This is a genomic window from Sphingobacterium thalpophilum (genome assembly GCF_038396785.1).
In the GTDB taxonomy this organism is placed as follows: Bacteria; Bacteroidota; Bacteroidia; order Sphingobacteriales; family Sphingobacteriaceae; genus Sphingobacterium; species Sphingobacterium thalpophilum_A.
In genome coordinates, this window is record NZ_CP151087.1 from 5,536,460 (window position 1) to 5,651,802 (window position 115,343).

A 115,343-nucleotide genomic window follows, 5' to 3' on the forward strand; every position below is an offset into this window, starting at 1 on the left:
CCGGTGCTGGCATTGGGAGCTCAACGATATGCAGTGGCTCTCCATTTAAGAGCCTAAATGAACGAAGTGTTGCTAGATTTTCTTGAAGTATCTCGTAGTTTTCATCCCTTGGATCTTCCTCGACAACTGTTAAAACGGTGTTTTCGTTGACGAAACGTGTAATATCGTCAATGTGTCCATCTGTATCGTCTCCAACGATACCGTCTCCAAGCCATAAAACCTGTTCCTGACCGTAAAATTCTTTTAAATAAGTTTCTATCTGCTCTTTTGTCAGGTGTGGATTTCGGTTTTTATTCAATAGACAAGCCGTTGTTGTCATGATTGTTCCTGCGCCATTAAACTCAACTGAACCGCCTTCCATGACGATATCAGGGACAAATAGAGGAAGGTTGAATGTTGTGGCAATACGTGTCGGAACAATATCGTCCAGGTCGAAAGGAGGGTATTTTCCACCCCAGGCATTATAGCCCCAGTCGACTACTGCTTTTTGATTTGTTGCTTGGTTAATAATAAAAGCGGGACCGTGGTCTCTACACCAAGCATCGTTAGTCGGATTAAAGTAGAATTCGATATTGCTAAAATCTGTTGTCACTTCTTTGAGTGCGGTAATAGCAAAATTTTGCATTTCCTCATTAGCGACGTTAATCCTTACTTTTTGCCCTGCTGCTACGGCTTTAATAAATTCGCAATAAGGTTTGTATATTGTTTCGATCTTCCCGGGCCAAGATTCCTCTTTATGTGGCCAGCTCAACCATAAGGCTTCTTGCTTTGCCCATTCTGCAGGAAAAGAGAAGCCCTGTTGTTTTGGGGAATTGTCAAAATAGTCCAGGGTGAATGTTTTTTTTTGTTCCATACTTATTTTAGCGGGATTAAAAAAGCCATTTCAGTTTGTTTCAGCACAGTGGTATGCCTTCGAAACTGAAATGGCTAGCATATCCAATATTAGTCTTCGTCAATAAAACGTTTGGTGATCGGCGCGTATGTTTCGATTCTTCGGTCTCTCAAAAATGGCCAATGTTTTCTGAAATAGTCCGATTCATTTAAATCTAGTTCGACGACCTCAATTTCTTCTTTGTCATGTGAAGCAAGGTAGAGTAATTTACCTTGTCCATTCGTCACGAAGCTTCCACCCCAGAATTTCATTGCACCATTTTGTTCAAATCCCACACGGTTAACGGATACAACAGGAACGCCGTTTGCAACGGCATGGGAGCGTTGTATTGTTTGCCATGCATTATATTGATCTTTGTTGGTTTCTTCATCTTGGTCTGTTGCCCATCCGATAGCAGTAGGATAGAATAAAATTTCGGCACCCATCAATGCGGTAATTCGAGATGCTTCCGGATACCATTGATCCCAGCAAATTAAGATGCCTATTTTTCCAAATTTTGTTTTGAATACTTTGTAGCCTAAATCGCCTGGTGTAAAATAGAATTTTTCGTAAAACGCAGGGTCATCTGGAATATGCATTTTGCGATATTTTCCTAAATAGGAACCGTCTGCATCCAATACAGCGGTTGTATTATGGTACAGTCCTTCTGCTCTTTTTTCAAATAATGAAGCGATAATGACGACACCTGCTTCTTTAGCAACAGCCGATAGGGCGTCCGTTGATGGACCCGGAATAGCTTCAGCCAGTGCGAAATTGTCATAATCTTCCACATCGCAGAAATATAAAGAGGTAAATAGTTCTTGCAGACACACAATTTGCGCACCTTTTGCAGCGGCTTCTTTTACTTTAGCGATAGCTTTTTCGAGATTCTCTTGTTTGCTTGCGGTACAGCTCATCTGTACAACTCCAACTTTTACTTTGCTCATTCTTTAATGCTTATTTTAATACAGCACAAAGATACTATTCTTAATTTGGATTTGGTCGGTAGGAAAAACAAAAAGAGCTCTTAGAGCTCTTTTCGTAATCTTGCTACCGGAATGTTCAATGCTTCCCGATATTTTGCAACCGTTCGCCGCGCAATATTGTAGCCTTTTTCTTTGAGAATCTCAGTGAGTTTCTCGTCAGCCAAGGGTTTCCGTTTATTTTCTTTTGCGATGCACTCCTCCAATATTTTCTTAACCTCTTTATTGGATACTTCTTCACCAGAATCCGTTTGAATAGCTTCAGAGAAAAACGATTTTAAGAGAAATGTTCCAAATTCTGTTTGTACGTATTTTGAATTTGCTACCCGCGACACAGTTGATATATCCATATCGATTTTGTCGGCGATGTCTTTTAATATCATTGGTTTTAGCTTACGATCATCACCTGTGAGGAAATAATCATATTGGTATTCCATGATTGCATTCATTGTTTTTAGTAGGGTTTGTTGACGCTGTTTTATTGCATCAATAAACCATTTGGCTGAGTCAAGTTTTTGTTTGACAAATTGCACAGCCTCTTTCATTTTTTTATCCTTTTGATCCGATTTCTCGTAATGTTCAAACATGTGTTGATAATCACGACTTATGCGGAGCTCAGGTGCATTTCGGCCATTTAAAGTCAAATGCAGTGTTCCATCATTATTGCTGATATGGAAATCCGGGATAATATGTAGTTGCTTGCCTGCTACTGCGCCAGAATCTCCTGGTTTTGGATTAAGTTTTAGAATTTCGTTGACTACGTTTTTTAAATCTTCTGATGAAACGCCTAAAGATTTTTCTAATTTATCATAATGCTTTTTAGTGAATTCTTCCAGGTAATTCGCTACGACTTTAATAGCGAGTTTGATTGTGGGATTTTGTGTGTCCTTTTTTTGTAATTGGATCAATAGGCACTCTTGCAGATCTCGTGCTCCAATTCCTGCAGGCTCAAAATCTTGAATTACCTTTAGCATATCCAATACTTCCTGTTCATCGGTCATTACATTTTGGCCAAAAGCGAGGTCGTCGACAAGATTGATGATGGGCCGGCGTAAATAGCCGTCATCGTCCAGACTGCCAATAATTTGCTGGCCAATTAAAAAGTGCTTGTCATCTAAAGCTAAAAGGTCTAATTGTTGTTGTAACTGCTCATAAAAGGATTGCTGAATTGCAACAGGCATTTCTTTTCGGTCGTCATCGTCATCTCCGTAGTCATAGCCATTGCCATAATCTTTGAAATCATCTTCCTGGATATAGTCTTCTAAACTAAAGTCTTCTGAGTCGAATCCGTCTTCATTGTCAAAGTTGTCATCTGGATCTTTATCGGGGTATTCTTCTATAGGATCGGTCATATTAGTCAAGCTACCATCTTCTAACGCAGGGTTTTCTTCTAATTCTTCCTTGATTCTCGCATCTAATGAAACAGTCGGAACCTGCAACAATTTTATAAATTGTATTTGCTGCGGGGACAATTTCTGTAATAGCTTTTGTTGTAATGTTTGTTTTAACATGCTAATAGTTGACTTTTTTACATCTAAATTTAAACAAATATCATTATTATTTTAAAATAAAATCGATAATAAATAAAAAATGGGTATAATATTTGTGGAACGCGGGAAAAAGTTGCAAAGAAATTTGAGACTAGGCCTTTTTCTACCTATAGGTCTTTTGTTGTTTAATCGTGGCTGTAATTTCCAAAATCCACCCTTTCGAATTATGTCGTATTTTACAGTTGTTTGGCAGGTGTTTTTTATTGTTAAAAAATGTAAATAGTTGATTACAGCGATTTATTTAGTTGTATATTTAGCCCCTGAAAATAGATAAAAAGGCATATTGGACAGGTGTAAAACCTTTTGCTGGTCGGATGTGTTGAATATAAGATAAATTTCCATTTATGTTTAAACGTATTAAGAATAGGATTCTTCGTTATCTTGTTATAGCAGTATATTTTATCATTATATTGGTGTGTGCTATACAATTGAATTTTTTGTGGCTCTTTGGTTATTCTCCAACAAAAAAGGATATCGTTATGCCTAGTGTTAATATTTCTACGGAATTATACACGGCAGATAGTGTTTTAATTGGACGGTATTTCGACGAGGACAGAAATCCAATTCCATTTGATAGTATTCCGAAGTCTGTTACTAATGCGTTGATTGCAACTGAGGATGTTCGTTTTTATAGCCATAATGGTGTTGATTTTTTTGGTCTAGGATCAGGTATTATCTCTACATTAAAAGGGGATAAACGAGGCGCGAGTACAATTACGCAACAGTTAGCTAAAAATCTTTATCGTACTCGTTATAATAAGGCCGGTGGATTGTTGACGCGTCTTCCCGTGGCGGGTCTAGTGATCACGAAGTTTAAGGAGTGGATGACGGCTTATAAATTGGAGCAACGTTATTCCAAAAATCAGATATTGGAGATGTATTTAAATACAGTATCCTTCAGTAATAATGCCTATGGGATTGAGACTGCTGCAAAGCGCTATTTTTCGAAAGGAGCGAATCAATTGAATCAGACCGAAGCTGCTGTTTTGATTGGCATGTTAAAAGGTACGACTTTATATAATCCTATTCGTAATCCCGAAAATGCTTTTGTGCGAAAAAACACCGTTTTAAGTCAAATGTATAAAGGTGGTTTTCTGAAAAAAGAAGAGTATGATAAACTGGTTAAGGAGAAGATTGTTTTGAATACAAATAGTCAAGATCTTAATGCGGGTGGAGATTCTTACTTACGTGCTGCAGTAGCTAAATGGTTGGAAAAATGGTCTGAGGATAACAATTATGATATCTATACAGACGGTTTGAAAATTTACACGACGATAAATTCTAAACTTCAAAAGCATGCTGAAGAGGCTGTGGCGAAACAAATGATTGAATTACAGCAACGTCTAAATAACACCTGGGAGGGCCAGGAGCCTTGGCGTGATTTATCAGGTAAGGTTATACCCAACTTCTTGGATAATTTGGCAAAGAAAACTCCTTATTATGCTTTTTTGAGTAAAAAATATGCAAATACCCCTGATAGCATCAATTACTTCCTAAATAAAAAGAAGAAGATCGAAGTTTATAATTGGAAGGATGGTGGTAAGATCCAAAAGGATATGTCTACAATGGATTCTTTGAAATATTATGCCATGATGTTAAATGCAGGCATGATGTCTATGGATCCGTACTCGGGTGAAATTAAAGCATGGGTGGGTGGGATCAACCACCAATATTTTAAGTATGATCACGTGATGCAGGCGAAGCGACAAGCGGGGTCTACATTTAAACCTTTTGTATACTTGGCTGCTTTGGAGTCAGGGATGTCTCCGTGTGATAAGATTACGGATAAACCTGTTACGATCAAGATTGATAAAGGAGATTCTGTTGAGGTTTGGGAGCCTAAAAATGCAGATTGGAATTTTTCCTATCGTGAAATGTCGTTGCGTCATGCGATGGCGCGTTCCATTAATTCGGTTACGGTTCAGTTAACTGATATGGTTACGCCCGCGAAAGTTGTTGATGCGGCACATCGTTGTGGTATTACAAGTAAATTAAATCCTGTTGCCTCTGTGGGGTTAGGACCTAATGATGTTTCTGTTTTTGAAATGGTGAATGGGTACTCGACGATGATGAATCACGGTGAGCGTGTCTCACCTTTATTGGTGTCTAAGATCGAGGATCATGATGGTAATGTTATTGCCACTTTTCAGGCGGAGCGTAAACAAGTGGTGGATAAACAAGATGCCTGGTTGATGACGTATATGCTGCGGGGTGGTATGGAAGAACCTGGAGGTACATCTCAGGGATTGTGGGAATGGGATTTATTTGATAAGGAAAATGAAATCGGAGGAAAGACAGGTACTTCTTCCGAATATGTAGATGGTTGGTATATGGGAGTGACTAAAGATTTGGTGACAGGTGTTTGGGTTGGCTGTGACGAACGGAGTATTCACTTTAAAAATTCTCATTCGGGAGAAGGTTCTCGTACAGCATTACCAATATTTGGGGTGTATATGGAGTCTGTTTATAAAGACAAACAATTGGGATATACGCAAGGTAAGTTTCCTAGTCCTACTGTTGAAATTACGAAATCTTACAAATGCGAAACTCCGCGTTATAGTGATCCGGAACCAGAGCAAAGTGATTCGACACAAGTAGAAGAGCCCGCTGATGAAGGATTTATCGGGCCTGAGGAAGAGGGAACGGAGCATCCTGTTGAGCGTAATCATACTGAAGGTGCTGATAGCGGAACGAGTAGCGTGGGGTCATCCTCGTTGGAGGAGCTTGGTAGTCAAAACTGATAATAGTTAAAGATATATCTAAAAAATAAAGATGGCCGCCTAGTTTAACTAAGGTGGCTTTTTTTATGCTAGGCTGCGTGGTTGGAATCTCTCTTGGTGAACGTTTGGTGTTGCTGAGGGAAAAGATTATTCCAATTAGGATTATATTTACGGATGAGCCTTTCGACTTGCATGGTTGTAAAATGTTGCAGTTCACTTATTCTCTTATTGGCGGTCTCCGAATTTGTGAAAGATTCTGTGTAGATTATTCGATTTAAGCTAGGGCCCTGGTTGAAAATAAAATTATTGGACTGCTGTAGTTCCATTACTGTACTAAAGATGTTGGAACTGAGACCGATTTTAAAGTGTTTCCGATTGTTGTCAGTTGATATATATACAATAAAATTGTTCATAATGCTAAATTATTTGGACGTTTAAAATATATTTACTAATTTTATTGGCACAATATTACTAATAAAATTAGTTTTTGCAAAATATTTTTTTGAAAAAATAATATGTCAAATATTTCGTCCAATCTGAAATTCCTTCGAAAAGGAAAAAAAATCACCCAGCAACAATTTGCTGATCTTATGGAAATTAAGCGTGCGTCTGTCGGTGCATACGAGGAAGATCGAGCAGAGCCTAAATATGAGTTATTAAAGAAGATTGCCGAATTCTATGGTTTGACTATGGATGAGTTGGCAAACGATGTTATTGATGACAAATGGAAGCCGGTTCCTAAAAGCAATGCCTCAAATTTAAGGGTGCTTAGTGTGACTGTGGATGCAGATGATCGTGAAAATATCGAACTTGTTCCGGTTAAGGCTAGTGCGGGGTATTTAAATGGATATGGTGATCCAGAATATGTTGCTGAGTTGCCAAAGTTTTCGCTACCTATGTTTGGTCAGGGGACATTTCGTGCTTTTGAAATAAAAGGGGATTCGATGTTGCCTTTACCTTCTGGTTCTATTATTGTGGCCGAATACGTAGAAAATTGGCATGATATTAAACCAGGAAGTACCTATATTGTCGTGTCGAAAGAAGATGGTGTGGTGTATAAACGCGTTGCTTTTAAATTTAAAGAGGATAAAGGTTTGAAGCTTGTTTCTGATAATAAGACCTATGAGCCCTATTGGGTAGAGACTGCTGATATTCTTGAAGTGTGGAAGGCTAAGGCTTTTATTAGTACACAGCTGCCCGAACCTACTCCGGAGCCAACCATGGAAACCCTGACCAGCATGATGGCGCAGATGCAGAAGACGATTAATGCAGTGGTAGATGGTTCTAAATAGTGGAGAATTATCTACGTATTTTTATTATTTAGTCACGCTGTGAAGATGATTACAAGGACTGAGGAGCGATCGATAGCTTGTTTTTATAGGGACTGTAGGTATATTGAATATAAAAACAATCTATCTAAGTTTGTTTTTTATTTTATAAAATGCTATATTTGCATATCTGAAAGGAAGGGGGCTCGTATTGCCCCCTTTTTTTAATTCAATTAATTTAGCATTTCTAGAAACAGAACAATGCAGCATATAGAAAAGAGAGTTATTGAACTCATCGCGGAAAAAATTGCAGATCGCGAGGATTTGTTTATCGTCAGTGTGAAGATGCGCCCAAATAAAATTCTCGAGATTCTTTTGGACGGAGATAATGGGGTGAATATTGATGATTGCGCACAGGTGAGCCGTCATGTTGGTTTCCACTTGGAGGAGGAAAATGTAATTGATGATGCTTACCGTTTAGAGGTTTCATCTCCAGGTATTGATGCTAATTTTGTTAATATCCGACAGTATCAAAAGAATATAGGTCGTACAGTTCAGGTAAAGTTGAACGATAATACAAAAGTTGAAGGTACATTATTGACCGTAGACGAGATGAAGATCAATGTTCTTCAAAAGATAAAAGAAAAAGGTAAAAAAGCACAAGAGGTAGAAAAAGAACTTCCTTTTGATCAAATAAAAGCAACAAAAGTGGTAATTTCATTTTAATAATAATGAGTAACAGCAACATCAATCTGATAGACTCTTTTCAAGAGTTTAAGGAGTTTAAGAATATCGATAGACCTACTGTTATTACAGTATTGGAAGAGGTTTTTCGTAGTATGATCCGTCGTCGTTTTGGTACGGATGAAAATGTGGATGTTATCGTGAATCCAGATAACGGAGATTTGGAGATTTGGAGGACGCGTGTCGTTGTTGAAGATGAGTTTTCAGAAGATGATGACCTTGAAATCGAATTAGCGGAAGCTAGAAAGCATGATGAAGATTTGGAAGTAGGTGATGATTTTATTGAACAGATCACATTGGAAAGCTTTGGTCGTCGTGCAATTTTAGCGGCACGTCAGACGCTTGTATCTAAGGTTTTGGAATTGGAAAAAGACGAGGTCTTTAAGAAATATAAAGATAGAGAAGGAGAGTTGGTCATTGGTGAGGTCTATCAGATTTGGAAAAAGGAGATCTTGGTATTGGATGAGGACGGGAATGAATTAATTCTTCCTAAATCAGAGCAAATCCCAGCTGACTATTTCAAAAAGGGAGATGGCATTCGCGCAGTTGTGCATAAAGTAGATATGATGAATAATAATCCGAAGATTATTATTTCACGTACTGCACCTGCGTTCTTACAACGTTTATTTGAACTTGAGGTTCCTGAGATTTTCGATGGTTTGATTACGATCAAGAAAATCGTTCGTGAGCCAGGGGAAAGAGCAAAGGTTGCTGTTGAGTCTTATGACGATCGTATTGATCCTGTAGGAGCTTGTGTTGGTATGAAGGGGTCTCGTATTCATGGTATCGTTCGTGAGCTGCGTAATGAGAATATTGATGTAATTAATTTTACAACAAATCATTCGTTGTACATCGCTCGTGCTTTGAGCCCTGCAAGAATTAGCTCAATCAAAATCGATGAAGAAAATAAGACTGCGGCTGTATATTTAAAATCGGATCAAGTTTCTTTAGCCATTGGACGTGGGGGACATAATATTAAATTGGCTGGTAAATTGACTGGTTATGAAATAGATGTTTATCGCGAAAATGACGAGTTTGATGAAGATGTCGATATCGAAGAATTCAGCGATGAGATTGAAAGCTGGGTTATTGATGAATTGAAGCGTGTCGGCTTGGATTCAGCTAAGTCGGTGTTGTCTCTTAGCGAGGAAGAGCTGGTTAGACGTACCGATTTGGAAGAGGATACTGTTCGTGAGATTGTACGTATTTTACAAGCTGAATTTGAATAAAATTCAGCTCGTTAATTTTTTTCTATCTAACATTCGGAATAAATTGTTTATGGATGGAAAAAAACATATTTTTGTAATTATATTAAAATAGTTTATATTATAGATGACTGAAGGAAAAGGAACAAACTTGCTTAAAGCAGCAAAGGAACTCAACATCGGGATACATACCGCCGTGGAATGTTTAGTGAAAAAAGGATATGATGTAGAAGCAAAGCCTAACACTAAATTGAGCGGAGAGATGTATGGTGTGCTGTTAAAAGAGTTTCAGGGAGACAAATCACTGAAAGATGAAGCTAAACAAATTGTGATTGGCAAAATTCGTCGTGAGGAGTCGCCGTCCTCTTCTCCTAAGGAATCATCTAAGAATGAGGATTTCGAAGATCATGATGAATCCAAGGAAATCTTGGTCAAGAATACAGTAGAAATCCCTTCTGTTAAGGAAACTACTCCTGCAAAAGTGGAGGAGCCCGTTCATCAAGGTGGTATGAAGGTGGTTGGTAAGATTGATCTTGACGCATTGAATAGAGGCGGAAGTAAGGTCAAGAAGGAAGAACCTGTTAAGGAGGAACCAAAAACCATTAAAGAAACGCCTGTAGAGGCTAAAGCTGAAGCTAAGGTGGAAGAAAAGAAGGAAGCCGAAGTCAAAGCGCCTATTGTTGAAGCGAAAAAAGAAGAACCAAAGGTTATTGAAAAGAAGCCGGAAGTTGTTGTACCAAAAGCTGAAATAGAAAAACCCGAAGTAAATAAAACTGAAGTAAAAGCAACTCCGGTTGTAGAGACAAAAACTGAACCTGTGAAGGTAGAAGACAAGAAAAAAGAAGAAACAGCGCCGAAAGCTGTGCCAGTAACTCCAATAGTGGAGCCTGCGAAAAAACAAGGAGATGAAATTATTTCTGCTCGTGCGGAAAGATTGACAGGTCCTAAAGTCATTGGTAAAATTGAATTACCATCTGCTAGACCTTCCCACAAACCAGTGGCTTCATCTTCAAATGCTGGAAATAATAATGAGAAACGTAAGCGTAAGCGTACGAATCCAAATGGTCCAGTAAACCCAAATGCGGGGCAAGGTCAAGGTCATAATAATCAAAACCGTGGACCGCGCGATGGTAACAATCCCAACAACCGGGACCAACAAGGAGGTAACCGAGGTGGGAATCATGGTCCTAACAACAACCCGAACAATCGTCAAGGGCAAAACAACAACCAACACCCAGGTAGACCGGGACAAGGAGGTAACAACCAACACTCAGGTAGACCAGGACAAGGTACGAGACCGCAACACGGTAATCGTTTTGACAATAGAGGTAAGGGAAGACCTGTTGAGAATAAGGAAGAACCTACTGAAAAGGAAATCCAAGATCAAATCAAAGCAACACTTGCTCGTTTGAGTGGCGCAGGTAAATCTGGTAAATTTGCGCAACGTGCCAAATTGAGACGTCAGAAACGTGATGATGTTGCTCAACATGCGGAAGAAGCTGCAATGGAGCAAGAAATGATGGCAAAAGTATTGCGTGTTACAGAGTTCGTAACTGCAAACGAATTAGCTAATTTGATGGACGTTCAGGTAACCCAAATTATTGCAACTTGTATGAGTTTGGGTATGTTCGTGTCAATTAATCAGCGTTTAGATGCGGAAACTTTAACCATTGTAGCGGATGAATTTGGTTATCAGGTAGAGTTTATCAAACCTGAGGATGAGGAGACTGCTGAATTGGAGGAACCGGATACAGAAGAGAACTTGATTTCAAGAGCGCCTATTGTAACGGTCATGGGACACGTCGACCATGGTAAGACCTCTTTATTGGATTATATCCGTAAGGCGAACGTTACTTCTGGTGAGGCGGGTGGTATCACCCAACATATCGGTGCATACGCGGTGAAATTGGAGGATGGTCGGAAGATCACTTTCTTGGATACCCCTGGTCACGAGGCTTTTACAGCGATGCGTGCCCGTGGTGCCAAAGTAACAGATATTGTTATTATTGTTATCGCAGCTGACGACGCCGTCATGCCGCAAACAAAAGAAGCGATCAACCACGCGCAGGCAGCAGGAGTTCCAATCGTATTTGCATTTACTAAAGTAGATAAACCGGGAGCAAATCCTGATAGAATCCGTGAGCAGCTTTCTGCGATGAATATCTTAGTTGAAGACTGGGGCGGTAAGTTCCAAGCGCAAGAGATTTCAGCAAAAACGGGGGAAAATGTTGACCTATTATTAGAGAAAGTTCTATTGGAAGCTGAGATGTTAGATCTAAAAGCTGATCCGAAAAAACGTGCTGTTGGTTCAGTAATTGAAGCAGCTTTGGATAAAGGTCGTGGTATCGTGACAACGGTGTTGATACAAAGTGGTACATTACGTGTTGGAGACCCTATTTTAGCGGGATCACATTCAGGTAAGGTGAAGGCTTTGACTAATGAAAGAGGTGAACGTGTTAAAGAGGCGGGACCTTCTGTTCCAGTGCAAATCTTGGGTATGGCCGGCGCACCAACAGCAGGGGATAAGCTTTATGTTCTTGAAAGCGAGTCTGAAGCTAGAACTGTAGCTAACAAACGTCTTCAGTTACAACGCGAGCAAGGCATGCGTGCAACTAAACATATTACCTTGGATGAAATCGGTCGTCGTTTGGCTATCGGTAACTTTAAAGAACTTAATATTATCGTTAAAGGTGATGTGGACGGTTCTATTGAAGCATTATCAGATTCATTATTGAAATTGTCTACTGACGAAATTCAGGTTAATATCATTCACAAATCAGTGGGTGCAATCTCTGAATCAGATGTATTGTTAGCTTCTGCTTCCGATGCGATTATCATAGGTTTCCAAGTACGTCCAACACAAAACGCACGTAAGTTGGCAGAGAACGAGCAAATTGATGTACGTTTATATTCGATCATCTATGATGCGATTGATGAAATCAAATCTGCGATGGAGGGTATGTTGGCGCCGAAATTTGAAGAGAAAATCGTTGCTGAGGTTGAAATCAGAGAAACCTTCAAAATTTCTAAAGTGGGTACGATTGCCGGATGTATGGTTAAAGAAGGTAAGATCAATAGAAATAATGATATCCGCATAATCAGAGATGGTGTTGTAATTCATACTGGTAAACTGGCATCGTTGAAACGTTTTAAAGACGATGTGAAAGAAGTTTCAATGGGTTATGAATGTGGTTTGAATATTGACCGTTTCAACGATATTCAAGTAGGAGATATTGTTGAAGCTTACGAACAAGTTGAAGTGAAACGTAAATTGTAATCACTTAGTGATACACTAATAAAACAGAAAGCGGCATTGATTTTAATCAATGCCGCTTTCTGTTTTAACGTTCGTATAGTTCTATTGGAACCTGATCAGGATCAAAGAAGAATGTAAAGCGTTTATTTGTTAACTCGTCTATTCTGATCCCTTCATGTGATACACCTGCTTTTTCGAGCTTATTTAATTCGATGTCGAGATTATCGACTTCGAATGCAAGATGTCTTAAACCGGCAGCTTCTGGAAAGCTGAGCCGATTAGGCGGTGATGGGAACGAAAAAAGTTCTATAATGTAATGATCGTTGAGTTTGAGGTCCAGTTTGTAAGAATCACGTTCCACACGATAGTATTCTCTAGCAATCTCTAGGCCCAGTATGCCCGTGTAGAATTTCTTTGAACGTTCATAATTGCTACAGATAATGGCAATATGATGTATCTTGTTGAGGTTTAATTTCATCTTTAAATACTTATCTCATGGCATTTGTTATATCTTTTGTTCGTTTAGGATATGGAGCATATACAGACTATTTTACCATGTCTCTCCTATTATTTTGCTCTTTCATATTGTTTAGGCCAAGGAACTTCAGCGTCTAATTCTTTGGCAAAATGTAATGGAAGGTGTGGATCATCAAGAAATCCCCGTGCGATTAAGATTAAATCTGCTTGCTTTCGCGTAATGATCTCGGATGCTTCAATAGCAGTTTTAATTAAACCTACAGTGGCAACGTTATTCTTGGTATTCTCCTTAATAGCGGTGGCGAAAGGGAGCTGATATGCTGGTCCTACATCTATTTTTTGATAGGAGACCAATCCTCCACTTGAAACATCAATCAGGTCTACCCCCAATGCATATAGCTGTTGTGATAAGGCTATGGATTGCTTTAAGTCCCAGCCGGCTTCGGCCCAGTCAGTTGCTGAAATACGTACCCATAAACTTTGGCTTGTTATTTCTTGTTTTACTCTTTTCACAATTTCAATAAGAAAGCGTATTCTATTTTCAAAGATCCCGCCGAAAGTGTCTTTTCGTAAGTTGCTCAGTGGTGAAAGAAATTGATGGATCAGATATCCATGTGCTGCATGGAGTTCAATAATTTCATAGCCGGCTTGGATTGCTCTTTTCGTCGCTGTTCCAAATTGTTCAATCAGATTTTCAATGGCGGAAACATCAAGTTCCTGTGGTTCATAATCTCCTGCATGGAAAGCTATTGCAGATGGAGCAACTGTTTGCCAGCCCTGAGGGTCCGTTGGTGAAAATTGATTCCTGCCAAGCCAAGGTTTATTGCTGCTTGCTTTGCGGCCTGCATGGGCAAGTTGTATGCCGGGTATGGAATTATTTGCTTTAATGAACTCGGTTATTTCTTTTAATTTTTCGATATGCTGGTCGTCCCATAAACCAAGGTCTCCATCACTGATTCGACCGTCAGGGCTAACTGCTGTTGCTTCTTGTATTACTGCTGCAGCTCCGCCGATTGCAAATTGGCCCAAATGAACCAAATGCCAGTTATTTGCAAAACCATCTTTTGCCGAGTATTGACACATTGGGGATACAACCAAACGATTTTTCAATTGTAAATTTCCGATGTTTACTGATGAAAATAATTGACTCATAATTGCTTGTTTATAGAAGATAGGAGCAATGAAAGCTCCTATCTTGATCAATTTCTTTGTATCATAAAAAAAAGCCATTAAAAGGGCTGTATTTGACCCTGATGAATAGCTATTCGATTATTAGGGATTTGTAGACCATAAAGAAGCTGATTTTAACATTGCTCTTCTTGGTAGTTTTAAATTAGCAATGATCAGCTCCGCGAAATCTTCAGGCTGAAGAACTTTTTCTGGATCACCATCGGTAAGTCCAAGATCTTTGGACATATCCGAGGCAATCGTACTAGGCATAAGTGTACATACCCGAATATTGTTTTTCCGTACTTCCCGCATTAAAGAATCGGCGAAGCCGATGACGCCAAACTTTGATGCACTATAAGCGGAAGTGGTGGCTGCGCCATTTAATCCGGCAGTCGAAGATACCATAATGATATCGCCTTGATTTTTTTCAATCAGTTGCGGAAGAATAGTTTTTGTAACAAAATATGTACCCAGGAGATTCGTTTGAATGATCGATGTCCAATCGGCAACATCCATGTCGAGCACAGTGGAAAACGATGCTACTCCCGCATTGTTAACTAATATGTCAAAGCTACCGAAGGTATTTTTCAATCGCTCGATCTCCTCCTGTACTGCACTATAATTTGATACGTCAAAGACGGTATAAGTGACCTCAGTGCCCAGCTCGGCAAGTTCCGTGGCCGTATCCTTTAAAGCAGCTTCATTTCTACCGGTAATCGCGATATGAACACCTTCTTTCGCTAATGCATAGGCAATCGCTTTTCCCAATCCTCGCGCACCACCCGTAATTAAGGCTCTTTTTCCTGTTATATTTTCCATAATATAAAAATAGGCATGATCTTTTTTATTCCTGTCAGATGATCCTAAGAAAGGCAATTTATTTTGCCTTTTTTAGGATATTTTCGATAATGGGGTAAGTATTGTTGCGTATGTCTTCAAATTGGTCCACATGACGCCATTCTGCTTTTGTGATATCTTCTGCAGTTTGCGGAATCAATTTAGGGACTTTGTTGACTCCCATTTCATACCAGTTCGTTGCTTTTAAGACGAATTCTCCATTTCGCAAAAAATAGGTATGGTATGATGTGGTGATTTTTTTTCCTAAGTAGTTGATTTTGATGCCACATTCCTCTTCAACTTCGCGTACAGCTGCTTCCCACATTTTTTCATTTTCTTCCACTTTACCTTTCGGAAGATCCCATTTTCCTAATCGGTAGATAAAAAGATAGTCTCCATCACCATTTTTCACCAGCCCACCTGCAGCTTTAATGAGCTTAATTTTATTTTTTAAGTTTTGAAATACGGTTTCAAAATCCTTGTTGATGTAGAGATATGTTTTTGGAACTTTATCAATTTCAGATTGTTTGAAAAGTTTTTGGAGGTCAATCTCTTGAAAACTAATTGTTTGTGGGTTTTTGATTTTCGATGGAACAAAATCTGCTAAAATTAGCACGGTTTCGTTCATATAAATTTTATAAATTTGCGCCATGAATAATTTAAATGAGGTTGAACAAAAAGTTGCTGAATCCTTATTGCAAATTAAAGCAATAAAATTGCAACCTAAAAGTCCTTTTACATGGGCGTCGGGTTGGAAGTCTCCAATTTACTGTGATAACCGTATCACTTTATCTCATCCTGCGATTCGTACATACATTCGTCAAAAGCTTTCTAAGCTTATTCAAGAAGAGTTTGGATCAGTGGATATGATTTCTGGAGTTGCTACGGCAGGTATTCCACAAGGCGTTTTGGTAGCACAGGATTTGGGACTACCATTTTCTTATGTCAGAAGCTCAGCTAAGGATCATGGTCGTCAGAATTTAGTTGAAGGTGAAGTAGTTAGCGGTCAACGCGTAGTTGTAATTGAAGATCTAATTTCGACAGGTAAGAGTAGTTTAGTGGCTGTAAAGGCGTTACGTGAGGCTGGCTGCAATGTTGTTGGCTTGGTGTCTATTTTTACTTATGGATTGCAACAAGCTACTGATAATTTTGCTGATGCAAAATGTCCTTATTTCAGTCTATGTAATTATGATGCTTTGATTCAGGTCGCTGCTGAAAATAGTTATGTATTGGAAGAGGATATTGAGATCTTGAAAAAGTGGCGATTGAACCCGGCTACTTGGGGCGACAATTTTCAATAAAGAGGATTAATTTATCGTTATGACTACTATTCAGAATACAACAGAAATCAACAAAAATGTCGGCGAGGTGTATGCGTTTTTGGCGGATCTCAACAATCATGAGCAGTTGATGCCTGAAAATATCTACAATTGGTCTTCGACTACGGACGAGGCGCGATTTACAATACAGAATATGGCAAAATTGGCTCTTCGCGTAGAAGAGCGTGTTGAGAATCATCTTATTAAGTTGACTCCTTTAGAGAAGGCACCTTTTGACGTAACTCTTCGTTGGGAATTGCAAGTTATTGCTGATACAGTGACAAAGGCAACCTTTATCATAGATGCTGATCTCAACATGATGATGAAAATGATCGCTTCTGGGCCGCTTCAAAAATTGGTTGACTTTCAGGTCAACAAATTAAAAGAAAAGCTAGGGTAGGTTGGTTCATAGCGAATATAAAAAAAGCTCGATTAGTAATAATCGAGCTTTTTTTATGCTAGTCTTTCATTGACTTTTTTCCAATTCACAATATTCCACCAATTTTTAATATAATCAGCTCTTTTGTTTTGATAGTGCAGGTAATAAGCATGCTCCCATACATCAAGACCTAAAATGGGAATACCTTTTACCTCTGCAACATCCATTAAAGGATTGTCTTGGTTTGGAGTAGAGCTAATTTTTAAGTTACCTGAGTCATCCAAAAGCAACCAGGCCCATCCCGAACCGAATCGTGAGGTTGCTGCAGCGGCAAACTGTTCTTTGAATTTGTCTAGAGAACCAAATGTCTTATTGATCATAGTCAATAATTTTTCGGATGGCTGGCTCGGCTTATCGGACAGACTTTCCCAAAAAAAGTTATGGTTCCAGGCTCCTCCAGCATTATTCCTTGCTTTTGGAGAGTACTTAGATATGTTTGCTAGAAGTTGCTCCTCTGAGGCTTCCTTGATGTTTTCAGCAAGAATGGCTTCGTTAACGGCATTAATATAGGCCATATGGTGCTTTGTATAATGGATTTCCATCGTCAACGCGTCAATATTAGGCTCCAAAGCGGCATAACTGAATGGTAATTTTACTTGGGAAAACTTTAAGGTAGCGGCATGTAATTCAGTAGCTTTCGCGGAAGCAATATCTTGTAATATTGATCCAGATACAGCGATGCCTAGCGTAGCTTTTGCTGCATTTTGAAGGAAGTTTCTGCGTGTTTGCATATAATCTTATTGTGATTAGTTTTGATATAAATATAACGTGAAATTTTGCAAATATTGTCCAAGAATTGTCTGTTAATTGTAATACAACAAAATTGTTATAAATTCATCTGTAGAGCAGCATGCTTTGTTTCGAATTTTGATGTACGGTAATTTCGCTACCCCTAATTTCTATTGTTTTAAAGGCATTTCATGGCAGTTATAGGACAGGTTGGCTAAAGAATTATAATTGTTTATAAAATCAAATTTAGCTAAGTTTGATCTATGTATACATTAAGGATTTCAAAAATCATCCCCCAACCTAATAATAACCTTACTTTTCAGCTTGAGTCTATAGCAGGAGACTATCCTTCCTATAAAGCTGGGCAGTTTATTACGCTTTCTTTTGTGTTTGGTGACCGTGAGGTACGTCGTTCTTATTCTTTTAATAGTTCGCCGGATAATAATGAGCCCTTAAGCATCACTGTTAAGCGTGTCGAAAATGGGGAAATATCTCGACTGCTCCACCATACTATTGTGGAGGGGGATATCGTCAACGCGATGGAACCTCAGGGTTTGTTTGTATATGAACCTGAACCGGAAAAGATTCGGACCTTATTTTTGTTTGCTGCTGGAATTGGCATCACACCCTTGTACGCTACTCTCAAAACAGCGCTTCTTGCGGAAAGTAAGTCTAAAATAGTGTTAATTTACAGTAATAGTACGCTGGAATTAACACCGTTTCGATCCGAATTGGAGGGTTGGGCAGACCGATTTCCTGATCGTTTAACAATTGTGTGGATTTACTCCAATAGTAAAAACTTGATGAAGGCCAGGTTGAATAGAGATTATATACATGCTATTGTTAACGATCATTTGTTTGGAAATAAGGAAGATGCCTTGTTTTATACCTGCGGTCCTGTGATTTATATGGATCTATGTCGTTTTACCCTTTTGGGGATGGGATTTGATTCCAATCAGATAAAACGAGAGACATTTCTATTGCCCGAAAATGAAGAGGATGATGATGACGAGACCGAAAAGGAAGTTGATACAACGACCTATGCTATCGAATTATATTTTCAAGGCAAAACCTATAATCTTGAAGTGCCATATAACAAATCTATTTTGGACATCGGGCTGGAACATAAAATTAAGTTGCCGTATTCTTGTAAATCCGGTATGTGTAGTACCTGTATTTCACAGTGTACAAGAGGTAAAGTAAGAATGGATTATAATGAGGTTTTAACAGATCGCGAAGTTGAACAAGGAAGGATACTTTTGTGCACGGGGCATCCGGTAGAAATGAATACGGCTATTGAAGTATTATAATTTAACATCTGTATTTAATCTGAAAATACAGTGTGTTGTTATAGGGCGTTATAGCTATTTAAAATTGCATATACACGTAAATTTACCTAAGTTTGAATATAACCGTTTTATAGCTAACTATTATGGGAAAATTACTCTGGAGCCCAACAGAAGAGCAAAAATCTCTAGCTGAGATCAATAAGTTTAAACAATATGTGGAGAATGAGCATGGCTTATTCTTTCCATCCTATCAGGACCTTTGGGCATGGTCAACGACGGAACTGGCTAATTTTTGGAAGAGTATAGCCGCCTATTTTAATTTAAAATTTCATTCAGCTCCTACAAACATTGTCGAGTTACCGGCAGATTCCACAAGCTTTATTGGGACAAAGTGGTTTAGTGGGGCTACTTTGAATTATGCTGAACACGTATTTCGGAACACAACGGAAAAGCGTCCTGCATTAATCTTTCAATCTGAACAGCATGCTAAAAGAGAGGTGTCATGGACTGAGTTGGAATCCATGGTTCTCAAACTCCAAGTCTATTTGAAAGAATTAGGTGTACAAAGTGGAGATCGTGTAGCTGGTGTATTGATTAATGGCATCGAAGCAGTTGCGTTATTTTTGGCTGCTAATTCCATCGGTGCGGTTTGGTCCTGTTGTTCGCCCGACTTTGGGGAGGCAAGTATTCAGGAACGTTTTGAGCAGATTGAATCCAAAGTACTCTTCGCAAATTCCAGTTATTACTATAATGGACGTCTTTTTGAAAAGGCGGAAAGTATTCAGCAACTTTCGCAGCGGCTACCATCATTAGTGGCTTGTGTTTTGATTGATGATCCTATTTGGGAAGAGATTCTGAAAAAGGATCTTACACAAGTTAAGCTCCAATTTACGGCAATGCCTTTTGATGCTCCAATATGGATTTTGTATTCTTCGGGAACTACCGGGAAGCCCAAAGCCATTACACATGGAGTTGGTGGTATGCTATTAGAACATATGAAAGCACTTGGACTGCATCAAAATGTGCAAGACGGGGATCGATTCATGTGGTATTCCACTACTGGATGGATGATGTGGAATTACGCGCTTTCGGCCCTTTTAATGGGAAATACATTGTGTATATATGATGGGGCTACGAATTATCCCGATAAATTAAGTTTATGGAAGTTTGCACAAGAAAGCAAGGTGGACCATTTTGGCGTTGGTGCTGCTTATCTCATCTCCTGTCAGGATCAAGATTTAAAATCCTTGGCTTATCAGCCAAAAACAATAGGGTCGACAGGTTCACCACTTCCACCAGATGTATTTGAATGGCTAAATGTACAGTTTCCAGAGAGTCAAATTGTCTCGCTAAGTGGTGGTACAGACGTTTGCAGTGCCTTTCTTTCGGGGTGTACATTGCTTGATGTTTATGCAGGGGAGATCCAATGTCGCACCTTAGGAGCTAAGATAGAAGCATTTGATGAGAATGGCCATCATCTTTATGGAGAGGTGGGAGAACTTGTTATTTTAGCTCCCATGCCCTGTATGCCCATCTATTTTTGGAATGATTTGGCGAATAAAAAATACTTTGATAGTTATTTTGATAAATATAGCGGTGTTTGGAGCCATGGTGATTGGATTAAGATCACTGTACATGATGGAATAATTATGTACGGTCGTTCAGATGCAACGCTGAACCGCGGTGGCGTACGTATCGGTACTGCAGAGATCTATAATGTTTTAAATAGAACCAAAGGGGTCTTGGATAGTTTGGTTATCTGTGTAGATCATGAAAATGGATCATCTGATATGTTGCTTTTTGTTCAATTGGACAATGGTTTATTGAATGATGCGTTAAAAGGGGAGATTAAACGGGAGCTTCGGCAACAATATAGTCCGCGACATGTGCCTGACGATATTTTTCAGGTATCGGCTATTCCTTACACGTTAAGCGGTAAAAAACTGGAGCTGCCTATTAAGAAGATTTTTTCGGGAATGACTGTAGAAAAAGCGGTGTCAGTAGATATTATGCGGAACAGAGAATCTTTGTTAGACTTTGAAGCGATCAGTAAAATCTGGAGAAGATCTTAAGTATAGTATGATATAAAAATACCTAATTAGAAAACCCCTCTGATGATGAAGTTTGTCGTTTGAGGGGTTTTCTAATTTAATTTTACTCCACTCAGACCTGTATAACACCGACATTATACCGTTCTAGAATAGGTTTTTCGTTGGCAGCTTCAATTCCCATGCTGATGACTTTTCGTGTTTCTTCAGGCGCTATAATTCCATCAACCCATAATCTTGCAGCAGCGTAATACGGACTCAGTTGCTCGTTGTACCGATCTTCTATTGATTTAAGGAGACTGTTGTTTTCTTCTTCATTAATTTCTTGACCCTTGGCTTTTAAAGCTGATTCTTGGATTTGAAACAGTGTCTTGCCTGCAGCGGCACCGCTCATGACAGCCATTTGGGCAGTAGGCCAAGCGTAGATTAGTCGTGGGTCATACGCTTTTCCACACATCGCATAGTTTCCTGCGCCATAACTATTTCCAACAATAAAAGTGAATTTTGGAACTACGGAATTGGCCATTGCATTTACCATTTTTGCTCCGTCTTTGATAATCCCCCCTTGCTCTGATCGGCTTCCTACCATAAATCCAGTGACGTCCTGGAAAAACACAAGCGGAATGTTCTGCTGGTTGCAATTCATGATGAAGCGCGCTGCCTTATCTGCTGAATCATTATAGATAACCCCGCCCATCTGCATTTCCATTGCGTTACCGGGTTTCTTGGCTTTGATAATTTCACGTTGATTGGCAACAATCCCGACAGCCCAACCGTCTACACGTGCGAGGGCGCAGACAATGGTTTTTCCATAATCGGGTTTGTATTCCTCTAAAGTATCTGCGTCTACAATTGCATTCAAGATATCCTGCATGCGATAAGGTTTTGTTCTGTCTTCGGGAAGAATCTCTACTATTTTACTCGGATCTGTTTTTGGAGGAAGGCTTTGCTTTCTGTTGAAATTAGCTTTTGGATTTCCACCGATTTTATCGATAACATTTTTTATGGCCTCTAAACAACTTTGGTCGTCGGGAAATTTATTGTCTGTCACGCCGGATATCTCCGAATGGGTAGAAGCTCCGCCGAGTGTTTCAGCGTCTACGGTTTCACCTATCGCAGATTTGACCAGGTATGGGCCTGCTAAAAATACAGAGCCTGTTCCTTCGACGATAAAGGCGTAGTCGGACATGATAGGGAGATAAGCGCCACCTGCCACGCAACTTCCCATGATTGCTGCAATTTGAGGTATTCCCATGGAAGACATTCGGGCATTGTTGCGGAATATGCGGCCAAAGTGTTCTTTATCGGGAAATATTTCATCCTGCATCGGTAAAAATACGCCTGCAGAATCTACCAAATAAATGATTGGAAGATTGTTTTCCATGGCAATTTCCTGTGCGCGTAGATTTTTCTTGGCAGAAATAGGAAACCAGGCTCCTGCTTTTACGGTTGCATCGTTAGAGACGATGACACATAGTTTGGATTTTACATAGCCCAGTACCGCTGCACAGCCCGCATTTATGCATCCACCATGTTCTTTATACATTCCTTCGCCGGCAAACATGCCTATTTCCAGATATTCTCGGTCTGGGTCCAGTAGATATTCTATTCGTTCCCAGGCTGACATTTTACCCTTTTCTTTCAGTTTTTTTATTTTATCGATGCCACCACCTAGTTTTAAATTTTCTCTTTTTTGGCGAAGTAATGCGAGTAGCTCCTTCATAATTTATAATCTTGGTTTTAAAAAGCTGTTGAATTAAGAATTTCTTATTTTTAGATAAATTTAAAATAAAATTTTAAAATATTTGCAATTTTATTCCTAAATATTTTGATATATTTGAATTGAATTGCCGATTGTAAATTTAATATTCATGCTTATGTTTATTGAAAATAAACAACAAATGGATATGATCAGACAAAGTGCACGAGATTTTGCACAGTATCATATCAAACCTTATGTGATGGAATGGGACGAAGCCCAAATATTTCCAATAGAAGTTTTTAAAAAGTTAGGCGAACACGGTTTCATGGGTGTGATCGTTCCTGAAGAATATGGTGGATCGGGACTCGGATACCAGGAGTATATTACCGTTTTGGATGAGATTTCCAAGGTGTGTGGCTCAATTGGACTTTCCGTAGCGGCGCATAATTCGTTATGTACAAATCATATATTAAGCTTTGCCAGTGAAGAACAGAAGAAACGTTATCTTCCAAAGTTGGCGACAGCTGAATGGATCGGTGCCTGGGGACTTACAGAGACCGGTTCTGGTTCGGACGCTGGTGGAATGACGACATTTGCTGAGCGAGATGGTGATCACTACGTGTTAAATGGTTCTAAGAATTTTATTACGCATGCCATCAGTTCTAGTGTTGCTGTCGTTATTGCGCGGACGGGGGCTAAGGGAGATAAAAAAGGGATGTCTGCTTTTATTGTTGAGAAAGGTACACCTGGATTTACCGCAGGAAAGAAAGAAAATAAATTGGGGATGCGTGCCTCAGAAACTGCCTGTCTGTTTTTTGATAATTGTCGGATTCATCGGGATCAACTCATTGGTGAAGAAGGGCAGGGCTTTGTGCAGGCCTTAAAATTATTGGATGGCGGACGTATTTCTATTGCGGCACTTTCTTTGGGTATTGCACGCGGAGCTTACGAGTGCGCGTTGAAATATGCGCACGAGCGTGAGCAGTTTGGGAAAAAGATTTACGAATTTCAGGCGGTTTCTTTTGCGCTAGCAGATATGGCTACACAGGTGGAAGCCAGTGAACTGTTGACGAGGCAGGCGGGTTATTTAAAGGATCATGGAGATCGTGTTTCTAAAATTGGTGCGATGGCTAAACTTTATGCGTCAGAGGCTGCCGTTAGTGTCTCGAATGAATCTGTACAAATCTTTGGCGGTTATGGATTTACAAAGGACTATCCCGCCGAGAAGTTTTTTAGAGATGCCAAGTTATGTACAATAGGTGAAGGGACTTCAAGCATTCAGAAAATGGTGATTGCTAGAGAGATTGAGAAAGATATTTTATAGCATATTATGAGGGATCAAGTTGTATTGGTTGATTGCCCAAGAGACGCTGTTCAAGGGCTTCATAACTTTATTGAGACGGATAAGAAAATTAAACATATCAATACGTTAATCGAAAGTGGGCTGTTTGATGTTATTGATTTTGGATCTTTCGTTTCGCCGAAAGCAGTTCCGCAGTTGGCGGATACAAAAGCAGTACTGGAAGGAATCAGAACGAATGAAAAAGTGAAGTTATTGGCGATTGTCGCCAATCTTCGGGGCGCGCAGGAGGCAGCTCTAGAGGAAAAAATCCACTTTTTAGGGTATCCATTTTCAATATCGGAAACATTTCAACTTCGAAATACCAATATGGGCTTGGCGGCTTCTTATCAGCAGGTAAAAGAAATGAAAGCTTTGGCCGACTCGCAGCATAAATCTCTGGTTGTTTATATTAGCATGGCTTTTGGAAACCCATACAGTGACCCTTGGTCCCCGCTTTTGGTAGAAGAGTGGATTGGAAAATTATGCGATCTTGGCATTCGGGAATTTTCTTTGGCAGACACAACTTCAGAAGCCGATGCAAATCAGATCTCAGAATTATTTAGTTTTGTTAAAACTCGTTTTCCAACACTGGAAGTAGGCGCACATTTTCATGCAAGGCGAGAGGAGAGTCTTGCAAAGATTGAAGCAGCTTATCTGGCGGGTTGCCGTAAATTTGAAGGCGCATTGCTCGGTTATGGCGGTTGTCCATTTGCAAAAGATGATTTGGTCGGTAATATACCTTCAGAGCTGTTGTTGCATTATTTTGGACGAGGAACTGATGCTGAAATAATCGGATTGGAGCATAGCTTCAGACAAATGATTTTGTAGATGGAAAAACTGAATTTTATTAAAGTGCACGTTGAGGGGCATGTGTTCAACTTGACCTTAGCCCGTTCGGATAAAAGAAATGCTTTTAGTCCGACAATGGTGAGCGAAATAGCCTATGCATTGAATCTGGCGAATAGCAATCCTGATGTTCGTTTAGTACAAATAGAGGCTGAAGGTCCGGTGTTCTGTGCTGGTATGGATCTTAAAGCTTTTGAGGACCCTACATTAGATATTGGAAATTCGGCAATTCCCAAGGTTGAAAAGTCACTGGCAGAAATATTTGCCTGTTTAGATAAGCCTTCAATCTGTGTTGTTAGGGGAGATGTTATTGCAGGTGGTTTTTTGATTGCATTATCCTGTACGTATTTATTTGCTCTCCCACATGTACGTTTTTCTTTGCCTGAAGTGAAAATTGGGCTCTTTCCATTTCAGGTGTTGGCGTTGCTTACAGAATATATGCCTGAAAGAAAAGCCATGGATCTCTGTATCAGTGGTCGGTCTTTTTCTGCGGAGGAGGCTTTGAAAAGGGAAATCGTTTATGGCATCCTGGATGCTGAAGAAACAGTATTGATTGAATTGAAAAGGACGATCCTGGAAAATGCTCCCTTGGCCATATCACGGGGTTTTGTAGCACTGCGAAAATTAAAAGAGCAAGATTATGATGATAAGTATAACTTTCTATTGGAGAGCTTGGCGGATTTGCGTAAAACCAATGATTTCAAAGAAGGAATGGATGCAATGCGAAATAAGAGAAAAGCCAACTGGCAAGATAGCTAATTAAAATGATCGAAAACTAGGTCTGCTTGTCAGCGGCGAGAATTCCCAGGGAATGGAGCTAAGGACGATCAGGAGAGCTAGTCCAAACCAGATTAATAATATTTTAAAACGTCGATCGTTTGTATCGGCGTTTTTGCTTTTAAGGGCACCTATTGTTAAGCAGATTGCGGCAATAATCATCATGCTACTGTGCTCCATGCCAAAGAAGCGAATTTGCCTGAGGTGAACTGCTTCGTTAAAATGTTGCAGAAAGTACTGTGTGATGGGACTCAGTACATAGAGGCTAAAACCCAAAAATAGCTGAATATAAAAAGAAATAACCGTAATTTTTACAAGAAATTGATCGGTAGGGGAGAATGGAAGTTCCTTTTTTCTTTTGTAAAAAAAGTTCACGAGACTAATCGTTAGCACAATCAATACCTCCCATCTCCATAAAGAATGCATCGCTAGAATGAAAGGATAAATGTAATTCATCATACAGACAAAGATGATAATAAAATAGATTTAAAGCTATTTTAAGCAATATCATCACATAAAATAAACGACGGTTTTTCATCAGTTGACTAATCTGTTGTTCAAGGTATGTCATATTTATGTGTATTTCTTGTTTATATAAGTTTTTTATTGTTTTGATTATTAGTTTGTTTTGTGTTTTGTTTAACTCTTGGTTAATACTGCTATTGCGTGTAATTTGGTATTCATCGGTCAGGTGGAGAATAACGATTAACTAGTCCAAACACACAGTTCAAATGATTGCAAGAACAAAGGTATTTCCTATTGAGTAATCAATACTACTCTTGTATGTTTTGGTTTTGGCTGTTTTTCGCCTCTCTGAGGTGCTGTTTGTTTTTCTCAAGGGGTTTGTGTGGTTTTAATTTATTTAGGCTTAGAATGGGGTTATTTTAGTTTTGGCGGATAGTTGTAATTTGTTCAGTTTTTTAACACGGATAACGCATCTCGTTAAAGTTGCCTTTTGTTTATTATGAATTTCATAATGTATTTAAATAACTATTTGTTTGTCATTGCATTATGTTTATTACATAAATTGAGTGTTTATGTTGTCCTATGCCCGATTGGCGCTATTAAAATAAAGTAATGCCTGAGCGTAAGCAAAGCCCTGCCTGTATTTTTTTTTAAAATATTTTTGGAATTATATAAAATTCGTTTCTATATTAGTGTATTAATTAAATAATACAGTAGTATGGTTACTATCCAAAATCTAAATTTCAGCTATAGTAAATCAAGGCCACTCTTTCTTCATATGGATCTTGAATTGAAGCAGGGGCATATCTATGGCTTGTTGGGGAAGAATGGTGCTGGTAAATCAACTTTGCTTAAGAATATTGCCGGTTTGGTATATCCTGTTTCGGGGCGAGTTGATGTGCTGGGGGATAACCCTAATCGAAGGGAACCTTCCTTGTTAAGAGAGATTAGTTTTATTCCGGAAGAGTTTTATCTCCCTGCCGTAAAATCGGAACAGTTTCTGAAGGCTAATGCAGGGTTCTACCCCAACTTCGATCAGGTATATTTCGATCAGCTTATTCGTGAGTTCGATATTCCTATTGAGCAAAAATTAGCAAACATGAGTTATGGACAGAAAAAGAAATATATTATTTCTTTCGGTTTAGCGTCTAACACGAAAGTGATCATCATGGATGAGCCAACGAATGGTTTGGATATTCCTTCTAAGGTTCAGTTTCGAAAGATCATGGCTTCTGCCATTACTGACGATCGATGTGTGATTATCTCCACACATCAGGTGCGTGATCTGGATAATCTTATTGATGCTGTTATTTTGCTTGATGATCATAAGGTTGCACTCAATGCTCCGATGCATGTGATTACTGATCGTTTATGCTTTAAAAAAGTAAGAGAATTGCCTTTGGATACACTCTATTCCGAAGAAGGGGTAGGCGGTTTTAATGTTATTCTCCCAAACTCGGCGGTAGAAGATTCGAAACTGGATTTGGAGTTGTTATTTAATGCTGTGTTACAGTGCAAGGAAAAAATTACGGACCTTATTAAACTTGATGAATATGTCAAATCTATTTAATGCTACGCGTTTTTTTGGACTGATTCGAAGACAATGGATTGGTTTTGGGCGAATTTATCTGATGTCAATAGGGATTATTGCCGGGGTAATTTTTGGTTTTTATGCGGTTAATTTGGGGTCAAATTATGATGACATCAAAAAGAATACTGTTTATTCGTTGCTAAATTTCAGAGCACCGTTGTTTTGTATCTTGGGACTCTTTTTTGTAACGGTTATCTCAAGTAGTTATTTTGCCGATTTAGGGAAGAAGACCCGGGCGATTTTTGAGCTGATGATTCCGGCGTCACAATTGGAAAAGTTTCTGGTCAGCTTATTCTATACGGTTGTCGTGAGTATTGGTTCATACTTATTGGTCTTTTATTTGATCGATCTGGCATTTGTTTCTTATTTGAGGAGCGTTGGTTCTGTGGTTGTAAATGAAGTGCAGCCATCAGGGGGGACGGTCAGTGTGGATCTATGGCAGTACTTTTTCAAGATTCAATACCCTGAACCGGCTTATTATTTTTGTTTTGTACCAATTCTTCTAAATGCAATTTTTTTACTTGGTGGGATCGTCTACCAAAACTATCAATATGTAAAGACGGCTATTTTTCTTGTGCTTTACTGTGTTGTTTGGATGTGTCTTTTTGTTTACTTAATGAAGACTCAGACCCAGGATACCGTAGGTACAATGGATAATAACTATTGGTCTGATTCAAATCATATTTTTGCATTGATCGGCGCTGTAGGAGTGTTGCTTACCATAATGATTTGGGCGGTTGCTTTTTTAAGGTTAAAAGAAAAGGAGATTTAGTATGGAGTTCAATGCAAATAAAGCCATTTACCTTCAGATTGCTGAGTATGTATGTGATCATATTTTGCTAGCGACCTGGAAAGTGGATGAAAAACTCCCCTCAGTAAGGGAATTGGCAGTTCAGATGGAGGTTAACCCCAATACTGTTATGCGGACCTACGATATGTTGCAGCAGAAAGAAATTATAGCCAATAAGCGCGGGATCGGTTTTTTTCTGACACAAGAATCGGTGAAGAATGTGAAGTTATATAGAAAGGCAATTTTTCTAGAAGAAGATCTTCCCTTGTTTTTTCGTAATATTTATTTATTGGAAATCGGTCTGGATGAGTTAGAGCAACGTTATAGACGGTTTGTAAGTCAGAATTTTAATCAAAATGAGTCATGAAATTAAGTACAAAAATAATAATGGGATTAGCAATAGGCTTATTCGCGGTTCCGATGCTTGTCGCGTCCTACCTTGTTCGTATAAATCGAGTGGATGCGAAAAAATATAATGCTGATGTTGAGCAGGAGGTATCTAAGCCAGGTGCAAAGGATGTTTATTACCGGTCGTTTCCCTTGGCAGCTTTCGATAAGCTTTATATTGTAGGTACCAATGCAAGCGGTGTAGGGTTGTATTGGGTGAAAAGCGATAAGTTTATGGTTAAAGTTAATAAAAGTCAAGCCGACTTTGTGAAAGCGAATGTTGATCAATCTGGCAATCTTACCTTAGATCTTTTATCAGGAGGAGAGGGGTTTTATAAGTCAATCTATATTTTTTCACCTGATCTTAAGGTTTTAAAATTAAAAAATGCGGGTATTAACGAGTTGTCCGCTAAGTTGAACGAGTTGACTGTTGTAGGTGATAGCGTTGAGGTATTTTCCCTTGCAGAAAAATCCGTTATAAATACGTTGAACCTGAACCTGACAAATTCCACTATTGATGATCTTGGCGGGACGGACAGTAAGGGGAATTCTCTTGTTGGTCGTTTATTTGTTAACACGACGAATAGTGTTTTGGGACTTCCGCGTACGAATTATCAAAGTGCAGATATTGTGGCAAACAATTCAGAAGTTTATTTCAATAGGAAAGGACCTGAAGCCAAAGTTGGTCTTCTGAATATCAAAACTGAAGGAAAATCATCTGTCCGTTTAGATAGTTTGCAATGGGGAACATTGAACGGGAATCTATCCAATGATACTAAAATAGATTTGCCTGTCCATGCATTGCGATCATTGCTTAAGTAAGGTTTAATTGGTGGATGTTGCGGTCGATCGTTAATAGTGGAGATCGATATTTTCTGAAAAGGTCAAAATTCCATAGTGGGATTTTGACCTTTTCTTTAAAGGGATGATGTAGATTTTCGGTGTTCGATACTGCAGTCCAAAAAAAACGTCTCGAATTCGAAATAATTCTTTTTGTTTTTTTTCTTTAACATCTGCAAGAGGAGTTCTACCGATTTTTCTGCCATCAGCTGTGTTGGTTGGGTAATTGTTGTTAGAGATGGATTGAGACTGTTGGCAAAAGGGGTGTTGCTAAAGCCAATTAAGTTCATGTCATCAGGAATTTTCACCTTCAATTTATTTAATATGTGCAAAACTTTTAACGACAAGGTGTCTGTCGTTGAGAGGAGTGCATTTGGAGCGGAGGGCTTATTTAATAACGTGTTTATTTTGCTTTCCAGTTCGTCATCGATATTGTCCTTGGGGCTGGAATAGGATATTTCTATAATATTTTCTTCTTTGAAGGGTACGCCGGCGTTGAAGAGTGCATCTTTATATCCTTTTATGCGGCTTACATTTCCGCCAATATCTTTACATAGTAAAAGAATGATATTTTCTCTTCTGTTTTTGATCATTTCTTCTGTTGCCTGGTAGATGACCTTGTTGTTTTGGATTCCGATTTTGAATGTATCGAGCTGATGGTTTATTCGGTCGAAAATAATGACGGGACAAACCTGCTCCATCATATAAAACAAAAGCGATAAGCTTGAATCATTTTTCACAGGGGAAATGATCACTCCTTCGATATTGCTTTGTATGCAAAGTTCCAGCGCTTCTTTTTCTTTTTTCTCGTCGTTAAAAGTCTGCAATAGGATCAGTTTATAATTCGTCTGCGATAGAATGTGCGAGATCTCTTCGTAGAAATCAAAGAAAAAAGAGCTTGAGATAAATGGAACAATGATTGCTAAGGTGTTTGAGCGCCCTGTTTTTAAGCTTTTTGCGGAGAAATTTGGTATATAATTGATTTTCTGCGTAAAATCTAAGATTAGCTTTTTTGTTTCTGCACTTATTTCATGGCTATCGTTTAGTGCTTTGGAAATGGTTCCTGGAGATAGGTTTAACTGTTGGCCAATCTCTTTTAACGTAAATCTCTTCATGTGCTCGATCCTCTTTCATTGATTACAAATGTTCTAGCGTCAATACGATGGTAAGATAGCGCTAGAATTATTCTTGAATTATCGGTTACTATTTTTAATGTATTGAGCCCGTAAATTCTTGAAATTATAAAGATAAGATAAAAAACATGTTTTCAAATGGAGATCAAGAAAAGCGTTGTTAATGAGAATTGATGAGATGTTGTTGGTATTCGGGCGAAAGGTGTCGAAAAGTTTGTTAAAAGAGGAGGCTGTTATTTGGTGCCACCGAAAAGTTTACTGATGATCCAAAGGACAAGGGCGACTATAACAACTACGATGAGGATGCCTGTCCAAACACCAGCCTTAAATATCCCTTCTATTACGGAGCAGCTTGTAATAAGGAAAAAAGAGGATGACATTATTATCTATGTTAATTGCCTTTTCATCATTAAAATTTTTGTCTGTATAAATAGAGACAACTGATAATGAAAATAGTTTTGTGAGAACAGTCCAATATTAGATTATCGGTAAACTATAGGCTGAATGGGGTTGCGCATTGGTTTTGTGGATCATACCGAAAGTTTGGGGGGTAATCATTTTTAAGCATACAATTTCATCACTCTGTACAGGAAGAATGTTGTATCCCTTACTCCACGGAAGACGCTCCTGAAAGCTTTGAGTTTTGCATTGAAGGACTCTGCGGATGCATTGGTGCTTCTATTGTCGAAGTAGTGGAGAATGTATTGATGATGTGCTGCAATGGATCTTGCGACACTCTCGAATGAAGCAATACCCGCGTTCTCAACCTGGTTGTGCCACAGTCCTAACTTTGTGAAAGCAACTTTTTTATCCCTGCATTTATTGAAGATGTCACCTAAGGCAACTCCAAGATCATAAGCCTGTTTTAGCTTGGGAAACCTGATGAACAGCAGTTCTGCACGGCGTTTTTGGCTTTCCGACCATCGACTTGGATGCTTGAACAGGAGGTGTCTCGACCTAGCTAATAGCTGTTTGAGCGTATCACCATTAGGCAACAACTCGGGGTCATATGGGATACCCTGTTTTCGCGATTCCATTATTTTTTTGCTTTCTGCATCTAAGACTTCCCATCGGTATTTGATACGGAGTTCCTGAACAGCATCATAAGCAAGTTTTTGTACATGAAACCGATCGATAACCCTTCTGGCATTTCTGAAACACCTACGGATAGCCTTTGCCATATTGGGGGCCATATCCATCGTTACTTCCCTAACTTTGTTCCTTAGTTTAAGTGGAATGCGCTCTAATACAGCAATAATATCTTCCGCCTTTGTCCCTCTTATGGTAGCCAATATGGTTCCCTTCCTGCCCTTTGCTGATTTACTGCTTACGATCGTGTAAAGTTCACCGTTGCTAAAGCTGGTCTCATCGATGCTCAGGTGTTCCGATATGTTATCAGGAAAAAGGGTCCATTGCTCTGCGTGTGGCTTTTGGTCCCAGTCCTGGAAGTCACTGAGATGGTTCTTGTATTGATCCTGTAGTTGCTTACCGTCCATTTGGAAGAACAGACCTACCAATTGGGCGCTTACAGGATGATTATCCAAATATCTTCTTTAAAAAAAGCCCGAATTCCGTAGTCATTCGAGCACCCTCACGCACCAGATTCCAATCTCTTGTGATGATCTCTCCGGTATCCAGGACCGTCCAGCGACGACGGCGGATATGTAGCGTAACTTTCTGGCCTCGAATGGGAAAGTCTGAAATCTCAGTGGAAGGCATGAAGCCCTTTGACTCCAACTTGCTGTTCTGATAGCCTGTCGGAGCAATATTAAGCTCATCTAAATAAATGTGGAGCTGATTGTCAACCTGATCGACTTCTAAAATCTGAAAGTATTCCAATAGCCCTTCGGGCATCAATAGGGACAGTAATTTACGTTCGGCTTCTTGCAAGGGATATCTGTATTAAGGATGCTAAACTAAGAAATTTTTGACATTCCCCCCAAGAATTCAGCTTGATCCGGTTTTGTTGTAGCTTTTCGGTTTTACCGGTAATTTTTGCGGGACAAAAAGAAGTTCCCGTGAGTGTTAAATAAGAAAAGCTAATCTTGCGATTAGCTTTTCTTTAGTGATCCCGCTGGGATTCGAACCCAGGACCCATACATTAAAAGTGTATTGCTCTACCAGCTGAGCTACGGAATCCTTTCTGTTTTTGAAAGTGATGCAAAGGTAGAATTTCTTTTGATATATGCCAAATTATTGCGTGCAAATTTTGATAAAAAGGCCTTAACTGCTTAATAAATAAACGGATTATTTTTTATCGCGCTTTTTTTGCATGGATTATTCGGTCTGCTCCATTGATATCTTTTATGAGTCTGACCTGTTCAAATCCTTTTTTGACCATAAGTTCTTTCATTTCTGCACCGAGATATTGATTGATTTCAAAATATAGATCTCCATTTGGGGCTAAATGTTTCAGTGCAAAGGATGAAATAACATCATAAAAAATCAACGGAGCGCTTTCTTCAATGAATAATGCGAGCTCAGGTTCGTAAGCCAATACGTTTTGATTCATATGCTGCTTTTCTCCCGGGGTTATATAGGGCGGATTGGATACAATGATATTGTATTGTTGGTCGGAGAAAATGTATTCCCATTCAAATATATCCGCATTGATAAATTGAACCTGAGTTTTTAAATTATTAGCATTTTCCTGTGCTGTTTTTATCGCCTCTTTTGAGATGTCTATCGTGGTTACCAGGGCATTATTGAGATGCTTTGATAAGGTGATAGGGATGCAGCCAGAGCCAGTTCCGATATCTATAATTTTTAGGTTTTGAGAAGATTTATGGTTTTTGATGATCAGATCGACAAGTTCTTCAGTTTCCTGGCGTGGAATGAGGACCGATTCATTGACCTGGAAAACTTCACCATAAAAATCTGCCCTATTGAGTATGTACTGTATAGGTCTGTGCTTTTCTAGATCCTGAAGGATGCTAAGTACTTCAGCCTTATTCGCCTCGTTGACAATATCTGTTTTTCTCAAATGATAATTGGTTCTATTTAACCCAAACTTTTCGGCAACAACCATTAAGAATATTGCTTTTATTTCATCCTCATCATATAACTCCTGAAGCTCGTGTTGAAATAATAATTCGAAATCTTGAAGTATTTTCATGTGTCAAAGGTACGATTTTCATAGATTTGTATCTATGGATATGCACAGGCAATATATGCATCGTTGTTTGGAACTGGCCCAAATGGGTGCGGGTTCAGTGAGTCCCAATCCAATGGTTGGGGCTGTCATTGTTTTGGACGGTAAAATTATCGGTGAAGGGTATACTTCTCCGTATGGTGGACCACATGCTGAGGTCAATGCTGTACAACAGGTTATGCAAAAGTATGGGGAAAAGGCAAAGCGGCTTATCGCAGAAAGTACTTTTTATGTCAGCCTTGAACCTTGCGCGCATTATGGAAAGACACCCCCCTGTGCAAATATGATTGCGGAGCTTAAACCGTTGAAAGTTTTTATAGCCTGTTTGGATCCTTCCGCAAAGGTCAATGGCAAAGGAGTAGAAATACTACGGGAAGCAGGTATTGAGGTCGAAATTGGTTTACTGGAAAAAGAGGCCATATGGCTCAACCGTCGGTTTTTTACACGTATCGGTCAATTTCGTCCCTATGTTATTTTAAAATGGGCACAAACCAAGGATGGTTTTATAGGACAAGAGAGTAAGCAGGTTTGGATAAGTAATGCCGCAAGCCAACAGTTGGTTCACCGTTGGAGAGCGGAGGAAGATGCTATTTTGGTTGGTACAAATACTGCAGTCGTAGATAATCCCAGTCTGACCGTAAGAGAATGGCAGGGTAAAAACCCATTGCGTATTCTTTTAGATAGAGATCTTGCTATCCCGCTAGATGCTAATATTCTCAATGATCAAGCTGATACAATTGTGTTCAATGCTAAAAAGACAGAATGGACAGCAAATGTGAAGTATATTGAGCTCGAAAATTATGGGTTGTATTTACCGCAGAATATTCTTTATCAACTTTATTTAATGGATGTTCAGTCAATAATCATAGAAGGAGGGCGTGCTACTCTGCAAATGTTTATAGATGCGGATCTCTGGGATGAGGCAAGGGTATTTGAGTCTGAAACAAGATTATTGAATGGGATTGAGGCTCCTCAATTTAAAGGACAATTGCTAGAAAGCAAATTGGTTTCCAATGATCTTTTAAAGATCTATAAGAAACAGTAATTATTAAATTGTATATTTAAGGAATTATAAGCCATAGCCGGTTGATTTAATTCTAAAATTTACAATTATGTTAGTTACAGAAAACTTAATGCAGTTTATCTGGAAACTTCGGCTATTCCGTGCAAATGGGTTGAATTCTACTGATGGAGAACCCTTGGTCGTTGTTCATGTGGGGCAATATAATACAGATTCCGGCCCCGATTTTCTCATGTCACATATTAGGTGTAAAGATAATGATTGGTTTGGTCATGTCGAGATGCATATCCAATCTTCGGATTGGGATCGACATTGTCATCAAGAAGATGTCGTTTATAATAACGTTATCTTACATGTGGTGTGGAAAAATGATAAAGTTATCTACCGAAATGATGGGACATCTATACCGACATTGGTGCTTTCGGAATATGTGGAACAGCATCTCTTGGAGCGGTATTCAGTGATGATGAATACTAAAAGTTCGATACCTTGTGAATTTCAGCTTAGTTCTGTCGATCTTTTTAAAAAATCCATATGGCTGAGTAGTTTAGCTATTGAACGCCTAGAAATGAAGTTTCAACAAATGTCGGTGATCTTAAAACAATGTAATACGGATTGGGAAAAAACTTTATGGGTATGGATCTGCAGATGTATGGGATTAAAAGTTAATGCAGATACATTTCAGGAGCTTGGGGAAAAATTACCTTGGAACATTTTACAAAAATATCGTTCCAACCTATTTAAAATAGAGGCTCTTTTCTTTGGGATCAGCAGGCTGTTTATTCAAGGACAAGAAAGCGAGTATATGAAGCGGCTAGCTGGTGAATTTGAGTATCAAAAACGTATTCATGGTATAGAGGCTATTTATGGGGTTTGGAAAAGGATGAGAATGAGACCTTATAATTTTCCTGAACGGCGAATCACGCAATTAGCTCTTTTGTTTAGTAAGAACGAGTTGGGCGTTGCTAAGATTTTGGCTGTGGATGATTTGGAGGCTGCTCGAAAATTATTTAAGATAGAGTCGCCGGGTGATTATTTTGGGGGATATTTTTCTTTCGGTACAAAAACGAAGGTAAAAACATCGGTTCGGCTGGGTAAAGAAACTATTAACACGCTTGTTATTAACGTGATTATCGTATTTCTTTTTTCATACGGTAAATATTTTAGTATTCAGTCATATATTGATAAAGCGCTAGATCTTTTGGAGCAGCTTCCTGCAGAAAAAAATGTTGTTGTGAGACAATTTACTCAATATGATTGGCCTGTTCAAAGCGCATTGCAAAGTCAAGGGATTTTGCAATTAAAGAGATTTTACTGTGATAGGAAGCGCTGCCTTCATTGCAGTATAGGATCAGAAATTTTAAAAAGAAATTAATTCTTTAAAATCTCTGCAATCTCCTTATGGCCTTTTTCATATGCCATATCCATTGGAGCTAATCCTGAAATATTGATGACTCTGGTGTCGGCTCCATTTTCGAGTAAGGCAACAATAAAGTCGATATTACCAAATTGAGCCGCGAAATGAAGTGGAGTTTCACCAGTAGCTTGAATGGCATTGACATTTGCATTAGCATCGATAAGCAACTTGCCGATCTCTTCATTGTTGTTTGCCGCAGCAATATGTAGCGCAGTGGTGAGTTGTTCATTTTTGGTTACGACATTGGGATTGACTTTTTTGGATAGCAAAAGACGGACAATGTCTGCTTTGTTGAAATATGTTGCTAAGGTCAATGGCGTAAAACCCTGTGATGACCATTCGTTGACAACAGATGGAGCTTGCAAAATAATAGCCTCCAGGTATGAGGTTAACCCGGCCGCACAGGCCTCATGGATAGTCATGGATTTGGTGTGTTGTAAAAGTGTCCGAATGATCTGGGGTTTGTTGTAATAGCAAGCCAATAGGAGGGGAGAAATTCCATGACTCGTTGTTTCTTGTAAAAGTTCGGGATTTCCAATCAATAATAAGTCGATATCATGGCTTCTGCCTTCTTCAATATATTGTTCTAAAACGGAAAGGTTCATGTCTTAACAAATTGTCTAACGTTGTCACTAAAATAGACTTTATTGATGAGAATAAATGTTTGATTTGCGAAAATATTTGTATTTAATTTTGCTTGGGATTGAACTGAAATTTAGAAGAAGGGTGTTTTTACGGGGTGAATTGGATCTTAAAATCCGGGAAAAAGTTATTTTTGGGGTATTTTATATACACAAATGTGTAGTAATGCGCATAATGTTTTTGTAAATTAAAAAGTAGATGTACTTTTGTTAAGCCCCTCCCAAGGGCATGTTTTTCATAGGTAGATGTAGGGTCGGGTGTTTCTCACTACGACCCTTTTTTTATAGCTTTGTTTTTATTATTTTAAAAGAGATGTCTAAGAGAAAAATTGTTGTTGCCATTACTGGAGCTAGCGGCTCAATCTATGCTAAAGTTTTACTTAAAAAACTATTGGTATTAAAAACACAGATCGCAGAGGTTGGGATTGTGATGTCGAATAATGCGAAGGATGTATGGCGTGCGGAGTTGGGCGATGAGAGTTATCAGGATGTGCCGTTCAAGTTTTATGACAAGGGTGATTTCTTTGCTCCTTTTGCATCAGGATCGGCTCGCTATGATACGATGATTGTCTGTCCGTGTTCAATGGGGACATTATCAAGGATAGCCCACGGTGTGTCTTCTGATTTGACAACCCGAGCGGCCGATGTCGTGCTAAAAGAGCGACGAAGATTGATTTTGGTTACCCGTGAGACACCACTAAGTATTATACATATCCAGAACATGAAATTGGTAACAGAGGCCGGAGGTATCATTTGTCCGGCATCACCTTCATTCTATAGCTTACCAAAGACTTTGGACGAAGTCGCGGAAACCGTGGTTGATCGGATTTTGAGTCTTGCTGGGTTTGAATTTAAACATTATCAGTGGGGAGAAAATGCCTAGTTATTCCTCGTTGAAATCTATTTTTAATGTTCTATAATAAATTTGTATTTTGTAACTTTGTTTCTCGAAATGAAGCAATCACGAGCATCACGCGAAAAAGTTATTTATAGCTATATGATTTATAGTGATAAAGCCACTGTCTGTCCATTCTTACTGCGCACGCTACCCGCTTCGATAAACAAGTTGTATCCTTTTAATTTCAATCACATTCATATATGAAAAGCTTATTGATTACTTCTGTTAAAGTAATTTTACCTGGTAACGAATTTCATCAGCAGCAAGTTGATGTATTTATCGAAAAGGGAAAGATTGCACAGATTGGAAAATCTGTCAAAGTAGCTGATAAAAATATAGAAACCTTAGATGGTGCCGGAAAAGTTTTAGCGCCAGGTTTTTTTGACCTACATGCCAATTTTGGAGAACCTGGATTAGAAACCAAAGAAGACATCGTTAGTGGAAGCGCAGCAGCTGCTGCTGGAGGATTTACTGGAGTAGCCGTAATGCCTAATACCGAACCGGCGATTCAAAGCCGTTCCGAGGTTGCACTTATTGTCAATACAGCGAAAGGAAATATTGTTGATGTACATCCAATTGGAGCGATCAGTAAAAAGAGAGAAGGGAAAGAACTGGCCGAGCTATTTGATATGAAGCAAACGGGTGCTGTCGCTTTTAGTGATGGAAACAGGAGTGTACAGCAGGCGGGATTAATGAGCAGAGCGTTGTTATACGCTAAGGGATTCGATGGATTGATTTTTTCACATGCTGAAGATGAGTCTATGGCAGGTGGAAACAAAATGAATGAAGGTGCGATGAGTACTTATTTGGGAATGAAAGGTATTCCTAACCTGGCCGAATCGTTAATGGTTTCTCGTGATCTGTATTTAGCGGAATATACTGGAGCTCCAATTCATTTTGCATCCATCAGCACTCCAGAAGCTGTCGATCTGATAAAAAAAGCGAAAGCAAAAGGTCTTCCAGTAACATGTGATGTTGCTGCACATCAATTGGTGTTTACTGATGATGATATTGTCGGTTTTGATAGTAATTATAAGGTAAGCCCCCCATTACGCACAAAGGCCGATCTGAAGGTATTACTTAAAGGCGTTAAGGACGGTACTATCGATGCTGTTGTTTCGCAACACACACCGCATGAAATAGAATTTAAGAATGTTGAATTCCATATTGCAAAAAATGGAATTATTGGACTGCAGACCGTATTACCACTCTTGGTTCGTGCTGGATTAAATGAAGAACAAATTGTCAATAGTCTTTCAGTTAGACCCCGGCAGATTCTAGGACTTGAAGTTCCTCTTATTGAGGAGGGAGCAATAGCCAATCTTGTCGTATTTGACCCTGTGAAGACTTGGAACTTCGATGAAACAACAAATAGATCTAAATCTAAAAATTCTCCATTATTTGGACAGACTTTAAAAGGTGCTGTCGAATTGATCATCAATAATAATCAAATCATAAAAAACGATTAAAACCATGGAAGCAAATATTAAAGCAGCCGTTGAGGCAGGTATATTAAATTATGGCAAGGTTGATGGGATCTCGACTGCCCCGGAATTTCTTGAAAAGATTATTGCCGTATTCAATACGGAAGCAAATTATTTAGAGAAATTAGAACTGTTGGATCAATCTTTTGATGATTATCCACTTTTTGATGAGTTGCGTGAGGTTTATGTAGACCTTTTACTCATGAACTTTTTCTCCAATGATGTTTTAAAGCTTGAAGATGACTATTTGGATTCCGAGGAATGGGAGGCTATAGAAGATGAAACTATAGATAGGGGAACAGAATTGTTGAATATTTTTCTTTATTTAGGGGAATGCAAGGACGATGAGATTGAACCTGAATTGGATGATTTCTTAAAGGAATTTTTATTAGTTGATGAAGATGAATTTCAGGATGAGCATGAAATTTATGAAGATATCATTGCCAATCAAATTGTAGTAGATAGCCCGTATGCTGAAATTGCAAAAGTAGGAAAAGGATTAAATCCGAGAAGTGAAGTCTACGAACTTTTTTATCCTATCATGAGCTTCTTTAGTGAGTTGAAACCATCTGAAAAACAATTTGAAGAGTATGCAGAAGCGTCTTCCAATAAGGCATTTGATATTGCACTTTACCAAATAATTAGTAATTACTATAACAAATAATTTTTATGGCAGATTCAATCAACCAAAGTAATGTAGGATTTGATGCGGTAATTGACAAAAAGAAAAGTATTATTTACGGTGTTATCCTGGGAATAATTTCTTTCATTCTCGGATTAGTCGTCTTGTTTGTTGTCAAAGACTTAAATTCCTTTTGGGGGGTAATGTCGATGTCATTTATTGTTAATACTGGTCTTTTTGTTATTATTTCTGCGCTTTTCGCTTTCTCTCTTAGGAAAGCAAATGGCGGATACTGGAATTTTTCTATAGCATTAAAATCCATATTTATGATGCTTGCTATTTCTACTATTATTTCAACAATTGGGACACAGGCGTATGTTAATTTCATTAATCCAACTTTACAAGAAAAGGTGGTGACACATACAATTAATGTTACAATTGAGTATATGGAAAAGAACAATGTGCCGGATGAGGTTATCGATTCAAAAATCGCGGAACTTGAAAAGCAAGTTGATGCTATTGGAAAGATAACGCTAGGGCAGGTGCTCAAAGGGTTGGCTATCACGCTGATGTTTCAATTTGTTTTTGCATTACTATTATCAGCCTTGACAAAACGAGAAAAATTGGTGATCAAACAAGAGACCAATTAGTGTTTAATAAAATAAAATTGACCCTATAAGGTATTACTGAAAAAGTAATACCTTTGTTGGTATTATAATACTACATTTTTAGCATGATTAACATTCACATGGATATTTCTGTTGTTGTTCCTTTATTTAATGAAGAAGAATCCTTACCCGAATTGACAGCTTGGATCGACCGCGTTATGGCGGCCAATCATTTTTCCTATGAAATTATTTTAGTTGATGATGGGAGTAAAGATAATTCTTGGAAAGTTATCGAAGAGTTGAAGTTAAAGAACACGAATATTTCTGCGATAAAGTTCCGACGCAATTACGGAAAATCTGCGGCTTTAAATGTAGGCTTTGCTGCTGCACAGGGCGATGTGGTTATTACAATGGATGCAGATCTACAGGATAGTCCAGATGAGATTCCTGAACTGTATGATCGGATCGTGAATAAGGGAGCGGATTTAGTATCGGGTTGGAAGCAAAAACGCTATGACCCATTGACCAAAACAATCCCAACCAAATTATTCAATGGGGTGACAAGATCGATGTCTGGAATTTATAACCTGCATGATTTTAATTGTGGTCTTAAAGCTTATAAGAAAGATGTTGTCAAAAACATCGAAGTTTATGGCGAGATGCATCGTTACATCCCTGTTATTGCAAAATGGGCAGGATTTACCAATATACAGGAACAGGTAGTACAGCATTACCCACGTAAATATGGTACCACCAAATTTGGCCCGGGTCGTTTTGTGAAAGGTTTCTTAGATTTATTATCCATATTTTTTGTCGGGAAATTTTCGAAAAGACCGATGCACTTTTTTGGTGTTATGGGCGTGATTAGTTTTCTTGCAGGTTTATTTATCTCCATTTATTTAATTTGCCACAAATTGATGAGTATCGCCAGCGGCACACCATTTAGAGATATAACAGATCAACCTTTATTTTTCTTTGCGCTGACAGCGATTATTTTGGGAACACAATTATTTCTGACTGGTTTTTTGGCTGAGTTAGTGTCTAGAAGCAGCTCCGATCGGAATGATTATCAAATTGAGAAAGTCATTTAATTAATTATGCGAATTGTGATTTTAGGGTCCGCTTATCCGTTAAGGGGCGGTGGGATAGCATCTTTTAATGAACGATTGGCATTTCACTTTCAGGAAGCAGGGCATGAAGTGGACATCTATTCTTTCAGCTTACAGTATCCTAATTTCCTTTTTCCCGGAAAGTCTCAATATTCGGATGAGCCAGCACCAACTGGCCTTCATATTAAGACCACGGTCAATTCCATTAATCCATTTAATTGGATTAAGGTAGGTAAAGAACTAAAAAAGGCAAATTATGATTTGCTTATTGTACGATTTTGGATGCCGTTTTTTGGACCTTGTTTGGGAACAATTCAACGACAAGTTCGAAAAAATAAACATACTAAGATTGTATGCATCGCTGATAATATCATTCCTCATGAACAACGGATAGGGGATAGCTTATTGATTCGTTATTTTTTAAAGTCTGTTGATGCTTGTCTCACCATGAGTAAAAGTGTGCTGGCAGATCTGAAAATGTTAAGCCCGAAAATGCCAGCGGTATATACGCCGCATCCACTCTATGATAACTATGGTGTACATCAGAGTAAAAAGGAAGCACGTCGATTACTTAAGATTGCCGAGGGGGATAAAGTCGTATTGTTTTTTGGTTTTATTCGTCAATACAAGGGTTTGGATATCCTCCTGGAGGCATTGGCTGATCCCAGAATACGTACCCTTGGGGTGAAATTGCTGCTCGCAGGCGAATTTTATGGTGACCCTGCTCCTTATTTGAACCTTATAAAAAAGTATAAACTGGAAGAGTTTATTTTTATGCATACTGATTTTATTCCTAATCAGGAGGTCGGAAGGTATTTTTCAGCGGCAGATTGTGTGGTCTTGCCCTATCGGAGTGCTACACAGAGTGGAATTACGCAGGTTGCTTATCATTTTGATTTACCGATGATTGTCAGTAACGTTGGGGGATTGCCTGAATTAGTTCAGCATGAGTATGTTGGTTATGTCGTGGAACCTGATGCCCGTCAAATGGCCGACGGTATTTTTTCATTTTACCACTACAATAAAGAAGAGCAATTTAGAACAAATATTATTGACGAGAAAAAGAAATATAGCTGGGATACTTTTGGCAATGAACTCCTTAAGTTGGTCGATTGATTGACATTCGTGATTTTATTTGTATATAAAATCAAATTTATCTAAGTTTGGGAGACTGAGGTAGAAATTTAAAAGGAGGAGAGATTTTGTTACCGTTTACACAAAGCAGTTTAACGAAAATAGAGGAGTTTTTCAAAGAGCAGGGGTATAAAGTGAGGTACGAGAAAGGTTCCTTTCGTACCGGTGCCTGTATGTTGCAGACGACAAAAGTGGTCGTAGTCAATAAGTTTTCGAATCTTGAAATAAAAATCCAGTCACTGTGGAATATATTACTGGATATTGATATTGATTCGGAGGTTATTTCTGAAAAATTTCTTCCACTATATGAAGATGTGTTGAAATCAAAAATTGTAGCTTGAGAATAACATTTTTAGGAACCGGAACATCACAAGGGGTGCCAGTAATAGCATGCCAATGTCAGGTCTGTCAATCTGAAGACAAACGTGATAAGAGATTACGTTCTTCTATTCTTATTGAATACAATCAGCATACATTGGTTGTCGATACCGGTCCTGATTTTAGATACCAGATGCTGCGCGAGAAAGTTATGCATTTGGACGCCGTATTAATGACGCACTCACATAAAGATCATATTGCGGGACTGGACGATGTTAGAGCGTTTAATTATCAGCAGCATAGTTCTATTTCAATTTATGGCACCGAAGCACTTCATGAAGCACTAAAGCGTGAATTTTATTATGCATTTACGGAAATTAAATACCCAGGAGCGCCTAGACTGGATTTGGAAGAGATAAAGGCTGGTGTGCCATTGTCTTTATTCGGAAAGGAAATTATGCCTATCGAGGTCCTGCATTATAAAATGCCTGTGTTGGGCTTTAGAATTGGAGATTTCGCCTATATTACTGATGCGAAGTTCATTTCTGACGAATCAAGAAAATTATTGGAAGGAGTAAAGATTCTTGTCGTAAATGCTTTACAGAAGGAATCTCATATTTCACATTTAACGTTGGAAGAGGCGATTGAATTTGCCGATGATATTCATGCCGACAAAACCTATTTTACACATATTGGGCATCGAATGGGATTGCATGAAGTTGTTTCAGGAGAATTGCCCGAAAATATGTTTCTAGCCTATGACAGATTACAGTTGGATATAACCTAATCTATTTAATATAAAACTATAGTCCTTTTTTCGTTGTTATACCTATAAAAAATAAATTAGGTATTAAATTATAAGGAAATGGGAAATTTACTGTACATCATCGCCGTTATTTTAGTTATCATTTGGACGATAAGCTTTTTTGGAGGTTATGCGGCTGGAAATAATATCATCCACATTCTTTTGGTGATTGCAATTATCGTTGTATTACTACGTGTTATTCGTGGCAATGCTTAACCATTTAAATTAGTTTTAAATAAAGTTGGGCAATTTGTAAGTCTTGGGGATAGGTGATTTTTATATTCTTAGAATCACCTTCAACAATATAAATACTTTTGCCCGTTTTTTCGACCACTGAAGCATCATCTGTAAAAAGTGGATCTTCATCTTGTTGGTAGGATTTTAACAACAATGCTCCGAGGAAGACTTGTGGAGTTTGTATCAGCCAAATCTGATTTCTATCTGTGGCGGTATTTGTGGATATATTTCCTAAACGCACCGATTCAACACTCTTTTGTGCCAATACAATTGCTTGGTGTTCGTAAGCTCCCTGAAAAGCCTTTCTAATTAAATCGTCCGAAATAATCGGACGAGCTCCATCGTGTACGGCGATGTAATCTTTAGGACCAATGTCGAAGTTTTGTTTAATGTAGTCTATACCGTTCTTTACGCTTTCGAAACGAGTTTTTCCGCCAAATGCAATATGTATTGGTCTGTCAAACTGATACTTTACACATAACTGGTTCCAATAGCTTTCCATTGCTTCACTGATTACCAAGATAACTTCTGAAATGGTGTTGGATTGATAGAAGCGATCAATAGTATGCATCACGATCGGCAGCCCATCCAAGTTAAGAAACTGCTTTGGAAGATCGCTTTTCATCCTGTTTCCGATTCCTGCAGCAACGATTATGGCAAAATTCATGTTATTATTGAAGGGTTTTTATTTAAAAAAAACGTGGATAGTTATGAAGCCATCCACGTTTTCTGTTTTTGTTATATCAAATCATTAGATAATTAACATGGCATCACCATAGCTATAGAATCTGTATTTTTCTTTTACTGCAACTTCGTATGCATTCATGACGTTTTCGTAACCAGCGAAAGCAGCAATCATCACCAAAAGTGTAGATTCTGGCGTGTGGAAGTTTGTAATCATCGAGTTTGCAATACTGAAATCGTAAGGAGGGTAGATGAACTTACTGGTCCAGTCAGAAGCCGCTTTTAAGTGATGGTCTGCAGAAACAGAAGATTCTATTGCACGCATAGAAGTCGTTCCTACAGCACACACACGACGTTTGTTATCGATAGCTTTATTAACAACGCGCGCAGCCTCATCAGTGATGATAAACTGTTCGGAATCCATCTTATGTTTGGTTAAATCTTCGACTTCAACGGTACGGAAAGTTCCAAGCCCAACGTGAAGAGTAACTTCTGCAAAATCAACGCCTTTTAGTTCCAAGCGTTTCATTAACTCTCTGGAGAAGTGAAGTCCCGCTGTAGGTGCAGCGACAGCCCCTTCATTTTTTGCATAGATTGTTTGATAACGGAATTTATCTTCCGGTGTAGCTTTACGCTTGATATATTTAGGAAGCGGAGTTTCACCTAAGATTTCGATATTACGGCGGAACTCTTCATCGGTACCGTCAAATAAAAATCTAATTGTACGACCACGAGAAGTTGTATTGTCAACCACTTCGGCAACCAATAAATCATCATCACCGAAATATAATTTGTTGCCTACACGGATTTTACGCGCAGGGTCTACCAATACATCCCAAAGACGAAGTTCATTGTTCAATTCACGCAACAAGAAAACTTCAATCGTCGCTCCAGTTTTTTCTTTATTACCGTAAAGGCGCGCTGGAAAAACTTTAGTATTGTTTAAGATCATGACATCCTTGTCATCGAAATAATCCAATACATCTTTGAAAATTTTGTGTTCAATTTTACCAGTATCTCTATGTAGGACCATCAAGCGTGATTCGTCACGATTTTCAGAAGGTTCAGAAGCAAGTAATGATTCTGGTAAGTTGAATTTAAATTGAGATAACTTCATCTTTAATAATAGTATATATTAATATCTGCCTTTCAGTGCATTACAGTGCACCAAATACCAGGCTGCCAAAAGCATACAAAGTTATAACTTTTTCGGGTATGGAAGAGCCATATTTCTAATTAATGTATATATTTTTGGGGATTTTGACATTAAATCAAAACTATATTGTATTTTAGAATACAATTATGCTATTTTTTAGATTGATATTGGAGAGTTGTCAGTTTGCTTTTTCGGCATTGAAAGACAATCGTACTCGCACCTTACTTTCGCTGCTGGGTGTGACCATCGGTATTTTTACGATTATTGGTGTATTTTCTGCAGTAGATACCCTACGGAATAATATAGAGGAATCAGTCAAGAAGATTGGCAGCAAAACACTGTATATCGAAAAATGGCCCTGGGATGGCGGCCCAAATTTCCCTTGGTGGAAATACTTGAATAGACCCGAACCCACATACAATAATTACCTGGATTTAAAAAGCCGGATGACGACGGCTGAGTATATGGCGTATATGATCAATATCGGCAATACGACTATTAAATATAAAAATAATTCGGCCCAAGGCTCATCGGTTAATGCTGCGACTTACGAAAATCTTTACATTCAAAATTTGAATATTATAGATGGTCGTTACTTTGCTGAAAGTGAGTCGAGGGGTGGAGCTCTTGTAACTGTGTTGGGCGCAAATATTGCAGAGGGGCTTTTTCCTAATGAGGAACCAGTTGGCAAATATATCAATATGTTAGGCCGAAAAATTCAGGTTATTGGTGTATTAAAGAAAGAAGGAAATGGTGTATTGATTAATACCTCTCCGGATGATACAGCCTTTATTCCGTTTGAGCTGGCTAGAAATTTGGTCAACTATGATAATTTCTCACCGAGTATAGCGATGGTTATTAAATCGAACTACACGCTTGGCGAGGCTGAGAGCGAAGCGAAAACACTTATGCGGTCGATTCGTCGTATATCACCACAACGGGAGGAGAATTTTTCCATTAACCAGACAACAATGATCACAGGTGCATTGGATCAGCTTTTTGGTATCATTAATCTGGCGGGTTTTTCAATTGGTATTTTTTCAATTTTAGTCGGCGGTTTTGGCATTGCCAATATTATGTTTGTAAGTGTCAAAGAACGTACACATATCATCGGAATTCAGAAAGCGCTAGGAGCTAAAAATTTCTTTATTCTTTCACAATTTTTAGTAGAGTCTATTGTACTTTGTTTGTTGGGTGGAGGGATTGGTCTCGTTGTCGTCTATTTTTTGGCTTTTGTGGTACAAGCTGCGATTGGCGTTGCTATTGTGGTCAGTTTGAAAATGGTAATGCTTACTGTTTCACTTTCTACTTTTATTGGGTTAATATCGGGCATTGTTCCAGCTTTAATGGCTTCTCGATTGGATCCGGTAGAAGCGATTCGGAGTAAATAAAAAAGGTATGTTTAAAAGGGCTCAATTTTCGATATTACATGGATTTTGGCTTTTAATCTTTGCTTACAGCTGCCTGTTGATGGCTGAAATTACTTTTCGCTATCGCGGCTTCTCTCTCGATGCTAATTTCTTGATGATTAAGCAGACCGAAATAGAATCACTTTGGTGGTATCGCTACGTGTTTTATATCCATGTTTGCACGGCTATCTTTGCCTTGCCTGCCGGCTTTACGCAGTTTAATACTTATCTATTGAATAAATATCCGCGAGTCCATCGAAGTATCGGGTATTTATATGTATTCGCCATTTTGGTTTTTGCCGCTCCTTCAGGTTTGCTTATTGGATCCGTGGCGAATGGCGGGTTAACCGCTATTATTGCCTTTGAATTATTGGGGCTTGGATGGTGCTATTTTACATGGCGGGCAGTTCGTTTGGCGAGTCAGCGAAAATTTGATAAACACCGTGATTTTATGATCCGTAGTTTTGCATTAACCTGCTCGGCATTGACCCTACGTTTTTGGAAGGTTGCTTTAGTATACTTCTTTCAGCCCAATCCCATGGATGTTTATCAAATTATTGCATGGCTGGGATGGATACCTAATTTGTTGCTGGCGGAATTTATTATTTATCAAAAAAATCATAAATTATGAAGAAAAACCTTTGTTTACTGTTATTGCTTGGAGCAGTCCTTGGTTGTAAGGATGGGAAAAGTAAAAAGAATGAAACTGCCGAAATAAAAGATACTGTTGCCGTCGAGCGTGAGGCCCATCAGGAACTTTACGGTAATTGGGTTGGCGACTTTGTCGTTGATGAAAGTACACTTGGAGAAGATGAGGGTTTGCCAACAACGGATTACGCTCCCAAGATAAATCTGACGATAAAGAAAATTACCGATAAAGGAGGTGTTTATGGACAGAATGTTGTAAAGGGGAATCTGCGCTCTTTTGTAGGGAAGTTGGAAGAAAACGGTACTGATATTCGCTTATTATTGGATGAACCTGGAGACAGAAAATCCGACGGGCGTTTTGAAATTAAGCTTAATCATGACACGCTAATTGGTAACTGGTCTGCGTATGACCAGGGTGTAAAGATCAAAAAGCGAAACTTTAAATTGTTGAAAAAACAATTTGCCTATAATCCAAATCTGATGCTTAAAAATCAGGATGGAGAGGAGGGGACCTTGGTTGACTGGATTAATGAAAAAAGAAAAGAGGAAACTGACGTGGATGGTGACTCAACGTATACATACATTATACAATATTATAGATCTGCATCTCCCGCAGTCTTTACTGTAAATGCGTCTAAGCAAAAGTTGACAGAGAAAGATCTGAAAAACCTCAAGAAATTAGATTTGGAAATTATTCGGAATACCATTTTCGCCCGACATGGCTATGCGTTTACTAAACCCAGCATTCGCCAATTTTTTGAGCCTGTAGATTGGTATGTACCTATTTCAAAAGATGTGAGTGCAGACTTAAGTCAACTGGAAAAAGATAATATAGCCTTGCTGACTAGGTTTGAAAAATATGCAACAGATAATTATGACACCTTTGGAAGATAATCCAGTTGGCATTACGAGACAATATTTATGCGATCAATCACACAAAAAAGGCTTTACATTGTAAAGCCTTTTTTGTGTGATTGATCGTGATGTTTTATCCATTCTTCCGAATGGAAATCGCATTTTTATGCGCCTGTAGTCCCTCGAGTTCAGCGAGTATTTCAACCACTGATCCGATTTGTTGAAGCCCGGTTTCGTTTATATGTTGAAAGGTAACTTTTTTAACAAAAGAATCTACCGATACGCCTGAATAGGAGCGTGCATAACCTGATGTCGGTAGTGTGTGATTTGTACCTGAGGCATAATCTCCTGCGCTTTCAGGTGTTAAGTGTCCTAAAAAAACAGAACCAGCATTGCTGATATAGCGTGTTAAGGATTCCCATTGGTCCGTCTCCAAAATAAGGTGTTCTGGTGCATAATCGTTTGAAAACTGTATGGCCTCCCGAAGCGTCTCAACAGTTACTGCATAGGAATTTTCAATCGCTTTTGAAGCGAGTTCCTTGCGTGGCAAAACCGCTAACTGGGCTACAAGGGCTGTGTTGACTGCATCAACTAGCGCATTGGATGTTGCAACCAGGACTGCTTGACTGTCGGCTCCATGTTCAGCCTGTGCCAAAAGATCTGCTGCCACAAATGCTGGGCTTGCCGATTCATCCGCGACGACCAGCACTTCGGATGGTCCTGCAGGCATATCAATACTGACATTTGCTAGCCCCTGTATGATGGATTTTGCTTTTGTGACAAATTGATTGCCCGGGCCAAAGATCTTATCCACTTTTGGTATGGTCTCCGTTCCAAAACCCATCGCTGCAACGGCCTGAGCACCTCCAACTAAGTATATTCTGTTTATCTTAAGTAATTTTAAACAAAAAGCGACAAAGCCATTGATTTTTCCATTGGATTGAGGTGGAGAACAAACGACGATCTCTTTGCATCCAGCTATCCTTGCCGGGACACCAAGCATTAAAAGCGTGCTTGGTAAAACTGCTGACCCGCCAGGGATGTAAAGTCCAACTTTTTCAATCGGACGGACTTCTCGCCAGCATTTTACACCGGGCATTGTTTCAACCGTACGCTCTCTTTTTAGCTGTGTACTATGGAATTTATGGATATTTTGAAAAGCGATTTCAAGTGCTCTCTGTTGATCACGGCCTATGGTAGACGCCAAAGCGTCGATATCTTCCTCGTCTAAATATAATCTGTCAAGTTCAACTTTATCAAATTTGGCGGCATATTCGCGCAGAACCACATCACCTTGTTGACGTACTTGTTGAATAATCTCCTGAACAACATCCTGAATTGCATTGTTGGGGTCCATATTTCGGGCAACTAATTGTTGTATTTCCTCTTTCCCTAGGGTCTTGTAATCATATTTTTTTAACATAGTCGTACCTCGCGTGTCAAGTTTAAAGGATGATTTTTTCAATTGGCATTACAACGATACCTTGGGCACCTTCAGCTTTTAACTTATTGATCTTATCCCAAAAGTCATCTTCCGTGATAACAGTGTGTACAGCAACCCAACCTTCTTCTGCCAGTGGAACAACCGTAGGACTCTTAACACCGTGTAATAAAGAAGTAATAGCCGGCAAATTTTTCTTTTCGACATTCAATACCACATATTTAGTTTCTTTTGCTAAAAGAACAGATTCGATACGTTGCACTAATTCCGCCAAAACTTCATTGCCTTCCAATCCCTTTCTTCCGACCAATATGGCTTCTGAATTTTTAACATCAGCAAAAGGCTTCAAACCATTACTTTTTAGTGTTCCACCGGTCGATACGATATCACAGATCGCATCACTAAGACCCAAACCGGGAGAAATTTCAACTGAGCCAGATATCAAACGGATATCTGCATTGATCTTATACTCGTCTAGAAAATTCTTTAGGATATTTGGATAAGAGGTTGCGATTGCTTTGCCGTTAAGGTCTTTAATGTCTTGGATGGTGCTATCTTTGGGAATAGCAAGTTTCAATGTACATTTTCCAAAACCAAGCCTCTTGATGTATTCTACTTTAGATTCGGTCTCATCAATGATGTTTTCACCGACGATGCCCAGGTCGGCTATACCTTGTTCCACATATCCCGGAATATCATCATCTCTCAGAAATAATATTTCGAGTGGGAAATTCCCAACCGTGGTGATTAAAGAACTTTTGTAGTTCTCGAAGTCTAAACCACAATTTTTCAGTAATTGAACAGATTTTTCGTTTAACCTACCCGATTTTTGGATAGCAATTTTAAGATTTTTCAACGCTTTATAAATGTTAGCAGTAAATTATTAATAATAAGAAATCAAACAAGAGGGAAGGTATTCTACGTAAGAACACATTAAATTAACATATCGCCACAATGGCGATGATGAAAATGAAAATGATGTACGCAAGTATAGACCATGTTTGTATTAATAACTGCAAGCAAATGTATAGTAAATTAATGGGAAATGCAAGACTATCATTTTAAAATTCTTATCCTAATGGACTTGTTGTTGAAATGAATTCAATTTTCTTGAAAAAATTGTAAAAACTAGGTCATTTATTGGGGAATACACTATAATTTAGACAAAAGACAATGCTGATTTCCTATCCTATAGTAAGCTGTTTGAATTACTCCAATAGTGAGCTTGTGAAATTTTGTCCAATCGAAATGTTTCTTGATAGGGTGACAACTCTCATAAATTTCCTTATTTTTAAGGATTGGGGAGTAACTTATTAAGTTAATAGCGGATAAAAGTGACAATAGTGGGGGGAGAAGTTGTTGTTTAATAAATTGGAGTAGTGTGTTTAGTGGTACCTAATTCAAGGGAATGGTAAATTAGATCAATTATTTGTTAGATGAAAAGATTAGCTTTTATTTTTATTTGTTGGGTTAACTGTCTTTATGGCCCTGTTCTAGGACAAGAAAGTCCAGCGTCTACGTTAGATATCCGGATATTGGAGTCCATAGCTGAGACTCGGACAGCGCCACAAACACAAACATTTAAAGTGCTTTCTGATATCAATAACTATGTTCAGATAGCCGTTCCTGTTGGTTTACTGGTGGCAGGTGCGGTCAACGATGATAAGGCAATGCGTCAGAATGCCCTGTATGTCGCCAGTAGTACGGCTGTAACAGCGCTAGTGAATGTTGGTTTAAAACATATCTTTAAGCGAAGTAGGCCATTTAAAAAATATCCTAATTTCATATCGGTTCGTACAGCCGGTGGGTATTCCTTTCCCTCTGGTCATACGTCATCTGCTTTTGCTACGGCTTCTGCTTTGTCTCGAGCCTACTCGAAGTGGTACGTCGTTGCGCCATCCCTTTTATGGGCGAGTAGCGTGGGATATTCAAGGATGTATTTGGGCGTACATTTTCCCTCCGATGTATTAGCAGGAGCTGTACTAGGAACGGGAGCGGCCTTTGCTTTGGATGGATTAAAGAAATAATATAGCAATAGAAAAAAAATGATACAAGAGGTTATTAAAATATTGGTTGTTGGATGTGGAAATATGGGCGCATCTCATGCGAAGGCATATCACGATTTAGATGGCTTTCAAATTGTGGGTCTAGTAGCTCGCGGGGAGAGCAAAAGTAAACTGAATGAGCAATTGGGAGGTAACTATAAACTGTTTGAATCTTATGAGGATGCACTTCAGGAAACGAAACCGGATGCCGTTTGTATTGCGACCTATCCAGATACACATAAAGCGTATGCTATAAAAGCCTTTCAGGCTGGCGCTCATGTTTTTATTGAAAAGCCTTTAGCTGAAGACGTGATTTCGGCGCAGGAAGTCGTCGATGCAGCGCTGCAATACGATAAAAAATTGGTTGTTGGATATATTTTGAGGTATCATCCCTCCTGGATCAAATTTATTGAAATATCCCAAAAAATGGGAAAGCCACTTGTTATGCGGATGAACCTGAATCAACAGAGCCATGGGTATATGTGGGATGTGCATAAAAATCTAATGTCTAGTTTAAGTCCCATTGTTGACTGCGGAGTTCATTATATTGATGTCATGTGTCAAATGGTGGGGGCGAAGCCATTGTATGTATCTGCAATAGGTGCACGGTTAACCGATGAGATTCCTGCCTGGAACTACAACTATGGACAATTGCAACTGCATTTTGAAGATGGGTCCGTAGGATGGTATGAAGCCGGATGGGGACCAATGATTAGTCAGAACGCTTTTTTTGTAAAGGACGTTTTTGGACCTAAGGGCGCCGTTTCCATTGTCGCAAACAAAGCAAGCGATGAAGGTAAATCGGATTCGGTAGCATCCCATACACAAACAGAAAGCCTTCGCGTACATTACGCCGATTTAGATTCGGCAAACGAATTTACGAAGGTCGATGAGTGGGTCAACTTATCCGATGAGCCTGATCATCAAGAATTATGTAATCGGGAGCAGTTATTCTTTCTGCAGGCGATTGTAGATAATTTGGACCTTTCTGATTCGATGGAAGATGCAGTTAATAGTCTACGGATTGCTTTGGCATGTGACGAAGCTGTGAAAACTGGGCAGATGATAAAATTGTAGTTTATTTTGCTTAGCGATCACGTTTTTACATTTTATGGAAATATGAAGAGAAAAAAGTAAATAAATAAAAAAATAGAGCAAAAGATAGGCTTTTTGGTCTGTCTTTTGTTATTTAGCTAGATATTTATCATTCTTATGAATAATTTACTCAGCGTTGCACTATTATTTGGATTATCAATTTCGACAACTTATGCGCAAGATAAGCAATGGCAGATGGAGTTGGTGTTTAAAGGTGAAGTTTCACCTGAAAAATTTGAAAATGAAGTTCCGGAATTTGCAAAAGAGTTTTATGAGCCATTTTTGAAAGGAAAAATGGCTTATCGGAATGTGGAAATTTTAACAGATGCCGATTATTCTTCCACTGTCGTGAATCAAAAAGCACATGCTATTTTAAATCGAAAATTAGCAAAAACATATTCGTATTCGGTCGGCGATGATATTGTTACTGCCGAAGCATACAATCCAGCCTATAAGATTGTCAGTGCGAAGTTAGGGGAGTCGGAAGGTCCCTATGTGCAGCTGCAAGATATGGGCGAGATCGAATCGATAGCGGGAATTACCTGTAAGAAAGCAAAGTTATTGATAAAAAACAATGCCGATTCTGCAGTAGCAACGGTATGGTATTCGGAAGCGGTGCCTACTTATTATTTGACGGCATTTTCATTTATCAATGATTTGCCTGGAGGTGTTCTCAAATTGTCTTTGGGTGAGAACAATGATCTTGGTTTTGAAACAACGAAAGTCACCAATGTATCTTCTGCGGCAGATTTCGAGCTTCCCAAAAATGCAAAGGTGATTGATATCTCGGGGGGAGGTAATACGAGTGAGGGGGAAGATGTGAGTTTATTTGAAGATACTTTCCCATTGGATAAGTCACTTAAATGGACCATGGTCAAGGATAAAGATACCAATGATGAATATTATGGTATAAAAAACATGGCGGGAGAAGATGTACTGCCTTGCTCTCTTTTCTCTTTAGCGTATTTTAATGAGCAGACTGCTATTGTTTCAGATAAGGATAATTATTTTTGGTTGTTGGATAAGAAGGGGGGGAAGGTAAATAAGGAAGGGTTTGACTGGCTTACGCCAGCAAATCAAAAACTTGCTATTTTTCAGAAGGATGGTAATTTTGGATTGGTTACACAGGAAGGGAAAGTTCTGCTTGACAAGAAGGAAAATATCAGTAAATTTTTAGACAATTATTTGATGTTCTCTGAAAATGGTAAAGTTGGATTGTTGGATGAAAATGGAAAGATTTTATTAAAGGCGACCTTATTATTTCTAGATGCTGATAATGCTGGAAATGTGCTGGTCCGGGAGAAGGAAGGTGAAGAAACGAAGACGCTAGACCTGGACACTTTTTTAAAAACCTATGTGAAGTGATTTAAATGACATGCATTAATATAGATTGATAAAAAAAGGCTTTCGATACTGTCGAAAGCCTTTTTTGTGTCTATTTAATCGTGCATTTCACTATTAAGGAATGTTTAAAAACTTATGTGTTTGTAGTGAAATATCCCATTTAGGGTTTTCTTTTACGTAATCAATAATAGAAGGCGTCATTTCTTTAGATTTCGACCATTCAGGTTGAAGGTATAATCTGCAGTTTGGCCCTACAAGTTGTGCATATTCTTCTCCCCAAGCGAAATCGCTTTTATTGAAAACGATAACTTTAAGTTCACCAGCAGCTTCTAACACATCTTTGCGTGGTGCTTTGAATTTTTTTGGAGATAAACATATCCAGTCCCATTCGCCACTCAAAGGATATGCACCTGAGGTTTCAATAAACGTTTTAATGCCCGCCTCATGAAGTCCTTTTGTTAGGTAATCCAAATTATAAATAAGTGGTTCGCCACCCGTAATGACAACTGTTTTTGCCGGATATTTCTTTGCATTTTCGATAATCGAATCTGCGGTTGTAAGGGGGTGGATAGATGCATCCCAACTTTCCTTCACATCGCACCAGTGGCAACCTACATCGCAACCACCCAATCGTATGAAATAAGCAGCAGTCCCGGTGTGGTAGCCTTCTCCCTGAATGGTGTAAAATTCTTCCATTAAGGGTAATAGTGTTCCGTCTTCTGGTACTTGATTTGACATAGTTAAAATTTCAGTCTGCAAAGGTAGCAAATATTAATGAGATGCTCAATTTGTGTTGCGGCTTTTAAGTAGCTGTCCTGTCATTTTTTAGCGATCATAATTACTGGTGCAGGCTGCTATACACCCATATTTTAGATTGTTTTTGAGAAAAAGCACATAGGTAATAGCTCTTTCCTTATCAAGTTGATGTTTCATTCTCTATTAACATCGTAAAAACACTCTTTTTACAGGGGGTTAACAAGGGGGTAATAGGGATTTACCCCTGTTAACCCCCTGTTATACCCCTGTTAACCCCCTGTAATTACCCTGTTAATATATAACCTGATTTTCATTCATTGTTGGGATGTACATGGGGCAATAGCGAGGGGCTGTTGATCAATAAGATCAGATTAATAATTCGCTTTAAACAGCAATGATGAGGATGTAAAGCGTGTAAAGCTGATGAATTTAGCGTATTTAAACTATGGACAAGACGGGTGTAGGTTCGGCTTTCTATTTTTGTCGGGTCATAAATTATAAAAGCTGAAAACAACTTTGTTAAATTGTGACGATAGAATGCGTTGAATAGCGCAAAAAACCTGTTATTTTATCAGAATTTTTACTAAATTTGTGTCACAATTTATTTATTGAAAACATAAGTGTAATAACATAATTGTACATGTTGTTTTATGTTTTCTATTTTTTAACAATTTAAAGATCATAGTTGTAAATGATTAAAATTACACTACCGGATGGTTCCGTAAGAGATTATCAACAAGGGATCACTGCTGCAGAGATTGCGTTATCAATCTCAGAAGGGCTTGCAAGAAACGTCCTTGCTGCCGAAGTAAATGGTGAAGTGTGGGATTCTGCCCGTGCTATTGAAAATGACGCTACTGTCAAGTTATTGACCTGGAATGATACCAAAGGTAAATCCACTTTTTGGCATTCTTCAGCACACTTGTTGGCTGAGGCTTTGGAGGCATTGTATCCTGGGATTAAATTTGGTATTGGTCCCGCGATTGAAACCGGATTTTACTACGATGTTGATTTTGGTGATCGTGAATTCTCGTCTGATGACTTTAAAGCGATCGAAGACAAGATGTTGGAGCTGGCTAAACGGAAAGAAACATTTGAACGTAAAGCTGTTTCGAAATCGGATGCATTGGCTTACTTTACTGAAAAAGGAGATGAGTATAAGCTAGATTTAATCAAAGACTTGGAAGATGGAAAGATTACTTTCTATACACAGGGGGAATTTACAGATTTATGTCGCGGCCCTCATATTCCGAATACTGGGTTTATCAAAGCGATTAAATTGACTAATGTTGCCGGTGCTTACTGGAGAGGTGATGAGTCTCGCAAACAGTTGACACGTATTTATGGTGTTACGTTCCCTAAGGCATCGGAGCTTACAGAATATTTGAAATTTATAGAAGAGGCGAAAAAACGCGATCACCGTAAACTGGGGAAAGAGTTGGAACTTTTTGCTTTTTCTGAAAAGGTTGGTGCAGGTTTGCCTCTTTGGTTGCCTAAAGGAGCTGCATTACGTCAAAAGCTGATAGACTTCTTACAGAAAGCACAGTTAAACTCAGGGTATGAGCCTGTTGTTACTCCGCATATCGGACATAAGCAATTATATGTGACTTCTGGGCACTATGAGAAATATGGCGCGGATTCATTTCAACCAATAAAAACTCCTATCGAAGGAGAAGAGTTTTTGTTAAAACCAATGAACTGTCCGCATCACTGTGAAATTTATAAAGTAAAACCGCGCTCGTATAAGGACTTACCGGTTCGATTTGCTGAGTTTGGTACTGTATATCGTTACGAACAGTCTGGTGAGCTTCACGGTTTAACAAGGGTGCGTGGGTTTACTCAGGATGATGCCCATTTATTTTGTCGTCCAGATCAGGTTAAAGATGAATTCAAAAAGGTAATCGATTTAGTACTTTATGTTTTTGGAGCCTTAGGCTTTAATGATTATACAGCACAAGTGTCGTTACGTGATCCTGAGAATCGTACGAAGTATATTGGTACTGACGAAAACTGGGCTTTGGCTGAATCTGCAATTATTGAAGCGGCGGAGGAAAAAGGCTTGCCGACAGTCGTAGAGTATGGTGAAGCGGCTTTCTATGGTCCAAAATTGGATTTTATGGTGAAGGATGCTTTAGGTCGTAAATGGCAGTTAGGTACTATACAGGTGGATTACAATTTGCCTGAGCGCTTTGAGTTGGAATATACAGGAAGTGATAACATGAAACATCGCCCTGTGATGATTCACCGGGCACCTTTTGGATCTTTGGAGCGTTTTGTAGCTGTACTGATCGAACATTGTGCTGGACAATTCCCATTATGGCTTGCACCTGAGCAATTTATAGTCTTGCCAGTGTCAGAAAAATATGAAGAATATGCTCAAAATGTTTTGAATTCGCTAAATAATTCCGATATTCGCGGACTGATAGACTTACGTGACGAGAAAGTGGGCAGAAAAATCAGAGACGCCGAAGTGAAAAAGCTTCCTTATATGTTGATTGTAGGGGAAAAAGAGGTGGAAAATGGCACAGTTTCTGTACGTAAACATGGCTCAGTGGAATTAGGAACTATGACTGCTGAGGCATTTAGAGATATATTAATTAAGGAAATAACCGTTTAATTTTTAAACATTTGGCATTAAAAAGACCCGGTGGTCCAAGACCACCAATGAGAAAGAAAGAACCAGATCACCGCATTAATGAGTTAATCAAAGTACCTGAGGTACGTTTGGTAGGAGATAATGTGGAACAAGGAGTTTTCCCTACGCGCAAAGCGTTAGAGTTGGCTGATGAGTTGGAACTTGATTTAGTGGAGATTTCGCCAAATGCTGTACCGCCGGTTTGTAAGATTATCGACTACAGTAAGTTTGTTTACGAACAGAAGAAGAAACAAAAGGAAATCAAAGCTAATGCAAAACAGACTGTTATTAAAGAAATCCGTTTCGGACCTAACTCTGGTGAGCATGATTTTGAGTTCAAATTGAAGCATGCGATTAAGTTTCTTGAAAGTGGAGAGAAAGTTCGTGCTTATGTACACTTCAAAGGTCGTGCTATTGTACACAAGGATCAAGGTGAAATCTTGTTGTTACGCTTTGCTCAGGCTTTAGAGGATTACGGTAAAGTAGAGCTTTTACCGAAATTAGAAGGTAAGCGCATGTTTTTAACAGTAGCTCCAAAGGCTCCTAAAAAATAATAAGAATTCTAACAGATTGATATAAAATTTATAAGTATTATGCCAAAAGTTAAAACCAATTCCAGCGCAAAGAAACGTTTCAAATTGACTGGAACAGGTAAAATTGCAAGAAAAAACGCTTTCAAAAGCCACATCTTGACAAAAAAGAGCACAAAACGTAAACGTAACTTAACACAAACAAGTTATGTATCTGATGGCGATATGGGCAACGTAAAACGTATGCTTGCTATCGGTAAATAAGTTTTATTCGATTTTATTAATAATAATTTTTTAACCGGGTATAAGGTTGTAAGTTCATTGAAATACATGACACCTTCTACCAAACTAATTTTAAAAATATGCCACGTTCGGTTAACGCAGTAGCTTCTAGAAGAAGACGCAAAAAAATCCTAGGCCTTGCAAAAGGTTACTTTGGATCACGTAGCAAAGTTTATACTATTGCTAAAAATACAGTAGAAAAAGGTTTACAATATGCTTACCGCGATCGTAAAACCAAAAAACGCGAGTTTAGAGCTTTATGGATTCAACGTATCAACGCTGGAGCTCGTCAACACGGAATTTCTTATTCCCAATTGATCGGTAAATTAAACGCTAAAAACATTGGTTTGAACCGTAAGGTTTTAGCTGACTTAGCTTTAAATAACCCAGAAGCTTTCAAAGCAGTTGTAGACGCAGTAAAATAGAGTTTTTAATCCGCTGTCAATTTGTTAGAGATATTAAAGGAGCCTTTTAGGCTCCTTTTTTTGTTATGACGGTTACTGTATATTTTTTTGGACGTTATGTGCCAGGTAAACCCAATTCAATGCTATGTTTCATTTTAGTTCTTACTCCCCAATTATACTCTTGATGCAATCGACGCTGTATATTATAACTTATATCTCTTTTAGATTTGAAATTAGGTTTGATTTTTGTTGATCTGTAGAAAACATAACATTATGAAACTAAGAACAATTACAGTTGGATTTTCACTTCTTTTGATCGGAAGTTTGGTGATGGCGGCCAAAGAGCCAGTTTCTAAGGCTCTAACGAACGATGTGGTTAATCAGCAGGGAAAAGTTATCTCAATTGAAGGGGTGAACAATAATCGTACGATAGAGGCCAAAGGGGGGGAGATTGTACAAATAGAAGGTGCTGACAATAAAGTTGTGATCCGTGGCAATGTGAGTAAATTGATTATTGAGGGGAAGGGGAATACTGTAACAGGGAATGACATCACAACGGTGACGATAGAGGGGGCAGACAATATGGTTAATATTGGTTCAGTAGAGACTGTTCAAATTGAGGGAGTCAAAAACCATGTCCATTATAAGTCTACGAAGAACAAATCTGGTCAGGTAAAAGTGTCTACTGAAGGCGCGGATAATATGGTGATGAAAATGAAATAATGTAAATCAGATTTCCATAAAAAAGGGTTGTGTATATTATTTACAGAACCCTTTTTTATGAAAATGGTAGCTATGGTTTGTCTTGATCGTGCTCGGGATGACTGCGATCAGCTCTATCGCTCTGGGATTGAAATTCCGCTCCAGCTTCGTTTTCTTCTTGTTTCATCATTGAATAAGGCTTTAGAAAATCTTGATCAAAAGGATGCCCTGTCGCAGCCTTCTGCATAATCCCATCGTTCTGATATGGCCGGACACAGGTGCCCTTTACGCGTTCCGATTTATAGACATAAGTTCCCCAAATGCAGAAGAAAAGCATCGCTCTGATGTGATCTGTATAATTTGAAAATGAATCATCCGTGATACCCATATATTGTTTGGACATATAATGGTATCCTATTGCATGGACGAGATAGAATATAGCCATAAACAAAGTAACTAGAAAAAATGTCTGGGCAAAAATATCCCTTTTTTTGATCATAAGGATGAAACTATAAACGAACCCGACCAGAATTAAAAGATGAGCTGTCATTTCAGATATGAGTAGCATTTTATAGAATGTAGGTGCACCACCATCGATATGGTCTATCGCCCGCCAGGTATTAAGGTTGAAAAAGGACTCCCTAAAGAAAAGAAAAGTGAATTTCGTAAATATGCTTGTAGCTATTAAAAGAAGTAAAAAAATCATCCAGCCCCCAATTTGGTCATGATAAATTTCGTTATAGGGTTTGATGATAAAAGGTTTGCTCTTACTGTACCTTTTTGCGATATACCAAAGCAAGGATGATAGTAATAAAATAAATAGAATTAATGAAAACCAGTTAATCTCATTGACTGAAGAAGGTGTTCCTAACCGAGGTATCCCATCTATTACGTAACCGTCATTGTCAAGATAGAAACCATTGTAAAAGATATTATCACGATCTGTAAAATCTGTATAGTACTGTTTTAGGTCTTTTTGCTCGACAAAGGGTTCGTGGAAACTTAACGTGTATGCAACCTTCATACTATCTTGCTTTACTTCCAGTGTTTTACCGAAAACATATGCAGTCCGGTCGAAATAACTATTGTTTCGGTAATTGCCAAATTCCTGTTTTCCTTTATTGACAATATACATCTCGTAGATTAGATCGGTTGGAAAAGAAAGGCTGAGGGGGGCAATACGATCTTCCGTGATCTCTGGAAGCCTATCATTGATATTTGTCCCTAACAAAGGAATATATTTTTTAGTAGATCCGCTTTCTATTTTTCCAATGCTTTTTATTTTATACTTTTCGATGATCTCCACGATATTGTTTTCTATATCATCTCTGTATTGTATATTTCCAATTTTATTGATCTTCGGATAGATCTTGGCATAATACTCCAAGTATTGCTTCTGTACGTCATTTTTGGCACTGCTTTGAAAGTAAGTACGCATATCGTCCGCTTCATTCCCAACATAAGTTGTGTGGACATCAAGGGTGGCCTCAAATTTGCCTTCCATTGTCAATGTTTCCTTGACTTTAATATTGCCGGTAACATGCTGCGGTACGTCTGTAAGCTTTCCACTACCCATAGTCGAGAGTACTTTTCCATAAGCTGGGAAATACCTGTTTTTGATATCTCCACCCTGATTGGTTATGGTTGGGTCAATATATTGGGAACGTCCACCAATATTAACTTCAATAACCATATGGTTGAAAGCATAAGGCGAGGGGAGTTCTTCCTGCAGGCCTCTATTCTTATAGGTATTGGCTAATACGAGTCCTACATCAATATTCTTGTTTTTGAGCATTGTGGCCAGTAGCATTGATTTATCTTTACAATCGCCGTAGCGCTGGGAAAATACTTTTTCTGGAACATTTGCCCGGTGGGAATATTCTCCCATCTCAATACCCATATAGCGTATCTCATTTTGTACAAAGTCGCAGGCCTTTTTCAAGTACGTATAGGGTTGCCCTTTGGACTCTTTCCAAAGTTGATTGACGAAGGTTTGAAGTGTACTTGTGGTTGCTATTTGTGGAATGGGATTAATTTTACGGTTCCATTGATCAACTTCCTGCCAGGTATTGAATTCCGAGCATTGGATATATTTTAAAGGGCTGTACCACGACGGACTATAATCTTCGTACTGAATTGTTTTGTCCGCCGTCAGCTCCCAGAAATAATTTGTTGTATTTCCTGTTGACTGTTGCTGTACCTCAGGTGCGCCATTGAAACTCTTAAACTGCAGTTTGCGACCATGGGGTACAATATAGTTGAGATGGACCAGCCCAGTGAGTTCATACCCCTGTAAGTAATAACTGTCGAAAAATTTCTGTCAAATACCGGATTTGCACCTATTATTGAATAAGCGAATACAATCTTGTCGTCTTTACGTAAATCCTCCAAAACATAATGGGCCATCTGGCTTCCGTTGTAGATGGATCTCGAAAGCTCCGTTTCAGCGGCAAGCAGCTTAAATTTTGCCTGCGGTAATAGGTTAATATCTTTGCCGTTACGAATAACCTTTAGCTCATGTAGTTGAAGTTTTTGGAAATGCGGGTCAAAGGTTACCTGAACTTGTCCCAGATTTTCGATTCCAGTCTGATCAAAGAGAACTTTGATGTCCTTATAATATTTCGTTTGGGTAGCTAAGTTTATTTGATGTTCGATTAACTCATAGTAATATCCATCACTAATATCATCCAAATTTGGCTTTATGGCCTTTTTTGTAGTGGAGCGCAGCCAAGCTGGCGATGCTGTTTTTTGGATAGTTGTTTGGCTAAAAGACCAGGAAAATGCAGCTAGTACGAGTACAAAGGCAAATAGAAGATGGCTAAATCTTTTCATTAATTCATAATTTAGCCTAAGATAAGTAAAAATTGGAAGCGACGATAGTCGAATTTGGGGAATATTGGAAATTCGACTTTAGTTGAGTCTAGGTTATTTGGCAACTAAAAGGGGTGTCCATATATAACGGACACCCCTTTTAGTTGCTAATTCGGTAACCTTATAATTTACTTTCTCTTTTTTTCTTTTTCTTAACGACTTTAGGCATTTGAGCCTGTTTTGATTCATATTGTCGCTCAATATATTGTATAATTTCTGAGGCAATATCTTTTTTTGTCGCTTTTTCGATGCCTTCCAAACCTGGAGATGAGTTTACTTCCAGTACCAGAGGGCCTCTGTCAGAAGGAATCATATCGACACCGCAAACCGTAAGTCCTAATTGTGCGGCAGCAGCGATTGCTGTTTCTCTTTCTGCTTTACTTAACCGGATAATCTGGGCAGTGCCACCCCGATGGATATTTGACCGAAACTCGCCCTCTTTGGCTGTGCGTTTCATCGCTCCAACAACTTTGCCGTCGACTACAAAAGCCCGGATATCTGAGCCTTTTGATTCTTTGATAAACTCTTGGATAAGGATGTTATTGCCAAGGCCGTAGAACGCTTCAATAACGGATGAAGCAGCTTTCTTTGTCTCTGCAAGTACCACCCCAATACCTTGCGTGCCTTCTAATAATTTGATAACTAATGGGGCTCCACCAACCATGCTAATAAGGTCGTCCACATCGGAAGCTGTACGTGCAAAGCCTGTAATAGGTAAGCCGATACCAGCACCGGATAAAATTTGTAGACACCTTAATTTGTCACGAGATCGCGTAATGGCTTGACTGGGATTCGCAGAAATGACATCCATGACCTCAAATTGTCTAACGATGGCAGATCCATAGAATGTTACCGATGCGCCTATTCGGGGAATAATGGCATCAATATCACTCAGATCCTGTCCTTTATAATGGATACTTGGTTTACCTTGCTGAATACCGACATAACACTTGCTGTGATCAATGACAACACATTCGTGTCCTCTTTGCTGTGCGGCTTCTACGAGACGACGAGTCGAGTATAAACTCTTTACTGTCGATAATACGGCAATTTTCACGATTTGTATAATGAGTATATTTTGTGCTAAGATAACAAAATTGCTTGGCTATTTGTTTTATTTTACCAAGGTCTTCTCCGAGAGATTTTCTTTGGAAACATCAACCAAAAACCTTTTGTTTAAGAAATTTTTACCCAAAAGCATAGGGTAAGTCATTTGTGATCTATTTCTAAAGGAGATTTTAATGCTAAAGACTTGGTTATATAATGTTGCCGTTGTGCGGATGTAGTAACGTTTTTCTTCTTGGCCAAAAGAACTTTTTACGAGTTTTGTTCTATAGAGCTTTAACTTTAGCGTTTTCGTCTCTTTTGTCTCAAAATTTATGATCAGCTCGCAGATAATCCAGTCCTGATCATCCTCGTTAACGATCTTGTACGAGTTGCAGTGTAGCACCGATGAAGCGGCGCCGGTATCGACTTTTGCTTCTATACCATATATTCCCAATTCAGGTAAATCAAGGGTCTCTTTCCAGCCCACAAGAAGTTTTTCTTTCATGTATACCAAATTGAAAAAAATATCCTTGTCTCCTAGGTAAATAGGAGACAAGGATAAAAAACTTTTATTCGTAGATAAATTCTCCGTAAGGGGAGGTTATAGTTACTTTTTTGGATGCAGATTCCTCTACACGGCCTATGATCTGGGCCGGAATCCCGAATGACTCTGAAATGGCGATGATATCCGATGCAATCGATTCAGGTACATATAATTCCATACGGTGTCCCATATTGAATACTTTGTACATTTCTTTCCAGTCAGTATTGGATTCTTTCTGTATTAACGCAAAAAGAGGTGGAATCGGGAAAAGATTATCTTTGATGACATGCACATTATCGACGAAGTGCAAGACCTTGGTTTGCGCTCCACCTGAGCAATGTACCATTCCGTCAATTTGTGAACGGTACTTGTCTAGTATCTGTTTGATAACAGGCGCATAAGTACGTGTAGCGGAAAGGACTAGCTTACCTGCGGTTATTTTTTCTCCAGTTTCAACTTCGATTTCATTTGTAAGATTTTGGCTTCCCGCGAAAACTAGTTCGTAAGGAACAGCTGGATCATACGCTTCAGGATATTTTTCAGCTACTTTTTTGTTAAATACATCATGACGTGCAGAAGTTAGTCCATTGGAACCCATTCCGCCATTGTACGACTGTTCATAGGTTGCTTTTCCATTCGATGCTAAGCCTACAATAACGTTACCGCCTTTGATGCGGTGGTTTGAAATAACGTCTTCACGTTTCATCCGACAGGTTACTGTACTATCAACAATGATGGTGCGAACAAGGTCGCCAACGTCGGCGGTTTCGCCTCCTGTAGAATAGATGCCGATTCCCAAACCTCGAAGTTCAGACAGAATCTCTTCTGTGCCATTGATGATTTCTGCAATCACCTCTCCAGGAATGAGATTTTTATTTCTGCCAATCGTTGAGGATAAAAGAATGTTATCGATGGCACCCACACAAAGTAAGTCATCAATATTCATGATAATTGCGTCTTGTGCGATACCTTTCCAAACTGAAATATCACCAGTTTCTTTCCAATAGACATACGCTAATGAAGATTTAGTACCAGCACCATCCGCATGCATAATATTACACCAGTCTGGGTCTCCACCCAAAATATCTGGAATTATTTTGCAAAATGCTTTGGGAAACAGACCCTTATCTATATTTTTTATCGCATTGTGCACATCCTCTTTCCCTGCGGATACGCCTCGTTGATTGTATTTTAAATCTGACATCTTAGGGCAAAAATAAGCAATAGGACTGAATTAACGAATCTAATTCGTGTAATTTAATCACTTATTATTACGCACCATTGTTGAATTAGATTTTCAAGATTACTTTTCGCATTGGCTGGACTTGTGCTAGGTAAGCATCTGTAAATAATGTCCTCTCTTTTGTTGAAATGCTTTACGTATAAACTGTGCGCTTTTTGCCCGTTAAAAATAATTTGTGTGATTTTAGGGTGGGTTTCTAGCAACTCGATAATCTGATTCGGAATTTCATTTTGTATGGCTAGATCCATACTGCCGGGACGAGAGGCTTCTGCGCAAACATCCCAAAGACCAATGTTATTTCTGAGTAATAGATCTATCTTCTCCGTATAATTTGTTTGCTCCGGCGCATTAAACAAAGAGGTGATTACTTTCCAGAATCGATTTTGTGGGTGTGCATAATATTCATTTTCTGCCAAAGACTTATCTCCGGGCAAAGAGCCAAGGATGAGTATTTCTGTGGTAGAGTTTACTAAAGGTAGAAAGGATCTTTTGCGCATAATCAAAAATAGTAATTTTAAATTTTCATTTGAAATTTGAAAAATATTATAGTATATTTATGATATTAAAATGATATCAAATATATATTAACAAATTATGGAAAAACTAATTAAACCAATGTCAGGCTATTTAGCTTTATTGATAGCTGTCGTTTCGTTTGTGGCGGCAATATTCTCATTTGCCAGCGTAGAAGCAAGCTCACTTTATGTCGTATTGGGGGTTGTGCTGATGATCGCTACTTTTTTTATTCTGAAAGGATTGATGATTATTAATCCAAACCATTCGCGTGTACTGAATTTCTTCGGGAAATATGTAGGTACGGTTAAGGAAAACGGTTTGTTTTTTGTCAATCCGTTGTATTCAACGATTAAAATAAGTCTTCGGTCGGATAACTTACAGGGACAGACACTGAAAGTCAATGACAAGATGGGAAACCCAATTGAGATCGGAGCAGTGATTGTATGGCAAGTGGGAGACACGTATAAAGCTGCTTATGATGTAAGTAATTATACCTCTTATGTACGTACGCAGAGCGAAGCAGCGGTAAGACATTTGGCTGGAAGCTTTCCTTATGATAACTTGGAGGATGAAGGAGCGGAGATCACCTTGCGTGAAGGTGGCGATACCGTAAATCATATTCTTGAACAAGAATTGTCTGATCGTTTGGCGCCTGCCGGGGTTATTATTAAAGAGGCTAGAATCAGTCATTTGGCTTATGCTTCCGAAATAGCAGGTGCTATGCTTCAAAGACAGCAAGCAGCTGCTATTGTGGCTGCAAGAGCAAAGATTGTAGACGGTGCTGTTGGGATGGTGGAAATGGCCTTGCATAAGTTGTCTGAAAAAGATATTGTAGAGTTGGACAACGAGAAAAAAGCAGCAATGGTCAGCAATTTAATGGTGGTACTTTGCGGAGAAAAAGCAGCGACACCAATTGTAAATACAGGTACGTTGTACCAATAAACGAAATGAAATGGCGGATAAGAAAAACTTTATGCTACGCTTAGACGACCAGATGTACAAAGCATTGGAAAAATGGGCTGCAGATGAGTTTAGAAGTGTTAATGGGCAGATCGAATATCTTTTACATAAAGCGCTGCAAGAAAATAAAAGATTGGGCACAGAAAAAAAGACTGCCGATAAGAAATAGCCTATAGTAAGGAATGCCTATAGTAAGGAATGAAAACTGTACCTTTGGCCTCGCAATTGACAAAAGCCAAAGGTACTTTTTATTTAATGTTTTAACGATAGAAGATGAAGATTAATCCAGCGTACAAGTTATTGGTCGTAAGTACAAGCACGATCCATGGTAGTGAGTTTTTAGCTTATATTAAGCAAGATTTTGTAGAATTTATTCAGTCAGACGAATTGCTATTTGTCCCTTTTGCGAGACCTTCAGGAATTTCGTTTGATGGTTATACGGCTAAGGTACAGGACGCATTGAAAGATAGGGGTATAACGGTTAGGGGGCTGCATGAGTTTCATAACATGAAGAAGGCTATTCAGGATGCTAAAGCTATTTTTATTGGTGGAGGAAATACATTTCTACTGTTAAAAACGTTGTATGAGCTGGATTTGGTACAGCAATTGCGCGTACAATTAGCAAAGGGGATTCCATATGTCGGTACATCGGCGGGGTCCAATTTGACCGGACTAACAATAGGAACTACAAATGATATGCCTATTGTTTATCCGCCTAGCTTTGACGCACTTGGTTTCTTGCCTTTTAATATCAATCCACATTATTTGGATCCGGATCCAAATTCTACACACAAAGGAGAGACAAGGGAAACGCGAATCCAGGAATTTCATCAAATTAATCCTCAGCCAGTCATAGGCTTACGTGAAGGGAGCTGGTTGCATGTAAATGAAGGAAACATAGAACTGAAAGGTAATTTAACAGCCCGGCTATTTAAAGCTGGTTTCGAGCCCGAGGAGCTAGCGCCTGGATTAATTAATTTTTAAGATAGTGTAAAGTTCATGGGCATATCAAGTCAAATGTGCTCTTCAATGTAGTAGTAGACGATTTTACGGAAGACTAGCAGCAATTCCCATTGGAAAAAATAGTTTTTCAGATTGTTGAAAATCATACAAAATAAGCTACTTTTGCGCTAAATCCATTAAATTTTCTTCCAATGGAACAAAATTCAGCATTACACCCAGCCGATATCGCGGAAGAAATATCGCGTTTAAGTAAAGGGGAGCAACATCAAGAGTTTATGGACTATCCTTTGGAGGATAGATTGGAGATCTTTTCTTTTTTTGAAATGGATGTCCAATATACGTTGATCAAATCCATGACGGAACATGAGCTGTCCGAATTGCTGAATAACCTGAAGCCGGATACGCGTAATGAACTGTTGTCGGAATTGCCGGATGATCTGATCAAATATCTGATCAATCTTTTGAATGAGCGCGAGAAGCAAATGGCTTTGGAGCTGATTGGTTATAAAGAGGACAGTATTGCCCGACTTATGACACCAATGTATGTGCAAGTTCGTCCTTATTATACCGTCGATGATGTTTTTCGGCATATCAAGGTGTTTGGAAGGAAGGCAGAAACGCTTAATTTTATTTATGTAGTTGATGAGAAAAACGTCTTGATCGATGACTTGAAAATTGGTCAATTACTACTATCGGATTCTTCTACCAAGATTTCCGACTTAATTGACTACAATTTTGCCGCGATTAAGGCTTCCACACCCATGGAAGAGGCATTCGAGATTTTTCAAAAGTACGATCGAAGTGCTTTACCTATCATTACTGAAGCAGGGGTATTGGTCGGAATTGTGACATTTGATGACGTGTTGGATCGAATTGAAGATCGGGATACAGAAGATATCCAGCGATTTGGGGGGATGGAAGAATTGGATCTGGCTTATACGAAAACTCCTTTGTTGCAATTGATCCAAAAAAGAGCCGGCTGGCTGATCATCTTGTTTTTTAGCGAAATGCTTACAGCCTCAGCAATGGGGTTTTTTGAAGGCGAATTGGAAAAGGCGGTTGTACTTGCCTTATTTGTTCCTTTAATTATATCCAGTGGAGGTAATTCGGGATCACAGGCGGCATCTTTAATTATTCGTGCCATGGCACTCGGTGAATTAAAGCTGAAAGATTGGTGGTACGTGATGAAGCGCGAAATTTCTTCTGGTTTAATCTTAGGTGGAATATTGGGTTCGATCGGATTCTTACGGATATTGGCTTGGCATTTTCTTGATCTGTATGACTATGGCCCTTATTGGATTTCAATTGGTTTTACGGTTGCTGTTTCCTTATTGTTTATTGTTTTATGGGGGACTTTGTCAGGATCGTTTATTCCATTTATTCTACGTCGGTTTGGATTGGATCCAGCGACCGCATCAGCGCCATTTGTAGCTACATTGGTGGATGTTTCAGGATTGATTATCTATTTTACTGTTGCAGCATTCTTTCTGCATGGAAAACTACTGTAGTTTGGATGATAAGATTTAATAAAAAGAGCTTAAAGCATACTGATGATTTAGGCTCTTTTTATCAAAAAATTTTTCTCATGTCTTTATTAAAGTCATCTGTCCATTCATTGTGGTCTGCACTCTTCTTCTTAGCATGTTTTTTTGCCCTATGCTGTTTTTATTTGAAGTAGTTCATAATGGAATACAAGGAGATAGACTGAGAAGCTGAAGCGCATTGTCTTGTTTATAAATTGAGTCTGCGGTATAATTTTTCCTTTAAACCGCCTTTTTGCGCAATATAAATTCCTTTTTTTCCGGAAAATAAAAAAGCGACTATACACGCTATTGTTATAAATAAAATAGGTTGAATCCCAAATAATTCATAACCCATTACAATACAGGCGAGCGGGGTGTTTGTAGCGCCTGAAAATACGGCTACAAAGCCCATGGCGGCCAGCAGGCTGACGGGAAGTGGAATAACGGTGCTTAATGCACTCCCTAAGGTTGCCCCGATAAAAAACAGCGGGGTGACTTCTCCGCCTTTAAATCCGGCAGAAAGGGTGAAAGTCGTTAAAAGTAATTTGATGATAAAGTCATAATAATTCGACTGATCGACAAATGCGTTCTGAATCATCGGGATACCAAGTCCAATATAGTTGCTGCTATGGAATAACCTAATGATAAGTACCAAAATAATACCGCCAATTACCGGTCTAAGCAGAGGATATTTAATTCGTTTGAATTGAAGGCTAAAGAAATCGCTGGTAAATGTAAAAAGCCATGCTGTAACACCGAATAGAATGCCTGCGGAGAGGCTAAATCCAATATTGGTCAAAGACAGCATTGGAATAACATCATGAATTGGATAATGAGTGTGTGGAATATTCCATAATTGACAGCTGAAGTTCGCAAAATAGGCGGTAAATAAACAGGGCAGGATACCGAAATATCTTTTTTTGCCAATCAGTAGGACTTCCAGACCAAATATTGTTCCGGCGAGTGGGGTGCCAAAAACAGCGGCAAAGCCTGCAGTGATGCCAATTGAAATTAAGATACGGCGTTCAGTTTTATCGAAGTCAAACCAGCGATTGAGCTGATCGGAAACTGCTCCACCTATCTGCACGGCAGTTCCTTCACGGCCTGCCGAACCTCCAAACAGATGTGTAAGTAAAGTTCCGAATAGGACAAGAGGCGCCATGATAAGCGGAATACGGCGTTGGGGATGCAGGTATTCTTCAATCAGCAGATTATTTCCTTTGCTTGATGGATTGCCCCAATACTTATAGGACAATGCAATGGCAAATCCCGCTAGGGGGAGTCCATAAATTATCCAAGGATGAGCTTCTCGGTACTGCGTTACCCAATTGAGGGAAAAGAGAAAAAATGCACAAATAGATCCTACGATGAAACCTATCGCACTACAGGAGATAAGCCATTTAAGAAAAAAATGAAGATTGCTTTGATTTGAATGTGTTATAGCCATAAGTCTACACTTTATATAAAATTGTCGTTTTATACTAAAATAGTAGACGTCATCAGCTTATTAGGGCGGTTCAGGGCAGACATCATTGCCATATTTATTTCAAATCTACAAAAAGCGAATGATTATAGCAACCCAACCTGCGATCATAAGTAATCCGCCGAGCGGGGTAATTGGGCCAAGAAACTTTAAATTCTTTTTCCAGTATTCGGCAAACGATAGAAAATATATACTCACCGAGAATAAAAGAGTTCCTAATGTGATCAGATAAAATGCAATTCGTTCAGACGGAAGATCAAAGGAGAAATTAAATCCTAAAATCAATAGTGTAAGAGCAGCATACATTTGATATCGAACGCCGACCTCAAAGGATTCCAGTTTTTCAGCTGATAGGATTTTTTTTAATGCATGGGCTCCAAATGCACCTAAGATAATAGCGAGGCCGCCAAATAGGGCGGCTGTGATGATGACAACGTTTTGCATGCCTAAATTTACTAAATTGCGGGTTTAATCATATCAATATGAAGGATTCCATAATCAGGGTAGGGCTCGGAAATTTGCTCAAAGCCTAATTTTTCATAAAAGGATTTTAAATGAAATTGCGCACCTATCTGTATCTCGCCTTCACCAAATTCTTTGTAGAGCGATTCGATGGAATGAATCATTAATTGTTGACTCAGGCCGGTTCCGCGCGCTTCCTCGGCAACGATAACCCGACCAATGGAAGCTTGTGGGTAGGAAAGGCTCGGAGGAACTAATCTCGTGTATGCTATAATACGATCATCTTGTTCTATCCACAGATGCAGACAAGCAAAATCTTTATCGTCCAATTCAGGATATAAACATTCCTGCTCCAAAACAAAAACTTCCATGCGAAGCTTTAAAATACGATATAATTCTTTCGTGTTGAGTTCGTCAAAACTCTTTAGGTTCCACTGAAAAGCCATAATTGAAATAAAAATAGAGCCAAATTATACAATCGATAGGGTTGGAAAGACATACCCAATTTAATTTGACTCTATTGATTTGAGCGTTTTATGCGAGTAGACTTTTAACAACTTCAGAGATGGTTTTCCCATCTGCTTGTCCAGCAAGCTTTTGATTTGTGGCGCCCATTACTTTACCCATATCCTTAATGGAAGAAGCTCCTGTTTCGGCGATAATTGCTTTGACAATCGTTTCAACTTCTTCCTTGCTTAACTGTTTTGGTAGATAAGCTTCAATAACTTTTTCTTCCTCAACTTCAATTTCATAAAGATCTTCCCGGTTTTGAGTCTTATAAATTTCCGCAGATTCGCGACGTTGTTTTACAAGTTTTTGTAAAACTTTAATCTCCGCCTCCTGATTAAGGTCTTCGGCATGACCTTTTTCTGTCTTTGCTAAGAGTATAGCTGCCTTAATTGCACGTAAGCCACGTAATTTTGCCGTGTCTTTTGCGATCATTGCGGCCTTAATGTCTTGATTTATTTGTATTTCTAATGACATGATAATTAAATTATTTTCGATTGACAATTGCGCCTGTCGCTTGTGCTGTAGGCATTATTAATAGATCGTTTATATTAACATGTGCAGGTCTGGTAATGACGAAAAGGATCGTTTCGGCAATATCTTTCCCTGTCAGAGGTTGTACACCATTGTAAACATTTTTAGCTCTTTCCCGGTCTCCATGGAAACGAACTTCCGAAAACTCTGTCTCCACCATTCCGGGGTCGATAGATGTTACTTTAATGCCCTGAGTTAGTAAATCAATGCGCATAGCTTTAGTTAAAGCATCAACAGCATGTTTGGTAGCACAGTACACATTTCCATTCGGATAAACCTCTTTCCCTGCAATAGATCCTAAATTAACAATATGGGCGCCGTTTTCGGTATCCATAAGTGGTATCACAGATTTACTCACATACAGTAAACCTTTGATATTGGTATCAATCATTCTGTCCCAATCTCCGATATCACCATCTTGAATAGGATCCAATCCTTGACTCAAACCAGCATTGTTGATGAGAACATTTATTTTTTTCCATGCTGGAGGCAAGCCCTCAATTTGATTCGCAACTTGTTCTGCATCGCGAACATCAAGCTCAAAAATATGGATCTGAATAGTAGGGTAGGCCGCTAACAATGCATCTTTTAATGCCTCTAAACGGTTTAACCTGCGCGCGCAAAGTAAAAGATTGTAACCCTCTTTCGCTAAAACTTCGGCACAAGCCTGACCAATTCCTGAACTTGCTCCTGTAATAAAAACTGTTTTAGTCATATAAAGTAACTCGTTGATATTAAAAATTAATCCGATTTGATTCAAAACCAGATCTTAGCTGGCACTACTTTGTAGCAATATAGATGGTACAGATACCAAATGTTTGCGGTCTAACAATAGTTTCATGAAAACCTGCTTTTTTGTTTATGGCAACGAACTTTTGTCCATCTGGAAATTGAGCAACAGATTCTGGTAGGTATTCATATGCATTGGAATCTTTTGAAAAGAATTTTCCAATGGTTGGTGTAATAAACTTGAAATAAAAATTATAAAGCTGTTTAATGGGAAATTTTTTCGGATTCGAAAATTCTAAAATAACAGCTTTCCCACCAGGTTTTAATACGCGGTATATGTCTGATAGGCCTTTCTCCAAGTTTTCAAAATTACGGACACCAAATGCTACGGTAACAGCGTCGAACGTATTATCTTCAAATTGAAGCCTCTCTGAGTCTCCTAACGCTACCTCAAATTGATTCGCTAATCCCTTGCTTGCAATTTTTTTCTTAGCGACTTCAAGCATTCCTTGGGAAATATCGACACCAATAATCTTTTTTGGATTCAAGATTTTAATTGATTCCAATGCAAAATCACCAGTTCCTGTCGCTACATCCAACATCAGTTGCGGTTTTATGGACTTTAAGGCATTGATGGCTTTTTTGCGCCATATAATGTCAATACCCAAAGACATGAAATGGTTTAAAAAATCATAGGAATGGGAGATGTTGTCAAACATATCTGCCACCTGTTTCTTCTTCCCATCGTTGGTATCTTTATAGGGTTTTAATGTTGAGGAGTCGTGCGTCATAGTTACAAAGATACAATATATGAATATTTTTTAGTGCTAAAAAAGGGATTTGTTTTCATCTTAAAGTCAGTTTGTATTGATGATAGTGGAGCGTATTGATTTGCTTTTTACCATTTTGCTTATTCACAATGGCTTAAGTTATTAACATTTTTTAATGTGTTGATTTTAAGTGGAAATTTTTTATTTTCAACATCTTTTCAACAGTAAGTGTTGAAAACTCACTATGTAAATCTGTGTCCTTCAAAGCTTTTTGAGGTTTCGGGTGTGATCGTTGAATTTCGCTGTGTGTAACTCCGCATGGTGGTGAATTTTATTTTTTATACATTTGTTATCCTATCTAAAATTTATACGGATAGCAAAGCTATATTTCTGATATAATATCATGATGAACGACAGTAATTTTGAGGCGAATAACACGGATAATAACAAACGGAGTAATTATGGCGAACGTCGTACCAAATTAAATAATTTGGTGAGTGGTTTGGGTAAACTTCCGCCGCAGGCAGTGGATCTTGAAGAGGCTGTTTTGGGAGCTTTGATGCTTGAAAAGAATGCGCTGAGTGAAATTATTGATATTTTAAAACCAGAATCGTTCTATAAGGAATCACATCAAAAGATCTTTGAAGCGATTTTTGGCCTTTTTCAAAAGACTTCTCCAATTGATATATTAACCGTTACCTCGGAACTTAGACGGATGGGGGCTCTTGAAATGGTTGGCGGTGCTTATTATATTACGCAATTGACAGATCGCGTGGTTTCGGCAGCTAATATTGAGTATCATGCACGTATTATTTCACAGAAATATATTCAGCGTGAGCTGATTAAAGTTTCTACTGAAATTATTAATAGCTCATACGATGAAACGTCAGATATCTTCGATCTGTTGGATCATGCCGAAAAAAGTTTGTTTGATATCGCGCAGAATAACTTGCGGAGAGATTCAAGAAAGATGGACGATATTATGCGTGAGGCGATCTCTAATCTTGAGATGCTGCGTGACCGCACAGATGGTCTGACAGGTGTGCCTTCGGGTTTGACTGCCTTGGATCGTATGACTTCAGGTTGGCAGCCTTCTGATCTGGTTATTATTGCAGCACGTCCAGCGATGGGAAAGACGGCATTCGTACTTTCCGTTGCACGTAATGCTGCAGTGGAACACGGAAAAGCAGTTGCCGTATTCTCGCTGGAGATGTCATCTGTTCAGCTTGTCAATCGTCTAATCGCTGGTGAAACGGAAATTGAGCAAGAGAAATTGAAAAAAGGAAATCTTGCTGATCATGAATGGCAACAATTACATTCGAGAATTGGTCGTTTAACCGATGCGCCTATTATTATTGATGATACGCCGGCGTTGAACGTGTTCGAATTTAGAGCTAAATGTAGGCGCTTAAAGGCACAATACGATATCCAAATGGTTATTGTAGATTACTTGCAGTTAATGCATGGAAAAGCTGAAGGTAAAGGTGGGGGGAACCGTGAACAAGAGATCGGTAGTATTTCCCGTGCTTTGAAATCTGTAGCTAAGGAGCTAAACATCCCCGTGCTGGCATTATCGCAGCTGAGTCGTGCTGTAGAGTCAAGACCGGGAAATAGTAAGCGTCCTATGTTGTCCGATTTACGGGAGTCTGGTTCCATTGAGCAGGATGCGGATATGGTTCTTTTCTTATATAGACCCGAATATTATGGTTTGACAGAAGATGAAGAGGGACGTCCTACTGCCGGTGTCGGTGAAGTTATTATTGCAAAACACCGTAATGGTGAGACCGGAATTGTTCCCCTTCGCTTTGTGGGTAAATTTGTGAAGTTTGTGGATTTAGAAGATGAGTTTTCGGGTATGGGTGGTGGAGATGGATTCGGTGATGCGCCGGCTACATTTTCTGCTTCTGCATTAAATCCGTCGCCAAACTTTGCTGATGATTTTAGTGCTGGGGGCTTCAGTGGGGGTATTACGATGCCATCCCGCATGAACGACATGCCTGATGATGCGCCATTTTAGTGATTAATTTTACATAAGTATTCCTAAATAATAGAAAAAACCGAATGATTTAAATTCGGTTTTTTCGTTTATGACGCCTTCGTAATCTAAGTTGCTTATGTGGGCTTGTTCCTGCTATTTTATTTACCTTTAAAATTTGTATGTCACGCCTGCACCGACAATTTGCCTAATTTGTAGGGCAGAATTTCTCTTTCCAACTTCAACATTATCTTTAATAATCGGAATAGCTGTATTGTAATCGTAGATCATCTGCACACCAGCGTTTACTGTAATAAACTTGTTTACCTTCATAAAAAGATTGGCCGTATAGTCAATATCTACATTTTGAGGTTTATCTAGATAGTTTGAATAGAGTTTTAGTATATTTTCAAATGAAATGTTCTCCATTAAATTTACTTTATAATAAGCATCAAATGATGCGCCGAATTCAGTGCGGGACTTGCTGTTCGGATTTAGTCCATATCGTGTGGAAAGGAGCGTATCACTTACGAATACAAAGCGCACAGCCGCAGGCGAAAGATTAAATCTGAGGTTGTCCGATCGTTTGTACGCAAAACCCGGACCGAAGCTCAGGTATGCCGGAGCTAAAAACCTGGATATCCTTTTTTTGGGTGAAGCTGTGTAGTCATAACCATCGGCAAATTGTGTGTTAAAGTTTAGAAAGAAGGTATAAAGCCAATATTGAGATGCCTGATGTCCCAACAAGCTATTTAAAACTAATCGGTCATCATTTTTGCGCCAGTCCGACTCTTTTTGAAAGGTTAGCCCATAAGCCGCAAGGACCTTGTTGTCCCATGACCATTTGCCTTTCTTGTAATTGAAGTCGTAATTAAGAGTTAGGTTGCCGGAGAAAGAATTCACCCCACCTGCAGCCCAATTAGAAAATGAACTTTGGTTGATCAGAAAGGTGTTTTCTCCTTTGATAATCCAGGTTTTTGTACTGTCTACCGCGGTTGTCTGAGTGTAGGTTTCATGTGCTAATAAGCCAAGAGCAATAAGAATGATTGATTTTATTATTTTCATGTGTGTACTTAATTTGTTTGCATTTCCAAATTATTGTAATCCAAATGAGCACGTACAGCTTTCCATCTTATTAGACAACTAACGCAGTGGTTTTATAGCTGCGTATTGGATTTGTGGAAATATATTTCGTTCCTATCGTTATCTACAACAAGTTTGATCTGATCGATGCGCTTAAAACGAGGTCATTATCCATTTTCAACGTGATGTTTTAAGCGTGTACGAGAAAATAAATGTTTTATAACTAAACGAATAAATGAGGTTAATGTTTTTTTGTCCTTTTGATTGTGTTTATTTTAAATAAAATCAGAACTTTGCTCAATTGTATGTATGCGCTATTTATTAGCGTAGCAGCTATTGGATAAAAGTTTATGAGCAGCTTTTGACAATACCCGGAAACAAGAACAAAGCCATTATTTTGGATCAAGAAAACCGGCTTCTATTGTGCTATTCATAACAAAAACTTATAAAATGTTTAGATGAAGATAACGCTACTTTGTATAGGTAAGACAGATGATAAGTACCTGATTGAGGGTATTGACAAGTATATTAAACGGTTAAAGTTTTATGTAAATTTTAGTATTGTGGTCATTCCAGATATCAAAAATGTCAAGAATCTTTCTGCTGAGCAGCAGAAAGATAAGGAGGCTCTGCTGATTTTGAAACAATTACAGCCTCAAGATTTAGTCGTTTTGCTGGATGAATATGGAAAAGAGTTTCGTTCCTTGGAGTTTTCTGCTTATCTGGAAAAAATGATGGTACAAAGTGTTCAGCATATGGTATTTATTATTGGTGGTCCCTATGGGTTTGACCAAAAAATTTATGATCGGGCGAAGTCAAAAATTTCGTTGTCCAAGATGACATTTTCGCATCAAATGATTCGTTTGTTTTTTACAGAGCAGCTCTATCGTGCTTTTTCTATCATGAAAGGGGAGCCTTATCATCACGAATAATATGGAAAAAAGTCCGTAACTTCATCATGAATAAAAACAAGCTTATGAATTTGCCCAACAAACGAGATTATCACTATAAAAGTGACGAAGGAGAGAAAAATAGCCAATTGAATAAATACATTATGATTGCTTGTATTATAATCGTAATCGCATTGGCCTATTTTTTCGCATAGCTTAATGCCCTTCCATACGGATCTAGTAAAAGAAATAAATCTCTTACTTAATATCCGTATGGAGGATATCAGCAGATGATTTTAATAAATTTTAATTGAATTGTTTAAGCAAGAACGCTTAATTTTTGGGAGAAGGTTGGCAGGTTTTGCGCGTTCTTTTTGGGACAGTGTTGTTTACGAATCCCCAATTGGTCATGTAGAATGACAAGGGATTAATTTCTAATAGTTTTTTCATTTTTTCTTTTTTTACCATATAATAATTTATTGATTCGCTAATAAGTGATCAATAATCGAGCCAAACTAGAGTGGTTGTCATGTTCGAAAAGAAATATAGCAAATAAGGTCGATAAAAAATAATTGAAAGTGTGTTTTTTAGGGCTAGGTCAACATAAAACGCAGCCCATTTGAGAGGGGCTGCGTCGAATCGAAGTATTTATTTTTTATCAATTTTATATAATTTTCCGATATCTGTGATAGCGTACAGCGCGCCATCTTTGCCCTGCGTGATATCTCTAAATCGTTGCCCTTCACTACCTAGGAGGCGTTCTTCTCCAACCACCTTGTTATCCTTTAGTATAATTCTGGCAATGTGCATGCTGCTTAAACCGCAAATAAAGAGATTATTCTTCCATTCTGGAATATTCTGTCCGGTATAGAATATAATTCCACTAGGCGAGAGAACAGGATCCCAATAATAGACGGGTTGTTCCAGACCGTCTTTTTGTTGTATGCCCTCACCAACCTTATCTCCTTTATATTCTATACCGTACGTAATCGTTGGCCATCCATAATTCTTGCCAGCTTCAATTCTGTTCAACTCGTCGCCGCCCCGTGGACCAAATTCGGTTTCCCAAAGATCCCCAGTTTCAGGATGTAAGGCAAGTCCCTGTGGATTACGATGTCCATAACTGTAAATTTCCGGACGTGCATTTGCCTTGCCTATAAATGGATTCCCAGGAGCAGGCTGTCCATCAGTGGTGATACGTAGGATCTTGCCCAATGCTGCATTCAGATCTTGTGCCAATGGTCGTGTGACCAAATCAGATCTTTCACCCGTACTCAAAATGATATTGCCTTCTTTATCAAAGATAATTCGTCCACCATAATGCAGATTCCCTTTATGAGCAGGAGTAGCTTGGTAGATAACTTTAGCACCTTCTATCGATTTCTCGTCTACTGACAGTTTTCCTTTCGCAACAGCTGTCAAAGTTCCAGCAGCGGTATTATCAGAGAAAACCCAATATATCATACGGTTTGACTCGAATTTTGGATCAAGACGCAATCCCAAAAGCCCACCTTGTCCACTGCTATTGACTTGAGGTAAACCTTTAATTGGTTCACTTAATTTACCGTCTGCCGTTGCAATGCGAAAATCACCTTCTTTTTCTGAGATTAATAATCGACCATCGGGTAGCGCAGTGATACCCCAAGGAGATTTTAATCCCTCGGCAATTACTTTACCTTCGAATGGCGTGCTCGTCTTTGCACCTTTAATTCTGGTTTGTCCAGCAAATGCTGGTTTATAATTTGTGTTTGCCTTTTGTGTTTCTACGGGAGGATAACTTGTTGTATCAGTTGCAGAATTTGCACTGCTATCCGAACTTGAATTTGAATTTGCATGGTTGGAATTACATGCAGTTAATCCTAAAGATACTGTTAAGAGGCTTATTGTCAGTTTGGTTTTCATTATCTGTGACTTGTTTTTGGTCTGATTATCTGCTTGAAGATATTAAAAATTAATGAAATATTATTTTTCAGAATGTAATAATATAAATATATAACTCATACTAATAAGAAAGGGGAATGCTAGCCAGCTAATTTGTCTTTAAGTATTATAGGAGTTATTTTCCCGCCAGGCAGTTTCTTACGATTCGGTGGAGCTCAATATCGTTGTTTATATAATAATCACTTATATCTAGAATAGTGTTTGTATTTAAATTGTAAATACACACGGGAACGTAGTTGGGTTGTGCGGAGGTCTCGAAAGTCTTAAAATAATCTGCACTTTCCTGTATGTTTGAAAACTCTTTGGATTCGCAATGCTGTGTATCCTGATTATAAGCAATGGTTATAAAGTTCTTTTTCATTTTACTCGTCTTTTATCAGAATAACGAAAATTGGGAAGTAAAAGTTTTAAAAATTATTGCCCTTTATTTTTTAAACACTGATATGGCTTGCGGCTATCGGCTGTCCAAAAAATATTTTTGCTTTGTTTTCAAAGTCCCTTGGATCATCTGTTGTATAAAAGGCCAGTTGGCCATTTTGAGAACAAATTGTTTCAATTTCCCGGTGTCTATCAAGATATTCTTTTAAGCTATTGGCAACAATAGGTCCCTGGGAGATGATATTTATATTACTTGGTGTATATTTTTGGATTACGGGTAGCAATAAAGGATAATGGGTGCAGGCAAGTACAATGGTGTCGATCTGATCGGATTGCTGTAAAAGCTCCCGTAAATCTTTTTCTACAAAGTAATGTGCGCCTTCTGTATTGATTTCATTGTTTTCGACTAAAGGAACCCAAAAAGGGCAGTCGTGCTGATAAACCTCAATTTCTGGATTGAATTTGTGTATTTCTATTTTATAGGATTCAGATTTTACCGTTCCTGTAGTGGCTAAAATACCGATCTTGTTAGTTTTCGTAAAATTGTGTACGATTTCTGTAGTGGGTCTGATGACGCCAAGGACTTTCTTTCCAGGGGGAAGATCATGTTGTTGAATAGTCCTTAATGCTTTTGCAGAAGCTGTATTACATGCGAGAATAACGAGATTGCAGCCCAGGTCAAATAATTTAAAAACACATTGTTTGGTGTAGTTATAAACGGTCTCAAAGGATCTTGTACCGTATGGAACACGGGCATTATCGCCTAAATAGATATAATCGTATTGAGGTAAAAGTTGTTGAATTTCCTTGAATACGGAGAGTCCTCCATAACCGGAATCAAAAATGCCTATCGGACCTGATTTTGATAAATTATCCATAACACAATGTTATAAGTTCTTTCACTTACAACATTGTGTTATAAGTTTCAGATTTATTGAAGCAAAGATGGTTTCTCTTTGTATATTTTCCAAATTAATTCGCCAAATAATGTATTTGTCCAAGCAAACCAATGTCTTGTAAATTTTTTAGGATCGTTTTTATGAAAAGACTCATGCATAAATCCGGTTCCACCATGTGTATTGACCAGTGTTTTAATACAATTGCGAATCTCATCATCATTTGTTGAGGTCTGCGCCCGCATAATAATGGACATCGGCCAGATCATATCTCTTCCTATGTGAGGTCCACCAATGCCTTCTGCTGCTGTTCCCTTAAAAAAGAAGGGATTTTTATCAGACAAAACAAAGTTACGCGTACGTTGGTAAACTTCGTTATTTAGATCTACAGCCCCTAAATATGGTAGGGCCAACAAACTAGGGATATTTGCATCATCCATCATAAGATGGCTCGAAAAACCGTCTACCTCAAAAGCATATATCCGGCCCAGTGTCGGGTGGTCGATGATACCATATTTATTGACTGCTGCTTCGACCTCATTGGCAAGCGCTTCCATTTTTGCAGCGAGTTCGTGTTCATTTTTAACTTTTTTCAAAATTTCGGCAGACTGTCTAAGGCTAACAATCGCAAATAAGTTGGATGGAATCAAAAATGAGAAGATTGTAGAATCGTCCGACGGTCGAAAACTAGAGCAGATCAAACCAACTGGATTTACAGGATATCCGTAGCCATCTACTTGTAATGTGTCGGATCCTCTGGAGGTTGTTCGCTCAAATTTATATGGGCCTAGGCTATCTTTACGTTGTTGCTCAACGAAAGTCTGATATATTTTATGTTGTGCTTCTAACCATTCTTCATTAAATGGACTGCTGTCATTTGTTTCTTTCCAATAATGATAAGCTAATCGAATTGGATAACACAATGAATCGATTTCCCATTTTCGTTCATGAATTCCAGGTTTCATGTTTGTGTGATCACTGAACCATTCGCCTTTTTTTGTTGGATCGTTATAAAATGCATTGGCATAGGGATCAATATTGATACATTTACTCTGTTTTTGGATTAAGCCAACAATAAGATCCTGCAGTTTTTTGTCTTTTTTCATAAAGGGCAGGTATGGCCATACCTGCGCACTGCTGTCACGCAACCACATGGCATCAATATCCCCTGTAATCACATAGGTATAATTTCTTCCGTTTTGGACATAGGGAAATACGGTAGTATCTAGGGTATTAGGAAAGCAGTTGTTAAATAACCAAGCCAGTTCCTTATTTTTAACATTTTTCTGAAATTCTACAATTGCATCTTCGATTACCTTGCTCGAGAAAAGTCTTTTCTCTTTACCTGTCCGAACAGTAGGAAAAGAATGTTCCTGAGCAAATGAAAATTTGCTTGTAAGTGCACCTGCGGTTAACAAGGTTGCGTTTTGGATAAATGTTCTGCGTTTCATGCTTATTAGGGCTATTTTTTATGATTTAAGGTTATTTACTGAAATGCAAGATATAAATATTTTTGAATAAAAGGAACAGCAAATACGATTTAGCATGATAAAATTGACTGAACATATGAATAAAGTCAATTTTATTCGGTTAATTTGCGTTTAGGAATGCATTTTGCTAGAAAAAATAATCTTTGAAATAATTTTATGAGGCTTAATATAACAAAAAATAATAATTTACTCCGAATCGTGCTGGCAGGCATGGGAGTAGGTATTTCCTGCGGAGGTTTTGCCCAGATTAAGAGTCAGCCCTATTCGTATCATTTTTATCAAAAAATGAACGATGCGGTTTATTCTACTGAAACGAGAATGCATACTTCTGCTAAACCATTCGTCATAAAAGACTCTTTATTGTTAGCTAAGTTTGATTCAATCCAATCTAATAAACCCGTTTCTTCGTCTAATTGGTTCATGCGCAAGATCTTTAACGAACATCTTGTGCAGGTTGAAAAAGACGATTACACATTCTATGCTGATTTTCTACCGGATCTTTATATTGGAAAGGACATGCAGGGCGACAAGCGCCGAACATGGATGAACAGTAGAGGATTTCAATTGGGGTTGAACGTAGGAAATAAATTTACATTTAATACTTCCGCATTTGAAAGTCAAGCGGTATTTCCCAAATACCTAGATGATTATATTGTTACCAATAAAGTTGTGCCGGGGCAGGCAAATACAAAATTTCGATCCAACAATAAAATGGACTGGATGTATGCGACAGCTAGTATGACTTATGACGCCCATAAGTATATCCAGGCAACTTTGGCTTACGACAAAAACTTTATCGGGGATGGCTATCGATCGATGCTTCTTTCTGATTTTTCATCGAATTATGCTCATCTGAAATTGACGGGAACAATTGGAAATGTCCAATATACTTCGATTTGGGCCTATATGAACGATCCAACGCATCCTAGACAGGATTTGACAGGTACATATCCTATGGAGGGTGATGTGAACAAGCGTTTGGGTGATGGTAAAAAATGGGGTGCGTTCCAATATTTGGACTGGAATGTGACCAATAGATTATCAGTAGGTTTTTTCCAATCCGTTGTTTGGGCTGCTCAGGACGATGCAGGTAAAAGAGGTTTTGATTTTAGTTATATTAGTCCAATTATCTTTATCAGACCTATTGAAAATAATAATACTACTTCGCCGGATAAGATGTTTTTGGGGTTGACTTCTAAATACAAGCTTCCATATCGATTGACTGCATACGGTCAGTTCTTATTGGGTGAATTTACTGCAAAAGAGTTCTTTGCTGGAAATGGATATGCGCACAACAAATGGGGAGCACAACTAGGTGTAAGGGGATATGATGTGTTTGGTGTGAAGAATCTAAATTTTCTTGCCGAGTATAATACAGCAAGACCATATACTTACGCGCACTTTAAATCGTATTCAAACTATAGCAATAACGCCGAACCATTAGCACATCCGAAAGGTGCGAATTTTAGGGAGCTTGTTGGAATTGTGAACTATGCCTGGGATAGATGGGACTTTTCGTTACAGGGCATGTTTACCCAAAATGGGTTGGATCTACCTGACGGAAGTAATATGGGCGGTAATATCTTCCAGTCTTATAGCACTATACCAAATTTATATGGAAACCATATTGCACAGGGAATAAAGAATAATATCTATTATGCAGATGCTAAGGCTGCCTATGTGCTTAACCCCAAGTATAACCTTCGCTTAGAACTTGGTTATACCCAACGTTACGCAAAAGCACAATATGAAACACCGGTAGTCAATAAGTCCGGCGTTGTTTCATTTGGTCTTCGCTCAAGTTTCCGGGCAATTTATAACGATTTATAGAAATTATATAAATCGAACTATATTTGAAATAGGACAAACTATATTGATTCGACTATAGGATCAATATAGTTTGTTTTTAAAACCATGTCTCAGGAAAAATGGACAACATAGGGGAGAAAGCTTTGATACAGTCAACATAAAATATCCGATGGTTGACGATCCCTTATTATGATTTATCACGGCTTAAAAACGATCTATTTAAACAGAAAATGGTATGGGTTCGCTCCGGTTAGCCAATGGACCAGTACAAAAATAATTATATTTCAATGAAAAAAATCCTCATACTGAATGGCCCAAATTTGAATTTGTTGGGTGTAAGAGAGAAATCGATTTATGGTAGCCAGGACTTCCTTAGCTACTTTGAAGAGCTTAAACAACAGTTTGAAATGGTACAATTGCACTATTTTCAAAGCAATTCAGAAGGAGGGTTAATCGATAAGATCCACGAAGTTGGTTTTGAATTTGATGGAATTGTGTTGAATGCTGGAGCGTATACGCATACATCGGTTGCTATTGGAGATGCAATTGCGGCTGTTACTACACCTGTTATTGAAGTTCACATAAGCAATGTCCATCAAAGAGAGGAATTTCGCCATCATTCGTTCTTGGCAAAGAATTGTAAAGGGGTGATCTGTGGTTTTGGCCTGGATAGCTACAGATTGGGTATCGAGGCTTTTATTAAATAATATCTTCTTTTGCAAGGAAGAGAAAAAATAGCTATAAAATAAAAAAGCGGGAATTCCCGCTTTTTTATTTTATAGCTAACAGACTTGTTCTAACCAATAAGACTTCTGATTTCGACTTCGTCTGCTTTGATCTGAGCTTTCATTTCTTCAAGCGAGTCAAACCGTTCATCTTGTCGGATAAAATGAAGGAACTTGACACGTAGTGTCTTGCCGTAAATATCCTGATCGAAATCGAATAGGCTGATTTCAATAGCACGATTCATCCCATCAACAGTGGGTCTGGTGCCTATATAACCCATACCTTTCGCAATTGAAACCGGACTTTCCTCTTTATACTCCCCTGTAGTGATGTTTTGGATATGATTATAGATATATACCTCAACAGCATAAATACCATAGGCTGGTATGAGTTTATGAGGTTCGTGAACCTGCAGGTTTGCTGTTGGAAATCCGATTGTACGCCCAATTTGGTCGCCTCTAATAACAGTTCCCGTTAATTCGAAAGGATAGCCTAAATAGAGATTAGCCGTTCTTATATCGCCCTTTATAAGCGCTTCACGTACTCGTGTGGAGGATACTGCAATATCGTTGATATCCTGCTCCGGAATTTCGTCAACACTGTAGTCAAATATAGATGCAAATTGCTCTAAATCGCCCATAGTACCCTTTCGGTCTTTTCCAAAATGGTGATCATAACCTATCACAATTTTTTTTGTACCCAATTTGCCTACAAGAACATTACTAATATATTCTTCCGGAGTCTGATTTGAAAAATCACGGGAAAAAGGAATGATAATTAAGTGGTCAATTCCCACTTTGCTTAATTGACTGACCTTTTCTTCGATATCGTTGATTAGGCGTAAACTATCATCATCTGGATTGATAATCAATCGTGGATGTGGGAAAAAAGTAAGCAAAATTGTCTCACCATTAATTTTATGAGCTGCTTCCTTTAAGTGAGCCAATATTTTTTGATGGCCAATATGAACACCATCGAAAGTACCGATGGTTACAACTGCATTTTCAACTGGTGAGAAATCATCTAAACTTCTGTAGATTTTCATTTATAGGAGTTTTTGCAAAAATAAGATAAAGAATCAATAAAATGGGAGGGTAAAGTTATTTAATGATTTCTTTATGACGTTTTATTTCAGCGATAAGTTGTTCAAGATTCCAGGCATTTTCTACCGAATAATCTCCACTTTTGGTGCGTCTCAAAGAACTCAGATGTGATCCACTCTGTAAGAATTTTCCAAAGTCATAGGCCAGTGATCTAATGTAAGTTCCTTTCGAGCAGGATATACGAAAATACACGTTGGGGAGCTCGATCTTTTCAATGAGAAAGCTATTGATGCGTACCTGGCGGGATTTTATTTCAACCTCTTCGCCACGACGGGCCTTTTCATAGACACGTTCACCATTAATTTTTATGGCCGAATGGGCTGGGGGAAATTGCTGAATATCGCCTTCAAAGGATTTTGCTGCTTCGAAGATCATTTCCTCTGTGATGTGATCAATTGAAAAGGTTTGGTCAATTTCTGTTTCCAGATCGTAAGAAGGCGTTGTCGCTCCTAATGTGATCGAACCTGTATATTCTTTGTCTTCAGCTTGGTAGCTGTCTATTTTCTTTGTTAGTTTTCCGGTACATACAATCAGTAGACCTGTTGCCAGAGGATCTAAAGTGCCTGCGTGACCGACTTTTAATTTTAATGGCTTGATTGAGTTTCTAACTTTACCAACAACGTCAAAACTTGTCCATGTTAAAGGTTTATCGATCAACAACATTTCTCCTTCAGCAAAGTTGAACTTTGCTGGGTTTTCACTAACCTCTATATTTTCCATCCGAAGATTTTAGATAATTTGTAAACTATGGCCCGAAAGTAGGAGGGCAAGAATAATAACACCAACGATGATTCGGTACCAACCAAATGCTTTAAAACCATATTTGGTCAAAAAGCCAATAAAAGACTTAATGGCTACAATTGCAACAACGAAACCAATTAGATTTCCAATAATAAGCAAATTAAGTTCTTCTCCTGTGAAGGTGTTACCTTCTTTAAAAAACTTTAAAAGCTTTACTGCAGAAGCACCAAACATCATAGGCAAAGCAAGGAAAAAGGAAAATTCCGCAGCAGCTTTACGGGTTAGTTTCTCGGCCATACCGCCAATAATTGTACTTGCAGATCTTGAGGTACCCGGGATTAATGCAAGACATTGATATACCCCGATCATAAAAGCTTGTTTGTAGGAAACCTTGTCCGAATCTTCAACAGTTGGTTTGTTAAACCACTTGTCGACAAAAAGTAAAACTACACCCCCGATCACCAACATAACCGCGACCATTAAGGGACTTTCTAATAATGCATCGATATAATCATTGAATAGCAAGCCCAACACAGAGGCCGGAATCGCCGCAATAACCAATTTGTAATAAAATGAAAGCGTTTTAAAAAAACGTTTGTAGTATAATACCAGAACGGATAATATGGTGCCTAACTGGATCACAATTGTAAACAATTTGACAAATGCTGATGGCTGAATACCCATTAAGGCAGTAGCAATGATCATATGACCTGTCGAAGACACAGGCAAAAACTCCGTTAATCCTTCAATGATAGCAAGGATGATAGCTTCAATAATAGACATCTGTTTGAAATAAGATTATGCTTTAGTTGGATTTGTTTTTGGGGCGGTATAGTATTGCAGCGAATCCTAACGCAAACCCGAGAACAACAACAATAGGAGCCAAGGTAATCTTGGTAAAACTATAGATATCAGTTTCACCGGACATCAATGTAAAGCCTATGATTACAACAGCCAAGCTAGCTATGAACAGTTGGTAGTTTACTTTGGAGAATACAAATGAACCTTTTTTGACTGATTCAGTAGATTTCTTTATGTGAGCCATTTTTTATCTGTATAAATCGTTAGATTGTGCCTTTAAATATTTTGTTACAGCGAAGTAGGTGCTAAGTCCCGAAATGAGAATTCCAATCAAGATTACGCCTAAAAAGATCACCGCAAATTCGAACCAGTTGCGTAAAAAGACCAGTTCTGGTATTTGCTGCTGTGCAAATTTCAGCGTTAAAATAAGGAGTAAAATCGCAATCAAAGATCCCAGTAAACCATGAATGATGCCATACGTTATAAATGGTTTACGAATAAAGTTTTTAGTAGCCCCAATCAACTGCATACTTTTGATTAAGAAACGTTGTGAATAGATCGCAAGACGTATCGTATTGTTGATTAAAGCTACGGCGATAATCAATAGGATGACCGCAAAAGCAAGAACAATCATTCCGATGATGCGTACGTTTTTGTTGACCATGTCAATTAATGACTCTTGGTATACAACTTCTTTAATTTTATTGTTTTTGGAGATCTTTTCAATAAAAGTTTTAATGCTATCTGTATTGGCATAATTCTCTTTCATGTAAACATCCAAAGAAGGTAGAAGTGGGTTATGTCCCAAATATTGTACGAAATCTTCACCAAGATCTTCTTTCAAGTTTTTTGCAGCCAATTCCTTACTAATATATTCGGTGCGAAGCACGTAGGGATCTTTTTCCAGGTCTTTTTGTAGAGAAAGGACATCACCTTCACTTGTGCCATCATTTACGATGACATTTAAGACGATATTTTCCTTAACGTATTTCGAAAGATTTTTAGCGTGCACCAAGAGTAATCCCAACATACCTGTTACCAACAACACGAGAGCGATACTGATAACCGTAGATACATATACAGATTTTGTTTTTCTTTTTTGTGTGCTTAATTCGTATTCTGACATAATAAGCAAAAATTTATTTGCGAAAGTAACTATTTGAGTGGAAGATTTCGAATTAATCTTGTAATTACTTTGATAAAAATCAATTCGAAGGCTGTTTTCTTCCTATGTTTAATTAACTTTTCAATACTATAATTTATTGTTCAAACTACAAAACTTTTATCACATTTCAGTATTAAAATCGTAATTTCGCAAGTCATAAAAATTCCTTACGAATAAAAATGGAGTATAATCACAAATCATTAGAGAAAAAGTGGCAGAAGTTTTGGGCGGATCATCAAACATATAAAACGTCCGATACGCATCAAAAGCCAAAATACTATGTATTGGATATGTTTCCTTATCCTTCCGGAGCGGGGCTGCACGTTGGTCACCCGCTGGGATATATTGCTTCGGACATCTTTTCAAGATATAAACGTTTGAAAGGTTTCAATGTATTGCATCCGATGGGATATGATTCTTTTGGACTTCCTGCAGAGCAATATGCCATTCAAACTGGTCAGCATCCTGCTGTTACGACTGAGGTAAATATCAATCGGTATCGTGAGCAAATGGATAACATTGGGTTCTCTTATGACTGGAGTAGAGAAGTACGTACTTCTGATCCGTCATACTACAAATGGACACAGTGGATTTTTATGAGATTGTTTGATTCTTGGTATAATAAAGAGTCAGATAAAGCTGAACCGATCGAAACATTAATCGCTAGGTTTGTTGCAAGTGGCTCTGCTGGCATTTTAGCAGTTTCCGATGAAGATGTCTTGGAATTCAGCGCTGATGAATGGAAATCTTTTGACGAAGAAAAACAACAACGGGAATTGTTGAAATATCGGATTGCTTATTTGCGTGAAAGTACAGTAAACTGGTGTGCCGCTTTAGGTACAGTGTTAGCGAACGACGAGGTAATCAACGGTGTCTCTGAACGTGGCGGTTATCCTGTGGAGCAAAAGAAGATGATGCAGTGGTCTATGCGTATTACGGCCTATGCGGATCGTTTGTTGAAAGGTTTAGATACAATTGATTGGCCAGAGCCTTTGGTTGAAATGCAACGGAACTGGATCGGGAAATCTGTAGGTGCCTCCGTGAAATTTCCCGTGCCACAATTAAATACAAACATTGAGGTATTCACTACACGTGTAGATACCCTATTTGGCGTTTCGTTTATCGTATTGGCTCCAGAGCATGAATTGGTGGCTGCATTGACTACACCTGAGCAGCAAGCTGAAGTGGATGCCTATATCGAGAAAACGGCGAAAAAATCTGAATTGGATCGTATGGCCGATACGAAAACAGTTTCTGGTGCTTTTACAGGTTCTTATGCTAAACATCCTGTTTCAGGACAAGATGTACAAATTTGGATTGCAGATTATGTACTTGCCGGTTATGGTACAGGTGCTGTAATGGCTGTTCCGAGTGGCGATCAACGTGACTATGTGTTTGCTAAACATTTTGCTCTTCCTATTATTCCTATTTCGGATACCCAACATATTGAAGAAGAAGCTGATCCTAATAAAGACGGGAAATATATCAATTCCGATTTTATCAATGGTATGACTTACCAAGAGGCGGTCCCTGCGTTGATTGCCAAATTGGAAGAATTAAAATTAGGTAAAGCAAAAATAAACTTCCGTATGCGTGACGCTATTTTTGGTCGTCAGCGTTATTGGGGAGAACCCGTTCCTGTCTACTTTAAAAATGGATTACCTTATTTAATTAAAGAAGAAGAATTACCGCTCTTATTGCCCGAAGTTGATAAATATTTACCGACAGAATCAGGAGAACCTCCTTTAGGAAGGGCAAAAGATTGGAAATATGAAGATCAATATGAGTATGAATTGAGTACGATGCCAGGATGGGCGGGCTCTTCATGGTATTGGTTTAGATATATGGATCCAAAAAATGAAGGTAATTTTGCGTCTAAAGAAGCAGTGGATTATTGGAAAGCCGTAGATTTATACATCGGTGGCTCTGAGCATGCTACTGGACACTTGTTATATTCGCGTTTTTGGAACAAGTTCTTGAAAGATTTGGGTTACCAAAATGAGGAAGAGCCATTCCGCAAATTGATTAATCAAGGTATGATTCAAGGGCGCTCTAATTTTGTGTATCGTGTACTCGATGACGAAGGGAGAGGTACAAATCAATTTGTGTCTTATGGATTAAGAAATGAATACAAAACTATTCCTTTACATGTAGACGTGAATATTGTTCATAATGATGTACTGGATTTGGAAAAATTCAAAAATTTCAGACCGGACTTTGCAAATGCTGAATTTGTATTGGAAAATGGGAAGTATATCTGCGGTAGTGAGGTGGAGAAAATGTCTAAATCCAAATTCAATGTGGTCAATCCTGATGATATTATCGAATCCTATGGAGCAGATACATTGCGTCTATACGAAATGTTTTTAGGGCCTTTGGAGCAGGCTAAGCCTTGGAATACAAATGGTATTGAAGGGGTTTATAAGTTCTTACGTAAAGTATGGCGACTGTTCCACGATGCTGAGGGTAATTTCAGTGTTTCCGATGAAGATCCATCCAAAGCAGAGTTTAAAGCCTTACATAAAATTATTAAAAAGGTGGAAGATGATATTGAGCGTTTCTCATTCAATACTTCTGTTTCAGCCTTTATGATCTGTGTCAATGAATTGACTGAGTTGAAATGCAATAAAAGACAGGTATTGGAACAGCTCGTCGTTATCCTTCAGCCTTATGCTCCACATATTACGGAAGAGTTGTGGGCGCTGTTGGGTAAAGAAGCTGGTACACTTTCTTACGCTTCATATCCTGTGTTCAAAGCTGAATATTTGGTTGAATCTGAATTTGCATATCCCGTATCTTTCAATGGAAAGATGAAATTCAATCTATCACTAGCGCTTGATTTAGATCAAAAAGCTGTAGAAGATACGATTAGAGCACATGCTGATGTACAACGGCATTTAGATGGGAAGGCGATCAAAAAGATTATTTTTGTCAAAGGAAAGATAATCAATATTGTGATTTAACCCACTCAATTAAGTATAAAAAAGCCGTTTTATCGACAGGATAAAACGGCTTTTTTATGCCAATACATCTTGAAAAGCTATTGTTTTATCAAAGATAGCTTTCGCATAGGGACAATTTGGGATAATTTTGGCATCGTTTTTTCGTGCATAGTCGACCGCCTCCAGTACCAATTTTTTTCCCACACTCATTCCCTGATATTCGTCGTAGACTTCTGTATGATCAATGGAAAACTCATGATCGTTTTGCCATGTATACTCTAAAATTCCGGCTTCATTATTTTCAACTTCTGCAATAAAATTGCCTCTTTCGTCCCTTTCGATGTTTCTTATTTCCATAGTTTTTTTAAAAATAACGTCCAAATGATCTTTTTGTTTTATGGAATTTTTCAATTTTGTGATCGATGCATATTCCGGGGATGTTGACCCCATTCCGTTGATACTGACCCCCTGATTTTGGTTCAAGGGTTTTTATCACCAATGACCTGACAATATTACCTTTTTTTTCTTAGACTTTCTCCTTTATTATGGAAAGCTTTCCATAATAAAGGCTATGACAACAATATGGATATGTAAAGTCCATTGAAAGGTACATTGATTCACAGAGCATTGCGTTACGGCTTTACATTTGGACTTTACATAATCGTTATTTCTTACCCAGCCCTTTCAGCCAAGTTATCAAGTTACTGTTATCGATCCATTCTCCGGTAACCTGGTTAGGTGTAAGGCATTCCGATGCCTGTTCTATAGCCTCTCTTTTCTGTTTTGAGTCGGCCCTTGCATATATCTCTGTGGTCTGGACCGAGGTATGCCCCAAAAGATCCCTTATCCAAACCAGATTTACACCAGATTGCAACAGGTGGATTGCGCGACTATGCCTTAACTGATGGCAACTGGTAACCTCGGGAATAAGATTAGAATCGTATATACGGGCCATATCTGCATATTTCTTTAAGATATAGGTTATACCGGCTCTGGTGAGTTTATTCCCCGCGCTATTACAAAAGATCGGTCTTTTTATATCAATCTCGTAGTCAACATTGTACCTTTCCATATACTTCTTGAGTATTACGACGACATGCTCAGAAAGCGGTACTATTCTCACTTTTCTTCCTTTTCCATATACCTTGATCGAGTATGGCTGATACTGTATTCGCATTGACTCTACCGTCAGGTCAGCCAGTTCCTGTACCCGACAACCTGTATCATACATCAAAGCAAGGACCGTAAGGTGTCTCAGCCCTTGATAAGATGCACTATCCGGTTGTTCAAGTAGAAGCTTTATTCCTTCTTTTGTAAAGTATACCGGGGTAGGATGTGCTTTTTTCAGATTTCCAATCTTCAGGACTTTTTGCCACTGATCCAGGTATTCGATGCTATCATACTGAAGATATGCTACAAAGGAATGTATCGCTGCCAATCTATTATTGCGCGTCGCAATACTGTTTCCCTGCCGCTCAATCAGCCATCGTAGATATTCAACCACATTATCCCTATTAATATCTGACAAAATCGCATTTTCAATCTTTATCTGTTTCTCATCCCTCAAGAAGGAAAAAAAGGAGACAAAACCATCGCGGTACGCGGATATGGTATTGGGGCTGACGTTTCGCTCGTGCGGAAGATACACACCAAGGAAACCTGTGATATATTTTGCTATGTTATTCGTTGCCATCTTTTTGGGGATATATAAATTCATTGAGGGAAATACACATTTCCAATAGTTCGGGATATTCGTTGCAGGTGAGTCTCACATATTCTTCGGTGGATGTAAGAGACTTGTGTCCCAGACAAGCAGCCAGTAATGGAAGGGCAGTGTACACATCAAGCCCTTTTCTTATCATTTTTGCAAGAGAATGCGTTGCCATGGTGTGTCTTATATCATGCACCCGAGGACCAAAGCATTCACCTTTATATGCAATTCCACATTTCGTATATACCTTTTTGAACCAGTTGTATGCGTTGGCGGAAGACACGGCTGTACCATTCAATTTAATGAAGAATGGACGTTCGCTATCAGTAACGCCTTTTACGGGGAGCATGCTCCTGTAATGTAAATATTTCAGAAGGGCCTCCTTTAAAGAGCTGCATATGGGAACCAGGCGTTCTTCTCCATTTTTAGTATTGCCCCAAGTGCCAACCCTTAATACATTCCTGTCGGGATCCACATCCTTGTTTCGCAGCGAGGTTGCTTCTGTGATTCTTAGGCCTGTACTATATAAAAGTCGAAAAAGACAGGGTAGGGATATAATTGGGTCATCTTTTCGATGGCTTCCTCGCTGAAGCCCGTCAGATTCCCGGAATATGGCCAGCATCTGCTCTTCAGTGAAGATATAGGGTACAAAACCACGATCGTTCGTACATTTTGGCAAAGGCATGATATATGATTTAACCCCGTGCTCATTCATGTATTTCGCCAGTTGGGCCAGACGGGAGCATTTTCCATAGAATGTTCTACTACAATCATTTTCCCTGGACTTTGCCCAGGCACCTATCAGATCTTTCGTGATAACTGGATTTGATAAACCATATATTATGGTGAACTCGTCAAACTCTTTGTAAGTCCATTTGGTTGATAGCACGGTGGACCCACAGGATTCTTTGATCCGGATCAGGGCTTTCATATAAGGAGCCAATACTCCCCGATAGTCAAATGGATCAGTCATAGAACCACCCTCCTCTCTGCGTATAAAAGCAATCGCTGGATTCCGGAACATCTAGTACGCATCCCAGCATATGTGACAGGTCTATCCGGACATAGGTTCTTGTTGTATCTGCTTCGGAGTGACCCAGTGTTTCCGATATAATTGAGATTGGCGTGGATTTGTCCAGCATTCTTTGCGCCAGACTGAATCTCAATGCATGCCCTCCATGATGCCTGTTCCCGAATTCGATTCCAGAAGACTTAAAAACAATTAAGATGGCTCCATGAACCGCTCCTCCATTAAGTGCCCCATATGGAGGACGACAACTTAAAAACACTTTGTCTGACATGGATTTTGGGCGTGCATACCGAACATAGTCGATAATGGCATTACCAACTATAGGTAAAAGTGGAAGTGTCAATGGATTTCCGGTCTTATATTGCACAAGCGTTATTTTATTGGTTTCCCAATTTATGTCGCTAAAACTCAAATTGGCTATATCCGAGACGCGCAGCCCTAGACGGGAGCATAATAATAGCATAGCATAGTTGCGTTTTCCAATATTGCTTGAACGGGAAATCGATGTCTCTATCTTCTGTACTTCATCTGGAGCATAGAACGAAGGGGCCTTTACACGCTTGATTTTTTTACCAAGTGATTTTAGCATATAGGAATAGTCCTTTGCAATTATATTTTCGCGGAAGAGAAATAATAGAAAGCGGCGCGTAGTATCAATATACTCCTTCTGTTGATATTCGCGACTCTCAACATACCTCACTATAGCTTCTTCGGTTATTCCCGAACGATTGTCTATTCCCAGTTCGAGTAGATATTCTATAAAGTTGCTCATTGTTTTTCTGTAACGCTGAAGTGTCTTCTTCTCATTTAAGCCCAGGGATTTCAAGTATTCAAGATACTGAATAGCGGCGGCGCCGATGTCACCCCGTAAGGGATGTTGTACCACATGCTGTCTTCTCCCTCCCAGATTGCTATCCAACAAAACATGGGTCAACACTTCAATACTTTTAATAAGGTCGCGATGATGGAATGTAACGTTGAAACCATCACGGCACGTCAGCATATATTCGTTGCCGACGTTTTCGTCGTAGTCAACCAAGCCTCTTGAGTGCATATAAACAAGGATGCCTTTCTTCCACAACCAATTATAGGTGTAGATACGACTGCCTGAATATCTGGCCTCTTTTAAAAGTTGGTTAGTACGTTCAATAAGATTTTGAATTTCCATAACTTTTACTATTTATGTTGATATATTGTAATATGCAACACTAACGTTATGGAAAGCAATTATGTGTAGTCGTATTAATAATTGGCTATAAATGAATTTTGAGAAGAGATCTGATAATGGACTTTACATATCCATATTGTTGTCATAGCCTTTAAGTTCAATCCTGTGAGACACATGGACAATTCTATCTAGTATTGCATCGGCAATAGTATCCTCACCGATTATATCATACCAACTTGCCACGGGTAATTGACTTGCTATGATGGTAGCCTTTCTGCCATGTCTGTCCTCAAAGATCTCCATGAGATCCAACCGTTGCTGTTGTTCCAGTCGCACAATACCGAAGTCATCCAGGATGAGAAGGTCCGTTTTGGCTAGTCTGTCCATAAGTTTTTGTAGGCTTCCTTCCAATCTTGCCATTTTTGAACGTTGCAATAGCTTCTGCAGATTGTAATAAGCCACTCTTTTTCCCTGTGCACAAGCCTTCAATCCGAAAGCGGAGGCCATAAAAGATTTTCCACAGCCAGCTGCCCCTGTGATAATGATTGGTTCGGCTTTCTCCATATAACCCCCAGTTGCAAGATCGGTAATAAGCGAGTGGTCAATACCTCGAGTGGCATCCATATTGATTTCTTCAATAGAGGCCTGATAGCGGAATGCAGCATTCTTTTTCAACCTGTCATAGCGTTTACTCTCACGATCATCGACTTCAGACTGCAAAAGCATCTCCAGCCCTTGCTCAAAGTTCAGTGTGCCATGTTGGCGTGTTTCTTTCATCGCTCTCCAATGTTGCTCCATGCCATTCAGACGAAGCATTTTTAGGTGTTTTTCAATGTTCATTTTATATCTATTTTATCATTTAATGGTTCTGTTAACTATAATAACCTGCACCTCTGATGTTGTTATGATGAGGCATTGGCATTTCATTTTCTTGAGGTTCATTCCATCCCGCCATACCGCTGGCCAGCATATTTCCAACCGATTTAGAACTGAACATGCTGTTTTCTACAGCCATGTTGCAGGCCTTATCGAACATGGCTGCGGAGTAAGTACGTTGCAAACGAAACAGCCCATCACAGGTACGGTAGAGCTGCTCGGGATAACGTCCCTTTTGATTGAATATCGCTATGATAAGCTGCTCGAATGAATGGGATATCTCAGAAGCTTTCTTGCGATATTTTTCAGGACTAATATCCATGTATTCACGATGACTGGACTCTAGATGTTCTGGGTTGGTGGTATATGAGTTTGGACGCAGGCTACGCTGATGTACAGCTACCTGATTGCCTTGCACAAAGATGTAGACCATACGATCAGTGTATACGACCTGCGCTTTTTTCCTGCGGTAGATATGCGGTACACTATAAGAGTGACGGTCGCGGCCCAAGTAAATATGGCCGTTGTCAGCCACTTTAAGCTCGGTATAGTGCTTCAGCTCAAAGCGGCTCGCAGGAAGTTTGCCCAATAGATGCTTTTCACTGCTGATAAAGCGTTCCTGACGGCAGTAACTGCGGTTTTGCATTCGTGTCTGGTTGAGCTTGTCTATGCACGAGGTAATGGCTTCATTGAGCGATTCCAGATCGAAGAACCTACGGTTGCGCAATCGTGCGAATACCTGTGTATAGACGATTTTGACATGGTTCTCAACAGCACTTTTGTCCCTTGGTTTTCCTGAGCGGGCAGGAACCACAACGGTATCGTAGTGATTGGCCAGATCTTCCATACTTCTGTTGATATCAGGTTCATAGCGGTCACTCCTGGTTACAGCCGACTTTAGATTATCCGGTACCAGTGCCTTGGGGACTCCGCCCAGGGACCACAGGCAATCATTCAGCGCTCCAATAAAATCAGGGATTGTTTGGCTACGCACAGCTTTTGCATAACAATAATTGGAATAAGGAAGACAGGCGACAAATACCTCGCAATTAATAAGCTCACCTGTCTGGATATCAATATAATGCAACTTCTTGCCGGAGAAGTCGATATAGAGCTTGTCTGCGGCTTCATGTTGCATTACCATGGTTCCTGAACGGGCAGAAACACTGAGCTGTGAAAAGTGATAACAGAACTGGGAGTAACCATACCCCTGGGCATAAGATACTTTGTATTCTTCCCAAAGCAGTTTACGCGTTACGCCAACTCTTTTAAGTTCTTTCTCCAGATGCGGCAAACGCTCTTTGAGATCCTCGAACCTGGGATCACGGTAGGCCGGATTACCTGAATGCAGCAGACCTTCCAGGACCGGGTCTTCCACAGACAGAATGTCGCTCATGTTCAACTTTGCCTCACCTATCTTAAAAAGATAGGACTTTACGGTATTCTTACTTATACTGAGACTGCGGGCTATCGCTTTGATGGCATAGCCCTGCTGGTGCAGCCTGATCATCTGTTTTATCTGACTCATGGGTCTGGTTTTTCCGGCCATTGGGTAATATCATTTTCCCAAAAATAAAACCAAAATCAGGACCCCCGCAAGGGGTCAATATCCGGTTCTTCCGCACTTTTGGTGGTAATACCATCATATTTGTCTTCAATTAGCGTTCATATTTTAATGAATGCATCAAAACTTGTTTTTTCGGACGATGGTGATAACTTTAGGATTATATCAGTAGATAACCAGCAAGATGTACTGGTAGTTTATGTGCAGAGTACTACCCGAAGTGCTGTCTGCCCAAACTGCTGCATCACTTCGAAAAGAATCCACAGCTATTACACCCGCAAGATCGCAGACCTTCCTGTCTTTGGTAAAACTTCCAGAATTATTCTTCGCTCTCGTAAATTTTATTGTCATCAAGACGAATGTCCGTTCAAAATATTCACCGAGAGGTTCGAGAGTCATTTCAGGCCATATAAACGGAGGACTGAGCGTCTGGAAAGTAAGATCAGACAACTTGGGCTTCTTGCCGGAGGAAGGCCTGCTCAGCGGATTTGTACCATATTGTCGATACCCACTAGCGATACGACTATACTACGGTTGATTGAAAAAAGCGATTTTTCACCAGCAAAAGGTGTAACCGCCATTGGCGTAGACGATTGGGCTTACAAAAAAAGGAAAAGTTACGGTAGTATTTTGGTCAATCTCCACACAGGGAAAGTGATAGATCTATTACCAGACCGTGAACAGGAGACATTGCGTAAATGGCTACAGGAACGTCCAGAGATTGAAGTAATGAGCCGGGATAGATACAGTAACTATCAAAAAGCAATTACTTTGGGTGCTCCCCAATCTATCCAGGTCACCGATCGTTGGCACTTGTTGAAAAATTTAAGTGAGGCGGTACAGAAAGTTTTGATTAGGCATTACAGCAAAGCCACAGCTTTGTTGGCCAATAAGCAGTTGCGGGTTGACGATCAACAAATAGCTGAAAATCAAAGCTCACTATCTGAAAACAGAAGCTCTCCGGATTCAGCTCATGGCGGGATCCGCTTAAAGCGGTTTGAGCAACTGAAGGAATTACAGAAAAAAGGATATTCCATACGTGCCATGGCACGGCATCTGTGCATGCACAGACAAACCGTCAAAAACTATCTGGACATGGAGACCTTGCCCCGGAAATCTCAATGCAAGATTAATCCGCTTGAAAAATTCTTTACGCATATAAAAAAGCGTATGGAGGAAGAGCCGAGCATATTGATCACCACATTGTGGCAGGAGCTCAGAACCCAAGGATATAAGGGAGCCTATTCAACTTTCTCAGAAGGCTTGAAATTCTATGGGATCCGAGTGGGCAAAAAAGCTGGGTTCACTAAAGAATTACCGAATCATGGTGCAGCAACTTTTAAACCATCATCAGCGGCGATATGGTTTCTGTCAGATCAACAAAATCTGTGGGATGACCAACGGAATATCATCCGCGAATTATGCAAATCCTCCAAAGAGCTGAATAAGACTTTTATCCTAGTGCAATCCTTCCGTAAAATAATGGCTGAGAAGTCGGGCGATACAAAATTGAGGGAGTGGATCGAGAAATCAAGCACCTCGGGACTAAAAGAAATAGCATCATTCGCAAAAGGACTGCTCGCCGATTGCCCCGCTGTTGAAAATGCGCTCACCTTACCATGGAGTAATGGTCCCGTGGAAGGAAACGTGAACCGACTGAAAATGATTAAGAGGCAGATGTATGGTAGAGCGGGGTTTGACTTATTGAGGAAACGTGTATTATACGCTCCGTCTTGACCACCAAAAGTGGGGAAGAACCAATATCCTCCGGAATACTGAACTCCCAATAATATCAGAGGGGTCAGCATGCTCCAGAATAATAATCGTCAAAACAGAAATTAATCCGCAAAGGGGTCAATATGCCCCGGAATATATAGCTGTTCTGAACAAAAGAGGGGTCAGTATCTGACGGAATGCCATGCGATAACAACGATTAAACAAACACGACATACCTAAACTAACTCCGGAATCAGGGGGTCAGCATGCTCCGGTCTATGCAATCGAAATAAATCTTGTTTAAAAAGATCGAAAGATCAATGGGCTTCAGGTAACTGACTGTTATCAGGGGCCATTGTACGCGACTAGGTTTAGACAAAAATTTATGAACTGGGTATTCGTGTTTAAAGTCGAAGAAACGAATCGGTTCCAGATTAAGATCTCTTGGTACAGGATCGCTAACTATCCCTTTTTTAAAGAATTTTTTGTACCTTTGCAATTATCTCCTTAGAACACATCGCATTTTTATCTTTTCAACGAAGCTCTAAAGGTCCGTAACCTCCTCGGGAACATTTATTTTAATCCATATTGAATGAGCAAAAGCCAAATTACATTTAACAAAAAAGAACGAGAAAAAAAGAAACTACTCAAAAAACAACAAAAAATTGAGAAAAAAGAATTCAACAAAACAAACAACGACAAGGGGAAATCTTTGGAAGAATTGTTTGCTTATGTTGATGAACATGGGAATATTTCAGACAGACCTGCGATAAAATTGAAAGAAGGGGAGAGTCCAAGCATGGCCTCAAATCATCATGACGAGTATTCCTTCGGAAAAGTTGTCCATTACAATAACGACTCCAACTATGGGTTTATTAGAGACAACGAAACTCAGCAATCTATTTATTTCAATGACCGTCTTGCTGGACATAAATTGAACCTGAATCAGAAAGTGAAGTTTAAATTTAAAAGTGCTAAACAAGGAGCTCAAGTCACTGAAGTCTTGATCGAGTATTAGCTAAAAAAGTACTCTTAATCGAGTATTGATGATTATAAGGCCTTTTGTTTGATGTCAGGGTATTTGGAGTCAAACAAAGGTTTTTTACATTTATCTGAATGCCTGCTTTCCCGTTAATGGTATTCTTTATAAGAGAGGCTTCCCGCAGTTTCAGCGTTTAAATCGCGTTCATTAATCGCTCTTCAGAGCGAAAAGAGTTTTTCCCTACCGGTATAATTTCACGATTACCTTTATAGAAAAAGTTCAATTTTTAGAATTCCCCTTTATTTTGAATATGTCGCTGATCTAATTTTGATGTGATGTGTATACTTTTTACGTGATGTGTATACTTTTTATATGGTCCTTCTGGAGTCACCCTTGTAGTTTTGTGATATTTTGCCTTAAATGCTGTTGGTTCTAAGTTATCTTCTAAGAATTTATGAGGTAAATATCTGCTTATTGTTCCTCTCTTGTATAAGTTGATGATTTTTTTTGATATAGAAGGATTGATGGAAACAGAAATAAAATAACCCTCCAGCAAAGTAAGCTACGACGTCAGCAATATCTCCAGTATTATAAGTGGTATATTGAGGCATGATCCATTCAAAAAGTAAGGCGGTAAAGAATGAAATTATCCAGATTTGGTAAAGCGGATAACCATGGGCTCTGCCATTGTTGAATACATGACTACCCACGATAGATGAACAATGGATAATGATCGGTACAAAAACGAAATCAGTCAGCCAGTCGTTCAGGAAGGGGATAGGGAAATGATTAGCCCGAGTAAATCGAATAAAGAACCAACAAAACCAGTAGAAGATAAATAAGCCGTCAAACAGCTCCTTACTTAATGAGCGAAGGAGATGGCGATTAACATTGCTATAGCACCACATGCCATTAAAGTTAGAAACATAAAGAAAGCAGTCTGTTTACCGAATTTCTTCCAAGAACTGTCGTTTGGATGAGCTGGGATTAAAGTTTGTTTTAATTCGATGTATTGCCTTTTTAGCCAATTTCCCGTTGATTTTTCCATGTATATGATCTTATTTTTAGTTCATGATGCAAAATTAGAACAATTGTTCTAATTTTGCATCATGAATACGAAAGAAAAAATTATTGTGGGTGCGTTGAAGCTTTATAATCGTGATGGTATACGTACGGTAACAACGCGTCAAATTGCTCAGGAACTGAATATAAGTGCCGGTAATCTTCATTATCATTTTAAACATACCGAGGATATTATTTTTCAACTTTTCCAATTATTGCAAAATGAGTATGAAAAGATGATTTTGAAGCCTGAAGATGATGCAAGCACATTTCGCCAGGTGCTGGATAGTTTTATTGATGGCTCTTATGCGCTGATATCGAAATACAGGTTTATTTTTGAGAATTTTGCTGAAATTTGCAACTGGATCCCCAGTATTGCAGAAGCTTACAGAAATTTGGTGGCACAGCGTGAAGAGCAACTTGTCTCTCTATTTTTGTATTACGCTGAGTTAGGCATGTTTCGTTCTGATATACCTTTGGTAAATTTACAGGGGTTCGTGCGCCAACTTTTTATCATTTCAGATTTTTGGAGCTCAAGCTATGCTGTTTTGGGTGCACACCAAAATGGAAATCCACTGGAAGATTATAGACAGACGATTCATACGGCCTTTTATCCATATCTTGTTTAAAGGAACGGGGCAAATTGAATCGCTCCTTGGATTGTTATTCTTTCCTTAATGTGAAAATGGTAACCTCGGGTCGGGCGTTGAATCTGATGGGAATGCTGTGTCCCAGTCCGCGGTTGATATATAATGTTCTGTCTCCGCTTATTTTCTTGATTCCTTGATCGTAGTTTTTATTTTTTACGGGAATAATCGGGGAGCCCCAAAAAGGAATTCTTACTTGGCCAGCATGTGTGTGTCCTGCCAGGATCCAGCCATTGTATCTATTCCAGCCGTCGAGGTATGCGGCATCCGGATTATGACATAATACTAAACTGGCTTGAGATTGATCGTAGTCTTTCATGGCCTTTACAAGGTCAAAGTTTGTTCCCCAAAAGTCCTCTATACCGAATATTCTTAACCCCTGGGTTATTACGCTTTCATTTCTCAATACTTTTATCGAATATCCATGGAGTAGGCTAACGATTGAATCTGCTGCCGCACTGTCTCGAAAATTTTTTCCATAGTCATGATTGCCTAGAATTGCCAATGTTTGAAGTTTGCCTTTTGGGGCATCTTGCATGACTTCATTGAGTTGTTCTAAGGGGATTTTATTGTTAACAAGACGTACAAAATCGCCGGTGTATACCACGATATCGGGCTTTAATGCTCCGATTTCCCGAAAGGTTCTTTTTATAAAATCTTTATCCACATAGTTGCCGATATGGATGTCCGAGATCTGGATCAATGATTTTCCTTCCAATGCTTCGGGTAAATGTTTTACAGTTAGATTGATCTGCTCATATTTTACCCAATGTGGCTCGATTTTCCAGCTGTAAAAACCGAGCAATGCACCCATTACGAATAAACATATTGCTATATGCTTTAATTTTCGCTTATTTTTCATAGCGTTAAATTAACTTTTCCAGTCAGATTTGCTAATCTTCATATTGAGGCTTTTCCAGGTTTCGTTGCCAATTTTTACTTCCGAAATCATATTTTCGTTAATTCGAAAACCTACGGCTTCATAACATCGGATTGCATTGTGATTCCAGTCATAAACGTTTAAATCAGCTATTTCATAATTACCTTCAATAAAAAGCCGCCTGAGTAGTGTGTTCACAGTGCTCTTGCCGTAACCTTTATTTCGTTCCGAATTTTTTGCGATCAGAATACGGCAAAGTCTTGGAATATCCCGTTCGAAGCTTAATTCGCAGTGGCCGATAATTTCTTTGGTTGCTGTATCGATTATTTTAAAGGCTTGTCGTTTCGGATCTTGAATGTATTTTTCAAGTTGGTTATCAGTAAGCGGAAACGAAAAATACGGTCCTGCAAACTGTAATAGTTCCTCTGCTGATCGAATCCATGATTTAAAAAGCGGGAAATCTGATTTTTCGAATTGAAGTAGTGTTATCATGATTATTGTTTAGTTGCCATGCGAACGGCAAATCAATTTAGAAAATTCTCGTGCCCGATCCTAAGGAAATTACTGAATTTTACGAAATTCGTGCGAAATATATTGAAAGAGCAATATGCCGCAGCTTATTTTAGATACAATTATAGAAGCTCCTTTATCGGTTGTTTTTGATTTGGCACGTAGTATTGATCTGCATATGTATTCGACAAAGAAAACTGGAGAGAAGGCAATTGATGGGGTGACGTCGGGATTAATCGAGGCAGGTCAGCAGGTGCGCTGGCGCGCAAGGCATCTTGGAGTAAAGCAAACATTGACTGTGCAGATAACAGCGATGGAAAAACCTCATTTTTTCGAAGATCGAATGACTCAAGGAGTGTTTCATTCGATGGATCACCAGCATATTTTCAAGGAACTGGAACATGGTAAAGTATTAATGCGCGATGTGTTCAATTTTAAGGCTCCGCTCGGGGTTCTGGGAAGGCTTGTGGAATGGCTATTTTTAACCCGATACATGCTGCGCTTTCTTGAAGAAAGAAATCAGGTGATCAAAGAAGTTGCCGAGTCGGGTAAATACCGGCTGTATCTTCCAGTCTAGTTTCCTTCGGAAATAAGCGATAGGTTGTAGGTGTCGACTTTCAATTTTCGCGAGAAACATTGGGGTAAATTTTTCAACTAGATCACATTTAGCAGTTCAATAAGCGATGATGTTGGGATGCTCCACTTTTTCGCTGAATTATCTGAAAACTCGTATGTGTTTAATGGTTTCTAGCAACAACAACTATCGTTGGATTTTCTTTCCGAAGTTGCTCCTGTAAGAAATCAAAAGCTCCTTTCTGATTCATGGTGACCTGATAAATTTTATTGAATTCATTATAGAAATAGATGCGATAGCTGTTGGGCCCGCGGTAGTTTCTGATGATTTTTGTTTCAATGCGATGAATTTGACTAATTGGGATCTGTTTGTTTCCAATGAATGGGAAAAATAAAATTTCATTTTCACAAAAAAGATATGGGGCGATAGCTGAAAAGATGCGGACCAGTCGTCTGCTATATTGTTGGTAGATGTCAAGATCATCGTCGTTTAGTTGTTGCAGTGCATGGATGAATTTTTGGTTTTTAATGTAAGCTATCCAACTCAACAGGCCGAACGCAAAGCCTAGATAAACGAAAAGAAAGGATAGGGTAGGGAGTGATTTTGAAAAAAACGACAGCCTGTCTTCACTGTCCGACCATTTCTGAAAAAAAGCCACCAGAAAAAATCCGTAACAAAAAACGAACATCGCGAGGAAGATGCCAATGATCACATTGCGGGTTTTCCTGATTTTTATAAGTTCTGTTTTTAAAAATGATCTCAATACAGAGGGGTCGTTACGCATGGTTTGTTTGGAAAACTTAAATATAATAAAAGAGTTTGTTTTGTTCTGTGTGAATTTGATTTTAATGGATTTGGGTAGTTTTAGTTGTAATGTTTTACTTAAGGTTATTGTATTTATTTAGCTGTATTAAATCTTCTTATTGATTTATTTCGTTGTTTTTTGACGCTGTTGAGTATACCGAATGGGGTATCTGACCCATCAAATTCGAGTGCGGTCCCGATGCTGTAAATGTTGTTTTAAGCTCGTTTGTGCCTCTCTTTTTCCTGAGTAGCCATGCCCTGCTCAACTCGGAGATGATGTCTTAAATTGATTAAAAGAGGGCTAGAATTAAGTCGGGTGATTTGGATGGTTGGGCTCGGTCGCCGCAGATCGATTCCGGTGGGAGTTGTGTGTCTATGTAGCGGACAAGTTTTTATATCATCCTATAATTTTGCTGAAAGGTTGTTATTAATCGTTCTAAGCAATTTTATGCAAATTGTGAGTAGATGGGCGATTGCGAAGAGATGTTGTCTCAGATCGGATTAAAATGGTGTTAAATCCGGTATTTACTTATACTTAATGAAGTGGTCTTACAAATGAACTTGCTTTGGGTGTCGAAACGTTTCGCATGATGTTGGGAGAAGCATTAGAAAAAGTAGTAACGTACATGTTCGCGCTCTGCTGGATGGATGCTCTTTTGGGTGGGTGGCCATCTTTAATGGCGGGAACTGTGACCGATGCCATTTTTCAAGTCATTCAATTTTTCAAATTGTCCAATGTACAGGAAGAATTTAAAGATTTGTTGCGCCTTGTATTTTTTTTGTCCGGCACTGGAGGGAATGCCCGCTTTCGCGTTATCCATGAATAGCAGAAAAGGCATGGATAAAATTTTATCCACACTTTTTCTGCTATAAAAACAAAGCTTTTTAAACCGTTTTACATGTGTTTTATTTATTTATATAAAGTCTTTAATGTGTTGTTGTGTAGATGTTAATTTGTATTTTTTTTGATTTTTTATTGTAAGCTGGGAAATTGTATGAAAATGGTGTGATAGTCAGGAAATGATCCATATTTTTTGGGTTTAACCCAAAGGAAAGACGTCAAAAAAAGGAGCATTGTTACCTTGGTATAGGCTGACAAAAGCCTATTTCCTTGTTTTATCGAGCGGATTAAATTAAAAGGGAGGGTTACTTTCAGGGAGTTATATCGAGTTTGGTGGTGACCTTATTACAAGTTTAGAAATGGTCCTAGGATCATCCTATTTCGCGTAATTTCAATGATTTGAATAATTGAATGGCGGGACGCTTAAATGCGATACATTTTAATATTTTATAATTTTTATATTGCTTTTAATCAGTTGTATTATGTGGATTATGTGAATGTGTGGTGTTATACGAAAAAAGCGAATTTTACGTCTTCCGAATTATTTTCAAAATGGTACTCAATAGAAAAAATGAAGGTAGAAGCTGAAGAATTAGCCTGTTAGTCCAAGGAATTACCTATGGTTTTATCAGGGTTGATATGGCTTTTTGTTAATAGGATTTTCCCTTTAATCAGGTCGTCGTTGAATTGGCCGACCGTTGTTTTTTGAAGCATTTCCGATAGGTTATTGCGTATGCTTTTGAACTCATGGTGAAAGGGTCAGGGGTACTTTTCGAAACAGAATTTAATCATCCGCTCAATTTTAATGAGCGGATTGTTCATTGCAGACTATGGCCAAGTTTTGAGGTTTTTAGGATAAAATGTCCATTCAGGGGTTTTTATAATATCCTGGTCTATATCGTACCAAGGATTAAGCGTGCTGTTGTTCCAATTGTTTAAAATCTGTATTTCTTGAGCTGGCATGTAGCTTTGTGCGAGGAGTACGATTGTTTTTCCAGTACTGTCCTTGGCGAGATCAACTACAATGATTGCGTGGCCAATGGGTGATCCTTTCTGGATAAAAGTATCTCCAATCTTAACTTCCTGAGTCGTTTTTACATTGGGCAGCTCATCGTGTAAAGAGGCTGTGTTGGCATAGGCAAACACATATTCCAGGTATTTCCAATAGGTTGGGTAGGAATAGTCTCCTTTTGCATAGTTTGTATAAGCGCGGGGTTTGCTATCGGAAAGGAAGTTGAATTTGATGTCCTTATACCGCTTTTGTTGGTATAAGTAATCTGCCCTGAGCCGCATGACAGCATCGGCGCATTGGTGTAAATCGCGCTTTCCTATATCTAGTTTCACAACACTGTTGTAGATGTTATTTCTAGGTTTAATTTTTCCATCATAATAATGTACTTCCTGGTCGATGGGGTATAATGGAAGATTTTCGAGAAAATTTCCAAATTCTTCGACCCGGTAGGCAGGCCTTTTAAAGCCTTTTGGTAACAAAATGCGCGATTTGATCGTCATCCCATCGGGGTTGATAAACTGGTTCCCGTCAGGTGCTATTGACTCAGTAGTTGCCGGATTCAAAGTTTTGTTATTAGGTGCAGCAACATTTGGCTGCCCACATCCACTGAAAACCTGACACGAGAGGAGTGGAATGAGTACATATATCGATCTCATATAAAAGTTTCTGAGCTAGTGTATTGCGTTTCATCGAATATACTTAAATTTAGATAGAATTCGAAGTGTGAATCGTCTGAAAAAATTAAGGAATTTTTAAGCTATTCATCCACTTTTTGGATCATTTTCTGATGTAGCTTAGCCGAAGTTAATAAGAATACGATTATGTCAGGAAAACAGATTTTTCAGACGTCAAGCAAAAAGCGCTGGTACGCTTTTTCATGGATGAGCAGAGCGTTGGTGATCGGTTTGATCATTGGTGTTATCTGTGTGGTTTATACATTGGGAAAGATTCAGATTCCTCCTTTTCCAACAATTAATACCAACACAGCATTGACTGAAAAGTCCACCGCCAGATTAAAAAAATCCAAACAATTTAAGGAGTTTACCATTGTAAAATCCGAATTAGAGAAGATTAAACGCGATCGCGAGCTGATGCATTTGAAACATATTGGTAGCAAAGATAGAATCAATATGGGGTTTTATGTCAGTTCTTGGTCTAATGAAGTCCGAGAGCAGTCTTTATCGGATCTACGCCGCAATATTGGTCATTTGGATATGGTTGCTATGGAATCCTTTTTTACTGTGCCTAATCAAGATACAGTAGTGGATAAAGCAGATACTGCTGCACTTAAGGTCATTCATCAATATAAGCGCAAAGCTATTGCACAGATTTCCAATTTCAGTGGTAATGACTTTGACGGGCAGACTGTAAAGGCTATTTTACTTAATCCGGATAAACAACAGCGTTTTATAGACGACATCCTTCTTAAAGTGAAGCGCAATGGCTTTGCTGGCATAAATATTGACTTTGAGAATTTACAGTTGGATGATCACAAGCCATTAAACGATTTTATGGCGCATATCTATACTGTATTTCATACGGAGGGCCTACTTGTCACACAGGATATCTCACCTGAAAATGATGATTACGATCCCATTGCCTTACAAAAATACAACGACTATATTATTTTGATGGCTTATGATCAACATTCCATTGAAAGTAATGCCGGCGCCATTTCACATCAGGCATGGGTCGAAAAAAATCTCGATGAACTTTGCAATAAGATCGATGCAGACAAGGTGATTCTGGCTTTGGCCTGTTATGGATATGATTGGCCAAAAGGCAGTGTCGGCAAGACATTGACTTATGATAATGCTGTTATTTTGGCGCATAATTACAATGCTAAGATTACTTTTGATCCCGAATCTGCAAATCTCAACTTTAGCTATAAAGATGGGGCAGGGATGCATCATGATGTGTATTTTACAGACGCTGCAACCTATTTTAATCTTATCCGCAAAGCAGATGACTGGGGGCTAGCTGGTATTGCACTTTGGCGTTTAGGAAGTGAAGACTCCCGTTTATGGTCATTTATTTCGAGATCATTGGACCGAGAAAATCTGCAAAAAGAACCTTTTGACTTTAGAAAGATAAGCCAGATCAATGTCGGTGGTATTCAATATATTGGGGATGGGGAAATTTTGGACTTGGTCAATACTCCCGCTCCGGGAGAGGTGAAATTCACTTACGACCCATCAACGCTTATGGTTCAGAATCAGGAGTATGTAAAGACGCCAAGTAATTATGTAATCAAACGCTTTGGAGAAAAAGATAATACTGTGGTCCTGACCTTTGACGACGGTCCCGATCCTACGTATACACCACAAGTATTGGATATCTTAAAAAAGGAACATGTTCCCGGAGCTTTCTTTCTTGTTGGTGTTATGGCTGAGAAAAATATGGATCTGGTTCGGAGAGAATATCAAGAAGGACATGAACTCGGTAACCATACCTTTTTTCATCCTGATATGTCTACAATAGGGCCGAATCGCGTTAAGTTTGAACTGAATGCCACCCGAAAGATCATCGAATGCATAATCGGTCATAGTACAATTCTTTTCAGGGCTCCCTTTAATGCTGATGCCGAGCCACAGACTGTTGCTGAAATTCTGCCTGTTGCTCAGAGCCGGAAAGAGAACTACATCAATATCGGCGAGTATATTGATCCCAACGACTGGTTACCTGGTCGTACTGCAGATGAAATCTATAATGAAGTCATAAAACAACGCGATAATGGAAACATTATTCTATTACATGATGCCGGAGGCAATCGAGAAGCGACTATAGCCGCCTTGCCGCGTATTATTCATTATTTTAAATCTCATGGTTATAAATTTGCGACGATTGGAGATTTAATGGGGAAAAAACGTGATGAACTGATGCCTCCTGTAGAAAATGCTTCCGATTCGGGATTTAGTGGATCTTCCAACCGCTTGTTCTTAGGAACATTGTTTTACGGTAACATCTTCCTTAACTTGGTTTTTTCCATTGCAATTGTATTGGCAATTTTTAGAACAGCAATGATTGCTTATCTGGCAATCCGACAAAAACAAAAAAGTAAAAAAGAGCGATCTCAATTGGTTGTGGAGCCTCGTGAAAAGGTAAGTGTGATCATTCCTGCCTATAATGAGGAAATAACAGTGTTGGCAACGATAAAAAGCCTGTTGAATTTGGATTACCCCAATTATGAATTGATTTTTGTTGATGATGGATCAAAAGACAAGACTTTTGAGATTGTCAGTAAGGTGTATGGCGATCATCCTAAGGTAAGGTTATTTACAAAACCAAATGGGGGGAAAGCGTCTGCGCTTAACTATGGTATCCAACAATCCGAAGCACAGTTTGTGCTTTGTATCGATGCCGATACACAACTGAAAACAGATGCGTTAAAACAGTTGATGAAATATTTCAATAAACCTCAGGTCGCTGCTGTTGCGGGTAGTGTTAAAGTGGGAAATGTGCATAATATATTAACACATTGGCAATCGATCGAATATATCACCTCACAGAATATGGATCGGAGAGCGTTCGATTTGCTCAATATGATATCGGTCGTACCAGGAGCAATTGGGGCCTTCCGTAGAGCTGTTATTTTGGAAGTGGGTGGATTTACTACGGATACCTTAGCGGAAGATTGTGATTTAACCATGCGCATATTAAGAGCGGGTTATACCGTGCGAAATTCATCTGAAGCAATCGCTTATACGGAAGCACCGGATACGGTCAAAATGCTCTTCAAGCAACGTTTCCGTTGGAGTTTTGGTGTGTTGCAGAGTTTTTGGAAAAATAAACAGACCCTGTTGAATCCCAAATATGGCTATTTTGGTATGGTCGGAATGCCTAATATTCTGATTTTTCAGATTATACTGCCTTTATTTGCTCCCTTGGCCGATATTTTTATGTTATTCTCTCTCGTGAGTGGTCTTTTCTCCTTAAGCGAGGTAAATGGTATCAGCTGGACAGGAATTGCAGGATTATTTTCACTGCATAACGGTTTTGGTCAAGTGATGTTTTATTACTTCCTTTTTGTACTCGTGGATATGTTCTTTGCAGGTATTGCCTTTAAAATGGAAGGCGAGAAGCTTAGCAATTTAATTTATTTGTTTCCGCAGCGTTTTTTCTGGCGTCAACTGATGTACTTCGTTTTATTCAAGTCTGTCAGAAAAGCGATTAAAGGTGAATTAAACACTTGGGGTACTTTGAAACGGACAGGGGGAGTAAAGCAGGTAATAACAAATGAATAAGAAGCCCGTAACAACAAGTGAATAAAAAGGAGGCACGTGCATGAGCTAAACGATAGCGATCCAATGTGGTTACTCTGTGGGATCCTACACGAGGATCACTATCGCCAGCTCGCCAAAAAATGATACCGAAATTTTTAATTGACCTTGAGAATAGGTACTTTCAATAAAAATAGCAGCCACATGAAGATACTTTCCGCTCAGCAGATAAACAAAATTGATAGTGAAACCCTAAAGGATCAAAAAATTAGCGGTATAGACCTGATGGAACGAGCTGCAACAGTTGTTTTTGAGGAAATTAAAAAGCGTCATCCCCGATTGGAGTACAGTACCTTTTTCATCTTCTGCGGTAAAGGAAACAACGGCGGCGATGGCTTGGTGTTGGCCCGTCTGTTGGACCAACAACAGGCCCAAGTCAAGGTCTATTTAGTCGATGTGGAGGATTACTCCGCTGATAATCTTGCCAATCAAAAGCGTTTACCCAATCATATCATTCAAAAAGTTGCTGCGCAAGACCAGGTTGCTATCCCTTCCGATGCAATCGTACTGGACTGCTTGTTTGGTTATGGATTAAAGCGTGTATTGACAACTGATTGGAGCGGTATAATTTCCAGTATAAATGGATGTGGTGCAAGAATCTATTCCGTCGATATGCCTTCTGGACTACTGGCAGATAGAAAGACTGCTGTGGATGTTCCAATTGTAAATGCAGATTTGGTTTATACCTTTCAGTTTCCAAAGCTGGCCTTGCTGCTGCCCGAAAACCAATGGTATGTAAAAGACTTCAAGGTATTGGATATCGATCTTAGCCAACGAGCAATTGAAGCGGCAGAAACCAATCTTTTTTATGTCGACGAGCCGCTTGTCAGGTCCTTTTATCGGCAACGGAGGAAATTTGATCATAAGGGAACATTTGGTCATACCCTGATTATTGGCGGAAGTAAAGGTAAAATGGGGGCTGTTCAGCTTGCGTTAAAAGCGGCTCTTCGAGCGGGCTGCGGTTTAGCTTCCGCTTATGTGCCTGACGGTGGTAATACCATCTTACAGACCGCTGTGCCCGAAGCGATGGTGATAACAGATCCTGAGCAGAATTTTATTAGCCAATTCCCGGCATTCGATGGCTATCAGTCTGTGGGTATCGGAATCGGCATGGGAACAGCGCCGCATACAATTGATGCGCTAAAGGTATTTATAACCCGTGTTAATGATACCCCTTTGGTATTAGATGCTGATGCTTTAAATATTCTTGCCCGCGAACCGAATCTTTGGGCTTTCGTTCCGGCGCACAGTATATTGACTCCCCATCCCAAAGAACTTAGCCGGATATTGGGTGCTTGGCAAGATGATTTCGAAAAGATGGAGAAAGTGAAAGTTTTTGCGCGTAAACATCAGTTTTACGTGTTAATAAAAGGAGCTAATAGTGCTATGGTTATGCCCGATGGAATGGTGTACTTCAATAGTACGGGCAATGTTGGGATGGCAACAGGAGGCAGTGGCGATATCCTGACGGGGATAATTACCTCCTTGCTTGGACAGGGCTATTCTTCCAAAGGGGCCTTAATTATGGGGGTATATATCCATGGTCGCGCGGCAGATATTGCGGTAAAGACCATCGGTACCTATTCCCTGTTACCGTCGGATACCATTAGTCATCTTTCCAATGCATTTATCGAATTAGATAAGGATTATGATGGATTGGTACATTGAACAAGTCTTTGCTGCCCGGACCTGGAAACTTCGAAAAGAGGTTTTCGCTTCGGAAGGAAAGTTGGCCGAGGTGATGTTGGAGGGCGATTTTGAAGCAACACATTTTGCGGCCTACGATGGAAACGACGTGGTAGGCGTGCTGAGCCTGATTAGTTTAGGTGATACTTATACAATCCATTTCCTCGCTGTTGCTCCACATGTAAGGCTGAAAGGTGTAGGTACAGCATTATTGAAGCATGCGCGACTATTTATCCATACTTTTGCTGGTAAATATCTTCTTGCAAATGTGACCGGCGATCAGCAACATTTTTGGACAAATAATGGATTTGTTCTTTTAAAACAGCATGAAGACACCGTCACCTATTCATTATCTATAACAGATGATCCTATACATTAACTGTAAGTGGGAAGATAGATTGTTTTCCCTTGTGACCTGTGTTATCCCTATAGATTTTCAGTGTAGGTGATCCGATCCGCTTCGGTAATGTTACGTATCACCCGGCAGGGATTACCTGCAGCTACGACATCCGCTGGTATATCTTTTGTGACGACCTGTCCAGAACCAATGACCGAATTTTTTCCGATTCGCACGCCGGGGTTGACGACAACATGTCCACCGATCCATACATTATCTTCGATAACGATCGGCAAAGCAAATTCCCAACCTTGATTTCTTGCTTCAAAATGGAGGGGATGACCCGCTGTGAAGAGGCTTACATTAGGCCCAAATAATACATTCTCACCTATGGTAACCGGTGCGCCGTCTAAAATCGTACAGTTATAATTGCTGTAAAAGTTCTCACCGATCGTAATATTATATCCATAATCGCAACGAAAAGGAGGTTCGAGAAAGAATCGAGTTCCCGTCGCTTTAAACAGCTTTTGAATAATCTGTTTTCTGAATTTCAGTTGTTTAGGCTCTGAATCGTTAAATCGCTTCAGTTCTTCTTTTGCGTATTGTCTTTCCTTAAATAATTGCCCCTCCGAATCGATGTAAGGAAGGCCGGCAATCATTTTTTCCTTTGCTGATTTCATTCAATGGCCATTTTCTGAAACAAACTTAGATAAATTGATGTTTAAATACAATAGCAATCTACGCGTTAAGACGTTAGGTTTTAGGTTCTCTTATTTCGCAGAATCAGTGAAACCCTTGTTTTTTGCTAAGCATAACCAAAGCATAGCCTGTTTCCATCAAATTACTCTGTTTCCATCAACTGGACAGCTATGCCACACCAAGTTTTATAGCACCGTACGGATTTGTACAAGGTATCATTAAACCCTCTTCCGATTTAAATCATACAGTTGTGACAAACAATTTGGGGTCGAGAAGCATTTAGATAGTGGAGCACACGATGCTATTGCCTTTGTCCAGGCTATATTCAAAATTATTATTTCAATGAAGATTGCTTATATAAGTACCTACTTGCCCAAAGAATGTGGAATTGCCACTTTTACATCAGATTTGTTGCATGCTGTAGCACTGCATAATCAGGAGCTGACACAACATGTGTTTGCGGTCGCGGATCGGGACTATGTTTATCCCAGTGAGGTCGTGTTTAAAATAGACCAACATCATCAATTGTCCTATATTGAAGCCGCAAATTATATTAATGAAAACGGCTACGATTGTGTGATACTGGAGCACGAATATGGCATATTTGGCGGAAACAGTGGAACATATATATTGTCCTTGATTAACGCGTTACATATTCCCTTG

The 115,343-nt window shown here is 39.0% G+C and carries 111 protein-coding genes, 1 tRNA gene and 1 riboswitch (2 of these 113 running past the window's edge); of the genes, 56 read left to right on the plus strand and 56 right to left on the minus strand.

The window, feature by feature from the left end; all coding sequences use genetic code 11:
• The 3 genes from AACH28_RS24450 to rpoN all read right to left on the minus strand — a co-directional run.
• Positions 1–853 carry the 5' portion of an agmatine/peptidylarginine deiminase gene (locus tag AACH28_RS24450; protein ID WP_286753757.1) on the minus strand. It extends 224 nt beyond the left edge of the window, so 853 of the gene's 1,077 nt are visible here — the first part of the coding sequence; the start codon lies at positions 851–853; its stop codon lies beyond the left edge, outside the window.
• Positions 854–942: 89 nt separating this feature from the next.
• Positions 943–1,818: a carbon-nitrogen hydrolase gene (locus AACH28_RS24455; RefSeq protein WP_112376122.1), complete on the minus strand. Its 876-nt coding sequence runs from the start codon at positions 1,816–1,818 to the stop codon at positions 943–945.
• Positions 1,819–1,898: 80 nt separating this feature from the next.
• Positions 1,899–3,365: an RNA polymerase factor sigma-54 gene (gene rpoN, locus AACH28_RS24460; protein WP_341831789.1), complete on the minus strand. Its 1,467-nt coding sequence runs from the start codon at positions 3,363–3,365 to the stop codon at positions 1,899–1,901.
• Between the two features lie 383 nt (positions 3,366–3,748).
• On the opposite strand from rpoN, the gene AACH28_RS24465 reads away from it, so the two are divergent.
• Entirely contained in the window at positions 3,749–6,145 is a 2,397-nt protein-coding gene (locus AACH28_RS24465; RefSeq protein WP_070567762.1) for a penicillin-binding protein 1A, read from the plus strand.
• A 68-nt stretch (positions 6,146–6,213) separates the two neighbouring features.
• Here the strand turns inward: AACH28_RS24465 and AACH28_RS24470 are convergent, their stop codons facing one another.
• A complete protein-coding gene (locus tag AACH28_RS24470; protein WP_112376125.1) occupies positions 6,214–6,537 on the minus strand; it encodes a GIY-YIG nuclease family protein in 324 nt (107 codons plus the stop codon).
• Positions 6,538–6,639: 102 nt separating this feature from the next.
• Between AACH28_RS24470 and AACH28_RS24475 the strand changes: the two genes are divergently transcribed.
• From AACH28_RS24475 to infB, 4 genes are all read left to right on the plus strand, one after another.
• Positions 6,640–7,416 carry a LexA family transcriptional regulator gene (locus AACH28_RS24475; protein WP_112376126.1) on the plus strand — a complete coding sequence of 259 codons (777 nt, stop codon included), beginning with the start codon at positions 6,640–6,642 and terminating at the stop codon, positions 7,414–7,416.
• Between the two features lie 237 nt (positions 7,417–7,653).
• Positions 7,654–8,118: a ribosome assembly cofactor RimP gene (gene rimP, locus AACH28_RS24480; RefSeq protein WP_075993376.1), complete on the plus strand. Its 465-nt coding sequence runs from the start codon at positions 7,654–7,656 to the stop codon at positions 8,116–8,118.
• A 5-nt stretch (positions 8,119–8,123) separates the two neighbouring features.
• A complete protein-coding gene (gene nusA, locus AACH28_RS24485) occupies positions 8,124–9,365 on the plus strand; it encodes a transcription termination factor NusA (protein WP_070567754.1) in 1,242 nt (413 codons plus the stop codon).
• Positions 9,366–9,468: 103 nt separating this feature from the next.
• Positions 9,469–12,618, plus strand: coding sequence for a translation initiation factor IF-2 (gene infB, locus AACH28_RS24490; RefSeq protein ID WP_070567751.1), 3,150 nt, complete (start codon positions 9,469–9,471; stop codon positions 12,616–12,618).
• A 64-nt stretch (positions 12,619–12,682) separates the two neighbouring features.
• Here the strand turns inward: infB and AACH28_RS24495 are convergent, their stop codons facing one another.
• The 4 genes from AACH28_RS24495 to AACH28_RS24510 all read right to left on the minus strand — a co-directional run bounded on the left by AACH28_RS24495 (position 12,683) and on the right by AACH28_RS24510 (position 15,709).
• Complete coding sequence (locus AACH28_RS24495; RefSeq protein WP_286841599.1) at positions 12,683–13,075, minus strand: VOC family protein; 393 nt, start codon at positions 13,073–13,075, stop codon at positions 12,683–12,685.
• Positions 13,076–13,164: 89 nt separating this feature from the next.
• Positions 13,165–14,226, minus strand: coding sequence for an NADH:flavin oxidoreductase/NADH oxidase (locus AACH28_RS24500; RefSeq protein WP_070567747.1), 1,062 nt, complete (start codon positions 14,224–14,226; stop codon positions 13,165–13,167).
• A gap of 120 nt (positions 14,227–14,346) precedes the next feature.
• A complete protein-coding gene (locus tag AACH28_RS24505) occupies positions 14,347–15,063 on the minus strand; it encodes a 3-ketoacyl-ACP reductase (RefSeq protein ID WP_341831790.1) in 717 nt (238 codons plus the stop codon).
• Positions 15,064–15,121: 58 nt separating this feature from the next.
• Positions 15,122–15,709, minus strand: coding sequence for an NUDIX domain-containing protein (locus AACH28_RS24510; RefSeq protein WP_341831791.1), 588 nt, complete (start codon positions 15,707–15,709; stop codon positions 15,122–15,124).
• A gap of 22 nt (positions 15,710–15,731) precedes the next feature.
• On the opposite strand from AACH28_RS24510, the gene pyrE reads away from it, so the two are divergent.
• Together pyrE and AACH28_RS24520 are read left to right on the plus strand one after the other, a co-directional pair.
• On the plus strand, positions 15,732–16,382 hold the full coding sequence (gene pyrE, locus AACH28_RS24515; RefSeq protein ID WP_341831792.1) for an orotate phosphoribosyltransferase: 651 nt from the start codon (positions 15,732–15,734) through the stop codon (positions 16,380–16,382).
• Between the two features lie 19 nt (positions 16,383–16,401).
• Positions 16,402–16,800 (plus strand): SRPBCC family protein, encoded by a 399-nt coding sequence (locus AACH28_RS24520; protein ID WP_070567739.1) that lies wholly within the window; start codon positions 16,402–16,404, stop codon positions 16,798–16,800.
• A 53-nt stretch (positions 16,801–16,853) separates the two neighbouring features.
• Here the strand turns inward: AACH28_RS24520 and AACH28_RS24525 are convergent, their stop codons facing one another.
• Positions 16,854–17,570, minus strand: a complete 717-nt coding sequence (locus AACH28_RS24525) for a superoxide dismutase (protein WP_115050679.1) — start codon at positions 17,568–17,570, stop codon at positions 16,854–16,856.
• Positions 17,571–17,831: 261 nt separating this feature from the next.
• On the opposite strand from AACH28_RS24525, the gene AACH28_RS24530 reads away from it, so the two are divergent.
• Together AACH28_RS24530 and AACH28_RS24535 are read left to right on the plus strand one after the other, a co-directional pair.
• The gene (locus tag AACH28_RS24530; protein WP_341831793.1) at positions 17,832–18,878 is read left to right on the plus strand and encodes a ferredoxin--NADP reductase; all 1,047 of its coding nucleotides are present in this window, start codon (positions 17,832–17,834) and stop codon (positions 18,876–18,878) included.
• Between the two features lie 122 nt (positions 18,879–19,000).
• Entirely contained in the window at positions 19,001–20,929 is a 1,929-nt protein-coding gene (locus AACH28_RS24535) for an acetoacetate--CoA ligase (protein WP_341831794.1), read from the plus strand.
• Positions 20,930–21,020: 91 nt separating this feature from the next.
• On the opposite strand, the gene AACH28_RS24540 is transcribed toward AACH28_RS24535, so the two are convergent.
• Complete coding sequence (locus AACH28_RS24540; protein ID WP_341831795.1) at positions 21,021–22,628, minus strand: acyl-CoA carboxylase subunit beta; 1,608 nt, start codon at positions 22,626–22,628, stop codon at positions 21,021–21,023.
• A 154-nt stretch (positions 22,629–22,782) separates the two neighbouring features.
• On the opposite strand from AACH28_RS24540, the gene AACH28_RS24545 reads away from it, so the two are divergent.
• From AACH28_RS24545 to AACH28_RS24555, 3 genes are read left to right on the plus strand one after another with little or no spacing between them, the layout of a single operon-like run.
• Positions 22,783–23,931: an acyl-CoA dehydrogenase family protein gene (locus tag AACH28_RS24545; RefSeq protein WP_070567729.1), complete on the plus strand. Its 1,149-nt coding sequence runs from the start codon at positions 22,783–22,785 to the stop codon at positions 23,929–23,931.
• A 6-nt stretch (positions 23,932–23,937) separates the two neighbouring features.
• Positions 23,938–24,777, plus strand: coding sequence for a hydroxymethylglutaryl-CoA lyase (locus tag AACH28_RS24550; RefSeq protein ID WP_341831796.1), 840 nt, complete (start codon positions 23,938–23,940; stop codon positions 24,775–24,777).
• Positions 24,778–25,554, plus strand: a complete 777-nt coding sequence (locus tag AACH28_RS24555) for an enoyl-CoA hydratase-related protein (protein WP_341831797.1) — start codon at positions 24,778–24,780, stop codon at positions 25,552–25,554.
• On the opposite strand, the gene AACH28_RS24560 is transcribed toward AACH28_RS24555, so the two are convergent.
• Positions 25,555–26,031 carry a hypothetical protein gene (locus AACH28_RS24560; protein ID WP_341831798.1) on the minus strand — a complete coding sequence of 159 codons (477 nt, stop codon included), beginning with the start codon at positions 26,029–26,031 and terminating at the stop codon, positions 25,555–25,557.
• A 724-nt stretch (positions 26,032–26,755) separates the two neighbouring features.
• Between AACH28_RS24560 and AACH28_RS24565 the strand changes: the two genes are divergently transcribed.
• Genes AACH28_RS24565 through AACH28_RS24580 form a run of 4 tightly spaced genes read left to right on the plus strand, consistent with a single transcriptional unit; the run spans position 26,756 to position 29,627 of the window.
• The gene (locus tag AACH28_RS24565; RefSeq protein ID WP_341831799.1) at positions 26,756–27,607 is read left to right on the plus strand and encodes an ABC transporter ATP-binding protein; all 852 of its coding nucleotides are present in this window, start codon (positions 26,756–26,758) and stop codon (positions 27,605–27,607) included.
• On the plus strand, positions 27,591–28,400 hold the full coding sequence (locus tag AACH28_RS24570) for a hypothetical protein (protein ID WP_145328624.1): 810 nt from the start codon (positions 27,591–27,593) through the stop codon (positions 28,398–28,400). Before AACH28_RS24565 ends, AACH28_RS24570 begins: the two co-directional genes overlap by 17 nt.
• Before the next feature lies 1 nt (position 28,401).
• Positions 28,402–28,785 (plus strand): GntR family transcriptional regulator, encoded by a 384-nt coding sequence (locus AACH28_RS24575; RefSeq protein ID WP_070567719.1) that lies wholly within the window; start codon positions 28,402–28,404, stop codon positions 28,783–28,785.
• A complete protein-coding gene (locus AACH28_RS24580) occupies positions 28,782–29,627 on the plus strand; it encodes a hypothetical protein (protein ID WP_145328622.1) in 846 nt (281 codons plus the stop codon). Before AACH28_RS24575 ends, AACH28_RS24580 begins: the two co-directional genes overlap by 4 nt.
• Positions 29,628–29,722: 95 nt before the next feature.
• Here AACH28_RS24580 and AACH28_RS24585 read toward each other — a convergent pair whose 3' ends face one another.
• The 5 genes from AACH28_RS24585 to prmC all read right to left on the minus strand — a co-directional run bounded on the left by AACH28_RS24585 (position 29,723) and on the right by prmC (position 33,893).
• Positions 29,723–30,760: a LacI family DNA-binding transcriptional regulator gene (locus AACH28_RS24585; RefSeq protein ID WP_088162204.1), complete on the minus strand. Its 1,038-nt coding sequence runs from the start codon at positions 30,758–30,760 to the stop codon at positions 29,723–29,725.
• A 578-nt stretch (positions 30,761–31,338) separates the two neighbouring features.
• Positions 31,339–32,322 carry a transposase gene (locus AACH28_RS24590; RefSeq protein WP_341831800.1) on the minus strand — a complete coding sequence of 328 codons (984 nt, stop codon included), beginning with the start codon at positions 32,320–32,322 and terminating at the stop codon, positions 31,339–31,341.
• Positions 32,315–32,668, minus strand: coding sequence for a transposase (locus AACH28_RS24595; RefSeq protein ID WP_286767917.1), 354 nt, complete (start codon positions 32,666–32,668; stop codon positions 32,315–32,317). The genes AACH28_RS24590 and AACH28_RS24595 overlap by 8 nt, the downstream gene beginning before the upstream one ends.
• A gap of 176 nt (positions 32,669–32,844) precedes the next feature.
• Positions 32,845–32,917, minus strand: a tRNA-Lys gene (locus tag AACH28_RS24600).
• 115 nt (positions 32,918–33,032) lie between these two features.
• Entirely contained in the window at positions 33,033–33,893 is an 861-nt protein-coding gene (gene prmC, locus AACH28_RS24605; protein WP_145327017.1) for a peptide chain release factor N(5)-glutamine methyltransferase, read from the minus strand.
• Between the two features lie 34 nt (positions 33,894–33,927).
• Between prmC and ribD the strand changes: the two genes are divergently transcribed.
• The gene (gene ribD / locus AACH28_RS24610) at positions 33,928–34,974 is read left to right on the plus strand and encodes a bifunctional diaminohydroxyphosphoribosylaminopyrimidine deaminase/5-amino-6-(5-phosphoribosylamino)uracil reductase RibD (RefSeq protein WP_407073626.1); all 1,047 of its coding nucleotides are present in this window, start codon (positions 33,928–33,930) and stop codon (positions 34,972–34,974) included.
• A 67-nt stretch (positions 34,975–35,041) separates the two neighbouring features.
• Entirely contained in the window at positions 35,042–36,325 is a 1,284-nt protein-coding gene (locus AACH28_RS24615) for a DUF2851 family protein (protein WP_341831802.1), read from the plus strand.
• Here the strand turns inward: AACH28_RS24615 and AACH28_RS24620 are convergent.
• The gene (locus AACH28_RS24620) at positions 36,322–36,972 is read right to left on the minus strand and encodes an ankyrin repeat domain-containing protein (protein WP_075993358.1); all 651 of its coding nucleotides are present in this window, start codon (positions 36,970–36,972) and stop codon (positions 36,322–36,324) included. The two genes, AACH28_RS24615 and AACH28_RS24620, sit on opposite strands and share 4 nt — an antisense overlap.
• 349 nt (positions 36,973–37,321) lie before the next feature.
• Here AACH28_RS24620 and AACH28_RS24625 point away from each other — a divergent pair, with 349 nt between their 5' ends.
• The 9 genes from AACH28_RS24625 to AACH28_RS24665 all read left to right on the plus strand — a co-directional run bounded on the left by AACH28_RS24625 (position 37,322) and on the right by AACH28_RS24665 (position 44,202).
• The gene (locus AACH28_RS24625; RefSeq protein WP_070567704.1) at positions 37,322–37,891 is read left to right on the plus strand and encodes a UbiX family flavin prenyltransferase; all 570 of its coding nucleotides are present in this window, start codon (positions 37,322–37,324) and stop codon (positions 37,889–37,891) included.
• Positions 37,892–38,106: 215 nt separating this feature from the next.
• Positions 38,107–39,375 (plus strand): dihydroorotase family protein, encoded by a 1,269-nt coding sequence (locus AACH28_RS24630; RefSeq protein ID WP_070567702.1) that lies wholly within the window; start codon positions 38,107–38,109, stop codon positions 39,373–39,375.
• A 4-nt stretch (positions 39,376–39,379) separates the two neighbouring features.
• Complete coding sequence (locus tag AACH28_RS24635; protein WP_341831803.1) at positions 39,380–40,054, plus strand: hypothetical protein; 675 nt, start codon at positions 39,380–39,382, stop codon at positions 40,052–40,054.
• A 5-nt stretch (positions 40,055–40,059) separates the two neighbouring features.
• Positions 40,060–40,662: a DUF4199 domain-containing protein gene (locus tag AACH28_RS24640; protein WP_112376141.1), complete on the plus strand. Its 603-nt coding sequence runs from the start codon at positions 40,060–40,062 to the stop codon at positions 40,660–40,662.
• Between the two features lie 98 nt (positions 40,663–40,760).
• On the plus strand, positions 40,761–41,711 hold the full coding sequence (locus AACH28_RS24645; RefSeq protein WP_046674669.1) for a glycosyltransferase family 2 protein: 951 nt from the start codon (positions 40,761–40,763) through the stop codon (positions 41,709–41,711).
• A gap of 6 nt (positions 41,712–41,717) precedes the next feature.
• Complete coding sequence (locus tag AACH28_RS24650) at positions 41,718–42,845, plus strand: glycosyltransferase (protein WP_070567696.1); 1,128 nt, start codon at positions 41,718–41,720, stop codon at positions 42,843–42,845.
• Between the two features lie 86 nt (positions 42,846–42,931).
• Positions 42,932–43,204, plus strand: a complete 273-nt coding sequence (locus AACH28_RS24655) for a hypothetical protein (protein ID WP_070567695.1) — start codon at positions 42,932–42,934, stop codon at positions 43,202–43,204.
• The gene (locus AACH28_RS24660) at positions 43,201–43,968 is read left to right on the plus strand and encodes an MBL fold metallo-hydrolase (protein ID WP_070567693.1); all 768 of its coding nucleotides are present in this window, start codon (positions 43,201–43,203) and stop codon (positions 43,966–43,968) included. Before AACH28_RS24655 ends, AACH28_RS24660 begins: the two co-directional genes overlap by 4 nt.
• 78 nt (positions 43,969–44,046) lie before the next feature.
• The gene (locus tag AACH28_RS24665) at positions 44,047–44,202 is read left to right on the plus strand and encodes a lmo0937 family membrane protein (protein ID WP_341831804.1); all 156 of its coding nucleotides are present in this window, start codon (positions 44,047–44,049) and stop codon (positions 44,200–44,202) included.
• Between the two features lie 4 nt (positions 44,203–44,206).
• Here the strand turns inward: AACH28_RS24665 and AACH28_RS24670 are convergent, their stop codons facing one another.
• Together AACH28_RS24670 and queA are read right to left on the minus strand one after the other, a co-directional pair.
• Positions 44,207–44,890 carry a 2-C-methyl-D-erythritol 4-phosphate cytidylyltransferase gene (locus tag AACH28_RS24670; protein WP_115050707.1) on the minus strand — a complete coding sequence of 228 codons (684 nt, stop codon included), beginning with the start codon at positions 44,888–44,890 and terminating at the stop codon, positions 44,207–44,209.
• 84 nt (positions 44,891–44,974) lie between these two features.
• Entirely contained in the window at positions 44,975–46,024 is a 1,050-nt protein-coding gene (gene queA / locus AACH28_RS24675; protein ID WP_070567689.1) for a tRNA preQ1(34) S-adenosylmethionine ribosyltransferase-isomerase QueA, read from the minus strand.
• Between the two features lie 185 nt (positions 46,025–46,209).
• Here queA and AACH28_RS24680 point away from each other — a divergent pair, with 185 nt between their 5' ends.
• The 3 genes from AACH28_RS24680 to AACH28_RS24690 are packed head-to-tail and all read left to right on the plus strand — an operon-like array spanning position 46,210 to position 49,014.
• Complete coding sequence (locus tag AACH28_RS24680) at positions 46,210–47,454, plus strand: ABC transporter permease (RefSeq protein ID WP_341831805.1); 1,245 nt, start codon at positions 46,210–46,212, stop codon at positions 47,452–47,454.
• 7 nt (positions 47,455–47,461) lie between these two features.
• A complete protein-coding gene (locus tag AACH28_RS24685) occupies positions 47,462–48,103 on the plus strand; it encodes a DUF2306 domain-containing protein (protein ID WP_286896294.1) in 642 nt (213 codons plus the stop codon).
• Positions 48,100–49,014, plus strand: a complete 915-nt coding sequence (locus tag AACH28_RS24690; protein ID WP_341831806.1) for a YARHG domain-containing protein — start codon at positions 48,100–48,102, stop codon at positions 49,012–49,014. Before AACH28_RS24685 ends, AACH28_RS24690 begins: the two co-directional genes overlap by 4 nt.
• A gap of 94 nt (positions 49,015–49,108) precedes the next feature.
• On the opposite strand, the gene hisD is transcribed toward AACH28_RS24690, so the two are convergent.
• Both hisD and hisG read right to left on the minus strand, forming a co-directional pair.
• The gene (gene hisD, locus AACH28_RS24695) at positions 49,109–50,398 is read right to left on the minus strand and encodes a histidinol dehydrogenase (protein ID WP_341831807.1); all 1,290 of its coding nucleotides are present in this window, start codon (positions 50,396–50,398) and stop codon (positions 49,109–49,111) included.
• Positions 50,399–50,420: 22 nt separating this feature from the next.
• Positions 50,421–51,272, minus strand: a complete 852-nt coding sequence (hisG, locus tag AACH28_RS24700) for an ATP phosphoribosyltransferase (RefSeq protein WP_046674456.1) — start codon at positions 51,270–51,272, stop codon at positions 50,421–50,423.
• A gap of 580 nt (positions 51,273–51,852) precedes the next feature.
• Between hisG and AACH28_RS24705 the strand changes: the two genes are divergently transcribed.
• The 3 genes from AACH28_RS24705 (at position 51,853) to AACH28_RS24715 (ending at position 54,921) form a co-directional block, all read left to right on the plus strand.
• Positions 51,853–52,443 carry a phosphatase PAP2 family protein gene (locus AACH28_RS24705; protein WP_070567677.1) on the plus strand — a complete coding sequence of 197 codons (591 nt, stop codon included), beginning with the start codon at positions 51,853–51,855 and terminating at the stop codon, positions 52,441–52,443.
• Between the two features lie 18 nt (positions 52,444–52,461).
• Entirely contained in the window at positions 52,462–53,538 is a 1,077-nt protein-coding gene (locus AACH28_RS24710) for a Gfo/Idh/MocA family oxidoreductase (protein ID WP_341831808.1), read from the plus strand.
• Positions 53,539–53,673: 135 nt separating this feature from the next.
• Entirely contained in the window at positions 53,674–54,921 is a 1,248-nt protein-coding gene (locus tag AACH28_RS24715; protein ID WP_341831809.1) for a hypothetical protein, read from the plus strand.
• A 93-nt stretch (positions 54,922–55,014) separates the two neighbouring features.
• On the opposite strand, the gene AACH28_RS24720 is transcribed toward AACH28_RS24715, so the two are convergent.
• Complete coding sequence (locus AACH28_RS24720) at positions 55,015–55,638, minus strand: 7-carboxy-7-deazaguanine synthase QueE (RefSeq protein WP_341831810.1); 624 nt, start codon at positions 55,636–55,638, stop codon at positions 55,015–55,017.
• 709 nt (positions 55,639–56,347) lie between these two features.
• Here AACH28_RS24720 and thrS point away from each other — a divergent pair.
• The 5 genes from thrS (at position 56,348) to AACH28_RS24745 (ending at position 60,230) form a co-directional block, all read left to right on the plus strand.
• Positions 56,348–58,273 (plus strand): threonine--tRNA ligase, encoded by a 1,926-nt coding sequence (gene thrS, locus AACH28_RS24725; RefSeq protein ID WP_336836033.1) that lies wholly within the window; start codon positions 56,348–56,350, stop codon positions 58,271–58,273.
• An 11-nt stretch (positions 58,274–58,284) separates the two neighbouring features.
• On the plus strand, positions 58,285–58,845 hold the full coding sequence (infC, locus tag AACH28_RS24730; protein WP_075993338.1) for a translation initiation factor IF-3: 561 nt from the start codon (positions 58,285–58,287) through the stop codon (positions 58,843–58,845).
• Between the two features lie 39 nt (positions 58,846–58,884).
• Positions 58,885–59,085 carry a 50S ribosomal protein L35 gene (gene rpmI / locus AACH28_RS24735; RefSeq protein ID WP_002993964.1) on the plus strand — a complete coding sequence of 67 codons (201 nt, stop codon included), beginning with the start codon at positions 58,885–58,887 and terminating at the stop codon, positions 59,083–59,085.
• Between the two features lie 98 nt (positions 59,086–59,183).
• A complete protein-coding gene (rplT, locus tag AACH28_RS24740; protein ID WP_046674462.1) occupies positions 59,184–59,528 on the plus strand; it encodes a 50S ribosomal protein L20 in 345 nt (114 codons plus the stop codon).
• Positions 59,529–59,780: 252 nt separating this feature from the next.
• Positions 59,781–60,230, plus strand: a complete 450-nt coding sequence (locus AACH28_RS24745; protein WP_336836030.1) for a DUF3060 domain-containing protein — start codon at positions 59,781–59,783, stop codon at positions 60,228–60,230.
• A 70-nt stretch (positions 60,231–60,300) separates the two neighbouring features.
• Here AACH28_RS24745 and AACH28_RS24750 read toward each other — a convergent pair whose 3' ends face one another.
• From AACH28_RS24750 to AACH28_RS24775, 6 genes are all read right to left on the minus strand, one after another.
• On the minus strand, positions 60,301–62,463 hold the full coding sequence (locus tag AACH28_RS24750; RefSeq protein WP_341833141.1) for a DUF2569 family protein: 2,163 nt from the start codon (positions 62,461–62,463) through the stop codon (positions 60,301–60,303).
• Positions 62,361–63,041 carry a DUF3857 domain-containing protein gene (locus AACH28_RS24755; protein WP_341831811.1) on the minus strand — a complete coding sequence of 227 codons (681 nt, stop codon included), beginning with the start codon at positions 63,039–63,041 and terminating at the stop codon, positions 62,361–62,363. The genes AACH28_RS24750 and AACH28_RS24755 overlap by 103 nt, the downstream gene beginning before the upstream one ends.
• 160 nt (positions 63,042–63,201) lie before the next feature.
• Positions 63,202–64,137 (minus strand): 30S ribosomal protein S6--L-glutamate ligase, encoded by a 936-nt coding sequence (gene rimK, locus AACH28_RS24760; protein WP_336836026.1) that lies wholly within the window; start codon positions 64,135–64,137, stop codon positions 63,202–63,204.
• Between the two features lie 57 nt (positions 64,138–64,194).
• Entirely contained in the window at positions 64,195–64,632 is a 438-nt protein-coding gene (locus tag AACH28_RS24765) for a RimK/LysX family protein (RefSeq protein ID WP_336836023.1), read from the minus strand.
• A gap of 64 nt (positions 64,633–64,696) precedes the next feature.
• Positions 64,697–65,875 (minus strand): AIR synthase related protein, encoded by a 1,179-nt coding sequence (locus AACH28_RS24770; protein WP_333574726.1) that lies wholly within the window; start codon positions 65,873–65,875, stop codon positions 64,697–64,699.
• 53 nt (positions 65,876–65,928) lie between these two features.
• Entirely contained in the window at positions 65,929–66,411 is a 483-nt protein-coding gene (locus AACH28_RS24775) for a DNA-deoxyinosine glycosylase (protein ID WP_333574727.1), read from the minus strand.
• A 97-nt stretch (positions 66,412–66,508) separates the two neighbouring features.
• Between AACH28_RS24775 and AACH28_RS24780 the strand changes: the two genes are divergently transcribed.
• The 4 genes from AACH28_RS24780 to mgtE all read left to right on the plus strand — a co-directional run bounded on the left by AACH28_RS24780 (position 66,509) and on the right by mgtE (position 69,861).
• Positions 66,509–67,372 carry an SPFH domain-containing protein gene (locus AACH28_RS24780; protein WP_201667805.1) on the plus strand — a complete coding sequence of 288 codons (864 nt, stop codon included), beginning with the start codon at positions 66,509–66,511 and terminating at the stop codon, positions 67,370–67,372.
• Between the two features lie 10 nt (positions 67,373–67,382).
• On the plus strand, positions 67,383–67,559 hold the full coding sequence (locus tag AACH28_RS24785) for a ribbon-helix-helix domain-containing protein (protein ID WP_075993331.1): 177 nt from the start codon (positions 67,383–67,385) through the stop codon (positions 67,557–67,559).
• Positions 67,560–67,663: 104 nt separating this feature from the next.
• Positions 67,664–68,374, plus strand: coding sequence for a dipeptidase PepE (gene pepE / locus AACH28_RS24790; protein ID WP_248931951.1), 711 nt, complete (start codon positions 67,664–67,666; stop codon positions 68,372–68,374).
• Between the two features lie 170 nt (positions 68,375–68,544).
• Positions 68,545–69,861, plus strand: a complete 1,317-nt coding sequence (gene mgtE / locus AACH28_RS24795) for a magnesium transporter (protein ID WP_341831812.1) — start codon at positions 68,545–68,547, stop codon at positions 69,859–69,861.
• 223 nt (positions 69,862–70,084) lie between these two features.
• Here the strand turns inward: mgtE and AACH28_RS24800 are convergent, their stop codons facing one another.
• The 6 genes from AACH28_RS24800 to ubiE all read right to left on the minus strand — a co-directional run bounded on the left by AACH28_RS24800 (position 70,085) and on the right by ubiE (position 74,382).
• Positions 70,085–71,323 (minus strand): voltage-gated chloride channel family protein, encoded by a 1,239-nt coding sequence (locus tag AACH28_RS24800; protein ID WP_341831813.1) that lies wholly within the window; start codon positions 71,321–71,323, stop codon positions 70,085–70,087.
• Between the two features lie 36 nt (positions 71,324–71,359).
• Positions 71,360–71,422: riboswitch (Fluoride riboswitch) on the minus strand.
• A 6-nt stretch (positions 71,423–71,428) separates the two neighbouring features.
• Positions 71,429–71,803: a DUF423 domain-containing protein gene (locus AACH28_RS24805; RefSeq protein WP_341831814.1), complete on the minus strand. Its 375-nt coding sequence runs from the start codon at positions 71,801–71,803 to the stop codon at positions 71,429–71,431.
• 11 nt (positions 71,804–71,814) lie between these two features.
• Positions 71,815–72,267, minus strand: coding sequence for a GNAT family N-acetyltransferase (locus tag AACH28_RS24810; protein ID WP_341831815.1), 453 nt, complete (start codon positions 72,265–72,267; stop codon positions 71,815–71,817).
• A gap of 88 nt (positions 72,268–72,355) precedes the next feature.
• Positions 72,356–72,805: a GatB/YqeY domain-containing protein gene (locus AACH28_RS24815; protein ID WP_120332659.1), complete on the minus strand. Its 450-nt coding sequence runs from the start codon at positions 72,803–72,805 to the stop codon at positions 72,356–72,358.
• 10 nt (positions 72,806–72,815) lie between these two features.
• A complete protein-coding gene (locus AACH28_RS24820; RefSeq protein WP_075993324.1) occupies positions 72,816–73,577 on the minus strand; it encodes an SDR family oxidoreductase in 762 nt (253 codons plus the stop codon).
• 64 nt (positions 73,578–73,641) lie between these two features.
• The gene (gene ubiE / locus AACH28_RS24825; protein WP_341831816.1) at positions 73,642–74,382 is read right to left on the minus strand and encodes a bifunctional demethylmenaquinone methyltransferase/2-methoxy-6-polyprenyl-1,4-benzoquinol methylase UbiE; all 741 of its coding nucleotides are present in this window, start codon (positions 74,380–74,382) and stop codon (positions 73,642–73,644) included.
• Between the two features lie 385 nt (positions 74,383–74,767).
• Between ubiE and dnaB the strand changes: the two genes are divergently transcribed.
• Positions 74,768–76,378 (plus strand): replicative DNA helicase, encoded by a 1,611-nt coding sequence (gene dnaB, locus AACH28_RS24830; protein ID WP_407073651.1) that lies wholly within the window; start codon positions 74,768–74,770, stop codon positions 76,376–76,378.
• A gap of 129 nt (positions 76,379–76,507) precedes the next feature.
• Here the strand turns inward: dnaB and AACH28_RS24835 are convergent, their stop codons facing one another.
• Entirely contained in the window at positions 76,508–77,401 is an 894-nt protein-coding gene (locus tag AACH28_RS24835) for a DUF3078 domain-containing protein (protein WP_341831818.1), read from the minus strand.
• Between the two features lie 476 nt (positions 77,402–77,877).
• Between AACH28_RS24835 and rlmH the strand changes: the two genes are divergently transcribed.
• Positions 77,878–78,351 carry a 23S rRNA (pseudouridine(1915)-N(3))-methyltransferase RlmH gene (gene rlmH / locus AACH28_RS24840; RefSeq protein WP_341831819.1) on the plus strand — a complete coding sequence of 158 codons (474 nt, stop codon included), beginning with the start codon at positions 77,878–77,880 and terminating at the stop codon, positions 78,349–78,351.
• Positions 78,352–78,957: 606 nt separating this feature from the next.
• Here rlmH and AACH28_RS24845 read toward each other — a convergent pair.
• The 4 genes from AACH28_RS24845 to AACH28_RS24860 form a co-directional block, all read right to left on the minus strand.
• A complete protein-coding gene (locus AACH28_RS24845; RefSeq protein ID WP_341831820.1) occupies positions 78,958–80,211 on the minus strand; it encodes a PQQ-dependent sugar dehydrogenase in 1,254 nt (417 codons plus the stop codon).
• A 154-nt stretch (positions 80,212–80,365) separates the two neighbouring features.
• Positions 80,366–80,611, minus strand: a complete 246-nt coding sequence (locus tag AACH28_RS24850) for a hypothetical protein (RefSeq protein WP_075993320.1) — start codon at positions 80,609–80,611, stop codon at positions 80,366–80,368.
• A 70-nt stretch (positions 80,612–80,681) separates the two neighbouring features.
• Entirely contained in the window at positions 80,682–81,506 is an 825-nt protein-coding gene (gene murI, locus AACH28_RS24855; RefSeq protein WP_341831821.1) for a glutamate racemase, read from the minus strand.
• Between the two features lie 53 nt (positions 81,507–81,559).
• Positions 81,560–82,975 carry a glycoside hydrolase family 125 protein gene (locus AACH28_RS24860; RefSeq protein WP_341831822.1) on the minus strand — a complete coding sequence of 472 codons (1,416 nt, stop codon included), beginning with the start codon at positions 82,973–82,975 and terminating at the stop codon, positions 81,560–81,562.
• Positions 82,976–83,170: 195 nt separating this feature from the next.
• Here AACH28_RS24860 and AACH28_RS24865 point away from each other — a divergent pair, with 195 nt between their 5' ends.
• Together AACH28_RS24865 and aroQ are read left to right on the plus strand one after the other, a co-directional pair.
• Positions 83,171–84,844: a gliding motility protein RemB gene (locus tag AACH28_RS24865; protein ID WP_341831823.1), complete on the plus strand. Its 1,674-nt coding sequence runs from the start codon at positions 83,171–83,173 to the stop codon at positions 84,842–84,844.
• A 266-nt stretch (positions 84,845–85,110) separates the two neighbouring features.
• On the plus strand, positions 85,111–85,530 hold the full coding sequence (aroQ, locus tag AACH28_RS24870) for a type II 3-dehydroquinate dehydratase (protein ID WP_120332948.1): 420 nt from the start codon (positions 85,111–85,113) through the stop codon (positions 85,528–85,530).
• A gap of 89 nt (positions 85,531–85,619) precedes the next feature.
• Here aroQ and AACH28_RS24875 read toward each other — a convergent pair whose 3' ends face one another.
• From AACH28_RS24875 to AACH28_RS24895, 5 genes are read right to left on the minus strand one after another with little or no spacing between them, the layout of a single operon-like run.
• Complete coding sequence (locus AACH28_RS24875; RefSeq protein ID WP_341831824.1) at positions 85,620–86,594, minus strand: bifunctional riboflavin kinase/FAD synthetase; 975 nt, start codon at positions 86,592–86,594, stop codon at positions 85,620–85,622.
• Positions 86,595–86,649: 55 nt separating this feature from the next.
• Positions 86,650–87,372 (minus strand): tRNA pseudouridine(55) synthase TruB, encoded by a 723-nt coding sequence (truB, locus tag AACH28_RS24880; RefSeq protein ID WP_336836004.1) that lies wholly within the window; start codon positions 87,370–87,372, stop codon positions 86,650–86,652.
• A 9-nt stretch (positions 87,373–87,381) separates the two neighbouring features.
• Positions 87,382–88,176, minus strand: coding sequence for an undecaprenyl-diphosphate phosphatase (locus AACH28_RS24885; protein WP_317665618.1), 795 nt, complete (start codon positions 88,174–88,176; stop codon positions 87,382–87,384).
• Positions 88,177–88,198: 22 nt separating this feature from the next.
• Positions 88,199–88,438: a DUF3098 domain-containing protein gene (locus AACH28_RS24890; protein WP_341831825.1), complete on the minus strand. Its 240-nt coding sequence runs from the start codon at positions 88,436–88,438 to the stop codon at positions 88,199–88,201.
• A 3-nt stretch (positions 88,439–88,441) separates the two neighbouring features.
• Positions 88,442–89,320: an ABC transporter permease gene (locus AACH28_RS24895; RefSeq protein ID WP_046674489.1), complete on the minus strand. Its 879-nt coding sequence runs from the start codon at positions 89,318–89,320 to the stop codon at positions 88,442–88,444.
• Between the two features lie 218 nt (positions 89,321–89,538).
• Between AACH28_RS24895 and leuS the strand changes: the two genes are divergently transcribed.
• Positions 89,539–92,322: a leucine--tRNA ligase gene (gene leuS / locus AACH28_RS24900; protein ID WP_341831826.1), complete on the plus strand. Its 2,784-nt coding sequence runs from the start codon at positions 89,539–89,541 to the stop codon at positions 92,320–92,322.
• A gap of 54 nt (positions 92,323–92,376) precedes the next feature.
• Here leuS and AACH28_RS24905 read toward each other — a convergent pair whose 3' ends face one another.
• The 6 genes from AACH28_RS24905 to istA form a co-directional block, all read right to left on the minus strand.
• The gene (locus AACH28_RS24905) at positions 92,377–92,658 is read right to left on the minus strand and encodes a GNAT family N-acetyltransferase (RefSeq protein WP_070565582.1); all 282 of its coding nucleotides are present in this window, start codon (positions 92,656–92,658) and stop codon (positions 92,377–92,379) included.
• Positions 92,659–92,965: 307 nt separating this feature from the next.
• The gene (locus AACH28_RS24910; RefSeq protein WP_070568781.1) at positions 92,966–93,994 is read right to left on the minus strand and encodes a tyrosine-type recombinase/integrase; all 1,029 of its coding nucleotides are present in this window, start codon (positions 93,992–93,994) and stop codon (positions 92,966–92,968) included.
• Entirely contained in the window at positions 93,981–94,985 is a 1,005-nt protein-coding gene (locus AACH28_RS24915; protein WP_070568342.1) for a tyrosine-type recombinase/integrase, read from the minus strand. Before AACH28_RS24915 ends, AACH28_RS24910 begins: the two co-directional genes overlap by 14 nt.
• Positions 94,978–96,210 carry a tyrosine-type recombinase/integrase gene (locus AACH28_RS24920; protein ID WP_312339883.1) on the minus strand — a complete coding sequence of 411 codons (1,233 nt, stop codon included), beginning with the start codon at positions 96,208–96,210 and terminating at the stop codon, positions 94,978–94,980. Before AACH28_RS24920 ends, AACH28_RS24915 begins: the two co-directional genes overlap by 8 nt.
• A 123-nt stretch (positions 96,211–96,333) precedes the next feature.
• Entirely contained in the window at positions 96,334–97,050 is a 717-nt protein-coding gene (gene istB / locus AACH28_RS24925; RefSeq protein WP_313269545.1) for an IS21-like element helper ATPase IstB, read from the minus strand.
• Positions 97,051–97,081: 31 nt separating this feature from the next.
• Positions 97,082–98,614, minus strand: a complete 1,533-nt coding sequence (gene istA, locus AACH28_RS24930; protein ID WP_341831827.1) for an IS21 family transposase — start codon at positions 98,612–98,614, stop codon at positions 97,082–97,084.
• A 147-nt stretch (positions 98,615–98,761) separates the two neighbouring features.
• Between istA and AACH28_RS24935 the strand changes: the two genes are divergently transcribed.
• Both AACH28_RS24935 and AACH28_RS24940 read left to right on the plus strand, forming a co-directional pair.
• Positions 98,762–100,387, plus strand: coding sequence for an ISL3 family transposase (locus AACH28_RS24935; RefSeq protein ID WP_341833120.1), 1,626 nt, complete (start codon positions 98,762–98,764; stop codon positions 100,385–100,387).
• A gap of 571 nt (positions 100,388–100,958) precedes the next feature.
• On the plus strand, positions 100,959–101,384 hold the full coding sequence (locus tag AACH28_RS24940) for a cold-shock protein (protein ID WP_317665621.1): 426 nt from the start codon (positions 100,959–100,961) through the stop codon (positions 101,382–101,384).
• An 826-nt stretch (positions 101,385–102,210) separates the two neighbouring features.
• Here AACH28_RS24940 and AACH28_RS24945 read toward each other — a convergent pair.
• On the minus strand, positions 102,211–102,396 hold the full coding sequence (locus tag AACH28_RS24945; protein WP_088162164.1) for a hypothetical protein: 186 nt from the start codon (positions 102,394–102,396) through the stop codon (positions 102,211–102,213).
• A gap of 61 nt (positions 102,397–102,457) precedes the next feature.
• Here AACH28_RS24945 and AACH28_RS24950 point away from each other — a divergent pair, with 61 nt between their 5' ends.
• The gene (locus tag AACH28_RS24950; RefSeq protein WP_341831828.1) at positions 102,458–103,039 is read left to right on the plus strand and encodes a TetR/AcrR family transcriptional regulator; all 582 of its coding nucleotides are present in this window, start codon (positions 102,458–102,460) and stop codon (positions 103,037–103,039) included.
• Between the two features lie 34 nt (positions 103,040–103,073).
• Here AACH28_RS24950 and AACH28_RS24955 read toward each other — a convergent pair whose 3' ends face one another.
• Together AACH28_RS24955 and AACH28_RS24960 are read right to left on the minus strand one after the other, a co-directional pair.
• Positions 103,074–103,919: a metallophosphoesterase gene (locus AACH28_RS24955; RefSeq protein WP_341831829.1), complete on the minus strand. Its 846-nt coding sequence runs from the start codon at positions 103,917–103,919 to the stop codon at positions 103,074–103,076.
• 9 nt (positions 103,920–103,928) lie between these two features.
• The gene (locus tag AACH28_RS24960; RefSeq protein ID WP_336835992.1) at positions 103,929–104,429 is read right to left on the minus strand and encodes a GNAT family protein; all 501 of its coding nucleotides are present in this window, start codon (positions 104,427–104,429) and stop codon (positions 103,929–103,931) included.
• A gap of 115 nt (positions 104,430–104,544) precedes the next feature.
• Here AACH28_RS24960 and AACH28_RS24965 point away from each other — a divergent pair, with 115 nt between their 5' ends.
• Positions 104,545–105,024 carry an SRPBCC family protein gene (locus AACH28_RS24965; protein ID WP_341831830.1) on the plus strand — a complete coding sequence of 160 codons (480 nt, stop codon included), beginning with the start codon at positions 104,545–104,547 and terminating at the stop codon, positions 105,022–105,024.
• Positions 105,025–105,184: 160 nt separating this feature from the next.
• Here AACH28_RS24965 and AACH28_RS24970 read toward each other — a convergent pair whose 3' ends face one another.
• Positions 105,185–105,805, minus strand: coding sequence for a hypothetical protein (locus AACH28_RS24970; RefSeq protein WP_341831831.1), 621 nt, complete (start codon positions 105,803–105,805; stop codon positions 105,185–105,187).
• Between the two features lie 607 nt (positions 105,806–106,412).
• Between AACH28_RS24970 and AACH28_RS24975 the strand changes: the two genes are divergently transcribed.
• The gene (locus tag AACH28_RS24975) at positions 106,413–106,652 is read left to right on the plus strand and encodes a hypothetical protein (RefSeq protein ID WP_341831832.1); all 240 of its coding nucleotides are present in this window, start codon (positions 106,413–106,415) and stop codon (positions 106,650–106,652) included.
• Positions 106,653–107,494: 842 nt separating this feature from the next.
• On the opposite strand, the gene AACH28_RS24980 is transcribed toward AACH28_RS24975, so the two are convergent.
• Positions 107,495–108,334 (minus strand): DUF4846 domain-containing protein, encoded by an 840-nt coding sequence (locus AACH28_RS24980; RefSeq protein ID WP_341831833.1) that lies wholly within the window; start codon positions 108,332–108,334, stop codon positions 107,495–107,497.
• Between the two features lie 165 nt (positions 108,335–108,499).
• Between AACH28_RS24980 and AACH28_RS24985 the strand changes: the two genes are divergently transcribed.
• The 3 genes from AACH28_RS24985 (at position 108,500) to AACH28_RS24995 (ending at position 114,023) form a co-directional block, all read left to right on the plus strand.
• Positions 108,500–111,922, plus strand: a complete 3,423-nt coding sequence (locus AACH28_RS24985) for a glycosyltransferase (protein ID WP_341831834.1) — start codon at positions 108,500–108,502, stop codon at positions 111,920–111,922.
• 180 nt (positions 111,923–112,102) lie between these two features.
• Positions 112,103–113,626, plus strand: coding sequence for an NAD(P)H-hydrate dehydratase (locus AACH28_RS24990; RefSeq protein ID WP_341831835.1), 1,524 nt, complete (start codon positions 112,103–112,105; stop codon positions 113,624–113,626).
• On the plus strand, positions 113,607–114,023 hold the full coding sequence (locus AACH28_RS24995; protein WP_336835983.1) for a GNAT family N-acetyltransferase: 417 nt from the start codon (positions 113,607–113,609) through the stop codon (positions 114,021–114,023). The genes AACH28_RS24990 and AACH28_RS24995 overlap by 20 nt, the downstream gene beginning before the upstream one ends.
• Positions 114,024–114,070: 47 nt before the next feature.
• Here the strand turns inward: AACH28_RS24995 and AACH28_RS25000 are convergent, their stop codons facing one another.
• On the minus strand, positions 114,071–114,661 hold the full coding sequence (locus tag AACH28_RS25000; protein WP_341831836.1) for a sugar O-acetyltransferase: 591 nt from the start codon (positions 114,659–114,661) through the stop codon (positions 114,071–114,073).
• A gap of 361 nt (positions 114,662–115,022) precedes the next feature.
• Between AACH28_RS25000 and AACH28_RS25005 the strand changes: the two genes are divergently transcribed.
• Positions 115,023–115,343, plus strand: partial view of a glycosyltransferase family 4 protein gene (locus AACH28_RS25005; protein ID WP_341831837.1) — the 5' portion only. It continues 1,893 nt past the right edge of the window; the window shows 321 of its 2,214 coding nt (coding positions 1–321); the start codon lies at positions 115,023–115,025; the stop codon falls past the right edge of the window.

Bases quoted from the DNA above. Each gene is read 5' to 3' on its own strand.
- ubiE (WP_341831816.1), bottom strand. From the start codon at position 74,382: ATGACGCACGACTCCTCAACATTAAAACCCTATAAAGATACCAACGAT.
- AACH28_RS24500 (WP_070567747.1), bottom strand. From the start codon at position 14,226: ATGAGTCAATTATTTTCATCAGTAAACATCGGAAATTTACAATTGAAA.
- AACH28_RS24630 (WP_070567702.1), top strand. From the start codon at position 38,107: ATGAAAAGCTTATTGATTACTTCTGTTAAAGTAATTTTACCTGGTAAC.
- pyrE (WP_341831792.1), top strand. From the start codon at position 15,732: ATGAATAATTTAAATGAGGTTGAACAAAAAGTTGCTGAATCCTTATTG.
- AACH28_RS24935 (WP_341833120.1), top strand. From the start codon at position 98,762: ATGAATGCATCAAAACTTGTTTTTTCGGACGATGGTGATAACTTTAGG.
- AACH28_RS24745 (WP_336836030.1), top strand. From the start codon at position 59,781: ATGAAACTAAGAACAATTACAGTTGGATTTTCACTTCTTTTGATCGGA.
- AACH28_RS24625 (WP_070567704.1), top strand. From the start codon at position 37,322: ATGTCTAAGAGAAAAATTGTTGTTGCCATTACTGGAGCTAGCGGCTCA.
- AACH28_RS24495 (WP_286841599.1), bottom strand. From the start codon at position 13,075: ATGAAATTAAACCTCAACAAGATACATCATATTGCCATTATCTGTAGC.
- AACH28_RS24585 (WP_088162204.1), bottom strand. From the start codon at position 30,760: ATGAAGAGATTTACGTTAAAAGAGATTGGCCAACAGTTAAACCTATCT.
- AACH28_RS24510 (WP_341831791.1), bottom strand. From the start codon at position 15,709: ATGAACGAAACCGTGCTAATTTTAGCAGATTTTGTTCCATCGAAAATC.
- AACH28_RS24465 (WP_070567762.1), top strand. From the start codon at position 3,749: ATGTTTAAACGTATTAAGAATAGGATTCTTCGTTATCTTGTTATAGCA.
- AACH28_RS24970 (WP_341831831.1), bottom strand. From the start codon at position 105,805: ATGCGTAACGACCCCTCTGTATTGAGATCATTTTTAAAAACAGAACTT.
- AACH28_RS24555 (WP_341831797.1), top strand. From the start codon at position 24,778: ATGGAAAAACTGAATTTTATTAAAGTGCACGTTGAGGGGCATGTGTTC.
- AACH28_RS24710 (WP_341831808.1), top strand. From the start codon at position 52,462: ATGATACAAGAGGTTATTAAAATATTGGTTGTTGGATGTGGAAATATG.
- AACH28_RS24980 (WP_341831833.1), bottom strand. From the start codon at position 108,334: ATGAGATCGATATATGTACTCATTCCACTCCTCTCGTGTCAGGTTTTC.
- AACH28_RS24670 (WP_115050707.1), bottom strand. From the start codon at position 44,890: ATGAATTTTGCCATAATCGTTGCTGCAGGAATCGGAAACAGGATGAAA.
- AACH28_RS24785 (WP_075993331.1), top strand. From the start codon at position 67,383: ATGGCGGATAAGAAAAACTTTATGCTACGCTTAGACGACCAGATGTAC.
- murI (WP_341831821.1), bottom strand. From the start codon at position 81,506: ATGGATAATTTATCAAAATCAGGTCCGATAGGCATTTTTGATTCCGGT.
- dnaB (WP_407073651.1), top strand. From the start codon at position 74,768: ATGAACGACAGTAATTTTGAGGCGAATAACACGGATAATAACAAACGG.
- AACH28_RS24635 (WP_341831803.1), top strand. From the start codon at position 39,380: ATGGAAGCAAATATTAAAGCAGCCGTTGAGGCAGGTATATTAAATTAT.
- AACH28_RS24800 (WP_341831813.1), bottom strand. From the start codon at position 71,323: ATGGCTATAACACATTCAAATCAAAGCAATCTTCATTTTTTTCTTAAA.
- AACH28_RS24975 (WP_341831832.1), top strand. From the start codon at position 106,413: ATGATGTTGGGAGAAGCATTAGAAAAAGTAGTAACGTACATGTTCGCG.
- AACH28_RS24945 (WP_088162164.1), bottom strand. From the start codon at position 102,396: ATGGAAAAATCAACGGGAAATTGGCTAAAAAGGCAATACATCGAATTA.
- nusA (WP_070567754.1), top strand. From the start codon at position 8,124: ATGAGTAACAGCAACATCAATCTGATAGACTCTTTTCAAGAGTTTAAG.
- AACH28_RS24780 (WP_201667805.1), top strand. From the start codon at position 66,509: ATGGAAAAACTAATTAAACCAATGTCAGGCTATTTAGCTTTATTGATA.
- AACH28_RS24805 (WP_341831814.1), bottom strand. From the start codon at position 71,803: ATGCAAAACGTTGTCATCATCACAGCCGCCCTATTTGGCGGCCTCGCT.
- rimP (WP_075993376.1), top strand. From the start codon at position 7,654: ATGCAGCATATAGAAAAGAGAGTTATTGAACTCATCGCGGAAAAAATT.
- AACH28_RS24720 (WP_341831810.1), bottom strand. From the start codon at position 55,638: ATGTCAAATCAAGTACCAGAAGACGGAACACTATTACCCTTAATGGAA.
- AACH28_RS24815 (WP_120332659.1), bottom strand. From the start codon at position 72,805: ATGTCATTAGAAATACAAATAAATCAAGACATTAAGGCCGCAATGATC.
- AACH28_RS24965 (WP_341831830.1), top strand. From the start codon at position 104,545: ATGCCGCAGCTTATTTTAGATACAATTATAGAAGCTCCTTTATCGGTT.
- rpmI (WP_002993964.1), top strand. From the start codon at position 58,885: ATGCCAAAAGTTAAAACCAATTCCAGCGCAAAGAAACGTTTCAAATTG.
- AACH28_RS24920 (WP_312339883.1), bottom strand. From the start codon at position 96,210: ATGGAAATTCAAAATCTTATTGAACGTACTAACCAACTTTTAAAAGAG.
- AACH28_RS24455 (WP_112376122.1), bottom strand. From the start codon at position 1,818: ATGAGCAAAGTAAAAGTTGGAGTTGTACAGATGAGCTGTACCGCAAGC.
- AACH28_RS24575 (WP_070567719.1), top strand. From the start codon at position 28,402: ATGGAGTTCAATGCAAATAAAGCCATTTACCTTCAGATTGCTGAGTAT.
- AACH28_RS24540 (WP_341831795.1), bottom strand. From the start codon at position 22,628: ATGAAGGAGCTACTCGCATTACTTCGCCAAAAAAGAGAAAATTTAAAA.
- AACH28_RS24570 (WP_145328624.1), top strand. From the start codon at position 27,591: ATGTCAAATCTATTTAATGCTACGCGTTTTTTTGGACTGATTCGAAGA.
- AACH28_RS24820 (WP_075993324.1), bottom strand. From the start codon at position 73,577: ATGACTAAAACAGTTTTTATTACAGGAGCAAGTTCAGGAATTGGTCAG.
- rpoN (WP_341831789.1), bottom strand. From the start codon at position 3,365: ATGTTAAAACAAACATTACAACAAAAGCTATTACAGAAATTGTCCCCG.
- AACH28_RS24615 (WP_341831802.1), top strand. From the start codon at position 35,042: ATGTTAGTTACAGAAAACTTAATGCAGTTTATCTGGAAACTTCGGCTA.
- AACH28_RS24640 (WP_112376141.1), top strand. From the start codon at position 40,060: ATGGCAGATTCAATCAACCAAAGTAATGTAGGATTTGATGCGGTAATT.
- AACH28_RS24890 (WP_341831825.1), bottom strand. From the start codon at position 88,438: ATGGCTCACATAAAGAAATCTACTGAATCAGTCAAAAAAGGTTCATTT.
- AACH28_RS24665 (WP_341831804.1), top strand. From the start codon at position 44,047: ATGGGAAATTTACTGTACATCATCGCCGTTATTTTAGTTATCATTTGG.
- AACH28_RS24525 (WP_115050679.1), bottom strand. From the start codon at position 17,570: ATGCAAACACGCAGAAACTTCCTTCAAAATGCAGCAAAAGCTACGCTA.
- AACH28_RS24810 (WP_341831815.1), bottom strand. From the start codon at position 72,267: ATGGCTTTTCAGTGGAACCTAAAGAGTTTTGACGAACTCAACACGAAA.
- AACH28_RS24850 (WP_075993320.1), bottom strand. From the start codon at position 80,611: ATGAAAAAGAACTTTATAACCATTGCTTATAATCAGGATACACAGCAT.
- AACH28_RS24715 (WP_341831809.1), top strand. From the start codon at position 53,674: ATGAATAATTTACTCAGCGTTGCACTATTATTTGGATTATCAATTTCG.
- AACH28_RS24645 (WP_046674669.1), top strand. From the start codon at position 40,761: ATGGATATTTCTGTTGTTGTTCCTTTATTTAATGAAGAAGAATCCTTA.
- rlmH (WP_341831819.1), top strand. From the start codon at position 77,878: ATGAAGATAACGCTACTTTGTATAGGTAAGACAGATGATAAGTACCTG.
- AACH28_RS24845 (WP_341831820.1), bottom strand. From the start codon at position 80,211: ATGAAAACCAAACTGACAATAAGCCTCTTAACAGTATCTTTAGGATTA.
- leuS (WP_341831826.1), top strand. From the start codon at position 89,539: ATGGAGTATAATCACAAATCATTAGAGAAAAAGTGGCAGAAGTTTTGG.
- aroQ (WP_120332948.1), top strand. From the start codon at position 85,111: ATGAAAAAAATCCTCATACTGAATGGCCCAAATTTGAATTTGTTGGGT.
- AACH28_RS24955 (WP_341831829.1), bottom strand. From the start codon at position 103,919: ATGAAAAATAAGCGAAAATTAAAGCATATAGCAATATGTTTATTCGTA.
- AACH28_RS25000 (WP_341831836.1), bottom strand. From the start codon at position 114,661: ATGAAATCAGCAAAGGAAAAAATGATTGCCGGCCTTCCTTACATCGAT.
- AACH28_RS24755 (WP_341831811.1), bottom strand. From the start codon at position 63,041: ATGAAAAGATTTAGCCATCTTCTATTTGCCTTTGTACTCGTACTAGCT.
- AACH28_RS24680 (WP_341831805.1), top strand. From the start codon at position 46,210: ATGCTATTTTTTAGATTGATATTGGAGAGTTGTCAGTTTGCTTTTTCG.
- hisD (WP_341831807.1), bottom strand. From the start codon at position 50,398: ATGTTAAAAAAATATGATTACAAGACCCTAGGGAAAGAGGAAATACAA.
- AACH28_RS24895 (WP_046674489.1), bottom strand. From the start codon at position 89,320: ATGTCAGAATACGAATTAAGCACACAAAAAAGAAAAACAAAATCTGTA.
- mgtE (WP_341831812.1), top strand. From the start codon at position 68,545: ATGGAACAAAATTCAGCATTACACCCAGCCGATATCGCGGAAGAAATA.
- AACH28_RS24520 (WP_070567739.1), top strand. From the start codon at position 16,402: ATGACTACTATTCAGAATACAACAGAAATCAACAAAAATGTCGGCGAG.
- istB (WP_313269545.1), bottom strand. From the start codon at position 97,050: ATGAACATTGAAAAACACCTAAAAATGCTTCGTCTGAATGGCATGGAG.
- AACH28_RS24550 (WP_341831796.1), top strand. From the start codon at position 23,938: ATGAGGGATCAAGTTGTATTGGTTGATTGCCCAAGAGACGCTGTTCAA.
- thrS (WP_336836033.1), top strand. From the start codon at position 56,348: ATGATTAAAATTACACTACCGGATGGTTCCGTAAGAGATTATCAACAA.
- infB (WP_070567751.1), top strand. From the start codon at position 9,469: ATGACTGAAGGAAAAGGAACAAACTTGCTTAAAGCAGCAAAGGAACTC.
- pepE (WP_248931951.1), top strand. From the start codon at position 67,664: ATGAAGATTAATCCAGCGTACAAGTTATTGGTCGTAAGTACAAGCACG.
- istA (WP_341831827.1), bottom strand. From the start codon at position 98,614: ATGAGTCAGATAAAACAGATGATCAGGCTGCACCAGCAGGGCTATGCC.
- AACH28_RS24505 (WP_341831790.1), bottom strand. From the start codon at position 15,063: ATGGAAAATATAACAGGAAAAAGAGCCTTAATTACGGGTGGTGCGCGA.
- rplT (WP_046674462.1), top strand. From the start codon at position 59,184: ATGCCACGTTCGGTTAACGCAGTAGCTTCTAGAAGAAGACGCAAAAAA.
- AACH28_RS24960 (WP_336835992.1), bottom strand. From the start codon at position 104,429: ATGATAACACTACTTCAATTCGAAAAATCAGATTTCCCGCTTTTTAAA.
- AACH28_RS24910 (WP_070568781.1), bottom strand. From the start codon at position 93,994: ATGGCAACGAATAACATAGCAAAATATATCACAGGTTTCCTTGGTGTG.
- AACH28_RS24530 (WP_341831793.1), top strand. From the start codon at position 17,832: ATGTATACATTAAGGATTTCAAAAATCATCCCCCAACCTAATAATAAC.
- AACH28_RS24705 (WP_070567677.1), top strand. From the start codon at position 51,853: ATGAAAAGATTAGCTTTTATTTTTATTTGTTGGGTTAACTGTCTTTAT.
- AACH28_RS24765 (WP_336836023.1), bottom strand. From the start codon at position 64,632: ATGAAAGAAAAACTTCTTGTGGGCTGGAAAGAGACCCTTGATTTACCT.
- AACH28_RS24770 (WP_333574726.1), bottom strand. From the start codon at position 65,875: ATGTCAGATTTAAAATACAATCAACGAGGCGTATCCGCAGGGAAAGAG.
- AACH28_RS24915 (WP_070568342.1), bottom strand. From the start codon at position 94,985: ATGACTGATCCATTTGACTATCGGGGAGTATTGGCTCCTTATATGAAA.
- AACH28_RS24470 (WP_112376125.1), bottom strand. From the start codon at position 6,537: ATGAACAATTTTATTGTATATATATCAACTGACAACAATCGGAAACAC.
- AACH28_RS24875 (WP_341831824.1), bottom strand. From the start codon at position 86,594: ATGAAAATCTACAGAAGTTTAGATGATTTCTCACCAGTTGAAAATGCA.
- AACH28_RS24885 (WP_317665618.1), bottom strand. From the start codon at position 88,176: ATGTCTATTATTGAAGCTATCATCCTTGCTATCATTGAAGGATTAACG.
- AACH28_RS24620 (WP_075993358.1), bottom strand. From the start codon at position 36,972: ATGAACCTTTCCGTTTTAGAACAATATATTGAAGAAGGCAGAAGCCAT.
- AACH28_RS24685 (WP_286896294.1), top strand. From the start codon at position 47,462: ATGTTTAAAAGGGCTCAATTTTCGATATTACATGGATTTTGGCTTTTA.
- AACH28_RS24865 (WP_341831823.1), top strand. From the start codon at position 83,171: ATGAGGCTTAATATAACAAAAAATAATAATTTACTCCGAATCGTGCTG.
- AACH28_RS24860 (WP_341831822.1), bottom strand. From the start codon at position 82,975: ATGAAACGCAGAACATTTATCCAAAACGCAACCTTGTTAACCGCAGGT.
- prmC (WP_145327017.1), bottom strand. From the start codon at position 33,893: ATGAAAATACTTCAAGATTTCGAATTATTATTTCAACACGAGCTTCAG.
- AACH28_RS24650 (WP_070567696.1), top strand. From the start codon at position 41,718: ATGCGAATTGTGATTTTAGGGTCCGCTTATCCGTTAAGGGGCGGTGGG.
- AACH28_RS24535 (WP_341831794.1), top strand. From the start codon at position 19,001: ATGGGAAAATTACTCTGGAGCCCAACAGAAGAGCAAAAATCTCTAGCT.
- AACH28_RS24580 (WP_145328622.1), top strand. From the start codon at position 28,782: ATGAAATTAAGTACAAAAATAATAATGGGATTAGCAATAGGCTTATTC.
- AACH28_RS24475 (WP_112376126.1), top strand. From the start codon at position 6,640: ATGTCAAATATTTCGTCCAATCTGAAATTCCTTCGAAAAGGAAAAAAA.
- AACH28_RS24940 (WP_317665621.1), top strand. From the start codon at position 100,959: ATGAGCAAAAGCCAAATTACATTTAACAAAAAAGAACGAGAAAAAAAG.
- AACH28_RS24985 (WP_341831834.1), top strand. From the start codon at position 108,500: ATGTCAGGAAAACAGATTTTTCAGACGTCAAGCAAAAAGCGCTGGTAC.
- AACH28_RS24545 (WP_070567729.1), top strand. From the start codon at position 22,783: ATGTTTATTGAAAATAAACAACAAATGGATATGATCAGACAAAGTGCA.
- AACH28_RS24950 (WP_341831828.1), top strand. From the start codon at position 102,458: ATGAATACGAAAGAAAAAATTATTGTGGGTGCGTTGAAGCTTTATAAT.
- AACH28_RS24560 (WP_341831798.1), bottom strand. From the start codon at position 26,031: ATGATGAATTACATTTATCCTTTCATTCTAGCGATGCATTCTTTATGG.
- AACH28_RS24990 (WP_341831835.1), top strand. From the start codon at position 112,103: ATGAAGATACTTTCCGCTCAGCAGATAAACAAAATTGATAGTGAAACC.
- AACH28_RS24565 (WP_341831799.1), top strand. From the start codon at position 26,756: ATGGTTACTATCCAAAATCTAAATTTCAGCTATAGTAAATCAAGGCCA.
- queA (WP_070567689.1), bottom strand. From the start codon at position 46,024: ATGAAGTTATCTCAATTTAAATTCAACTTACCAGAATCATTACTTGCT.
- ribD (WP_407073626.1), top strand. From the start codon at position 33,928: ATGGATATGCACAGGCAATATATGCATCGTTGTTTGGAACTGGCCCAA.
- AACH28_RS24905 (WP_070565582.1), bottom strand. From the start codon at position 92,658: ATGGAAATAAGAAACATCGAAAGGGACGAAAGAGGCAATTTTATTGCA.
- AACH28_RS24835 (WP_341831818.1), bottom strand. From the start codon at position 77,401: ATGAAAATAATAAAATCAATCATTCTTATTGCTCTTGGCTTATTAGCA.
- AACH28_RS24775 (WP_333574727.1), bottom strand. From the start codon at position 66,411: ATGCGCAAAAGATCCTTTCTACCTTTAGTAAACTCTACCACAGAAATA.
- truB (WP_336836004.1), bottom strand. From the start codon at position 87,372: ATGGAAAATATAGAGGTTAGTGAAAACCCAGCAAAGTTCAACTTTGCT.
- AACH28_RS24995 (WP_336835983.1), top strand. From the start codon at position 113,607: ATGATGGATTGGTACATTGAACAAGTCTTTGCTGCCCGGACCTGGAAA.
- AACH28_RS24690 (WP_341831806.1), top strand. From the start codon at position 48,100: ATGAAGAAAAACCTTTGTTTACTGTTATTGCTTGGAGCAGTCCTTGGT.